Origin of the sequence: Lysinibacillus sp. HST-98 (genome assembly GCF_016757845.1) — a bacterium.
Classification (GTDB): domain Bacteria; phylum Bacillota; class Bacilli; order Bacillales_A; family Planococcaceae; genus Lysinibacillus; species Lysinibacillus capsici.
Genome location: NZ_JAENHX010000010.1, coordinates 1 through 115,343 on the forward strand (window position 1 = coordinate 1; position 115,343 = coordinate 115,343).

Sequence of the window (115,343 nt, forward strand, 5' to 3'; positions counted from 1 at the left end):
AAGATGAGATTTCCCATTACGCAAGTAAGTAAGATCCCTCAAAGACGATGAGGTAGATAGGTTCGAGGTGGAAGTGTGGTGACACATGGAGCTGACGAATACTAATCGATCGAGGACTTAACCAAAAAAGTTTGAAACATTCAATGTATCGTTTATCCAGTTTTGAAAGAATAAAATATTAGAATATACTTGTAATTTTTATAAGATATGTTATAATAAGTATTGTCTTTCAAATAGTCTAGTGATGATGGCAAAGAGGTCACACCCGTTCCCATACCGAACACGGAAGTTAAGCTCTTTAGCGCCGATGGTAGTTGGGGGCTTCCCCCTGTGAGAGTAGGACGTCGCTAGGCTATATACTAAAATTATTCCGAAGTAGCTCAGTTGGTAGTAGCACCTGACTGTTAATCAGGTTGTCGCAGGTTCGAGTCCTGCCTTCGGAGCCATTCTTGGAGAGTTGTCCGAGTGGCCGAAGGAGCACGATTGGAAATCGTGTAGGCGGTTAACACTGTCTCAAGGGTTCAAATCCCTTACTCTCCGCCAGCACTTTGATGTGTTCCAAACGATGGCCCCTTGGTCAAGTGGTTAAGACACCGCCCTTTCACGGCGGTAACACGGGTTCGAATCCCGTAGGGGTCACCATTTCAATACCCAGATGGAGGATTAGCTCAGCTGGGAGAGCATCTGCCTTACAAGCAGAGGGTCGGCGGTTCGAGCCCGTCATCCTCCACCATTATTTTTACAACATTATAGTATTATCGCGGGGTGGAGCAGTGGTAGCTCGTCGGGCTCATAACCCGAAGGTCGTTGGTTCAAATCCAGCCCCCGCAACCAAATGGTCCCGTGGTGTAGCGGTTAACATGCCTGCCTGTCACGCAGGAGATCGCCGGTTCGATCCCGGTCGGGACCGCCATTTATTTTAAAATATGGGTCAGTAGCTCAGTTGGTAGAGCATTAGATTGAAGCTCTAAGTGTCGGCGGTTCGATTCCGTCCTGACCCATCTTGTTTTTTTGCCGGTTTAGCTCAGCAGGTAGAGCAACTGACTTGTAATCAGTAGGTCGTGGGTTCGATTCCTATAGCCGGCACCAGATTTTCCCGGAGGGGTAGCGAAGTGGCTAAACGCGGCGGACTGTAAATCCGCTCCTTAGGGTTCGGCGGTTCGAATCCGTCCCCCTCCACCAGTTTTATTATTTTAGGGGCATAGTTCAACGGTAGAATAGAGGTCTCCAAAACCTTTGGTGTGGGTTCGATTCCTACTGCCCCTGCCAATTAATTTTATGGCGATTGTGGCGAAGTGGTTAACGCACCGGATTGTGGTTCCGGCATTCGTGGGTTCGATTCCCATCAGTCGCCCCATCTAATATAAAATTAATAAACATCATAATACAATGGCGATTGTGGCGAAGTGGTTAACGCACCGGATTGTGGTTCCGGCATTCGTGGGTTCGATTCCCATCAGTCGCCCCATTGTTGGGGTATAGCCAAGCGGTAAGGCAACGGATTTTGATTCCGTCATGCCTAGGTTCGAATCCTAGTACCCCAGCCATTTTTGCGGAAGTAGTTCAGTGGTAGAACACCACCTTGCCAAGGTGGGGGTCGCGAGTTCGAACCTCGTCTTCCGCTCCATGTATGACGGCGGCATAGCCAAGTGGTAAGGCACGGGTCTGCAACACCCTTATCACCGGTTCAAATCCGGTTGCCGCCTCCATATTTTAACTGTTAATCGGTTTATCCGATTTTTTTTATCTCCATTATGCCGGTGTGGCGGAATTGGCAGACGCGCACGACTCAAAATCGTGTTCCTTTGGAGTGTCGGTTCGACCCCGACCACCGGTATCCATTACAACGAAGAATCCTTGATTTATCAGGGATTCTTTTTTTGTTCTAAAAAATTATAAAAAGTATATAAGCATAGATAAAAGAAAGGTGAACTGAATGGGTCTTATTGTTGCGTTTACGTCAGTTATATTTTGTGCTGTATTAGCAATCTAAAGCTATTTAAAGGATATCTTGCGTATACAAACTATATCCATATTAATATGGTAACTTTTTAACATGGGTTGTACTCATCAGCTCTGATATTTCTTTGCTTATCCATACGTTATTACGCAAGTCTCTGTCAAACAACTATAAATCTTCTGCAGTAGAAATGATATCTCCAGCTGCAAACGCTGCAGAATGATGGATGACAGATCCTACTTTGCCCTCAATTTGTTAAATGTTGATCGATTTTTTCAGCCATACTTCCAGATAGATTACTATGATTATTACGTCCTAAATAATAGTAAAACTACTATAGACACTATGACAATAACAAGGGTAGAACTAAAGAAATACTTAAAAATTTTTTCATGTATATACCTCTCGAATTATGTAATCTGTTAAACAAACCTTACTATAAGTTTTACAAAATATATAATTGTTATAAAAAATACCAATTTTTTTATAGTAGGAGAAATTTTGTTAGCAAATAAGATTTTAGCAAGTAAAGATAAAGAATATTCACAAAAGAAGCCACTCTATGGGATAAAAATGCCTTTATAGAGCGGCTTTTTATAGGATCTCTACATTTTAACGATTAGTTCATGCTCTGTTCATTTAACAATTTTAAGCTAGGAGTAATCAAAGAAATGGAGGGGTTAGTGATGAATCTTGCCTGGAAAGAAATGAAGAAGAATAAAGTACGGTTTTTAATCTTGGGCTCCATTATCTTCCTAGTTAGTTTTTTAACGTTTATTATCTCGGGTTTAGCAAATGGTCTGTCACAGGATAATGCGGCTTTAATTAAGGATTTACCGAAGGGACAATTTTATATGGCTGAGGATGCGGATGGCACGTTTAATCTTTCAAGAATCGATAGCCACCTGCAGCAGAAAGTCATAAGTAAAGAAAAAGAGGCAGTAGCTTTTTCGATCCAGATGGGCTTTTTAAATGATCAGGATGATAAACAACAAAGTGTAGCCTTTGTGACATCAACGGAATCTTCACTTTTTAGCAATGTGCATCAAGACGAGGTGCTTTTGGATAGCTCACTACAAGATAAAGGAATACAAGTTGGAGATATATTAACGAATAATCAATACAGTGGAAAGTTCATTGTAAAAGGTTTTGTAGAGCAAAAAAAATATAGCCATGCTCCCGTTGCTTATATTAGTGAAGAGGCTTACCAGGAGATGTATCGAGTAGCTGATAAACAGTTGATTTTTGTACCAAATAGTGAGCCAAATGATATTAAGGGATTGCAAGCATATAGCAATAAAGAGTTTCTCAAAACTATCCCCAGTTATAATGCGGAACAATTATCTTTAAATATGATTATATGGTTCTTAGTTGTGATTAGTGGGATGTTGTTTGCTATTTTCTTCTACATGATGAATGTACAAAAAATTGGCTTGTACGGCATTTTAAAAGCGATCGGATTAAAAACAAGTAAGCTATTTAAAATGATCTGGACACAGATGGCTATTATTACAATCTTTTCACTTGTGGTATCAGTCAGCCTTAGCCAGTTATTTAATATAGTTGCTCCTAAGGGGATGCCATTCACTTTAACAATAGGGACTACAACACAGTTATCCTTTGTATTCCTCCTCATAGGCTTTATCGGTGCAACCTTGTCAGGAATGCAAATTAAAAAAATTGAACCGTTACAAGCAATACAGCAAGGGGAGGCTTAATCATGACGTTATTTACAATTGATGAAGTACGAAAAACGTTTAAGAATGGTGAAGTGGAGGAAGAGATCTTAAAGGGCATCAATCTTTCTTTAAAAGAAGGAGAGATTACAGCATTGGTAGGTGCTTCTGGCTCTGGGAAAAGTACATTATTAACGATTGCTGCTGGACTACAACCAGCAACAGATGGGCAAGTGCTATTTGAAGAGCAGAATCTTACGACGATGAAAACTGAACAGGTACGAAAATTACGTGCAAGTAAATTCGGCTTTGTTTTTCAATTTGCTCATCTTGTTCCATTTTTGACAGTAGAGGAACAATTGCTATTAATGCTAGATGTGGCTGAATCTCCATTAAAGAAGAATGAACAGAAATATGAAGTCAATCGGCTATTGAAGTTAGTCGGAATGGAACATCGTAAAACTGCCTACCCTTCCTCCTTGTCAGGGGGAGAGAAGCAGCGTGTAGCAATTGCACGTGCTATTATTCATCAACCGAAAGTATTATTTGCTGATGAACCAACGGCTAGTTTAGATTCCTGGCGCTCCAAGGAAATTATGTTGCTACTAAAAGAATTAACTAAAACATTAAATATTACAACATTAATGGTGACGCACGATGAGGAAATGCTTACTTACACAGACCGTATTATTAGAATAAGCGACGGTGTCGTGTTAACAAATACTATGTACTAATAGGAATGACCACAATCATATAATTTATGGTTGTGGTATTTTTGTTTGAAGAGTAAGAAATGGTTTGGAGGGGTAAAGGATCGAGGAAGGAGGGAAAACATGAAAAAACTATTGAAACTAGTATGTTTGATCCTAATTACGGTTGCCATATTACCTAAGGAAGCACAAGCAGCAAGCTTTATAGATTTAGCAGATGAAACATTATTAACAGAAATTAATTATTTAGTGGATCAGGATATTGTAAAGGGCTATTCAAATAACCTGTTCAAACCAAATGAAAATGTAACGAAGGCACAGGTAGCTGTTATATTAACTCGTGCTTTAGCGTTAAATACAATCAATATAGAGAATCCAAACTATCAGGATGTAACGACCGCACATAAGTATTATAAAGAAATCGCAGCGGTACAAAATGCGGGTATATTTGATGATGTCCATACATTTCATCCAAATGCAACAATGACAAGAGGTCAAATGGCTATTGTGCTACAAAGGGCTTTCCAGCTGAAGGGTTCTGGGAATGCTTATTTTACAGATGTAACAGAACAAACATCAGGATATAAAGAAATTTTAACCCTAGCTCATAATCATTTAGTAAGGGGCTATGATGACGGTACATTTAAACCAGATGAACCTGTTACACGTGCTCACTTTTCAGCGTTTTTAGCACGTGCTATGACACTATCTAAACCAGATTTGCTAAAAGATCGTGCTTTTATTTATACGTATGCCTATTATTCTTTAAATGATCATCAACGTTATACATTAGACTATCAATTCGATCACCATGACGGTAAAAATGATGTATGGGTAGTCGAAAATCTAAGTTCAGAACAAGCCTTTCCTAATGAACTGATATATGGCGATGATCGTATATATGGTCAAGCCATTGCCCGTGATGGTAACACTCATTATGATTTATATTTGGAGCTACCACTTAGGATAGGTGTTATTTTACATGAGGATGATGCTGGCGTTACGTCAGGTAAACGAGTAACAGTTAAAACGACCAATGGTATTGTTCAAGCTGGAGAGGTACAATATTCAGGTGTGGTCATACTAGAAGAAAAATCCATAATTAATGGTACAGTGAAAACCTATTATTTTGTGGATGGAATAGGTTTAGTGAAAGAGTTACACAATGATATTGTCGTGCTTGAACTGCTTAATCGCACCATGAAAAAATAGGAAGCAAGCCTACATTTCTTAGTAGGCTTGCTTTATTTTTAATCTTGTAATGTAATATTGAAAAATCGCTGAAGGGCTTGTAACCATTCCTTTTCATTTTGTGTTGTATAGGTTGTTAAAGAAGAACCCTCATAGATTCTAAATTCGTTGTTCATCATGGTATGACGGCCACCAATGGTTCGAATCATAGCAATTTTATTTTTTTGCTTGGAAAGTCGTGGTGCAAATTTTGCATCATTGGCATCATCGTGAAAACTATAAAGCAAACGCCAACTATGTTTAGTTTGTTCCAACAGCATCCAACCATTCGCTTCATCATAATCTATTTTATATAACTCTTTACCTTCACTGTGTTGATAGCCAGCAATCAGTGGCACTGGTTTACAGGGTGCTAATGCACCGACGCCTACATCTGAGATATAGTATTGTCCATTCACATTCACTAGCAATAATTGATGCATGGGAATTTCCTGTGGAGGGATATTTTCCGCTACGTTGCGCCAAAACTGGGCATAACGATTGGTGACAGAGAAGCCAAGCTCTCGTAAGAGCCAACTGAATAAGATATTTAATTCAAAACAATTGCCACCACGTTTATCAATAATTATTTTTTGAAATAAATCAGGAATAGCGAAGGAGATACCACGGTTCAAGGCAACATCTAAATTTTCATAGGGAATGGTTAAGAGATGTTTAGTTTGTAGTTGTCCAAGTAGCTGAATAGATGGCTCTAACGTTCCTTGAAATTGAATATAGTGTAAATAGTGCCGAATCTGTTCATTCATAAAATCGCCTCACTTCCTTATTAATAACATAACCGAAATAGTCATAGATTACACGCATAAACTAAAGTAGGAAATGATAGAAAAATAGCTAAATAACTAGTAAGATTAATATGTTAGCTACTATAAAGTGAAATATTTTACATATTAGTTAATAATATTAATGGTAAGGTAGGTATCGTATAGAGAATGAAATGGATAGAAGTGAATACATATGAGGAAATGAGCGAAGTGGCAGCTACTATTTTCTCAAAACAAATACAAGAGAAACCTGATAGTGTTTTAGGTTTAGCAACTGGTGGATCACCTGTAGGCATGTATAAAGAATTAGTGGCACGATATCAAGCTGGCCAGTTATCTTTTAAGGAAATACAAACTTTTAACTTGGATGAGTATGTAGGCATTGAGCAATCAAGTCCAGCAAGCTACTTTACATTTATGCATGAGAATTTATTTAACTTTGTGGATATACAGCCGAAAAATGTCCATTTGCCAAATGGACAGGCAGCCAATTTAGCTGAAGAATGTGCTGCATATGATAAGCGCATTGAAGAAGCAGGAGGCATTGATTTACAGCTTCTAGGTATCGGTGTAAATGGACATATTGCTTTTAATGAACCAGGCACATCGTTTGATGCCAAGACGAATATTGTCGAGTTAACAGAGTCAACAAGAACAGAAAATGCTATTTATTTTGATGATCCGTCTGAAGTACCAACACATGCCATTACAATGGGCATTCACTCCATAATGAAGGCCAAGGAAATCGTTCTCATTGCCTTTGGTGAAAAAAAGCTCGCGGCGATTGAAAAATTGAAAAGTGGTCATATTACAGAAGAATTCCCAGCAAGCCAATTATTAAATCATCCTAATGTTACAATAATTTATGGTGGTACGAATTAGCAAAAATAAGCAAAGACTTCTTAGGATTGAAGTCTTTGCTTGTTTATTTTTCCTGATAAAATAACCCCTGCTACAACGGCTAGTCCACCTATAAGCTGAAAAGAATGTAAATTTTCACTTAGAAAAAGAACAGCAAAAATGGAGGCGAAAACAGGAATGAAATTTAAATAAATACTTGCTTTGTTCGCTCCCAGCTGTATAACACCACTGTTCCAGCAGAGAAAAGCAATGATAGAGGCAAAAATACCAACATATAAAATAGCAGCAATGGTTGACCATTCCCAATGAATTGCTGTTGTACTAGACATTGTTTCATAGAGAGAAAAAGGGAATAACACAATAGCCCCAAGTCCAATCGTCACTAGAAAGGTAGACTGCCCTGGTAAGCGAGTTGCATATTGTTTAATGAGCAATGAATATATGCTCCAACAAAATACTGCTGCGATTACAATTAAGTCCCCTTTGTTGAAAGTAAAATCGACAATCCTTTTAAAAGAGCCACCCATTATAATAAAGGCAACTCCACTCAGTGATAAAACGGTCCCTATTAACTGAAATTTTGATAGTTTTTCCTTCAAAAAAATAAAGGAAAGTATGTAAATCATTATGGGCGTAGAAGAGTTCATTAAAGATGCATTAATAGACGTAGTGTAATGTAATCCAATGTAAACAAGTGTGTTAAATGCTGTAACCCCTGTTAATGAAAGAATGATGACAATAAACCAATGTCTTTTCAGTATCCGCCATTCACGTTTTAATTGGTGATATGCAATGGGAAAAAAGATAATAAATGCGACGCACCAGCGTAAAAAGGCAAGTGTTAGGGGAGGGATATCTTCACTAACGGCACGTCCAATAACAAAATTACCACCCCATAAAAGAGTTGCGAGTACTAATAATAGATATGGCGGAATTTTCAAGATGCTGTAACCCCTTTATTAATTGAATAGTAAAGTTAATTATAGGCAGTCAGTATAGCAATAATCAATGCCTCTGTAGTTTTGCTATGCTAAAATAAGGAAAACAAGAGGAGGAATAACTGTGAAAAGTACCGTACCATGTTTACAAGAGGGAGATTTAGTCGGTGTTGTTGCACTTTCAAGTCTTGTAGAACCTGAAAAACTAGGAGAAGCAGTAGCTTTTTTAGACGAATTGGGTCTTCACTATATTGTGGGTGATACGATTCATGCAAAACATGAATATATGGCAGGAAGTGATGAAATCAGACTAGCTGATTTTCATGAGATGGTAAAAAACCCAGAAGTGAAAGCAATCTTTTGTGTAAAGGGAGGCTATGGCTCTGCCAGAATTGCTGATAAAATTGATTATGCTTTAATAGAAGAAAATCCTAAAATTTTCTGGGGCTTTTCTGATGTTACATATTTACATTGTGCGATTAATGAGTATGCCGATATGGTGACATTTCATGGACCAATGCTTATGTCAGCTAATAAGATGGATGATTTATCAAAGAAAATGTTTTTACAGCTATTTTCCCCTATGGAAATTCAGTATACAGAGGCAATTTCTCCGTTAACAACGATTGCGGGGGGCGTCGCACGGGGTGAAATGATTGGAGGAAATCTTTATCGTCTTGTCAGCACACTAGGTACAAAATTTGAAGTGAGGACTGAAGGTAGGATTTTATTAATAGAGGATGTAAATGAAACCATTCCAGTTATTGACTCGATGCTTCAGCATTTAAAACAAGCAAGGAAGTTTGAGCAATTAGCAGGAGTCGTCATTGGTTCATTTACACAAACAGGATCTGATGAAGAAACACTACTTTCGTTAATGAAGGAGTATTTTGCAGGTTTAGGAATACCAGTCGTGGCAGGTTTTAAGTTCGGACATGAAACAACGAATATAGCGATCCCACTAGGAACAGAGGCAATTTTAGATGCACAGGAAAAGGTGTTGAAAATATTACCCGGTGTGCATGTATGATAGGAAGGAGCTACAGCCTTATATACCGCAGATGGACAAATTGTAACAAGTGTCGCACCCGAGGTTATGAATGCAGCTACAGAATTATGTACGGAAACAGGTTCTATTTTAGAGGCACAAAAATTGAATATCAAAGTTACTCATTCCATTTGTGTTGCTAGGGAAGATAAAACATCTAAATTTGTAGTGCTGACACTCTGTGGAGTCTGTCAGGAAAGATTTTCTATTGGGGAGAACATGTAAAGGCAGCGATTATGAATGTAGATGAAGAATTAGTATTTAAATCATTAAAGGAAATTCAACCTTAACATTGGTATAAGGCATATAAACAATAAAGTAAAGACATTACAAAAAATGTAATGTCTTTTTTAGCTTTGTTAATAAGGCTCAGCATCGTGTCCTTTCTTCATAGCATCTTGAGGTGCTTGATCACCATTGATATTGCCAAGTGGTTTTGATGCAGAGGAATCTTTTTTAGCGTTGTGCAAACCTTCCTTGAGTAAGCGACCATATTCTTCGTCGGCTTCTTGTGCCAAAGCAATCATGGCATTTTGAATATCTTCGTGACAGACCGATAGATCACGTATTAAATTTGTAAGAAGTTCTTCGCGTTCCCACTGTTCAAAGTTACGATAGGTTTCACCAGCCTGTTTCGTATTACTTTGACAATCAATCGATTCACGAACAAGGTTTCCTTCAATGTAAGGTGTATATTCTTTACCAGCTTGTGCTGCTTCTTTTAACCCATTCAGCATGGATGGCTCATAATTAATATGTGGATTTTGTCCAGGTGCCAAATCACGCTTATACATCATTTGCCCACCCTGTTGATTGGTCGCTACACGTTTTTTTGGTGCATTAATTGGAAGCTGTAAGTAGTTGGCTCCTACACGATGGCGTTGTGTATCAGAGTAAGAGAAAGTACGACCTTGCAACATTTTATCATCAGAGAAGTCTAAGCCATCAACAAGTACCCCTGTTCCGAAAGCAGCCTGTTCCACCTCAGCAAAATAATCTTCAGGGTTTTTGTTTAAAATCATTTTGCCAACTGGATACCACGGAAATTGATCGTTTGGCCAAAGCTTTGTATCATCCAATGGATCAAAATCAAGCTCAGGATGTGAACCATCCTCCATAATTTGAACATGTAGCTCCCATTCCGGGAAGTCTCCACGTTCGATAGCATCATATAAATCTTGTGTAGCATGATTGAAATTTTTCTGTTGGATTTCTTCTGCTTCTTTTTGTGTTAAATTTTTAATACCTTGTAGCGGTTCCCAATGATATTTGACAAGGACTGCCTTTCCATCATTATTCACCCACTTGTACGTATTAACCCCAGAGCCCTGCATCATACGATAATTTGCTGGAATCCCCCAAGGAGAGTAAACGAATGTTACCATATGGAAGGTTTCTGGTGAGTTAGCACAAAAATCAAAAAAACGTTCAACGTTTTGAATATTAGTAATGGGATCAGGCTTAAAAGCATGAATCATATCTGGAAATTTGAGCGCATCACGAATAAAGAAGATCTTTAAATTATTGCCCACTAAATCCCAATTGCCATCCTCTGTATAAAACTTTACTGCAAAACCACGGGGATCACGCAATGTTTCTGGGGAGTGACCACCATGTATAACAGTTGAAAAACGCACAAAGACAGGTGTTTTTTTCCCTTTATCCTGAAAGACTTTTGCACGTGTATACTTAGCAATAGGTTCATTGCCAACAACACCATAGGTCTCAAAATACCCATGTGCTCCAGCTCCACGAGCATGCACAACCCGTTCTGGAACTCGCTCTCTGTCAAAATGACTCATCTTCTCTAGGAAATCATAATTTTCCAATGTTGCAGGACCTCGATTACCGACTGTTCGCAAATTTTGATTGTTGGTAATTGGATGTCCCTGTCTGTTGGTCAATGTCATATCTTGCTCATGTGTTGCATCATTTTGCTGTGTCATAGTATGACCCCTTTCCTATAGATACTTCCATTTTGTCCTTGAAAGGGGCCAACTAGTCATCCAAATTATCCCTTTGAACTACTAAAAAAGCTCTCCATACATAAATGTAGGAGAGCCTTGGATGGCGTTTTCAAATGGAATCAAGTTGTTTTGAGTATGGCCATTGCTTATATAGTTGGTCATTAGTCATCGGTCATACAGTAACAGGTAACTTGTTATTGGTTTTTAACTAATTAGCTGAAAAGCTAAATTTGAAAACAGCACATCCAACTCGGGTTGGAGTCTCACCGTCCCGAGTCTAGAAATAACGGGAATCGTCAAAGTTAATTTGAATACTGTAATTTTTTGAATTGATAAGATTAGATAGTTTATGTGCATCTTTTTCAAGCTTTGTAGCTCGTTCTCGATATTCATCTGGCTCATACAAAGCGATTTCATATAACATTGTATTTTCGCCATAGCCAAATCTTACACTCTCTTTTTCTCGCATACTGAAATCTTTACACAAATCAGCCTCGGCACGAAGTTGTGTTGCTAGTTCGATAGCTTCTACTAGTGCTAGCTTTTGCCCTTTAAAGTCTACTGTGTTTTGGATGTTTGCTTCGTAAACTAGGCGGTCTAATGTACGAGTATCTAGACGAACTTGGGCTAAGTCAGCTTCAATAAGGGGGAGTGCTCGATTACTTGTTTTAGGAGCTTGCCCCTTTTCAACTGTTACAAAAGCACTGCGATGTAGTTCGTTTACTAGCTCTTGAGTTTTCTTTCCTAAAATACTTTTTAGTTTAACAGCTTCTGCAAGATTAATCACGAAAACACGTCCTTTTTATAGTGTTATAGATGGTACATCATTTGATATAATTGCGATTTGATACTGTCCGCCATGAATTTGATTAAACATTTTCCCAGCTGACGCAAGCAGTTCGTTCGCTGCGTCATTTGTTAAGGAAGGGCGAAAATAAAAAATATGTAACGCATCAGTTGTTTCCTCTGTGACAGCCGTGCGTTTAGAATCAACAAAAGGTGAGCCAAATGCTCCTACCTCATCACGACTGTACAGAATATTTTCTAATGTGTTAAAGCGCCCATTCAAACCTTCATAACCAATCTCGTCATGACCAAGGTCAATTGCTACAAACCCTTTGATTTGAGCAATATCATATAGCCCAATTGGCATTTCATATTGAAGTGAAAAGAAATTATTTAAATCAACACCTGAATGAATTGGCGTTAAATAGTTTTGCTTACTAATTCGACGCATAAGGCTTTCTGCTGAGTGACGATAACGGTTTGGATCAGCACCAAGCTTTTTCCAAACTTGTCGCCATTCTGCAATACCCTCACGCTGTGCTACAGGAAGTTCCTGCATTTCAAGAAAGAGATTTTCCTGATACAATTGCATACGCCCTTTAATCATTTGAGGGGATTCCGCTACAACAATTTTGGTATAATGAATAATGCCGATTTTTAGCTCGGGATGTTGTGTTAATAGAGTTGGGTTAATGGAAATTTCCAATGAACATCACCTACTTTATCTATTTCTAATATTGTACCATGTAAGGAGTTGGAAATAAAATGAACATACACGACCTACAACGTGATTTTGTGGCATATGCGATGTCCATTGGTGTTGATAAAATAGGTTTTACAACAGCAGCTCCCTTTACAGAATTAAAAAACAGATTGCGTCGCCAGCAGGAGCTTGGCTATCAGTCTGGATTTGAAGAAAGTGATATTCAAAAACGTACAGAACCCCTTCAATTATTAGATGAAGCAGAGAGTATTGTAGCAATAGCTGTCGCTTACCCTTCACGTATGCAAAATGCACCAATTGGTAAAAGGGGTGCGCGACGTGGAATTTTCTGCCGTGCTTCATGGGGTGTCGATTATCATACAGCATTACGTGAGCGTTTAAAGCTATTATCCGCTTGGCTTGAGGAACATGTCAAAGGTGTACGTATTGAATCAATGGTTGATACAGGGGCCCTTGTAGATCGGGCTGTAGCTGAGCGTGCAGGCATTGGATGGAGCGGAAAAAATTGCTCGATTATAACGCCTGAATTTGGTTCCTATGTGTATTTAGGAGAGCTCATTACCAATATTCCATTTGCGCCAGATAAGCCAATGGAGGATGAATGCGGAGATTGTCGACTGTGCTTGGATGTTTGTCCAACGGGAGCCTTAATTCAAGGTGGACAATTGGATGCACAGCGCTGTATTGCTTTTCTGACTCAAACGAAGGGAACATTACCAGATGAGTTTCGTAGTCATATCGGTAATCGACTCTATGGCTGTGATACATGCCAGACAGTATGTCCTAAAAATAAAGGGAAAATTAACTGGATACATGAAGAATTTATGCCAGATCCAGAGCTAGCCAAACCATTATTGACACCGCTTTTAACGATGACCAATCGAGAATTTAAGGGGAAATTTGGTCATGTTTCAGGCTCGTGGCGTGGAAAAAAGCCTATCCAGCGTAATGCCATCTTGGCACTTGCTCATTTTAAAGAGGAAGCCGCCATACCAGATTTAATTGCTCTACTTCATAAAGATGACCGCCCAGTCATTCGAGGCACAGCCGCATGGGCTTTGGGTAAGATTGGCGGGGATACAGCTCAAACTGCCTTACATGAAGCAGAAGCTACAGAGCAGGATGAAGAAGTGCTAAGTGAAATTTATAAAGGGTTGCAGTTTTTTAAGTAGTATAGAATGTAAAAGCAATTGATTAACTACAGTTTAATGTATGAATGAAATCAATTGTTTGGAGTTCCTATGATTGAGAGCGGAGTCGCTCAAACCGTGAGAAGATTCGCTCCAAAAGAAGAGCAATCTGCTCCACCCGTGAGAGAAGTCGCTCCAAAAGAGTCAGACTTCGTTAACTTTTTAAATAGCCATCTTAAAGAATTTTTTAATAAGGAAGTGTGTCGTTATGCCATTGCATATCGTTTTATATCAACCAGAAATACCAGCCAATACGGGGAATATTGCACGTACCTGTGCGGGTACTAATACATCGCTCCATTTAATTCGTCCGCTAGGTTTTTCTACGGATGATAAAATGCTGAAACGAGCGGGCTTAGATTATTGGCATAGTGTAAATATTGTCTATCATGATTCACTTGAGGATTTTATAGAGTACTCTAAAAACGGAGATGTTTATTTAATCGAAACATACAGTGATGAGCCGTTTACGAAAAATGATTTTAGTGATCAAGACCGAGATATTTATTTTATGTTCGGAAAAGAAACTACAGGTTTGCCGAAGGACTTTGCTTATGAACGCCGAGATATGTGCTTACGTATTCCACAAAGTGATCATGTGCGATCACTTAATTTGTCCAATACGGCTGCGATTGTTATCTATGAGGCATTACGTCAACAAGGATATCCAGGTTTACATTAAAAAGCAGTTCTCCGCTTGTGAGAACTGCTTTTTTCATTCTATAACTTTAATACTATAACATTTCCCGCAGGATCCTCTGTTTGGAATCCTCCTTCGATTTCTGTAACAGGTGCACCTATACCACGAAGATTATTTATCATGGTTGCTGCTTGTTCTTCGTTATCTAAACGCAATGAGAACGTTTTTAAGCCAACTTGATTTTTTCCAAGCTTTGGTGCATTTTCTGAGTGCCAAGTATTTAAACCGATATGATGATGGTAACGGCCTGTAGAAATAAATAATGCTTGGGATCCATAGCGTGTGACAATATCATAACCTAATCCCTTTGTATAAAATTGCTCAGCTTCACCCAAGTTGGAGACCGATAAATGAATATGACCCATTACTGTGCCAGCAGGCAGACCAAGCCAGTTTCCATCGCCCTCTTCTAAAATAGAACGAATATTGAGTGGTTCTGTTACCATATGCACCTGATTGTTATGCCATGTCCATTCACTTTCAGGACGATCTGCATAAATTTCGATTCCATTATGATCAGGATCATTTAAATAAAGAGCTTCACTTACAGCATGATCAGAAGCCCCAAGGTACACACCTTTTTCGTGAAAATGAGAAATGACATTAGCTAAGTCACGTCGACTAGGTAATAATAGGGCGAAGTGATAAAGTCCTGTCGTCATGCTAAGCTTATCTTCCACGGTTTTAGGCTGAACAAGAGTTAATAGAGCTGTTTCTCCATCGGCAGTTAACATAGCTTTATGTGAATCTTGTTGTAACACTTTAAAGCCAATAATTTCTTGATAAAAGGTTAAAGAGCGATGTAAATCACTCACTTTTATTTCAACATTTGTTACATATGTGTTAGGTTTTTCATGAAAATGCATTTAGAATACCTCCGAATAGTTATCTTTTTTCATTAAGTTACTTTATGTAAGTTAGTTTATTTTAAAAATAAAGGAAAGTCAAGTATTTCTATTGTTCCACAAAAAAAGAAAATCACTAAGCTATTTAAAAGCTTAGTGATTTTCTTGAGCTATTATTTGTCAGCTTTGTAGTCGCCTTCATATCCAGCAGTGAAAATAGCTGTTAAGAAAGCAACTGTTACACCAATGATTAATAATAATTTCATGGAAGTAACCCTCCTCATGTTATAAAGAAATCTCTTTTTAGTATAGCCTATCTACTTTAAAAATGAAACGACATAGCAGAATAAAATATGTCAGAAATGGTTCAAACAGCTTGATATCGGGAAAACTAAAAGTGAGGTGATCAATATGGAAAAAAAGGTGCCAAATATTGAAAATGGGACAATGGTGAGAGATATGAAAGAATTAAAAGATTTAGGCAAGCAGATGGAGCATTTACGTGATGGTCTAGAGCTTGCAGAGGATGAGCGAATCGCTGATCCAATTCAATTGGAAGATGTTGAACAGAAGAAAAAGTAGTATATTATAAAACAGCCGCTTTATTTTTCTTAAATCCAATTTTTTGTATAATGGTACTAGGATAAGAAAGGGGTTGTGCTTTTTGAATTTACAATCAACGAAAACATTATCAAATGGTGTAGAAATGCCTCGTTTTGGCTTAGGTGTTTACAAAATGACAGAACGTGAGGAAACATTACAGGCTATTGATAAAGCACTTCAATACGGTTATCGAGCTATTGATACAGCATCCTTATATGGGAATGAGGTAGAGGTAGGAGAAGCAATTCGTCTTTCAGGCATTCGTCGTGAAGATATTTTTGTTACAACAAAAGTATGGAATAATGACCAAGGATATGATGCAACATTACGAGCTTTTGAGGTTTCGCTAAAGAATTTAAATATGGATTACCTAGATTTATATTTAACACATTGGGCTGTCCCTGAAACATTTGAAGAAACATATCGAGCTATTGAGCGTCTTTACGATGAAAAATTAATTCGCGCAACAGGTGTATCGAATCATCATGAGCATCATTTAGAAAAAATATTGGCTAAGGCCAATACTGCACCAATGGTGAATCAAGTGGAGGTACATCCCTATTTACAACAGCAGCCATTAAGCGCATTTTGTAGTGAGCATCAAATTGCTGTTACTGCATGGTCTCCACTAGGACGTGGTGGTGTACTTGCTGATCCTATCATTATTGAGATTGGGAAAGAAATCGATAAAACCCCTGCTCAGGTGGTACTGCGTTGGCATTTACAAAATGATACACTCGTTATTCCCAAATCCGTAACACCGAGCCGAATTGAGGAAAACGCACAGATTTTTGATTTTGAATTAACCCAAGATCAAATGGAGAAAATGGCAACATTAAATCGTAACCAACGATTTGGACAAGATCCTGATCATTTTAAATTTGATTTTTAAAAAAGAGTAAATCCCGCACTCCAATAGAGGCGGGATTTTTCTTATTGCTCGTCCTTGACGATAATACGTTGATTTAAAAAAGGATGGTCAAATTCTAATTGAATGGCATGCAGTTCGTAGTCATCACTTGCTGTTTCTCGTGCACCATACATTGTATCCCCAATAATTGGATGGCCGATATAGGCTAAATGCACACGAATCTGATGTGTTCGCCCAGTCTCAAGTATGAGATGAACGACACAGGAATTTTTGTAACGTGCCACCACTTCATAGTGTGTTACAGCATGCTGTCCAGTTTTGGACACAACACGTCTTGTGGCATGGTGTCGGTCTTTGCCAATTGGTTCAGCAATCGTTCCCGAAGACGTTCGTAAATTACCTTGCACCTCTGCTGCATACGTACGAGTAATGGTTTTTTCTTCAATCATTCGATCGAAAATGGACTTTGCTAAAGGGTGCTTTGCTACTAGTAATAAGCCCTGTGTCCCTTTATCAAGACGATGAACATGTTCAGCATAAATGCCACCTTGTTCTTTGATATGTGCCATAACATGGTTCATACATGTATGTGTATCACGAGCATCATTAGGATGTGTTGCCATACCTTTTGGCTTTGATACGATTAAACAATGGTCATCCTCATAAACTACATCAATAGCACATACAGGTGTTGGTTTGTAGCTAGAAGTTGGAACAGGAAACGTAAATTTGATTATTGTTCCAGTTTGTAAAGGTGTATTCCATTGAATCAGCTCATCATTTGCCAATGTGATGGCTTTGGCCATACGCAATTCATGAACGAGTTTTTTACCAAGTCGCCATTGATTACGTAGCAATTCTTCCACACTTAAGTTATCTTCAGCAATTTCATAATGAAACATAGATCTTCCTCCGTAGAAAAAACCGTATTCCAAAGGTAGAACACGGTCTTCCGATTATTTTGCAGCTTTAGAAGCTTTTATTAAATAAAAGCTTGCCCCTGCGATTAAAATAAATGCAGTTAATGCTAAAAACGGAATAGTAATAAAGCCTAACCAATTAATATATTGTCCTGTACAAGAAACTGCGCCACAGGAGGGAGCATTTTCAGCTAAAAAGCTAAGCTTTTGAATTCCGTAATGATAAAGTGAAATACAGCCGCCAATCACAGAAAATACAGCTGTTGTGACAGCAATACGCGCATTTTTTTGTATAAATGCTACTGTCGTCATAATAACAATTGGGTACATAAAAATACGTTGAATCCAACATAATTTACAAGGTTCATAATGACGAATCTCAGAAAAATATAACGAACCTAACGTTGCTATAGCAGAAACAATCCAAATTAATAATAAGCCATTTTCTTCTTTTTTAGACATATTCAATCTTCCCTTCATAAACCATGTCCTTGTTCGATTATAGTGGTTCTAGTTTTATATGTAAATCAACTTACACAAAATAAGGTATATGATGAATTTCAGTCTAAAGTATGAACGGTGGAAGCAGACGCTTTCAATAGCTTAATGGTATCATTAACAATAGTAATGCTAAAGAAGAGGTGTTTTCGTGAGGGAGAATGAGCATTCCAATATCAGTATTTTAAAAGAAATTGCTGAACTATTAAATGAAGAAACTGAAATTGTCACAATGCTAAAAGGTGCGCTCATCAAGTTTTTAAATGGCACCAATTTTGAAACAGGCTGGATTTTTTTTATTGATGCAAAGGGGCGTTCAGAACTTGTTGTCCATGAAAATCTACCAGAGGCATTGGAATATAACAATTGCCATTATTTAAAAAAGGGCGGTTGTTGGTGTGTATCGCGTTATCGTAATGAAGAGCTAAAAAAAGCCTCCAACATTATCGAGTGTCAGCGTATTGAAAGTGCCATAGCCGCAAATGTTGGGGATCATGAAGGCATCACGCATCATGCGACAGTACCCCTTCAATCTGGACAAGAACGATTTGGCGTATTAAATGTCGCATCTAAGGATACAGTGCGCTTTTCAGAGGAGGAGCTTGCTTTATTAGAATCGGTTGCCTTTCAGATGGGTTCAGCTATTAAGCGAATTTTACTGACAAAGCAGGAGCAGGAAATGGCACTTGTGAAGGAACGTAATCGCCTAGCCCGTGATTTACACGATTCAGTCAATCAACTACTCTTCTCTGTTACGTTAACAGCTAGGGCTGGCATTGAAATGACGGATGATTACGAAGTGAAAGAAACATTTAAAGAAATTCAGCATTTAACACAAGACGCACTTACAGAGATGCGTGCGTTAATTTGGCAATTGCGACCTAAAGGATTAGAAAATGGTTTACTTGAGGCCATGAAAGTATACGCTGAAATGCTTGGCTTAAAACTACATGTTACAGTTTCAGGCGTATTGCAATTTCCCTCACGTATTGAAGAAACATTATTTCGCGTAGCCCAAGAGGCGTTAAATAATGTACGTCGCCATGCAGGTGTATTAGAGGCAGCATTGTATATTACTGTTACATCAACAGATATTTTGTTGGTTATTCGTGATGAGGGACGAGGCTTTGTCATTGACAACAATACAAAGTTGCTTTCGATGGGCTTACAATCTATCAAAGATCGCGCAAAATCAGTGGGTGGAACTGCCGACTGGGTAAGTGAAATTGGCAAAGGTACGGAGCTGCTAATCCGCTTGCCATATTAAGGGGGAGAGGACATGATACGTGTATTAATTGCAGACGATCATCACGTGGTGCGCAGAGGACTACTGTTTTTCTTAAAGACACAAAAGGATATTGAGGTTGTTGGAGAGGCAAAAAATGGGCACGAAGCCGTTGCATTAGCAGAAAGCATTCAACCAGATATTATCTTAATGGATTTAGTCATGCCTGAAATGGATGGCATTCAGGCGACTAAACGCATCAAAGCGAAGTTTCCACAAATAGAAATTTTAATGCTTACTAGCTTTTCTGATCGAGATCATGTGGTTCCAGCAATGGAGGCAGGAGCGGCAGGCTATCAGTTAAAAGATATTGAGCCAGATGAATTGGTTTTATCCATTCGTCGTATTATGCGTGGTGAAAACACTCTACATCCTGAAGCAACGACAACGCTTGAAATGGATCGTCAGGAGTCTCAGAATGCACCCCATTTATTAAATCCGCTGACACCTCGTGAGCAGGATGTGCTAGCAGAGCTTACAAAAGGAAAGAGTAATCGGGAAATTGCATCCTCACTCTTTGTCACGGAAAAAACAGTGAAAACCCATATTTCGAATATTTTTACAAAACTTCAAGTACAAGACCGTACACAGGCAGCGCTGTATGCTGTTAAGCACGGGCTAACTGAAGGTAGTGGGATGTAAATAAACGGCGAGCTTCTACTCACATAGAAGCACTCGCCGTTTTTTCATTATTTATGTTGAACAAATAATTTTTTAGATATCTCTAATAATGTAGAACTTGGCGTTAGTGCTAAATCTTCCTCTAGTTTTTGTGTATATGTTTGGAAAATTTTGAGTGCCTGTTCATGAAGGCCTGCCTGTATTAACGTATATAAATAGTGCTCAAGTTTTTGTTCATTATAGGGATCATACTCTATTAATGCATGTAAAAATTCCATAGCTCTTTCAGTATCTGAAAAGACCGTTGTTTGAAACCCTTTTTCTAATAGCTCTATGTATGATTTCATTAATTTATCTTTATAGGCAGTTGACCATTCATAATCATCAAAAACAAATAAGCCATTCTTATAAATAGAAAGACATTGATTAATCAAAGAAATAGAGGGAAATTCAAGTCTTGAAAAATCTTCATGAAGTTTTTGGAAATCGTATAAATCACATACGATATTTGGCTTTTCAAAGATATAGTATTTATTTGAAAAGACAATACAGTTTTCGTAGCCAATTGTATTTAGAGTTTTCCTTAAATAAGATAGAGCTGTATGAAGATTTGATTTGGCCCGTACATAATCTAAATCTGGCCATAGAATTTCAATTAAATAATCTCGATGAATCGGTATATTTGGATGTAAAATAAAATAAGCAAACAATTCTTTTGTCTTTTCTGTTTTAAATGCCACTAAACTATTGTTACTATAGACGGCAAATTGATCGAAGCATTGTACATTTAATACAGTTTGTATAGCTTGTTGAAGCATTTGCTGAATTGAAAATTCATGATCAATACGGGCTACAGTTTTTTCTAAACGGGCATGACTGATAGGCTTTAATACATAGTCGAGACTGCCAATTTCATAGGCTTGTAATGCAAATTCATGATAGGAGGTAATGAAAATTACACTGACTTGTGGACGTTCCGTTTTGATAATATCAGCAACTTCAAGTCCTGATAATTCTTGAAGTTTTACTTCTAAAAAGATAGCCTCAAATTCCATAGTTGGTAGTTCATTCAGAAATACTTCTACGCTTGTAAAGGTTTGAATCACCTGAATTTGTTGAAAGGCATGTAGTTTATTTTGAAAATAATGTAAAGCTAACGGTTCATTGTCTATTAAAACGGCTCGAATCACATCAAACTCTCCTTTATACAATTAAATTAAAAACATTAAACTCTAGTTCATTTTGGGTGAAAAGGCTTCCTATATATATAGAAGGGCAAGAAAAGTGAAAATCACTCAATATTAAAAATTTGATGCCAGAAAAAAGCAATTTATGTTGTCGTTCTTTCACGGGTGAGAGTCAATGAATCCCGATGTGTTTGTCATATCGCGTCAAATCCATTCAAAGAAAATTTCGCCGTTCATTATATAGAAGATAAAAGTTTTTTATGTTGTGTTAAGAGAATTGAAATAATTGCTTAGGCGTTAAAATCAAACTATTCTTATACAAAAATGAAACAACATAGTATTGTTAATGAAAGTTGTATATGGGCATAAGCCTTGTTTTTTCTTTTATTGTTAAAATAGTATAATTTTTGTAACAATAATTAGGCGTTATTATAGTACATTTGTCTTAAAAAATACTCAAAAAGTACTTAAAAAATACTTAAAAAGATAGGTTATTAATTAAAATAGCAGTATATATAGGAATAATGGGATGACAAGAAAGGAGATTTTACCATGAAATTAGAGAGACTTCTAACCATGACGATGATATTAATCAACCGTAAAAAGGTTAAGGCACAGGAGTTAGCAGAGTTATTTAATGTTTCGATTCGTACCATTTATCGAGATATTGAAACACTGAGCTGTGCTGGTGTACCTGTTATTAGTCAGCAAGGCGTAAACGGTGGCATTAGTTTAATCGATGGTTATCGCGTTGATAAGCAAGTTTTGACGAAGGATGAGCTCACGTCGCTTTCTATTGCGATTAAAAGTGCTTTGACTACCTATGAAGATTCCCACGCTGAAGCAGTGCTCGAGAAAATAACGAGTATTGCTGATGATCATGTAAAACAATCAATGGACCATCTATTTGTTGATCTTAGTCCATGGGGACCAAACGCTCTCTTTAAAGAGCATATTACGATGCTTAAGACAGCTATAGAGAATAATCGTTGTATAAGCTTTCATTATTCTACTACTTATGGTGAGCAAACAAGCCGAATAGTCGAACCACATACAATTGTTCAAAAAGGGAAGATATGGTATTTGTATGGCTATTGTACATTAAGAAAGGACTTTCGTTTATTTAAGCTTGCGAGAATGAAACATTTGTTTCAAGCTGATTCTACCTTCGAGCGTAAGGAAGTGAATTTAAGTGAACTCCCTTGGGGTAAAGAATGGCATCGACGGCAAAACGTAGTCGATTTGGTCATTTCTTTTGATAAAGACATTACAACATTGGTGGAGGAATCCTTTGGTGCAGAACATATAGACCATGAACAATCTATGATTCATATATCTATACCCGAAGATGAATGGCTTTATGGTTTCTTGTTAAGCTTTGGGCATCGCATTAAAATTATGGCACCACTTTATATAAGAGATATTATTCAAAAACGAGCTTTAGAAATTGTTCAATTATATAAAAATCTAGATAATTGATGACAGACAGTTGTCAGGTTTCCTTTGCTATAGTAAGTACAAATAAAGCGAAAGGTGGAATGACGATGCAAAGCTATTGTCAAAGCTGCGGTATGCCTTTAGTAGAAGAGGCATTATTGGGTACTGAAAAAGATGGGGACAAAATTCTGGAGTATTGTATATATTGTTACGAGGGAGGCAAGTTTAAACAACCCCAGTTAACAGTAGAAGAAATGATTGAAATTTGTGTACCGCATCTTATGGAAGGTGGTATGCCAGAAAATGAAGCACGTAATATGCTGACTTCCTTTTTGCCAAGTTTGAAGCGATGGAGAAAAAGTGAAGGGAAGGAACCAAAAGTAGTTGAATTAACCGCATTTAACATCGTTGGTATTTCAACTCAAACAAGTAATGCAAATGAAATAACAGAGCATGCTAAAATTCCACAATTATGGGATGACTTTTATCAGCAAAATATTGCGGGCCAAATAGCCGAACGAAAAAATGGTCATGTCTATGGTTTGTATTCAGACTATGAAACGGATGTGAATGGTAATTATACTCTTACACTAGGAGTAGAGGTAAATAATGATGACATTCCAACAGATTTAGTAGTTAAAATGATTCCAGCAGCTAAGTATCTAGTATTTACATCAGATAAAGGCACGATGCCTGAAGTTGTCATTCAAACTTGGCAAGAGATTTGGGCATGGTTTGCAAATTCTAAAGTTGAACGAACATATACAGGCGACTTTGAACTGTATGATGAACGATGCGCTAACCCACATGATTCACAAGTGGATATTTATATAGCTATTAAATAAAAAAAGTCTCCTACCCAATCAATTGGTAGGAGGCTTATCTTCGTTTTGTGGAGGAATGATATGTGGCTCAATATGCACAAGAACCTGACAAAAGCGATTTTCACGCATAATGGTATGCTCGATTTCTTCGGTTATGCGATGACTTTCAAAGACATTTAAATAAGGATCTACTGTGACAGTTACGTCGATGAAGTACATATTGCCATGGGCACGTCCTTTAAAGTCTAAAAGCTCTATTACCCCGTCCACGTTACGGATTAAGACCGATAACGTTTCAACTTCATCAATATCAAATGCATCTGTAAGACTTTGCACAGCTTCCCAAAAAATTTCTACTGCTGTTTTAATAATTAAAAAGGCAACAATGAGAGCTGTCAGTGAATCAATGATTGGAAAGCCGAAAATGGCTCCAAAAATACCAATGGCTGTCCCGATGCTGACAAGTGCATCAGAGCGATTGTCAAAGGCAGCTGCTTTAACAGCGGCGCTTTTAATTTTTTTAGATAGTGCCAAATTATAGCGGTAAACCACATACATGACAACAGCACTACCCATTGCTACATAGGCAGTTAACAGTGAGGGTGTCGTACCAGTGGGCTCCCATAAGCTTTTTAAGGAACTAACTAATACTTGGAGACCGACAACAAGCATAATGAAAGATGCGACTAAAGAGGCAACTGTCTCAGCTCGTAAATGCCCGTATTGATGGTTGGAATCAGGTGGTCTTTGGGCAATGCGTAAACCAACCAGTACTGCGATGGAAGCAATGATATCAGTTGTGTTATTTAAACCATCTGCTTTTAAGGCCTCAGATGTACCAATGTAGCCTATTGTAAGCTTAGCAGAGCTTAGGATTAGATATGTACCAATGGATAGCCATGCACCTTTTTCCCCTTGACGTAAATTTGTATAGAGCTCCATTTTGTTTCCTCCTCGCAAAACTTTCGGACATTAGAAAACGACCCCCTTTTAAAAAGGGAGTCGTTTAAATCTATTTATTACGGTCGTTGCTCCCACCTATATAAGGTGTGTAGAAAAGACCATATTTATAGCCTGGGTTATACAAGCGTGCTTCTAATAGTACCACGACAAGTATGGCAATTCAAATCAATTTTAGTCAATGACCGCGTCATATTCATTTGATAAATCACTGTTAGGTAATTTCAGAACTTCTAAGTATAAAATATGGTGACCATCTAATTCTTTTGCGATAAATTCAAAACCTTGCTCTTCAATACTGTCACCTTCGACCGCATCAAAACGCTTCGTCATGAACCAACCACCGATAGTATCAATATCATCATCTTCTATGTCAGTACCAAGCATATCATTTACATTTTCAAGAAGCATCTTAGCATCTAAAATAAAATGATTTTCTGCAATTTCTTGTACTTCCGGGATTTCGTCTTCATCAAATTCATCTTGAATATCGCCGACAATTTCCTCAATAATATCTTCAATCGTCACTAAACCAGATGTTCCGCCATATTCATCCATTAAAATGGCCATATGAATACGTTCACGTTGAATTTTTAGTAATAGATCGTTAATTTGCGTTGTTTCCATCACTCGAATAATAGGTTGCATATAATCAATGACAGGCTTATCACCATTTTTAGGATCTTTAATGTAAGCGGTTAATAAATGCTTCATGTTAACTAAGCCAATAATATGATCTTTATCTCCATCCAGAATTGGATAACGAGTATATTGCTCAACACCCATTAAATCAAACACTTCTTTAATTGTTAGCTCTTTTTCTATGCCGACAATTTCAGTTCGAGGAACCATAATTTCTTTTGCAAGACGATCAGAGAACTCGAAAATACTGTTAACATATTCATATTCTGAGTTATTAATTTCTCCACCTTTTAAACTATCCGACAAAATCATACGCAGCTCTTCCTCTGTATGAGCCACTTCTGATTCTGACATCATTTTTAAGCCGAAAAGACCTGTTAAACCACGGGCAGAGCCATTTAATAGCTTAATGATGGGATACGTAATATTGTGGAAGATAATTAATGGGCCAGAAAAGTTTAATGTGACAAATTCTGCTTTTTGGATGGCTAATGTTTTTGGCGCCAATTCCCCAATAACAACATGCATAAACGTAACGATTGAGAATGCAAGTATGAATGAAAGGATAGATGTAATACTACCATTCAAATTTAGAAATTCAAACACTGGGTGTAAAATGATTTCAAATGTAGGTTCACCTAACCAACCTAAACCAAGTGCAGTGATGGTAATACCTAGCTGGCATGCAGATAAGTACTCATCTAAATCTGAAACAACACGTTTTGCATTTTTCGCTTTTTTATGCCCTTCCGCGAGCAATTGATCAATGCGGGTAGATCTCACTTTTACGATTGCAAATTCAGTTGCAACGAAAAATCCAGTCATTATAATTAGTAGGGCGAATGCCGCCAACCTAATGGTTATCTCCAATATGTCTCCGTCCAAATAATTCCTTTGTTCCCGCCCGAATGAGGGAAGTAAACAAAGTGTACACCTCCTATGATTTAAAAAATTGTTGGATGTTTCAATCATAAATTATTTAAAAGAAAAACTCAAATATTGACAACAACTTTTTCACTTGTTTTTCATGGATCTTTTGAAAAAATGCAACTAGATTCAAATACCAAAAGATTGTAATTACCATGGCGATATGCTAACTTTAGAAAGATCAAAGATAGTTTGTTTAGGGAAAGAAGCATTTTGCATCTCATATAATACGACACGTCAAAAATCTCAAGAGTGCTTTAGCTTGCGGATTTTTTTAAATGAATTATTTTTTATAGTAAAGGGGGAGTCTCAATCTTCATTTGAGACCCCCCTTTCTAAATGTTTGCCCTATTTATTCTTGCTGAAAGCGTAATTTTAAACACGCTTTTTCAACATCATGAACCGTTTCCTTTAAAGGTATTTCACCTGTAAACGGTGCGATAGATACAGGTGCTTTTTCCGTTATGCCTTGCTGTGTTAAAACATAGTTCTTATTATTATACGTTATATAGAACGTTTTAATCGATTTCTTGCCGAAAGAGCTAGTAGAAGAATCAAAAAAGCCCTTTAGTTGACTGCAATACTCATTGTAAAAGTCGCTTTTATAGCCAGAAAGCTCCTCGAATTTCTTACTATTAACAGCACCCGCCTCATCCGCTAATTCGAATATTTTGGCGGAAAATTCTGAAAAAAATTCTTTTACTTTTACACGAATTAACGCTTTTGAATTATAGCTATTTAAGTCATCCGAAAGTGTGACTTTACTCATTGAAATGGCCCCCTGCATAAAAAATATTTACTATTAAGCTGATATCCTAAATGTATAAGAAAAATATACAAATTTCAACAGGATTCAACATAATTAGCTTAAATGACGTGTTATTAATAGTAAATATAGGTATTTTTATACGGGATCACAACGAAAAATTGACTATCAAATTTAATCGTATACATGAAACAGCATAAGCTCATGTATCATTTTTTTAACAACCTCCTCGTCTGATGGAATGGCTCCTATCCACTCAATCGTACCGTCCTTTAAATACTCCGCTTGGTATCGTTCTCTTTGATAAAAAAATGAAATAGCCCACCCAGGTAGTTGCGTGTTTTCAAATAGTGGTTTAAAACTGAAATGTTGAATCATCATCAAACCTCGCTTCTTATAGTATGTAGTCATATTATTCAAGTATAACGGTATTTTTGCAACTATTCACTTTTCATAGAAGTAAGTAGGATGAAATTGAAATTCTAAAGGGGTATTTCTTTCGTTGAAAATCATTGCTCTGCTATAATGAGTGCAGAAGGCGACAAAATACGCCAATCTTGAATACAATTGAAATGAGAGGATACTAATGGATAATTTTATAGTGACATTACTTTTTATGGCTATCATTGGGGCTGCAATTGGGGGCGTTACAAATCACTTAGCCATTAAAATGCTTTTTCGTCCATATAAAGCGATATATATTAAAAATTGGCGAGTACCGTTTACACCAGGCCTTATACCCAAACGCCGTGATGAATTAGCAAAACAGCTGGGTCTTACTGTAGTTAATTATTTACTAACGCCTGAAACATTTAGAAAAAAGTTTTTCTCTAAGGATATTCAAGACAAAGTAGAACACTTTGTTCAAACAAAAGTTGAAGAAACAATCTTTACAAACGACAAAACAATTCAGGATTGGCTAAACTTGGCAGGGTTTTCGCATTTACCTACTACCATTGAACAGAAGGTTGAAGCAATTGTTGAGGGACAATTTTCGTCGGTAAAGAATACACTATCAACAAAATCAATTCGTACGCTGCTATCAGATGATATCCAAAATACAATTGATGCTAAAATTCCAGTAGCAGTTCAGCATATTTTAGAAAAAGGCGAGGATTATTTTTTATCTCCAGAAGGTGAAATGACGATTAAGGCAATGATTGATGACTTTTTATCATCAAAAGGGTCTCTAGGCGGCATGATCAATATGTTCTTAGGTGATTCCTCTTCATTAGTTGGGAAAGTACAACGTGAACTTGTGAAGTTTTTGCAAGCACCAGGAACAACAACATTACTAACAAAAATATTTTCACAGGAATGGGAAAAATTCAAAGATCGACCAGCTATGGACTTTTTGCAAGATGTTCAATTTGACCCCATTTTATCGAAATTACAAGTGTACGTGAAAGAACAATTAGCAATCTCTGAACGTTTAAATCAACCGATTTCTTATTATTGGCCAGAAGGAAATGACTGGGCGAAGTATACCGTGATTCCACAAGTTATAGAAAAGGCTTTTGTGAAGGCAGAGGAAAAACTTGAGGATGTACTAAAACGTTTAAATTTACAAGAGGTTGTGCGAGAGCAGGTTGACTCATTCCCAGTAGAGAAGTTAGAGGAGCTTGTATTAGGTATTTCAAAACGTGAGTTTAAAATGATTACTGTATTAGGTGCAGTTCTTGGTGGATTGATTGGGATTGTGCAAGGCTTGATTGTTTACTTTATCTAAAAGGAGATTGTATGAATGATTAATATTTATAATGACATTAATGCGCTAGAAGCAACTTTCCGTAAGATTCCAGAATTTGAAGCGTTAAAAGCTGCTGTTGAAGTTGTTAAAAATGATGAAGAGGCATTAAATGTCTTTAAAAACTTCCGTAAAATCCAAATCGAATTACAGAAAAAGCAATTAGCTGGTGAGGATATTTTGGAAGATGAGCTTGTCTATGCACAAAAAGCGGCACAGCTAGCACAGCAAAATGAAAAAATTTCAACGATGCTTGAGGCAGAAATGAAGGTAAGTAAAGTAATCGAAGAAGTAAATCGCATTTTAATAAAACCTATCCAAGGTTTATATGAAGGAATTCAATAAAAGGTGATAATCGCAATTTAAAAAGGAATAATTTTTCTAGGAATTGCACATATAACAAGTAAGAGGAAAACGTGTATCCGCTATTGGTCGGTACACGTTTTTGCTTTATGGACCAGTTAAAGAGTATTGGAGGTTATGAATATGCATGTCATCATTGAATGGACCTATAAAACACCAAAAGGAGCAACAACAGTTTTACGTTCAGCTGAAATGCCTGCAGCTCAAGCACTTTTACTTGCAGAGGATATGGAAAGAACGGGAAGGGTAAAATCCCTACATTGTATGGATCGGCAAGATACAAATTGGTCACTTAAAGAGCTAAAAGCATATTTAAAGGAAATTGATACAGAGCCTCATAATATTACAATCTATTTTGATGGAGGTTTTGATCGTGGGACAAGACAAGCAGGACTAGGCTGCGTTATTTATTATGAACAAAATGGTAAACCTTTACGATTGAGAAGGAATGCCTTTTCATCTGAATTGAAATCAAATAACGAGGCAGAGTATGCAGCGCTTTATTTAGCCTTAGTAGAGCTTGAACTTTTAAATGTCCACCATTTGCCTGTGCGTATTATAGGAGATTCACAAGTGGTCATCAATCAGCTGAATGGGGAATGGCCAGCATTGGAAAAAGAACTTGCAAGCTGGGCAGATAAAATTGATGCTAAGCTTGAGCAACTTCACATTCAAGCTGAATACCAGCTTGTTACACGTAAGGATAATTCGGAAGCGGACCGCCTTGCTACTCAAGCTTTAAATGGCATTGATATTACTGGTTTGAGTGAGATTGTTAAAGACTAGAAATAAGAGGTGGCAGTATCTACTGCCACCTCTTTCTCATGAAATCCTCTGTTTGCACTGAAACTTTTCCCATTTTAAAACTACTACTACTATGAATCCAAACAATAAGGAGAGATTTTATGAACATGAAAAAAATAGCACCTGCAGCTATGTCTGCATTATTATTTGGAAGTGCCCTTGTACCGGTAGCTTTAGCAAATGAGCAGCAATCTACAGAAGCAGAGGTACCACAAATACAAATTGATCCCGTACACATTTTTAATGATACTCGTGGTAAAGTGGAAGATGTTCGTGTTGGGGAAAATATTACATATTACACAGTAAAAGAAGGCGAGCAAACAAATGTATTAGAAATTACTAAAGATACGCTCGTGTTCGACAATACTGGGAAGAAAGTGGAGCTTCAAAAGGGTGATAGAGTATTAGCTTATACATTTGCTAACAAACCGCAAAAATATATTTATCCACCACAATTCGATCCAGAGGTTGTCATCGTTGAAACAGAAGAAGTTGGTTTTGTAGAAGTGGATTATTTCTTTGAAGATTTAACTAATACGTATGATATTTTAAAATTAAATATTGCGAAAGAAACAGAGCTACTCAATGAAAAAGGTGTAAAGGTAGACGCTAAAGATTTAGCAGAGAAGCATCTAGTTGTTTTCTATACAGCCTCTACTAAAAGTATTCCAGCTCAAACAACACCATCTAAAGTAATTGTACTGGACGATGATTCCTCAACTACTAAGAATCCAATACATGAAGAAATTGATAATATTATTGCATCCGATTCTTACGAAGTAGCTGGTACAAAAATGGTGCCATTACGTGTGATCGCTGAAAAGCTTGGCTTCAAAGTGGATTCTACAGGCAAGGGGGCAATCCTTTCAAAAGGGAATATGTCTTACACAATTACTCGCGGTGAAAAAACATTTGGCTATAATAAGGCATTACGTACACTAACAGTCGCACCGACCTTAAAAGAAACAAAGACATATGTACCTGTTGAATTTGTGGATGAATATTTAAAATAATTAAGAAAATAGTATGCCAACAATGCTTGGCATACTATTTTTATTTGTGGTTACTCAGCCATTGCTAGAGTGTAATGGTTCTTTGAGGAAATAAAGGCTGGATATTTTTTCGCCAATTGTTGGAGACATTGTTTAAAGGGGTTTGTACTCATAAAGTTTTTAGCTAATACCATTTCATCTGAATACAATAAAAATTGCTGAAAATGCTGATGAATAAATACCCTTGCCTTTTCATAATGCTTGTTAATTGATATAGCGCCATAGATTTCTTGTTGGTCAATAATATAAATAAAATCACAAAGTACTTTATGTGTGCCGTATTTAAGTTTTACCGTGACATATAATGTTTTTTCATCACAGCGCTCTAAATCAAAATGGTGGAATGCTACTTCTACTTGAGGAATAAAGCTCGAAACAGATTTATAATTGTTATTTTTTAAAATAAACATTCTCGACACCACCTTTTCTGAAAATTATAATGACAAAAAAATAGTTTGTCTATATTTAAACAGAATATTCTGTTATTTTATAGATTCTAATTGTTATTTTGCTTATAGTCATAGAAATTTGTTAAACTTAAATCTGCAATATATAAAAGAAGAGAGCGAAACGAAATGAAAATTATTCATATAGATCAAAAATATCCTGAAGATTGGATTCGCGTATTAAATCATATTGCGAATTTATTTTTTGAGGATTCCAAGCTGAAGGTTGAACCAATGGGAGCAGATATGTCTGCTTCATTTGACTATCAGACTGGAGACGATTTTTCCATTTCTACAAAAGCAAACTTGATTGTAGATGGTAAGCAATACACGAATGAGTACAGTATTCAATATGAGTCCCCAGCAACAGATCGTGAGCTAAATATTCGTATAAAACGTGCATTGTCACATGTATTTTTAGATGTTCTTGAACAGCATACTGGAGTGCATCAGCAATGGGGGATTTTAACAGGTGTACGCCCAACAAAGCTGTATCATAAATTTAGAAAAGAAGGTAAAAGTGAGCAAGAAATTGCTGATCTATTAATTCGAGATTTCCGCTTATCAAAGGAAAAAGTTGGACTATTAAAGGAAATTGTGGACCGACAACTAGTGACCATTCCTGATCTTGATGCCATTGGACAAGAAATCAGTGTTTATATTGGTATTCCATTCTGCCCTACCAAATGTGCATATTGCACTTTCCCAGCCTATGCGATTGGTAGCAATCGTAAGCAAGGGCGTGTTACGACTTTTTTAGATGGCTTGCATATTGAATTGCGCGAAATGGGCAAATGGCTGAAGGACAATAATATGAAAATTACCTCCATTTATTGGGGTGGTGGTACACCGACTTCAATTGAGGCCGATGAAATGGATTCCTTATATCAAACGATGTATGAATCATTCCCTAACCCTGAAACAATTCGAGAGGTGACAGTTGAAGCAGGAAGACCTGATACCATCACACCAGAAAAATTAGAAGTACTAAAAAAATGGGGTATTGATCGTATTAGTGTAAATCCACAATCTTATACTGATGAAACATTAAAAGCAATTGGTCGTCATCACACGGTTCAGGAAACCATTGATAAGTTTTGGCTGGCAAGAGAATCAGGTATGAACAATATTAATATGGATCTTATAATTGGGCTACCAAATGAAGGGATTGAAGAATTCCAACATTCATTAGAGGAATCGGCAAAAATGCAGCCAGAGTCTTTAACTGTTCATACCCTATCATTTAAACGTGCATCAGAGATGACGCGTAATAAGGATAAATACAAAGTAGCCGACCGTGATACGGTAGCTGAAATGATGGAAATGGCCCAAATTTGGACAAAAGAAAATGATTATGTTCCATACTATTTATATCGTCAGAAAAATATTTTAGGTAATTTAGAAAATGTCGGCTATAGTAAAGCGGGAGAAGAAAGTATTTATAATATCGTTATTATGGAAGAAGTGCAGACAATCTTAGGAATTGGCTGTGGGGCATCCTCAAAATTTGTTCATCCCGAAACAGGGAGAATTACACAATTCCATAATCCAAAAGATCCTGCTGCCTATATCATGACCTTTGAAGAGGCTATTGGGAAGAAAATTGAATTTTTAAATGAATTATATAAGGCTTAAAGATAAAGGCAATCTGATATTCAGATTGCCTTCATTGTTTGTAGTGTTCGCAAGGTACAGGCCATTTTTAGCAGAACAGCATCCTCAAAGTATTGCGGATCATAGCCTGTTAATTCCCTTATTTTATTTAAACGATAAGTAAGTGTATGTCGATGAATATTCAATTGCTGAGCACAATGCTTTAGCTGTAAATTACAATCAAAAAACGATTGTAATGTTTCCAATTGTTTAGCGTCTAAATTTTTGAGTACACGACGGTAAAATGCTTGTACCTCCTCCGATTCACGAGGTTTAAAAAGGGAATATAACTCGACATCTTCAAAAAACGTCAATTCATTATGGATGGCAGCAAATTTTAGAGCTGTTCTGGCACCTTGGTAGCTATAGGGAAGCTGAGATAAATGCTGAACCACAGGCCCTACACCAATTTGAAGGGAGGGAAGTTTCTGCTTCTGCTTACGCAGTGCTTTTATAATAGGACGGCAATTTTGCTCCATACAACTTGTTAGTAGGATATAGTATTCCTGTAATTGGCTATGACCAGCAAGAATAGGCTGTTTGTAAAATAGATCCTCAAAAAAGAAAGGTATTGTATTTTCTGCGTAGGATGCTTCATTTAAGCTCACTAAAATCACCTGAAAAGGGCCCGAAAGAGCAAATGGTAATTTCTGAATCCGTTCAGTTAAGGTTCCGTCTAGCTTACTTCCATGAACGAGTGCTTCAAATATGTAATCGTTATTCTTTCGTTGCCATTCGCTTTTAGATTCAACAATCGCTTGATGGGCCATAATCTCTGTTGTGAGTTGAACGAGATTAGCAATTTCAAGCATATCGTCTGAATCTCCTGTAATACCTATAACACCTACAACCTCATCTTGATACATAATTGGCATATTGATGCCTGGTTTTGTGTTTGGATAAAGTGCTATATTTTCCTCATTTATAATTAGAGTCTCTTTTGTCTGTGCTACATATAGTGCACCTTCATGAATATTTTCCACCCTCATTTTATCTCCAGAAGCTAAAATGACCCCACTTGGGCTGATAACATTAATATTGTGACGCAAGCGCAACATCGTTTGATGGACGATGTCTTCTGCTAATTTTTTTGTCAACATGTTTATACACCTCGCATAAAAAACAGCCTGTTATATGACAGATAAATTGTACACTTATTATAATGTTTTCTGAATTTATTGTCATTATAATAAATTGTAAGCGCTTAACTTAGGGATATGAAAATTTACGTAAATGTCAATGGACGACATAAGTGGAGGTATAACATGAAAGTTATCATTAGTCCAGATTCCTACAAGGGTACTCTGTCAGCAGTTGAAGTAGCAAAGGCAATGCAAAAAGGAATCTTAGATGTGGATCATTCAATTGAAACAATTATACTACCAGTGGCAGATGGTGGTGAAGGTACACTGCACTCACTTATTGCCTCTACAGATGGTCGATATTGCTCAGCAACTGTGCTTGATCCATTGGGAAGAGCTATCCAGGCTCAATATGGTGTACTGGGCGATCAAGTAACCTGTGTAATAGAGATGGCTCAAGCATCTGGTATTATGCTGTTACAAGAAAATGAGAAAAATCCTGAACTAGCTACATCTTATGGCACAGGACAATTAATTAAAGCCGCACTTGATCAAGGTTTTAGAAAATTTATTATTGGCATTGGTGGAAGTGCTACAAATGATGCGGGTACTGGTATGTTACAAGCATTAGGTGTGCGATTCTTAACATCGGAAGGGTTGGAACTTGAGGCTGGTGTTTCTAACCTTATGCAATTAGATGGCATAGATATGAGTCTACTAGATACTAGATTAGCAGAAGCAACATTTACGATTGCCTGTGATGTGGATAATCCGCTTATTGGTGAACGAGGAGCCACTGCCATCTTTGGTCCACAAAAGGGTGTTCAAAAACACCAGGTGGCAGAATTTGATCGTTGTTTAAAGCATTTTGCAGATATTGTTGAAGCTCAATTTACTATACGATTACATGATTATAAAGGTGCGGGAGCCGCTGGGGGAATGGGGGGCGCATTAATCGCTTTTTTAAAAGGAACCTTCCATGCAGGAATTGATCTTGTGCTGGACGCTGTACAGCTTCAGGCTCATTTAGCAGAAGCACAGTTAGTGATAACGGGTGAAGGGAAATCGGATCTCCAAACATTACATGGTAAGGCACCATTAGGTGTAGCGAGAGCTGCAAAGCAAGCGAATGTAGAGTCGATGCTGCTGTCTGGAGGAATTGATACAAAGGCAAATGCAGCATTACAAGCGTATTTTACAGTTGTTGAGTCATTGGTAGATGAAGAGATTGGTGTGCAGCAGGCAATGCAAGAACCTGCTCACTTTATTCGGTTAAAAACAAGAAGAATGATAGAGCGTTACTTACAAAAGGGGGATGACTAGATGTTGTTCATTATTATATTAATAGGGGTATTATTTGTTGTCTTAGGAACGGCTAAGTTAAAGCTTCATCCGTTTTTAGCTTTATTAATCAGTGCTTTCTTCGTGGGCATTGCTTCAGGTATGCCATTATTGACAGTAGTGGAAAGTATTAATACTGGATTTGGAGGCTTGATGACAAGTATTGGTTTAGTCATTATTGCTGGTACTATTATAGGCTTAATATTAGAAAAATCAGGTGCTGCTTATCGAATGGCAGAAGTAGTGTTAAGAATTGTAGGACCTAAACGTCCGCAATTAGCGATGTCTTTAATTGGCTATATCGTATCCATACCAGTATTTTGTGATTCTGGCTTTATTATTTTATCTAGCTTGCAAAAATCATTAGCAAAGCGAGCCAATGTTACGATTGCATCTATGGCAGTAGCTTTAGCAACTGGCTTATTTGCGACGCATGTATTAGTACCACCAACTCCAGGGCCTATTGCAGCAGCAGGAAATATTGGCGCAGCTGATTATTTAGGAACAGTCATTGTCATTGGTTTACTAGTCGCGATACCAGCGACATTCGTAGGTTATCTATGGTCAGTAAAAGTGGCGACAAAAATTCGCGTTCCTGAAGATGAGGTAGAGGCATTAGATTATGAGGAAGTCATTAAATCCTTTGGTAAAATGCCCTCAACATTTAAAGCATTTTTACCAATCGTTCTGCCGATTGTGTTAATTGGTTTGGGTTCTATAGCAGCATTAGTTGGTGATACGGAATCGACTTTCAATACCATCTTTAAATTCTTAGGTTCTCCAACAGTGGCCCTATTTTTAGGTGTAGCAGCAGCCTTTTTATTATTACCTGAAATCAATGAAACGACATTAACAGATTGGATTGGCGAAAGTCTAAAAGAAGCAGCACCAATTTTACTTATAACAGGGGCTGGTGGTTCGTTTGGAACTGTTATAAAAAATGCTGGTGTTGGAGAAATGCTTCAGGAGATGGATTTAGGTATGTTTGCCTCAGGTACATTATTCCTTCTTGTGCCGTTTATAGTAGCAGCAGCGTTGAAAACGGCTCAAGGTTCTTCCACAACAGCTCTTGTGATTACATCTACTTTAGTAGCCCCAATGCTTGTGACATTGGGAATTGATGGAGCGGTACCATTAGCATTAGTGGTGATGGCAATAGGTGCAGGAGCAATGACAGTTAGCCATGTGAATGATAGCTTCTTTTGGGTGATTACGCAGTATAGTGGTATGGAAGTAACACAAGCCTATAAAGCCCAAACGGTGGCCACATTACTCCAAGGGCTTGTGAGCATTATTATTACGATGATTTTATGGTGGATATTTGTTTAAAGTAAAAGGAGAGCAGCCCATGGCTAGCTCTCTTTTTGTATAATAGGAAAATAGAGAGGAAGATAGTAGATGAAAAAAATAATAGTATTACTCCTTTGTATTTTTTTATTAGCTGGCTGTAACGAGGCAGTCAAGACAGAGAAAATCCCAGTAACATCCGGTCATGAAATGCAGGTTCATTTTATTGATGTAGGGCAGGGGGATTCTATACTGATTGAATCACCAAGTGGTAAAACGATGCTAATAGATGGGGGAGTAAAGGGCGCAGGGCAACAGATTGTCTCTTATTTAAAAGAGCTTGGGATAAATAAGCTTGATATTGTAGTAGCAACACACCCAGATGCTGATCATATTGGAGGGCTTATTCCTGTATTAGATAACATGACGATTGAGCAATTTTATGATTCGGGAAAAGTACATACATCGCAAACTTTTGAAGAGATGCTAACACGTATCGATGAAAAAAATATTCCTTATCATGTGCCAAAAATCGGTGATGATATCGAATTTGATAAGGAGGTAAATGTGAAAGTTTTAAATGCCAATGATCAGGCTACAGATAATAACGATGCCTCGATTGTCTTAAAAATGACTTATGGGAATGTCTCTTTTTTATTGACAGGAGATGCGGGAGTGGCATTAGAAAAGGAAATGTTGCAGTATGATGTGGAAGCAACAGTTTTAAAAGCGGGACATCATGGCTCTAATACAAGTAGCTCAGAGGAGTTCATACAGGCTGTAAAACCAAAGGTCGCGATATTAAGTTATGGAGAGGATAATAAGTATGGTCATCCACATGCTGAAATTGTGGACCGTTTGCAGGCTATTGGTAGTAAAATCTATGCCACTGCGGATTTAGGAACGATTACGGTGTCAACAGATGGGGTAAACTATACGGTGAACGGTAAGGAAACTTCTAGTGTAGCAACTGGTAATATACGATCTAAAGAAGAAGAACCGACAACAGCTATTGAAATCGTTAGCAAGGATCTAGTTACTGAAATTGTAGGAATTAAAAATAGTGGACAACACGCAGTATCTTTAAAAGATTGGCAGCTTATTTCAATTGAAGGGCATCAAGTTTATAATTTCCCTAACCTTTCTTTACAGCCAGGGAAAACGATTTATATTACTAGTGGAACCAATGCGCGGGAAGGGCAAAATTATTTGAAATGGACAACTAAACAAATATGGTTAAATGATGGAGATGCAGCGCAATTACGCAATGAGAAAGGGGAACTTGTAAGTGAGCTTGAGTAAATACACATTGGATCGTATTGAAGATGGCTATGCGGTTTTTTTAAAGTTTCCAGCAGAAGAGGAACAACTCATTATTTCACAGTCAGCCATGAACAAGCCTGTGCAAGTAGGTGATCGTGTTCAGATAGAAGAAAAAGATGGTATTTACCATATAGAAATTTTACAAGAAGAAACACTACAAAAAAGAGCAGACCTTCAGAGTTTAATGAACCGTTTGCGTAATAAACATAATTAATAGAAGACAAGCTGTGAAGATTTGACGCACAGCTTGTTTTTAGATAGAGGAATTGTACGTAATTAGTTATCCTAAATATTTTGAAAATATGCTAAAATAGTAGTATTAATCAGGAGCTAGGAGCGGACAAAAATGTCGATAAATACAATTATTTTTGATTTAGATGATACACTACTATGGGATAAAAAATCAGTCAAAACTGCATTTGAAAAAACATGTGACTATGCAGCAACAGTACATAATGTGAATCCTGCTGAGCTAGAGGAAGCTGTTCGCCGAGAGGCACGTGCTTTATATGAGAGTTATGAAACATATGATTATACGGTATTAATTGGTATCAATCCATTTGAAGGTCTATGGGGAACGTTTGACGACTCGACGGATTCCTTCCAAAAAATGAAAGAAATTGTGCCTAGCTATCGTGCAGCGGCTTGGACAAAAGGGTTAGCTGCTCTAGGTATTGAAGATACAGCGTTTGGAGAGGAACTGGGAGAGCGCTTTGTAGCCGAGCGTAAAGTAGCGCCATTTTTATACGAAGATACTTTTGCAGTGTTAGACGAATTAAAAGGAAAATATCAGCTTGTATTGCTTACAAATGGCGCTCCGAGTTTGCAAAATTTAAAGCTAGAAATCACACCAGAAATTGCCCCATATTTTGATCATATTATTATTTCAGGTGACTTTGGTAAAGGGAAGCCGGACGCATCTATTTTTGAGTATGTGATGGAAAAAGCAGGTATTACAGCGGACGAGGCAATTATGGTTGGCGACAATCTTAATACTGATATTTTGGGTTCATCTCGTGTGGGAATGCGCAATGTATGGATTAATCGTGAAAGCAATATCGCCAACGGGGCTGTGACACCTACCTATGAGGTGGACTCTTTGACAGCGTTGTTGGAGCTTGTAAGTAAGCTATAGTAAAAAAATGTACTGATCCTTCATGGAGACAGTACATTTTTTTATTAAAAATAGACATTCAGTCCAAGGTATAAACATGTAAAAGCTACCGCTATACAAAGCTGAACAAGAGCGCTAGCAATTAAGTAACCCTGAGGTTCGCCAGCCTTTTTACGATAATAGATTTGCATAAAGGAGTAGAGTGAAAAAAGGCCATAAATAATTGTTGCATGAATAGTATGCTGTACAAGATAGATACCAAATGAAATACCTCCAAACAATACGAGCATGATGGCATTGGCAATGGCATGCTCAACTGTCGCAGCGAAAAAGCGACGTTCTGTATAAGGCATTCTTTTTTTAGCAATCCATAGGATGAAATGCATAAGTAAGATGAAAATGTTCCCTAAAATCAGTTTCTTCGACCGTTTCTCATCATAAAAATAGCGTAAAGAGTCAATTGATTCTTCAATCAGAAAGGCTTGCTGGGTTTCAACATTGAAGAAAATCTTGTTATTGAGTACCTTCCATTTCTCTTGTGTATGGTCATTATAGAGAATCAAAATATCATAGCTAGTACCACTTTTCCATTGACTAGCGGATATTGTTATAGGAGAAGCGTTGTCCCAATTTTGTTGTAGCTGTGTAATAGCCTTTGAATGAGCATAGCATTGCTGAGGAACATAAAGGCAAGAATCCTTTGCTATAAAGGTTTCCTTGTTCAGATTCTCCTTTAAGTAGACTCGTTGGATGGCTTTGGAGGAATCCATTGTCGTAGGAGAATCACTAGGACGTTGAACAAAAGATAAAACTAAAAAAGAAAGAACTACTATAAAAAGCAATGTTACAGAAGGGATTTTCCATTTATTTTTTGATAGTTGATTATTAATTACTGAAGGCTCTGTCATATTGCGTAATATTATTTTTTCCTGCTGATCAGATAACGTTAAATCATCTAAGTGTTGCCATGTCTTCTTATCATTCTTCATCCATCTCACCTCCTAGCTGTTTTTTTAATGCGACGAGTGCTCGTTTTAATGTGTTTTTTACTTTCCCCTCATTCCAGCCAAGAATATTGGAGGTTTCCTCAATGGATAGTCCCTCTATTTTGCGCAGAATAATCACATCACGATAGGTAATTTTTAGTTTTCGAATGGCAAGATACAGTATTTTGGCATCTTCTCGTTGCATCAGCCATTGATGAGGAGAAGGTGATACTTGTTCTTCATGCTGTTGTAAAAAAGGAACAAACTGAATGATCCTTTTTCGACGATAATGATCATAGGCAAGGTTACGCGCAGTGCACCGTAACCAAGCAAGATCAGCCCCTTCTTTTATTGTTTGATGATGTTTCAAATAACGGACAAAGGTTTCCTGTGTATAATCCTCCGCTAATTTTTCGTCATTTAGTAAGTAATATAAGTATTTAAAAATGGTGTGATTATGTAAGTAAAATATTTCTTCTATGTTCAAGCTGTGCACCTCCTTTTCTTTAAAGACGAAGAACCCACAGAAAAGTATCATTTTCCCAAAATAAAAAGCAGAGAGTAGAGACCCCCTGCTTCTTGCTGTTATTAATTATAGGTTAATGGCTTTTACCTCATCAATGTTTTCAAGCTGTGCCACAAAAACTAAATCTTCTTCTGTTACAACATTATCAACCGTTAACATCATAACCGCTGTACCACCAACCTGTGCACGACCTACCTGCATTGTCGCGATATTAATTTCTTTTTCTGCAAGCTTTGTTGCTACACGACCAATTGCACCTGGTTTGTCAGTATTTTTAATGTAAAGAAGGTGGCCTTGTGGAATGACGTCTACAACATAGTCCTCTACTTTTACAATTCGTGCACCTAAACCGTTTAATAGTGTACCCGCTACAGTATGTGTTTCGTTAGCAGTAGTAATTTCAATAGTAATTAAGCTTGTAAAGCCTTTTGCTGTTGTTGTTTTGTGCTCATTAATTTTCATACCAATACGTTCAGATAAGTAACGAGCATTCACATCATTGACATGATTACCGTGATTTTTAGACAGTAAACCTTTTAACGCATTTGAAGTTAATGGACGAACATCATAGTTTGCTACTTCACCTGCATAAGATAGGTTGATTTCTTTGACTGGCTCAGTTGTCACTTGTGATAGGAATGAACCAAGTTTTTCAGCTAATTCAAAGAAAGGCTCAACTTGTGCAAGAAGCTCTTTAGGTATTGATGGCATGTTTACTGGATTTGTTACAGTACCTGTTTTGTAAAATTTAATGATGTCATTTGATACGTCAACCGCTACAGATTCTTGTGCCTCGATTGTAGATGCTCCTAAGTGAGGCGTTGCGATAACTTGTGGTAAAGTCAGTAGCTTATGATCTGTTGCTGGTTCAGAAACAAATACGTCAAGAGCAGCTCCAGCCACTTTTCCTGCTACGATTGCATCGTATAAATCGTCTTCATTGATGATACCGCCACGTGCACAGTTAATAATACGTACGCCATCTTTCATCATCGCAAATTTATCTTTATTAATAAGGTTGCGAGTTTCAGGTAGAAGTGGTGTATGAACTGTAATGAAATCAGCAGCTACACAAATTTCTTCAACTGTTGCTTTTGTTACACCTAATTCTTTAGCACGTTCATCTGTTAGGAATGGGTCGTATGCCATAACATTCATACGTTGACCTTTTGCACGATAAGCTACTTCAACACCGATTCGACCAAAACCTACAACACCTAAAGTTTTATTTTTTAGCTCCACGCCAACATAAGATTTGCGATCCCATTTGCCATTTTTTAATGTATTAAAAGCTTGTGGAATATGACGGGCAAGTGAAGTCATCATCGCAATTGTATGTTCAGCAGCTGAGTTTGTATTACCATCTGGTGCGTTTACCACGATAATGCCGTGTTCTGTAGCAGCAGCAAGGTCAATATTATCGACACCAACGCCCGCACGACCAATTAATTTTAAGCTTTTAGCTGCTTCAATTACTTCACGTGTTACCGTTGTTTGAGAACGAACAAGTAATACATCTACATCTGCAATTTTAGCGATTAATTCTTCTGGTGCTAGTCCTGTGTCTACAATAATGTTTAAATCTAAATCTTGTTCCTGACGTAATGGGAAAATACCATCCTCACTTAGTGGATCAGCGATAAATACGTTAATAGTTCTTGTTTTTGTTGCAGTAGTCATTATAATTAGCTCCTTTTTTATCATAATTGGTTATGGCTTTATCTACGACAGTCTGAAATTTGTAAAATTCGAACATCTTACAGCATACAAACAATCTCCTTTCTAAATCGAAAACAATATAAAAAGCCTTCCACGCCTTACAAACACAATTAGTGTGTTGTAAGGGGCGAAAGGCTGTATAAACTTTGGTTCGCGGTACCACCCTTAATCACTGCTGGAAAATTTATTCTGGCAGTCTTAGCTATATGCGTAACGTGCATGAGACGGATAAGCTTACTTTTAAGTTGTTCAGCCTATCTATTCAGGAGTGGAACTATTATCGTAGAAATCACTGATTTGCACCAACCATCAGCTCTCTTTGGATTTTCTTGCGACTAGTGTGTCTCCGTCGTTATATTTTTTGTGATTAAATTTGTTAACATCATAATCCCTATTGTTCACCTTTGTCAACGATATTTCTTAAAAACTTTAAAAATACTGACTTCAAAAGTCTGAAAAATAACTAAAAACGAATATTTTGTATATAATTTTTAATTATTGTTCGTCTTTTTGGGAAGTACAATGAAAGCGCTAACGATATTTGCAAAGTCCGATAGTATCAAGTTTCTGTGTAGTTTTAGCATGAAAAATTATATGGGAATTAAATGGAATAAAATAGAGGGTTTATCCATGGATTTGTTCTAAGAAAGCGAACGTTTTTGTTTGTCACAATTTAGACAAAAATATAAAAAGTAGAAGGTAAACAGACTGTGAGAGAAGAATGTTAGTTAAGGATGATTGATTTGGGGGTGTAAGAATGAAGTACGATGTTGCAATAGTTGGTGCTGGTCTTGCAGGATTAGTCGCAGCTTGTGAATTAATCGATGCAAAGAAAAAAGTTCTTTTAGTAGATCAAGAGCCTGAAAATTCAATCGGAGGACAGGCATATTGGTCTTTTGGTGGAATATTTTTAGTAAATTCTCCAGAGCAACGAAGGCTTGGAATTAAAGATAGTAAGGAGCTTGCATGGCAGGATTGGCAAGGAACTGCAGGCTTTGATCGCTTAGAAGATGAGGATTCCTGGGCGTATAAATGGGCAAGAGCATATGTTGATTTTGCTGCAGGTGAAAAATACGACTGGTTAAAGTCAAAAGGTATAAAGTTTTTCCCTGTTGTTGGATGGGCAGAGCGGGGAGGCTCGTTGGCAGGAGGGCATGGCAATTCAGTACCTAGATTTCACATTGTCTGGGGTACAGGCCCTGGCATTGTAAAGCCATTTGTAGATAAAGTAAAACAGGCTATGAAAGAAGGGTTTATAGACTTCAAGCCAAGACATCGTGTGGATGAATTTGTGCAGCAAGAAGGGGAGATTACAGGAATTAGCGGAACGGTGCTAGCTGAAACCTTTATTAATCGAGGTGAAAAAAGTTCGAGATTAGGAATCGGTGAATTTTCCTACCAAGCGAAAGCTGTGATTGTAGCAAGTGGTGGTATTGGGGCAAATTTTGATTTAGTGAGAAAAAATTGGCCTGCTCGATTAGGGACACCTCCAAAAAATATGGTATGTGGTGTACCAGCTTACGTTGACGGAAGAATGCTAGAGATCACGGAACATGCCGGGGGACGCATTGTAAACCGTGATCGCATGTGGCATTACACAGAGGGTTTAAGAAATTGGGATCCGATATGGCCCAACCATGGAATTCGGATATTGCCTGGGCCCTCCTCCCTGTGGTTTGACGCAGAGGGGAATCGTTTTCATGCACCCAACTTTCCAGGGTTTGATACACTCAGTACGTTAGAGGCGATTCAAAAAACAGGTTATGACTATTCCTGGTTTATTTTAACGGAGAAAATTATTGAGAAAGAATTTGCTTTATCTGGCTCAGAGCAAAACCCAGATTTAACAAACAAAAGCATTGGCGATGTTTTAAAACGTATTTTACCAGGCCCACCTGCTCCTATCCAAGCTTTTAAAAATCACGGAGAGGATTTTGTAATTGCACATGATCTAAAGGAACTTGTAGATGGAATGAATAAACTTGCTGGGAATGAGCTACTTGATTTCATGAAGATTAAAGAGCAAATCTTGGCCAGAGATCGGGAAATGGACAATAAGTTTACGAAGGATTTGCAAGTAAACGCTATTCATGGAGCAAGAAATTATATTGGCGATAAATGGGTGCGTGTTGCCAAGCCACATAAAATTTTAGATACCAAAAATTGGCCTTTAATTGCTGTTCGCTTAAACATTCTAACAAGGAAAACTTTAGGTGGCTTGCAAACAAATTTAAATGGTGCTGTTTTGGGCATGGACGGTCAGCCGATTCCTGGGTTATATGCAGCTGGTGAAGTAAGTGGTTTTGGTGGCGGTGGTGTCCATGGCTACCGTGCTTTAGAAGGGACATTTGTTGGTGGCTGTTTATTTAGTGGACGTCAGGTAGGACGTTATTTAGGACAAGGATAAAGTGCATAATGAAGAGCATCGTCTTGATGAACGATGCTCTTTTTAAATGGATTGATAATGCTGAAGATTACTATGCTGAGGTTTTGAGCGGAAATCTCATAGCGATGCTTACCTTGATTAAATTATGAAAGGGATTAACAATTTGATTTTTGGACCTCTGCAATCTTAGCAATTTGTTCTTCAACTTGTTCCTTTGTCCAACCGTTTTCCTCCACGAAAAAGTTGCGTTCTGCGCGGCGACAATCATCTGAACAGCTTCGCATGTAAAATGCCTCATGTTTTTCTTCACAAAGCATTAGTTTATGACACGCTGGGTTTGCACAGTTTGTGTATCGTTCAGAAGGCTCCCCAGTGAAATAATCCTTCCCAACAATGACATGTTCCACCTGATTAATCGGTACACTTCGACGGCGGTCAAAAACAAACATTTGACCATTCCATAATTGACCTTTTACCTCAGGATCTTTCGCATATGTAGCAATACCGCCGTGTAATTGACCTACGCTTTGACCATAGCCCTCGCGTTTTAGCCAACCAGAGAATTTTTCGCAGCGGATACCACCTGTACAATAAGTTAAGATTTTTTTATCGGCAAACTCTTCTTTATGTGCCTCCATCCAAGCAGGTAGGTCACGGAAGTTTTCGATATCTGGTCGAACAGCACCTCGGAAATGACCCAGATCATATTCATAGTCATTACGGGCATCGATGATTACTGTGTTGTCATCTTGCATCTGTTCCATAAATTCTTTAGGTGTTAAATAATCACCTGTGATTTCTAACGGATTGATATCCTGTTCTAAACCGAGGTGAACAATTTCTCGACGAGGACGTACATGCATTTTTCTAAAGGTATGCCCTTCAACCTCATCAATTTTCCACATAATATCACTAAAACGAGCATCTGCCTTCATATGGTTCATGTAATCATCTGTTTGCTCAATGGTACCTGATACAGTTCCGTTAATACCTTCGTAACCTACTAAAATACGACCAAGAAGCCCTATCTCTTTACACAATGCTAAATGTTCTTCTGCGAACGCTTCAGGATCTTCAATCGTAATATATTTATAATAAAGTAATACACGATAGTCTTTTTGTGTCAAAATACATTACCACCTTTATCTCGATATTCGTCCTTTAATATAGCATAACAGGAGCAATTTTGCTTAGAGAGAAGGAGTTTTCTAAAAAAACACGAATTATACATAGTGAATGACTATTCATATTTGGGGGTAATAGAGATGGAATTTTCAACGATTACATTAGAAAAATTAGAGCGTCGAGCAACCTTAACATTGAATCGTCCACAGGCGATGAATGCAATGGATGATGTCATGATGCGTGAACTTGCAGAATGCTTTGAGGCTCTACAGCAGGAAAAAGATATTCAGGTGCTTGTTATTCGTGGAGAAGGAAAGGTCTTTTCTGCGGGTGGTGATATAAAAGCAATGCTAGATGAAAGCAAACCACTGAATATTGATGAGGCAATGGTTTATCTGACACGTATCGTGAAGGCATATTATCAGCTACCAATGATTGTGATTGCAGCGGTTCATGGTGCATCAGCAGGTTTAGGATTTAGTCTAACACTAGGGGCAGATATTATTGTAGCCTGTGAAAATAGTAAACTTGCTATGAATTTCATTGGAATTGGACTGATTCCAGATGGTGGCGGTCATTTCTTCATGAAGGAGCGTGTAGGTACTGTTAGAGCGAAACAAATGATATGGGAGGGTAAGGTATTAACAGCAAAAGAAGCATTAGATGCAGGGTTAATTGATTATATTGCACCAGAGGGCACTGTATTTGCAATGGCAGATCAGCTGGTGGGGAAAATGCTTGCATCCCCGATTTCTTCCATGATTACAACGAAAAAAATTCTACATGCACAAAATATGCCACAGCTAGAAAATATCTTAGCATTAGAGGCTGAGGGCCAGTCTGCAATGCGTAAAACAACAGATCATGTCGAGGGCATTCATGCATTTGTAGAGAAAAGAACGCCTGTCTTTGTAGGCAAATAAAAATAATAAAAGGCGCGTAGCAAACCATTGACTACGTGCCTTTTATTAGCCACTAAACATGGAATAAAATTAATTTACCAGAAGCGTTTACAAGACGATGAGTTTTATCGGCAACACCTTTTTCCTCAACTTGTTGTTGTCCATTTAGTTTAGCAGCCTCATCATTTTCAAAAGTCCAAGTTTCATCAAACAATGTTTCCCCTGTTTTTTCAAAAGCTGTAAAACGATAATTCTCCATAAAGACCCCACCCTTTTTACTTGAATATATTTCTATTATACATAGAAGATTTATAAACTTCACGGTAAAACTAGTGAATTTTTTGATAAATTACGAAAATTGTGGAAAAAGTAAGGCAATGTTGTTTTTTTCCGTAATAGCATTTTTCATCAAACATGAGTTATGATAAAATAGAACAAATATTCGATTTCGATTAATCAACATATTATTACTTTGGTTTGCACTAAAGAGAGAATTATCTACTATTTGAGGTGATTGGATGTCAGCAATTCGTTTTTTCCATATGGCAGATTTACATTTAGATAGTCCATTTAAGGGCTTATTTGGTCTACCCGAACCCATTTTAAAGAAAATACGGTCAAGCACTTTTGAAGCGTTTGATAAAATTATCCTTAAAGCGATTCAGGAAAAACCTGATTTTTTACTTATTGTTGGGGATATTTATGATGGTGAAAATCGTAGCTTGCAAGCACAACGTAGATTTCAAGATGCAATGGAGAAGCTTTTTCAACACAATATCCCTGTCATTGTAAGCTACGGAAATCATGATCATTTAAATGGCACATGGACACGTTTTGCTTTACCAAGTAATGTCTATGAATTACCAGCTGAAACGAGTGTAGTTCAATTAAAAATACGGGGTCAACAAGTGAATATATATGGTTTTAGTTATCCTGAACGTCATTTAAAGGCATCCGTTATTGAAAGCTATCCAACTGCACATGATCAGCATGCCATTCATATTGGTATGCTTCATGGCAGTGAGGCAGGCAATACGACACATGATGTGTATGCCCCTTTTACAAAGCAACAGTTACTTGAAAAGAACTATCATTATTGGGCGCTTGGCCATATTCATAAACGACAGCTTTTACATCAAAACCCTCCAATTGTTTATCCAGGCAATATTCAAAGTCGACATCGTAAAGAACAAGGAATGAAAGGCTTTTATGATGTGACGTTATCCAAAACATCGACTAAGCTTGAATTTATCTCTACTTCTGCTGTCGTCTATAGCACCATAGAGGTGGATTGTACGAATGTGGTACACGCCAATGAATTATTGAAGAGATGTGCAGAAGCGATTACAGCCAATAGGAAGAAGTATGGCGCAGCGGTAGTAGAGCTTCATTTGCAACATATTGACGAACAAACGGAAGCTTTATTTGAGCATGCAACAGTAGATGCATGGTTAGAGACTATTCGAGAGGCTGAGGAAGGTATTGAGCCAATGTGTTGGGTACAAAAAATGGTGTTGCAAAAGGCATCGAGATTTTTAGAGCATACAGCAACAACTCAATCCGTTGTGAGCTTGATGGAGCAATGGGACAGCGATGAATGGAAGGATATTCTAAAAGATTTGTACCAATATGCTGGTGGCGCGAGGCTAATAGAGCCACTTAGTGAAAAGGAAATTGAGAACTTAACCAATCGTGCACAGACATTATTAGCAGAAGAAATTCAAAGGGCGTGATTACATGCTGACAATACAGAAAATCCAAATTTATGGCTTTGGTAAGCATGAAAATATCTCCATTTCGTTAAATGATGGTGTCACTATTTTTTATGGATTAAATGAAGCAGGAAAAACGACGATACAGCAGTTTATACTACAAATGCTTTTTGGTTTCCCAACAAGGCAGCAGATACAGCGCAAATATGAGCCGAAAATTTCAACGAAATATGGAGGTCAGCTGACACTTTTACACCCTATTTATGGTCAATGTACAGTTGAACGTGTGAAAGGAAAGGCTGCTGGTGATGTTACTGTCTACCTAGAGGATGGAACAACGGGGCATGAGGAGTTGTTAGTAAAGCTTTTATATGGTTATTCTAGGGCATCCTTTGAAGCCATTTTTTCTTTTTCACTGCATGAACTACAAGGTATTGAAAAAATGTCTGAAGAGGAGCTAACCCATTTGCTACTTGCCTCAGGTACAACAGGTATTCAGTATTTATCCACTCTTGAAAAGAAAATGGATAAAGAGGCTAGTGAGCTGTTTAAAAAAACAGGTAAAGTGCCATTGATTAATCAAAAGATTGAACAACTAAAGCAGCTTGAGCGGACAATTAAACTGGAGCAGGGGAAGATTCAAACCTTTGAGGATAAATTACAGCAATTACAATTACTTGAGCAAAAGCTAGAACAGCTATTTGGTAAGCAGAAACGGCAACAGCAACAATGGCAGCAATTAACTATTCAAAAACAAGCACTTCCTCTTCTCAAGCAGCAACAGACATTGCAACAGACAATGACCAATTTTCAACATGTTCAGTTTCCATCAGAGGGTATCAGACGGTATGAGCAAGCAAAGGATCGTCTGTTACATGAAAGTCAACAATTGATGCAATTAAAGGAGCAGCATCAAACATTACAGGAGAAAATACTTGCAACAGTGGATGAGCAAAAGGTCAATGAAATGGCTTACCTTATGCAAAGAGAGGCAACGTGGCATCAGCTAATGGTGAAAGAGCAAAATTTACAGGATGATCTATTTTTGCTCGAACAAGAAATTGAAGCACAGTTTCGTTTACTAGGTGTAACAGAGAAAGAAGCACAAGAAAATCTTTTGAACGAAACAGTATCACTCCAACAGGAGCAACAATTTCAGCTTCAATTAAGTAAATTAGAGGAGGCGGAGGAAGAGCTAAAATTTCATCTACGTTCACTAGAGCAAGTACACCTAGAATTAGATGCAATAGCCAAACAGAAGCAACAGCTAATGCATGAGTCATTAACAAGTGAGGAAGAACATATTTTAGCACAATGGCCTCAACAAAAGCGGAGGCTTGAGCAATTACGTGTTGCCAAATCGCAACGAAGTAAGCAGAAGAAACCTCATGACTTTATCTGGCTTGTACTACTGATTGGCTTCATGTCGTTTGCTTATGGTGTATTTGAAAAAAACATAATTGTAATCCTAATTGGAGCAGTTTTATCATTGCTATCCTTTTTGTTTATTCGATATGTTAAGCAAGCAGATGAACCTACTAATAAAGAGCACAGCATCCTCCTACGGGAGTTAGAGCAAGAGGAATTAACAGTACAAGCAGTTCTTATTAAGAAGCAAAGATATGAAGATCGCTTGTTACACATCAATGAACAGCAGAAAGAAAAGGAGCAGAAATATACTTCTCTTGAATATAAAATTCAACTAACGGAGGTGGAGAGTGAAGAAGCCACTCAAACACTCCAGCATTTTTTAAAGCGTTATCGCTTACAAGGAACGATAGCCAGATCGCTAATGCCCGAATTATTTATGCGTATTCGTGGTGTACAAGAATTAGCAGCTAAAAGAAACAGTACCTCAAGTCTGTTGCAAGAAACGCAGGTAGAAAAAAACAGCATTTATGAGCAGCTTCAGCGGGTTTTAGATGGAGCCTATGATGAACATGAAATTTATATGCATTTACGAACAGCCTACCTTGAAGCACAACAGCAACAGCAGCAAGCTCAGCATGCAAAAGATCAGCTAGCAAGCGTCCAAATAAAAATAGAAGGTGGACAATCAAGAATGGATCGTTATACTGCTGAAATGTACGATCTATTCAAAGAAGCAAAGATCCAAAATGAACAGGCATATTATGAAATGCATGAGCAATTTGAACAGAGAAAAAAAATTGAGGGAGAATTGCAAACCGTTCAGGCTCAATTATCTTCACTCGCTCTTGAACAGAAGGAAAATCTGATGGAGGACTCTGTTAACGAGCGCATATTTGCTTTAGAACAAGAGCAGCAATCATTGCAACTAGAAATTGATCAGTGTCTGGAACAACGTGCTGCTTTGCTAATGGAAAAAGAGCAGCTATTAAATGATGAAAAGTATGGTCAATTACTTCAACAGTTTGAGCAGGAGAAAACAGAATTGCATCAGTTAATTGAGCAGTGGGCAACTAAAAAAGCGGTGGCGACAGCTATTCATGAAACCCTATTCCGTCTTCGTGAAGAAAAATTACCTCATGTCCTTCAAGAGGTAAATGCTGTATTCCGTTTACTAACAGGAGGAAACTATGACAAACTTTCGATTCATGAGGATGGTTACTTTGTAGCACAGGATGCTGCAGGAATACGTTATCAAATGGTGGAGTTGTCACAGGCTACCAAAGAGCAAGCTTATATTGCATTGCGAATGGCTCTAGCAAAAACCCTAGTGAGTGCTGCTCCATTTCCAATGATTATGGACGATCCTTTTGTCCATTTTGATCGAAACCGCACAGACAAAATGGTACAATTAATGAAAGAAGTAGGATATGAGCGTCAAATTTTGTATTTTACTTGCCATGACACAATGCTCAACTATTGGAAGAAAGAGCAGATTGTCGATATAGGAGCATTAGCAAACGAAAGGGGAGTGGCGTCAACATGAAAGGGATTACGACGCTCCAAGTTGGAGAAGTAGTTGATCAATTTTTATTAATAAAACAAGCGACAAAAGGGGTTACAACCGTTGGAAAGCCATTTATGTCGCTAATATTACAAGATAAGAGTGGGGATATAGAGGCAAAGCTATGGGACACGAATGAGGATCATGAAAAGACGTACCATGCGGAAGCCATTGTACGTGTTGGTGGAGAGATTCATGACTATAGAGGAAAGAATCAATTGCGTATTAAATCTATCCGTGTTGCTAAGCCAGAGGAAGGAATTGCTATTCATGATTTAGTGCCTTCCTCTGCAACACCAAAAGAACAACTATATGAAGAATTAACGCAATTTTTCTTTGACATTAAAAACCCTAATATCTCACGAATTACAAGAGCAGCAATTAAAAAACATCAAGAGGCTATTTTAGTTTTTCCAGCAGCGACTAAAAATCATCATGACTATGCGTCAGGTTTATTAGATCATATGGTCTCCATGCTCAAACTAGGTAAAGCCATTGCTGATCTATATCCAACATTAAATCGTGACTTATTATATGCTGGGATTATTTTACATGATGTAGGCAAGGTTGTAGAGTTATCAGGCCCAGTTGCCACAATGTATACAGTGGAGGGAAATTTATTAGGCCATATTACAATTATGGTAAATGAAATTGCTAAGATTGCTAGTGAGCTTGAAATTGAAGGTGAGGAAGTCATGCTGTTACAGCATATGGTATTGTCTCACCATGGGAAAGAAGAGTGGGGTAGCCCGAAAAAACCTATGATTCAGGAAGCAGAAATTTTGCATTATATCGATAACATTGATGCAAAGATGAATATGTTAACAAGGGCATTAGGTAAAACGACACCGGGCGAATTTACAGAGAGACTCTTCCCACTTGATAATCGTTCATTCTATAAGCCTAACCTTTAGGAAAGAAAAAAGAGTATTGAAAAATAATTATTCGAGCTGCACTTCAATTGATAGTCATAATCTAACAATTGAAGGTGCAGTTTTTATATTCAATTAAATAGAGTTAATTTTAAGATTTTTAAACTGAGTTAAGAATCATTCCTTCTAGGTGAATAATATTATTCTAATTTTTGTAGTGTTTAAGCCATTCAATGTAACGAACTAATCAGGGAATTAAAATGTTTAGATAATGTGTCAATTGAATTTTTTAGCCTTTTAAAAGGAGGTTTAGACAGACTAACCTAAGAGGATTATAGAATTTTTTTTTAGAACATATATGGATCACTTCAATTATACGTGCAAGTGATAGACATTAAAAAGAGATGACTTCAATAGCATCTGAAGTCATCTAATTGACGTATAGTATTGCAACTTCTTTTTTATAGGCTTCATCTCAACCATCAATAAAATTTAGTGTTTTTTTGAAACGAATACCTCTTAAAGAATTAGCTATTATTGTAAATAAACAGTACCTTCATACCAATATAATCCATGAGAGCTTTTCGACGAATTATAAAGTAGAGTACCTGAATAAATAGGCTCTACGAAAGGTGGTGTACCAAGAGAGAAAGTGTACTTGTAAGTTGGCCCATAATAAAATTCAAAGTAACGACCTACATTAATAGAATTTAATGCTTTTGTCGATATGCTAGAAGATAATAGTTCTGGTTTTTCTACTGATAAATTTTCAAAAGTTTTTTGAGAAGAAGAAACATTTATTTCTTGTGCAGAAGAACTTGCTGCTCCTGGGAAAAGCAGCACTCCACAAAACATTAAACCTGTAAATATTTTAGATATTTTCATAATAAAAACATTCCTCCGATTTTATAATTATTTATAGCGCTATAGTATGTATACTTGCCTCGAGTTAAATATATAGTAACATACCAATAATGTTAAATAAAGGTTTTTTTCTACTATAATGTATTATTTAGTTATTTATTGAAATTTAAATACTGAATTGTTATGTGTATTTTTGCGTCGAAAGTAATTTACTGCATTACGATGAGTATTTTATCCTGTTATTTATAAGAGAAAAATTATTGGACTGACCTCAACAATATAGAAAATAAAAAAAGCATCTTCGATTGAATTAAGGTTTAGAAACCTAAACTTCGATTAGGAGGTGCTTTTCTATGTGTACAATAGTGAGTTATGAGACAGGTATTAAATGAATTAAATATAAGGCATCGAACACAGGAGGAAACATGGATGAATTGGTATAAAAATAGAGAAACAAATCGATTTGAACAACCTGTTGGTAAAATAAACAATATACATTCCATAAAGGGCGTTATGGAGGGAAAATCTCGTCATGTCATGGAGCGACGTATTGGTGATCTCCGTTGTCGAAAAATTACGGCATTCTTACGCCAAGAAATATACGTAAATTGTAAGACTGTACAACGCATCATACAAAAATATGGTTGGTAATTTCGTGTGAAAGTAAAAAAACGTAAACAAACTGTACAACCCTGCTATATAATCTCTAATTTAATTAATCGTGATTTAGTGGCAACCGCACCTTTACAAAAGCTCGTTACAGATATTATTTACTTGCCTTTTGGTCAGAAACAGTTATATCTTTCAAGTGTTCAAGATTATATAATGACGACATTATCGCTTATTTAATTGGTGAGCGCCAAGATACGGATTTCGTGTTGCATATATTATCCCAACTAAATCATTTACCTGAAGGTTGTACGTTGCATAGTGTCCAAGGAGTGGTATACACAACTTGTCGTTACCAACAAGCCGTAAGAGGTAAAGGCATTATCATGAGCATGTCCCGTAAAGGTACACCTACTGATAAAGCCCTATTGAATCGATTCATTCTGAATTACCATCAGAAACTTTCTACAACGAAGATCATTATAGAACAAACTGTAAAGACTATATAAAATTTTTAGAACTAAATCCGACTACACAACGAAACTAAACAACCAGTTGCCAGTTCAGTAACGACAACTGGTTGGATAAGGCTTTATATAGAGGGAGAAGTCCCGTTAATATTAATCACTTCTATATAAAGAAAAATATTTACTATGAACTGTTGTAAAACGTTTCAAAAAATATTTAAAGTCAATAAAGAATACAAAGTTTTTTTACTAAAAATGGGATATTGATTCTGTTACATCTAGTTTCTGACATGGAAAAGTATATATTAACCAACAACAACTTTAATCGATAAATGAACTACTACAAAAATTTTCTATTGAAATGCCTTAGTCAAGATGAAAATAAGTCCGAATTGAATAACAGTAGGCAAAAGATCAAATGTCTGTACAAAATTTATTAAAGGAAATATTTAATATTAGGTAACTAAATAAGGTTACTTCTAATAGTAATGGGATGATGTGATTCAAAAAGCAAACAATTTAAAATAAGGATTTGTAGTATAATAATACTAATCATATGAAAATTTTAGTATATAATTAATGAAAAGGCTACCGAGAAAGTATAAATTTCTCAATAGCCCTAATTTCTAACATAAATATCTACTGCTATAAGCTTTATGGTTATTACTTTAGTTGTGTATAGCCAATGTCCCTTTAATAAAGGGGTTTGTTACATTAGATGTAAATATCAACAACAAAATTATTATTTAGATTCTTTGTCAGAATCTTCTTTTTTACCTTCAGAATCTTCTTCTTTAGCAGCTTGTTCTTCTGCTTTTTTAGCTGCTTCTTCAGCTGCCTTTGCTTGTTCTTCACTTGTTGTTGTGAAGAATTTTAGAGATTCTTTTAAATCTTTATCTGATGTTTTAATATCCATATCTTTTGCTAATTTTGCAACAATATCCTTTGCAACGATTTGATCAGTACCTGTTTGTTTTAATTTTCCGAACATCGTTTCAGTAATTTTTGCTTCTTCCTCTTTGAATGAGCCAATACCTTCTACATTACGTTTTTCTGTGATTTCAATGACATGATAGCCAAAGCTTGATTTTACTGGTTCACTTAATGTATTTAATTCAAGAGCATAAGCAGCATCATTAAATTCATCAACCATTGCACCAACAGAGAACCATCCAAGCTCGCCCCCTTTTTCAGCAGAACCTGTATCTATTGAATATTCTTTGGCTACATCTTCAAACTTAGCGCCACCTTTAATTTTTTCAATCACTTCTTTTGCAGTTGCTTCATCTGCAACTAAAATATGACGACCTTTTAGTTCAGTTTTCATTTGCTCATAGTATTTTTTTGTATCAAATGAATCCTTTATAGCTTTTTCTTGAAGAAGTTGAACACGTAAAGAATCTTTAAAACCTTCTTCTGTTAAGCCGCTTTCTGTGAGGGCTTGTACAAAGTTATCGCCAAATTGTGCAGCTGTTGTGTCATATGCTTCTTTTACTTCTTTATCTGTTACCTCATATTTATCAGCTAGTACTTTTTCAGTTAGCATTTGCTGTATTACATATGAGCCTGTTAAAGCTTTTGCCTTTTCATTAAAATCAGCTACTGAAATATCGCCCACTTTAGAAGTAACGATTGCTTTGCTATCTCCGCCGCTACAAGCACCAAGCGCTAATACAGACGCAGCTAAAGTTAAAGATAAAACTGTCTTTTTCATAGTGGATATTCTCTCCTAACATGGTTTCGTCCATTTTTTACTATAACATAAACGTTTTAAAAACAAAATGGTTCCCCCTTGAGTATTGCCTATATTTCAAATTTTGAAGCGCATAGGATATAGAAAAGAAAGGGGGTGAAGTTATGGGCAACGGAGGATACGGTGGCGGTGGCTACGGCTCAGGCTTTGCTTTATTAGTTGTGTTATTTATTTTATTAATTATCGTTGGTGCAGCGTTCCTATACTAATTAATAAAACAGCGAAAAGCTAAGAGCATCAACTCTTAGCTTTTCTTAACAATGTTAGACATTCGCGCCGCATGCCTTAGGTTCTAAACAATTTATTTGGTTAGTAAAAGTTGTTGCATGGGGGGCTCGACTTATCTTCGAGCGTGCGGACGGGCGCGGATGGTGCAACTGGTTTTTAAAAGGGCCTTTTCAAAAAAGCCCCAAAAAATTAGATTCCATTTCGCCGAGGCGTAATGGATTTTTCTGTTAAACTGCATATAAAATTTCAATGTAGAATGAGACAAGTAGGATAGTAATAAGTATATTTATAGTTCGGAATATTTTTGGTTGGTTTTCTTCGGGAATTTCACGTCGCATGCATAGAGCATATGTCATGCGGTTAATTTGAAATAAATAGAATACCGAGAATAGAACTACAATCATTAATAGCAAGTCTATTCCTCCCCTCTTTCAATAGTAATAGCATAACAAAGAACGTCAATAAAAAACAAGTACAAGCAATTTAGTGAACGGTCGGTGGAACTAAAATTTCATAGCCTTTAGGTGTTTCTTCTATTTGTGAATTTTTAGGTGAATTCAAGAGATACTTTACGTAAAGGATATCAATCAAGCATAGACTACAGTGATAGGCTAACAGCAATGTCCCATAATGGGTATAGGCTGGTAAAAGCCATGTTCCAACTATAATAATAGTATTTAGAACGATAAAAGGCGTAAGTAATGCTAAGATGTAACGATTTTTAGATAATGGCTCTCGAATTCGCATGTGTAAAACAGGAATTATATAAAACTGACTACGTAGACGTAATTTTAAATGTTGGCGTAAATCAAATAGGGCCACAAAATGCAAAAATTTGTGAATGGGATAAAGTGTTAGCACAGCTATCACAAAGAGCCAGAATAATCGATCTGTATAATGCTCTTCATTAAATAAATTAAACGTTACATAGGAAACAGAAAAGACCAATAAAAAAGTAATAACACCCATTATAATAATACGCGTAGTACCGTAATGATGTTCTAAATTTAAAATTTTCCAGCAATGCATGGTTTTTTATCAACTCCGAAATAGGAAGTGTCCTATTTAATGTAAATTGAATTATGTTAGAATGCAAGAAAAAGGAGGTACTTCAGAAATATTTCTGAAATACCTCCTTTCACATGACTCATTCCTGAATGAACAGTAGTATAACATTTTTGTTCAACTTATAAATAAGTGCAGGAACAATTATGTGCAGTTTGAAGCTTCGTCTTATCCTTTTACAGGTGTGCGTTCTTCTAGTGTGTCAAAGGAATCACGGAAATGTTGGAAAGAGCGTTCGAAAATATCGATGAAATCTTCACCATAGATATTACGAATAACAGCCATTACATCTAAAAAATCAGGAAAACGGCCATATAAATCTTTTAATGCTAATGATCCTTCCAGGACGGAATGATACGTATTATGGTAGTTTTTATTCATCTCTATAATGAGCTCTGTACCAGCTTCTGTAAGTTCAACATACGTATTACGTTTATCGTCATCACGTTTGGAAAACTTAAGAAAGCCACGTTCTTCTAATTTTTTGGAGAAATTAAATGCTGTAGAAACATGCATCACACCAAATTTCGCAACATCAGAAATGGAAGCGCCTTTTAAATGGTATGAAATCCATAAAATATGGTGTTCATTAATATTTAAATCATAAGGTTTAATCCATTGTTGCCAATCCTTTTCAACTGCTTTCCACAGCGCTTTTGATAACTGTGCGATTCTTTGACTATAAAGCATCGCTTCTTTTTGTGTATATAATTCCTCTGACAAAGCCATCACCTACTGCTTTCTTTCACATTTTTAAAAATATTATAGCAGTAAAGGAAAAAAGTTTAAAGTTAGAAAAATTAAAAAATTGGAAAGTGGCTAAAAAATGATATTATAGCAATATTTTTTAATAAAAAAATAGATTACCCAACCATTTACAAGGACTTTAGTCGCTAATTTTTTCTTGAGGTTTTTTCTTATTTTCTGTAATTTGTGCAATGTTTTTCTCGATTTCGCTTATCGAATTCTGTAAAGCATCTAATTCTTGTTGTAAATTATTTTTCGTTGGTTCGATTTCTTCAGTAAAAGTCGTAATTGTTTGCTTTAAATCATTTATTATTTGTGGGATATTATTTTTTACTTCATTTGTTAATGTATTAACAGATTGTTTAACAGTTCCTACTTGTTGTTTTACATCAAGGAGCATACCCTTTGTTTGGTCAACATTTTGTTTAACAGAAGCACGTAGCTGTTGTCCAGATTGTGGCGTTGAGAAAAGCACAGCGATTGTCCCACCGATAATTCCTGTAGCTAGTCCAAGTAAAAATGGTTTTGCTTTCATATTAGATACCTCATTTCTAGTCATGTTTATTTACTATTAAACCATGAAATGCACCAATACAAAAAGAAAAAAGAAACTAAACGAGTGATTTGACCGTCACAGTTTAGTTTCTTTTAATTATTTAAAGTGTTTATTTATGAAATTTGAGAAAGAGCTGTATTGAATTTAGAGCGCTTCACTAATTTTGAAACAATTGGATAAATAACGGCAAACGCAACAACGTTAAATACGACAGCTGGAAGGACAACGCCAATAAATAGCATCGCAAACGTCGCGCCAACATTTGCATTAAACACAAAAAGCGCTACTGCTAAGAAGACAGTTCCTGAAAGAATTGTTCCCAAGCCAACTAAGACAGCAGATACGGCGAAATGACCTGCCAGTTTTTTGAGAATGATTAAAGCAGCTAAAAATACAAAACCAGTAACAGCTTTATCAATAATATTTGGGACTAGACCTGCTGGGAATGTTGTAAATAAACCTGAAAGCACCCCTGTTGAAAGAGAAAGTAGGAACGTTTCTTTCACTGTTGGGAATAATAGAATACCAATAAACATCATGGTTAACATAAAATCAGGCTTCATCCCATTCACCATTCCTGGTGTAACCACATAAAGTGCAGCACCGACACCTACTAATAGTGCCATTAATACTAAATTCTTTGTATTCATTTGAATCTCTCCTCGACTAAGCTAATCTATTTGTCTCCTAACGTGTCCTCTTGACCGCTAGCGAAACTTATTTGTGATTGTACGCTAAATTTTAAAAATTTGCAATACAGTATTCTGAACATTCAGATGTTAATATATTACAAATGGCTTATAGATTGGCTTTAATACTTTCTGCTACTTCTGCCAACTGCTCTGGAGAGTACGTTTGTGTTTGCCAAATTAAGCCTAGCCCTTCTTTTTCATCGTAACGCGGAATAAAATGTAAGTGGTAGTGGAAAACAGTTTGTCCAGCAGCAGCTCCATTGTTATTAATGGTATTCAAACCAATAGGCTGAAATGCTGCTTTAATAGCATTTGCAATTTTTGGCGCTACAGCATATAAATTACGCGCCACTTCCTCTGGCATTTCAAATAGATCTTGGCAGTGATATTTTGGAATTAATAGTGTATGGCCCTTTGCAACAGGTGAAATGTCTGTGAATGCATAGACATGATCGTCTTCGTAAATTTTTGTACTTGGAATGGAACCATCAATAATTTTGCAAAATAGGCAATCGCTCATAAGAATTTCCCCCTTAACGTATATGTAAGTACATTCTATCATACTCAAACCTGTATCATTTGCTAATTTTTGATAAAATATAATACAAGAAGAGGAGTGAGAATATGTCAGTATTAGAGGTACAGCATGTGACAGGTGGTTATACAAGAAAACCTGTTATTAAAGATCTATCTTTTACGATTGGAAAAGGTGAACTAGTTGGCTTAATTGGCTTAAATGGAGCTGGTAAAAGTACAACGATTAAACATATTATAGGAACAATGTTGCCAAAGGAAGGTGACATTCGTCTAAATGGTGTAACATTAAAGGAAGATACGGACAAGTATCGTACAGCTTTTTCTTATATTCCTGAAACCCCTGTATTGTACGATGAGCTAACATTAAGAGAGCATTTAGAATTAACAGCAATGGCTTACGGTATTGACAAAGCAACACTCGATGCTCGTTCTGAGGTACTGTTAAAAGAGTTTCGAATGGAGAAAAGATTAAATTGGTTCCCTTCACATTTTTCGAAGGGAATGCGTCAAAAAGTTATGATTATGTGTGCCTTTTTAGTGAATCCAAGTCTATATATTATTGATGAACCTTTTGTGGGATTGGATCCACTAGGTATTCAATCGTTATTAGACCAAATGGATGAAAAGAAAAGAGAAGGCGCTTCTATATTAATGTCTACACATATTCTATCGACAGCTGAAAAGCATTGTGATCGCATTATCTTATTGCATGAAGGAAGAGTTCGAGCACAAGGAACAATGGCTGATTTACGTCAATCATTTGCTATGCCGAATGCGACATTAGATGACCTCTATATTGCTATGACAAAGGAGCGGGACCATGAAGAACTTGCGTGATGTATGGTCCTCTCGCTTCATGCATTATATAGGAGAAGTACAAAAATATATGCAATTTATTTTTACAGGGCATATAGCCATCGTACTTGTATTTTTAATAGGAGCAGGGGGCTATCAATATAGCGAATGGCTGAAAGTTGTTCAAACAGATTTTCCAGCAGAAGTCCTAATAGCTGTTATCATAGGGATTTTATTGGCCTTTAGCCGTCCGACTACATTGTTGAGAGAGCCAGATCAAGTATACTTATTACCTTTAGAATCAAAAATGTCTTTGTACTTCAGCAAGGCGTTGGCTTGGACGTTTTGGTCTCAAGTGTGGATTGTAGCGATTGTCTATATTGTTAGTATCCCATTATTAAAGGCCGTGACTGAATTAACAACGATCGAAATATGGACAATATTTTTACTTACTATTGTGTTGAAATATCTAAGTGTTCGAGGAGAATTCAGCTATCGTTATAGTGAACGAGGGCAGATGGTTTGGGTAGATAGGCTTATCCGAGCTGTCATTTTTGCGGCTGCTGTTTATATGGGGCTCCATGCGCAGTTGTTATTAGCAGTAATCGCGACAGTTATTAGTGTTGTTTATATGATGGTCTTTAATAAAAAATCAGTTGGCGAACCAGTGCCGTATGAGCATTTTGTCAAGCTTGAACAGAATCGTATGATGAGCTTCTATCGTTTTGCAAATTATTTTACAGACGTACCTCATTTACACGGTAGCATTCGGCGTCGAAGCTGGATGGACTGGATCTATAAATTTGTACCATACGGTCAGGGAAATGCTCAAAAGTACCTGGTATTTCGTACCTTTATTCGGACAGATGACCATTTCTATTTATGGGTACGCCTTACTGCTATATCAGCAATCATAGCGGCATTTGTAGATATTCCTGTCGTTACATGGATTGTAGCGGGTGCACTCAGCTTTGCGACAACTATTCAGTTAAAACAAGCTCTGTTAGCCAGTGGCGAATTTCGAATGGACATGCTCTATCCGTTACCAGATCATGCTCGTCAACTAGCCGTGAAGCAAATTGTGCGTTTAGCCATGATTACACAAGCTATTGTTGTGGGCTTATGTGCTATGACACAACCAATGTTTTATATTGCCTTCATCATTGTTATGGTGATTAGTGAATTAACGTCGAAGGTTTCAAAGTAGAATAAAATACTAAAAAGCTCATTTACCAATGATATTGTTGGATAAATGAGCTTTTAATTATTTAAACTTATTGTTAATCTTCTTTCGGTAGAGCACTATAGGTTGTTACATAAGAAGCTGCTGAGAAGATGTTTTGCTGGCGTATCCCAGTTGAATCATCTCTTCTAGCATGTGCAGTTTCATAGGCTTTAGAACTCTTCCATGCCTCAAATGAATGGGGTCCATGCCACTGAGTCATGACAATGTAAGTATCACTCTTGATAGGCCTTAATAAACGGAAGGCAACAAAACCAGGCTCGTTTTCAATAGCGCGTGAACGTTCTAAAAAGCGATGCTCGAAAACTGGTCTTCCTTCATCTGTTACAGGAATATTATTGAAAACAAAGAAACCATGTTCCTCTAAATCATTTACTGAATCTAGCACTTCAAATTTACGGGGTGTCGCAAATAATGTTTTTCCTTCTGTTTCATGTATCAGTACAGAGTTACCTTCGCCATGAATTAAAATCATATGTTCATTAGGATACTTATTTTTTACCTGTTCCAAAAAATCGCCAGTACCAGAAGTTAAATAAATATGCATGAATTTATCCTCCTTATGAATCTTACTAATATAGCGTGATTATACCCTTTCTGGCGTAAGTCTAACGCTCCGTTCAAAAAGAATATGCCGAGAAAGAACAATTTTATGACATTTCACTAGGAAAACTATACAATAACAGAGGAAGCGTTTACTATTGGAAACGGATATCAATAATAAAGGAATAAACATGCGATTTTTTATAGTAATAATTTATTGAGGGGAAGGAACTATTCATGACAACTTTTAATGATACACTTCTACGTGCTGCACGTGGAGAAAGGATCGCTCATACACCAGTTTGGTATATGCGTCAGGCAGGACGTTCTCAGCCAGAATACCGTGCCATTAAAGAAAAGTATTCCTTAGAGGAAATTACACATCAACCTGAGCTATGTGCGTATGTCACTCGTCTACCTGTAGAAAATTACAATGTAGATGCTGCTATTTTATATAAAGATATTGTCACACCTCTCCCTGGAATTGGGATAGATGTGAAAATCAAGGCAGGTGTTGGTCCTGTTATTTCAAATCCTATTCGTTCAGTAGCGGATGTAGAAAAATTAGGTGAATTCAATGCTAAAGAGCATACACCATTTGTATTAGAGACAATCAAGTTACTTGCAGAAGAGCAATTAAATGTACCTCTAATCGGTTTTGCTGGAGCCCCATTCACACTTGCAAGCTACATGATTGAAGGTGGACCTTCAAGAAACTATAATAAAACAAAATCATTTATGGTATCAGAACCTCAAGCTTGGTTTGCTTTAATGGATAAACTTGCTGACATGATTATTGCAGATGTAACGGCTCAAATTAAAGCTGGTGCAAAAGCTATCCAAGTATTCGACTCATGGGTTGGAGCCCTAAATGTAGAGGATTACCGAGTATTTATTAAACCGATTATGACTCGTATTTTTGCAGAGTTGCAAAAAGAAAATGTACCATTAATTCAATTTGGAGTGGGTGCTAGCCATTTAGTAAAAGAATGGAATGATTTACCAATTGATGTGGTGGGCTTAGATTGGCGTTTACCGATTAAAGACGCACGTGCCAATGGTATTACCAAGCCTGTACAAGGAAACTTAGATCCATCTCTATTACTTGCAGATTGGTCAGTTATTGAAAAACGAACGAAAGATATTATTGATCAAGGTCTAGAAATGCCAGGTCATATCTTTAATCTTGGTCATGGTGTTTTCCCAGAGGTTGACCCAGATGTCTTAAAACGTCTTACAAAGCTTATTCATGAATATAGTGCTCAACAAATTCAAGCTCGTTCTTAATGGAAGACAATCAGGCGTAAATAATATGACCTTTTCTATATAGGAAATTTTAATTTCAATGTAGAAAAGGGGCTGTCCAACAAGCCAGATTGGGCAGCTTCTTTTTATCACATAATGTATGAAAACATAAAACAATTTTAGAGGTGAAAAGGGTAATGAAAGAAGTTAAAGGCTTATTAGTAATGGCATACGGCACACCTTATAAAGAAGAAGATATTGAACCTTACTATACGCATATTCGTCATGGACGTAAACCTTCTGCAGAGCATTTAGAAGATTTACGTAGCCGCTATGAAGCAATCGGTGGTTTATCCCCATTAGCTGCGGCAACACAAGCACAAGCTGAAGCATTATGTACACGTTTGAACGAAGTACAGGATGCTGTCGAATATAAATTGTTTATTGGTTTAAAACATATTCAGCCATTTATAGAAGATGCAGTAGAGCAAATGGTGGCGGAGGGCATAAAAGAAGCGGTTTCTATTGTTTTAGCTCCTCATTTTTCTACTTTCTCAATTAAGTCTTATAATGGTCGTGCTGAAGAGGCTGCAGGAGGTCGCTTAAAGATAACTTCTGTGGAATCTTGGTATGACGAGCCAAAATTTATAGAGTACTGGAAACAACAAGTGAATGAGACATTCAATGCAATGACAGAAGAAGAACGTGAGACAGCTTGTCTAATTGTATCTGCACATTCATTGCCTGAAAAAATTAAAAACTTAGGTGATCCATATGAAGATCAACTAATTGAAACAGCTCGTCTTATTCAAGCTGCGACTGGTTTAAAAAATGTAGAGGTTGGCTGGCAATCAGCAGGCCAAACCCCAGAGCCTTGGATTGGTCCAGATGTTCAAGACTTAACACGTGAGCTATTCGAAGAAAAAGGCTTCCGTTCATTTGTCTATACACCAGTAGGTTTCGTAACTGAGCATTTAGAAGTGTTGTATGACAACGATTATGAATGTAAAGTTGTTTGTGATGAACTTGGTGCAAAATACTATCGTCCAGCGATGCCAAATACACATCCTTTATTTATTGATGCTATGGTAGAGGCGATTCATAAAAAATTAAGCTAAGCGAAAAGAAAGTGATGATGTTGGTGACTCAGAAAAGACGAAAGGTAGTTGTCATAGGCGGTGGCATTACAGGCCTTACAGCTGCATTCTATATGCAAAAAGAAGCAAGCGCAAAAGAATTGCCATTAGATATCGTACTTGTCGAGTCGTCATTACGTCTTGGCGGAAAAATTCAAACTCTAAGAAAAGATGGATTCATTATTGAGCGTGGGCCAGAATCTTTTTTTGATCGTGAAAACTATGTCAATGCTTTAGCGAAGGATCTCGGGATCGAACAGAAACTATTAACAAGTAATGCGGGCCCAAACTATGTTGCTGTTGGTAGTCAGTTATATCCAATACCTAGTCATCTCCTATCTGGAGAGACACCACATATCTCTTCATTCATAACTTCAGGCTTGTTCTCACTTAGTGGTAAAGTTCGTGCGGCGGGGGACTTTTTCATTCCTCGTTCTACACAGGATGACGATCAACCATTAGGCGCTTTTTTTAGAAGAAGATTTGGTGCAGAGATTGTGGAAAATCTAGTAGAGCCCCTACTAGCGGGTACATTTGCAGGGGATATTGAGCAGTTAAGTATGAGTTCAACCTTCCCACAGCTTTATAGTTTAGAACAACAATATCGTAGTTTGCTGATTGGTATGAAGAAGTCAGGCACGAATTTCTTAAGCAATCATCACATAGCTGAAAATAAAGGTATCTTTCAAACCTTTAGCAATGGCCTTGAAACACTCATCGAAAGTATTGAAGGATCCCTACTTCCAGGGACAGTGATGAAGGGTGTCAAAGTAGAGGAAATAGAGCATGGCAAGGATGGTTCAGTTCAGGTGATGCTCAATAATTTTTCGCATATTAAAGCAGATGCTGTTATTATTGCTACCCCTTTTAATATGGCTGAAAAAATGTTTAGTAAGTTAAGTCTATTACATGAATTGGGCACTATGAAGGCTGCAACTATTGCAACCGTTACAATGGCCTTTAAAAAGGAACAACTCGGTGATTTAGATGCACTTTCTTTTTATGTCTCTCGAAATAGTGATTTTTCAATTACTTCTTGCACTTGGATGAATCGAAAGTGGCCAGGTACTTCACCAGAGGATTATGTATTATTACGTAGTTATATTGGTCGAGTGGGCGACGAAGCAATTGTGGCGTTATCGGATACAGAGATCGAAAAAACCGTGCTACAGGATTTACAGAAAACGATTGGTATCGATGGCGCACCGATCACAACTGTTGTAACACGTTGGAAAAATGCGATGCCACAATATACAGTTGGGCACGAGGCGAAAGTCCTTCGTATCAAGCAAGAATTACAAGAACATTTTCCAACTGTAAAGCTTGCAGGAAGCTCGTTTGAAGGAATATCGATTCCAGAATGTGTACAGCAAGGTAAAAAGGTTGCGAATGAAGTATTAATGGAAATGTTCAAGTAATGCAAATCAGATAGTACAAACATTTATTATCAATGTTTGTACTATTTTTTATTGTTACATGAAAAAGAAATAGCAAACCACTATTATTTGGTTTGCTATTTTACTAAGAACTGTATTGCTTATTAAAGTACTAACTCTAAGAAATTCGATGACATGACCAAACAATACCACCAGAGTTAGCGCCGCCGAGTGTAAGAGAAACAGTCAATCCATTGGCTTCATAGAACAAATCGATCGTATCTCCAGCATTTAAATTCACTTCTCCTGCTAAAGTGATTGTGCCATTTCCAAGAACTGCGCGTAAAGTTAATACAAGTGCCACATTGACGTTTAGTACAGGGAACAAGCCACTAATTAAATTTGTAGTAGCATTTTGTCTAATTGCAAATGAAGGGTTTATTCCCGCTCCTAAAGTAACGCTAATAGCCGCAGTAGTGGAGTAGTTAATGGTTGCTTCAAAGGAATACCTACCTGTAGTTGGTACAGTGAATATACCAGTTGTTGGATTGAAAGCAGGTGTTGTAAAGTATGGTGAAGCAACACTCCAGTTAGTGATTGAAGTAGATCCACTAACCGCCAACGTGTTTTTAAAGGCAGAGAATCCTTCAGTAAACGCAGGCCCAGTAGCACCCGTAGTGCCAGTTATACCAGTAGGTCCGATTGCCCCAGTAGCGCCAGTAGCCCCAGTTACTCCAGTAGCGCCGGTAGGTCCGATTGCACCAGTCACGCCAGTAACGCCGGTAACCCCAGTAACCCCGGTAGTGCCAGTAGCGCCAGTAACGCCCGTAGAACCAGCAACACCGGTAGCCCCAGTTACTCCAGTAGCGCCAGTAGGTCCGATTGCACCAGTAACCCCAGTAGTGCCAATAGCGCCGGTTACTCCAGTAGCGCCGGTTACTCCAGTAGCGCCGGTTACTCCAGTAACCCCAGTTACTCCAGTAGGTCCGATTGCACCAGTAACGCCAGTAGCACCGGTAGCCCCAGTAACGCCAGTAGCGCCAGTAGCCCCAGTAGCCCCAGTAACCCCAGTAACCCCAGTTACCCCAGTAGTGCCAGTCACGCCGGTAGCGCCAGTAACGCCAGTAGCGCCCGTAGAACCAGCAACACCGGTAGCGCCAGTAACGCCAGTAGTGCCAGTAGGTCCGATTGCCCCAGTAGCGCCAGTAGCGCCAGTTACTCCAGTAGCGCCAGTAACGCCGGTAGCGCCAGTAACGCCAGTAACGCCAGTAACCCCAGTAACGCCAGTAACCCCAGTAACCCCAGTAACCCCAGTAACGCCAGTAACGCCAGTAACGCCAGTAGCGCCGGTTACGCCAGTAGCGCCGGTTACTCCAGTAACGCCGGTAGCCCCAGTAACCCCAGTAACGCCAGTAACCCCAGTAACGCCAGTAGCGCCGGTTACGCCAGTAGCGCCGGTTACGCCAGTAACGCCGGTAGCCCCAGTAACGCCAGTAACCCCAGTAGTGCCAGTAGTGCCAGTAGCGCCCGTAGAACCAGCAACACCGGTAGCCCCAGTAGCGCCGGTAGCCCCAGTAACGCCAGTAGTGCCAGTAGGTCCGATTGCGCCAGTAGCCCCAGTAACGCCAGTAGCGCCCGTAGAACCAGCAACACCGGTAGCCCCAGTAACCCCAGTAGTGCCAATAGCGCCGGTTACTCCAGTAGCGCCGGTTACTCCAGTAACGCCAGTAATGCCAGTAGGTCCGATTGCACCAGTAACGCCAGTAGCACCGGTAGCCCCAGTAACGCCAGTAGCCCCAGTAACGCCAGTAGGTCCGATTGCCCCAGTAACGCCGGTAGCGCCAGTAGCGCCCGTAGAACCATCAACACCGGTAGCGCCAGTAGGTCCGATTGCCCCAGTAACGCCAGTAGCGCCGGTTACGCCAGTAGCGCCGGTAGCCCCAGTAACGCCAGTAGTGCCAGTAACGCCAGTAGGTCCGATTGCCCCAGTAACGCCGGTAGCGCCAGTAGCGCCCGTAGAACCATCAACACCGGTAGCGCCAGTAACGCCGGTAGCGCCAGTAGCGCCCGTAGAACCATCAACACCGGTAGCGCCAGTAACGCCGGTAGCGCCAGTAGGTCCGATTGCCCCAGTAACGCCAGTAGCGCCGGTAGCCCCAGTAACCCCAGTAACCCCAGTAACGCCAGTAGAGCCAGTAGCGCCAGTAACGCCCGTAGAACCAGCAACCCCGGTAGCGCCAGTAACGCCAGTAGCGCCAGTAGGTCCGATTGCGCCAGTAGCGCCAGTTACGCCAGTAGAGCCAGTAGGTCCGATTGCGCCGGTAGCGCCAGTAGCCCCAGTAAGGCCAGTAGGTCCAATTGCGCCAGTAACGCCAGTAGCGCCGGTAGCGCCCGTAGAACCAGCAACGCCAGTAGCCCCGGTCACTCCAGTCACGCCAGTAGCGCCAGTAGGTCCGATTGCGCCAGTAGCGCCGGTAGCCCCAGTAAGGCCAGTAGCGCCAGTAGGTCCGATTGCGCCAGTAACGCCAGTAGGCCCAGTCTCACCCGTAGAACCAGTAACGCCAGTAGCGCCGGTAGCCCCCGTAGAACCAGCAACGCCAGTAGCCCCGGTCACTCCAGTCACGCCAGTAGCGCCGGTAGGCCCAGTCTCACCCGTAGAACCAGTAACGCCGATAGCCCCAGTTACTCCAGTAGCGCCAGTAGGTCCGATTGCACCAGTAAAGCCGGTAGCCCCAGTAACGCCAGTAGTGCCAGTAGCGCCGGTTACTCCAGTAGCGCCGGTTACTCCAGTAAAGCCGGTAGCCCCAGTAGCGCCGGTAGCCCCAGTAACCCCAGTAGTGCCAGTAGCGCCGGTTACTCCAGTAACGCCAGTAGTGCCAGTAGCGCCGGTTACTCCAGTAACGCCAGTAGCGCCAGTAGGTCCGATTGCACCAGTAAAGCCGGTAGCCCCAGTAACGCCAGTAGTGCCAGTAGCGCCGGTTACTCCAGTAAAGCCGGTTACTCCAGTAAAGCCGGTAGCCCCAGTAACCCCAGTAGTGCCAGTAGCGCCGTTTACTCCAGTAACGCCAGTAGTGCCAGTAGCGCCGGTTACTCCAGTAACGCCAGTAGCGCCGGTAACCCCAGTAACCCCGGTAGCGCCAGTAGCGCCGGTAGCCCCAGTAAGGCCAGTAGAGCCAGTAGGTCCGATTGCGCCAGTAACGCCAGTAGGCCCAGTCTCACCCGTAGAACCAGTAACGCCAGTAGCGCCGGTAGCCCCCGTAGAACCAGCAACGCCGGTAGCCCCCGTAGAACCAGCAACGCCAGTAGCCCCGGTAGGCCCAGTCTCACCCGTAGAACCAGTAACGCCGATAGCCCCAGTAACCCCAGTAACCCCAGTAGTACCAGTAGGTCCGATTGCGCCAGTAACGCCAGTAGCACCGGTAGTCCCAGTAACCCCAGTAACCCCAGTAACCCCAGTTACTCCAGTAGGTCCGATTGCGCCGGTAGCGCCAGTAACGCCAGTAGTGCCAGTAGCGCCGGTTACTCCAGTAAAGCCGGTAGCCCCAGTAGCGCCGGTAGCCCCAGTAACCCCAGTTACTCCAGTAGGTCCGATTGCCCCAGTAAAGCCGGTAGCCCCAGTAACGCCAGTAACGCCAGTAGTGCCAGTAGCCCCAGTTACACCAGCAACGCCAGTAGCCCCGGTCACTCCAGTAACGCCAGTCACGCCAGTAGCGCCAGTAGCGCCAGTAGCGCCAGTCACGCCAGTAGCACCGATAGCCCCAGTAACCCCAGTAGTGCCAGTAGCGCCGGTAGCCCCAGTTACCCCAGTAGTGCCAGTAGGTCCGATTGCGCCAGTAGCCCCGGTTACACCCGTAGAACCAGTCACGCCAGTAGCGCCAGTCATACCGGTACTACCAGTAGGTCCAGTTATTCCCCCAGTCGGTCCAGTAGGTTTTACTGGCCAAATTGGACAACTTGGAATAGGACCAGTTTTACAACAACAGGGAAATGAATGACACTTACTGCAGACTCTATCTATAAAATTTCCAAAATGCATAATCTCACCTCCTCTCTCAAATATCGTATTCTGAGGAAGGAGAGGAGAGGTAGACACATAACTATTAATTCCTTGTAAATAGAGAGTTATTTATAGATTCGTTGCAACTGTATTTAAGATAATTGGATGTTTATCCTGTGAATATGAGTGAAACTTTTTCGATGGTGATTGATATTTATTTAAGAGTCATTTTGTTTGATTGTTAAAATACGCTTGAAATATTCTTTATTGTGTAGAATTTTGGGGTCATTCGGCATAAACGAGCCTGCTAATTCATTATGGGCATTGGCTAGTTCATATTGTTGTAAGCGATCGTAAAGAACACAGAGCTGCAAGTGGGGTAGCCATGTAGAAAAGCTTTTGTTTTGAAAGGGGGCATTTGGCTTCTGTTTAATAACCAGAGCTTGCTCATACCAAAATATAGCTTCGTAATTTCTGGATTGTTCCATAAAGTGATAACCTAGGCGACAGCAGGCTTCTGGGCGGGGGATATCATATTCAAAGCTTCGTATAATAGCACTGAAATTGTTTTCTTTATCGTTTAAATGAGAATAGCAATCTGCTAATTTTAAGCAGGCACGAATGTTATCTTCAATCCATCCTAATTTGGACGTTAAAAATAATTCATAATAATAAATAGCTTCCTCAAACAGGCCATGATCTACTAATTCATTAGCAAAATAAAATGTATCACGTGGTGATAGTGTTTCTCCCGTTTCAATCAGTTGTCTATAAATCGTAATATTGCGGGAGTGATCATGGGTTAACGGTAAATGGCTAACAGCAACATCACTATCAAACAACATACCACTCACTTCTAAATATTCATGAACTGCACCAATCCATTGAAACTGCTTTTCCCTTCTGACAAGGCGATATCTTCTTATTAATGCATCTGCGTTTCCCTCATGATCGAAACTTAAATGATAATTCATAGAAACAGCATCAATGTCGGAAGTAAGAGATGCTTTGAGTGCCTTTAATTTTTGGCGGTCTTCCTCTAAAAAAACATCGTCAGCATCAAGCCAGAGGATATATTCTTTTGTTGCTTGTTGAAAGGAAAAGTTTCGTGCTGCTGCAAAGTGATGTATCCATGTAAAATCAAAAATTCGGTCTGTATATTGTGCAACTACTTGCTTTGTACTATCTGTTGATCCCGTATCAACAATATTAATTTCATCTACTATATCTTTGACAGACTCAAGACATCGACCAATAACATCTTCTTCATTTTTTACAATCATACATAAGCTAATGGATATCATACTCTATTCCTCCTTACCATTATCTTTGTAATATATGTAAGGACGGAATTATTGGTTGGATGATTGAACTGTTAGAAGAATTGCGAGTTAGATATGTGAAATGTATTTTCATGGTTTGTCATAAATTTACCTTCCAAGTTTCACCCGAATTTCACAATTGTGAAGTATAGTAAAGGGGCAGAGGTGATAAAGTTGAAAAAATGGGCATTCTTCATTTTTTCGTTACTACAAATTATATGGTTAGCGGGTTGCGCTGAAAAGTCATATGAACCCATTGAAAGGGAACGAAGTTTTATAGCTTCATTAAACATACAAGAGCCATCATTAGATTTTATTGATGAGGATGGGAATATGCTTGCGACATGGTTATTTGATAAGGCTTATTCAGGGGCCATACTATTAGGAGATGACCAAGTTTTATTATATGGACACCAATTAAATAACATCGATGTCTATACAATATCCACCGGAGAAAAGCTCTATTCAAAAAAAGTAGAGATTGGTACGACCAATGTATACTACGATGACAACATCAAGCAATTTTTTATCACGAATAGTAAAACCAATACAGTGACAAGCTTTGATCAAGAAGGCAATCAGCTAGCTTCACAACAACTTGGCAATTATCCAATGTCAATGACATCGTATAGGGATAAACTATATGTAATTAATTTTAAAGATACAAAGTTATCTGTGTTAAATATAAAGGATTTAACGATTGAGCAAGAGTGGCCAATTCAAAAATCTGCTCATGGAATAGCTGTTCTAGAAGAAACACATGAGCTATGGGTAGGCGGTCATGGGGAAGGAAGTAAGCCAAATAGTTCTGTTAAAAAATATGATTTGACTACAGGTCAACTGCATGGCGAGATTGACATGCCTTTGATGCCAGTAGGATTAAAAAAGACCAAAGATGCCGTTCTTGTGGTAAGTCATGGTCACAACGAGTTATATGTGGCTGACTTTGATGGCCATATTAAATGGCAGCAAGAGGTTGGGGCAAATCCCTTTGTAGTGGATCAATTTAAAGATTATATTGTTGTCGCTGGCTATGATGATCACACATTGTACTTTATAAAAGATGGCCAGAAGGAAAAAACAGTTGATGTAGGGAAAGGTGCTTTTCAGCTGTTAGTAAGGGAGGAACAATGATGACAACTGTATTAATAGTTGATGATGAGCAGGATATGCGTAATTTAATTGAAATGATGCTCAATAACTCTGATATAGAGACATTTACTGCCGCTAGTGGAACTGAGGCTTACGACGTAATAGTGCGTGAAAATATAGATTTAGTATTACTTGATGTAATGATGCCACATGAGGATGGTTTTGTTGTTTGTCAAAGTATTCGGGCTATGTCCAATGTGCCGATTATTTTTTTAACTGCACGTGATGCGAATGAGGATAAAGTGAAAGGTCTTACACTTGGCGGAGATGATTACATTGTTAAGCCTTTTACACATGATGAACTCGTAGCCAGAATTTATGCTGTATTAAGACGGAGTGGTGCAAATATTACAGAACTGCAGCAAAAGTACGTAATTTTTGGCTCTATTAAAATAGATGAAATAGCACGAAAAGTATCTGTTGATGGAAAGAGCATTCCACTTACTTTAAAGGAATTTGAACTCTTACACTTATTTATGAAAAATCCAGGAAATGCCTATTCGAGAGAGCAATTATTAGAACGTATTTGGGATATTGATTATGTAGGTGGGACACGCACGGTAGATACACATATTAAAACTTTACGAATAAAGCTTGGAAAGGATGCGGCTTCGCATATTCAAACCGTTTGGGGTGTGGGCTACCGCTTTGATCCTGGCGAATGAAAAAAATTGCCACGCGCATTTGGTTGTTAATTTTTGCTTTTTTAATTATTACCGTCGTCTTTATGTATGTTCTCACAAATTTTTTATATCAACGTTTATATGTACAAGATACAGAAGATACAATGGTCGAAGTTGGTTTGAAGCTACAAACAATGTATGACAATGGTAAGGTAACGGATGAATTTATTGCAGATATTGAAGAATTTAATGATTATTCCAATTTGAATATATTTGCGGTAAGGAATCCTCGTGAATTAAGTGCCTGTGTTCCATTTGATATCGATTATGAGACATTGATTGGTCCTGAGGAAAGACAAAAATTATTAGCAGGAAAATATGTGCAAAAAATTGGGTACGAGCCTCGTTTTGATCGACAACTTATTTCGGTGGTTGTACCACTTGTTGATCAAAACCGATTAGAAGGTATTATTTATATTTATTTCCCACTTGCCAAAATTAGTGAATTGGCAAATAGTGGCGTTATTTTATTATTTATTAGTGCCTTCATATTTTTAGTAGTTGTTAGCTATTTAATTTATAAAGGTATTCGACATATTATGCGACCATTAAACGATTTACAGCTTGCAGTAGAGCAGATGTCCTATGGGAATTATGACACTCGTGTACCTGTCAATTCACGAGATGAAATCGGTAAATTATCTAGTACCTTTAATAAGATGGCAGAGGCAATTCAGCAAGAGGATGAAGCACAAAAAACATTCTTAGCAACAGTCTCGCATGAATTACGAACACCCATTAGCTATGTAAAGGGCTATAGCGAAGCCATGCAAAATGGCATCATCACAGAAGGTCAAAAAGAAGAAACCATCCAGCTAATCGTCCGTGAGGCCAATCGCATGGAACGCTTAACAAACGAATTACTTCAACTGGCAAGAACAGAAAATGAACAAACTGAAATCGATTTATATCCAATTCCGTTAGGTGAAACATTACGAGAGGTTCAAAAAATCTTAACGCATCAAGCAAATAAAAAGAACATAACTTTATATTTAGATGTAGATGATGCTCTAATTATTGAAGCGGATGAGGTAAAATTAAAACAAATTTTTATTAACATTATTGAAAATGCGATTAATTACTCTCATGAAAATTCTAAGGTGGAAATTGTTGCTGCTGAAAAGGCTGGTAGTGCACAAATTACCATTAGGGATTATGGAATTGGTATTCCTGCCGAGGATTTAACTCATGTCACTGAACGATTTTATCGTGTTAACAAAGCTCGAAGTCGTGCGGACGGTGGTAGCGGACTAGGTTTATCGATTGTTGAACAGTTATTAAAACAGTTACAGGGAACGTTGGAAATTGAAAGTGTTGTTGAAAAAGGCACAACCGTGAAGATACGGTTGCCATTAATGGAGGATTAAAAGATGAAAAAGTGGTTATTTGCGCTAATAGCAGTCCCTACATTATTAGTAGGATGTGGAGAAAAAAAAGAGGCATTGCCAGAACCAGAAGTACCACAGATCCCAGAAGTTGAAATTTTAACACCAAAAGAAGTAGCACTCAATGAAACGATTGAGCTGGCAGCACATGTTGAACAAGGTGGAAAAAATGTCGATGATGCTGTAGTAGAATTTGAAGTTTGGGAATCAGGAAAACGTGATGAAGGTCAAATGATTGATGGGAAATTAGAGCAAGACGGTGTATATAAAGCAACGACTACTTTTGATCATGATGGTGTGTATTATATGTATGCACATACAACAGCTAACGGTGTTCATAATATGCCAAAGCAACAAATTATTGCTGGCAGCCCTGATATGACAAAGGTTGTCCCAGAGGATGAAAAAGCCAATAACAGCATGGATAATAACATGATGGATCATAATAATGACACTTCAGATGATATGGATCATGAGGAAGAGAAAAAAGATGAAAAAAATCATCATTAAAGGCTTGCAATTTTTTTGAAATAGGAATATGATAATGACCAGATGACCGAAATGGTTTTCTGGTCATTTTTATGAAAGTGTACGAGAGATGTACATAACCTAACTAGAAAGGATGTTACTAATGGATCGTAGGCAGGAAATTCTTGAAGCAGCTGCAAAATCTTTTACATTGTTTGGCTACAAGGCAACAACAATGGAGCAAGTGGCGAAAATTGCCAATGTGGGTAAAGGTACGATTTATACATTCTTTGCAAATAAAGAAATTTTATTTCAAGAGATCGCAATGTCACTTGTACGAGAGATGAAAGCGGAAGCAGATGCAGTGTTGGATGCATCAGCAAGCTTTATGGATAATGCGCATAATGCTTTAATGAAAATGCTACAGTTCCGAGAAAAACATCTTTTATTTGCAAAGCTAATCGAGGAAGAAAAAGAATTACGAACACCAGCAGTTAAACAGGTGCTACTACGTATCGAGACTGAAATCTTATCGTATGTCGCAGAGTTAATACAACGACGTATTAATAAAGGTGAAATTAGAGAGTGTGATGCGGAGCTAGTTAGTTACTTATTGCTGAAGGCATATCTTGCTTTTGTTGTCGATTGGCATGAGTTACATGGTGATGTAATCCCTGAAGAAAAGATTCTTAATCTTTTTAAGGAAACTATCTTTCGAGGTTTGATTTTAACTTGATTCGATAAAATACAGCTGTATAAGTATTGAATCAAGTGCTCTTTTTGCAATATTGTCGAGGTTGATTATTTTTTTTGAATGAAAATGACCAAATGACGTTTTCGGTCAAATAGTTTAGGAGTGAGGATATTATATGATTAAAGCTGAGTGGCTAAAGATCTTTAAAACAAGAAAAATGCTTGTTTCAATCATTGCTGTATTATTTATTCCAGTAATGTATGCGGGTATGTTTTTATGGGCGTTTTGGGATCCTTATGCGGGGCTTCCTAATCTTCCAGTAGCAGTTGTTAATGAGGATACTGGTGCTGAGATGGATGGCGTTAAATTAGACTTAGGGGATACCTTGGTCGATAAATTGATAGATAGCGAGCAATTTAACTTTATAGAAGTTTCAAAAGATGAAGCTGAAAAAGGCTTAAATAGTCGTGATTATTATATGATTTTAGAAATTCCAACAAATTTCTCTGAACATGCAACAACACTATTAGATGACAAACCATCAAAATTAGTAATGAACTACATTCCAAACGAGGGATTGAACTTCCTTGGTGCTCAAATTGGTGAGACAGCAATGGATCGTGTACGCGCTGAAGTAAATTCTCAAGTATCAGCGACGTATGCAGAAAAATTATTTGATTCCATTGCAACACTTGGAGATGGCTTTACAGAAGCAGCAGATGGCTCAAATAAGCTAGATGAGGGTGCACAAAAAGTAGCGAATGGTGCAAAAGATTTAAAAGGATATCTGGAGCAACTAGCATCGAGCACAGTTGAACTATCAAATGGTACTGATAAATTAACAAAAGGTGCGGGAGATGCGGCAAAAGGTGCGAATGACTTATCTAGTGGTTTAGTCAAACTACAAGATGGTACAGTTCAATTACAAAAGGGTGCACAGCAAGCTGCAAATGGAGCAACGAGCCTTGAACAGGGGTTATCACAATATACACAGGGTGTTGCAAAAGTTGGTGCTGGTTTAACCACTTTAAATGACAAACAACAGCAAATTAGTACAGGTGCAGCATCTATTGCTGAGAACGCCGGTGCATTGAATGGTGCAGCAACCCAATTAACAGCGGGATCTGCAAAAGTAGAGGCAGGCATTACAGCCCTATCAAATCAATTACAAACGATGATGGCTTCAATGCCTGAAGAACAAGCAGCAGCGTTGAAACAAACATTAGCGGAACTACAGGCAGGTAGTGCTAGTGTGCATAACGGTTTAACATCTTTATCAGCTGGTACAGAAAAATTACAAGCTGGTGCCAATCAAGTAAGCTCTGGTGCAACTCAAATTGCAGCAGGTCAAGCAGAAGTGCTAGCTGGTGCGAATGCATTAACAGCTAAAAGTAATGCTTTATTGGAAGGTGCAAAAGGTCTACAAGCAGGTAATGCTACATTAGCTGCAAAATTAGGTGAACTACATGCAGGTGTAAATACAGCTGTAACAGGTTCAAAAACATTAGCATCTGGATTAAATGAATTAGCGAATGGTACAACAACATTAAATCAAGGTACTTCAACACTTGCTTCAAAATCTGGTGAACTAGCACAAGGATCTGCAACACTTGCAGATGGTTCGACAGAGCTTGCAGATGGTACAGCTACTTTATCTGGTAAATTAGGTGAGGCTAGTGAAAAAGCAAATGAAGTCAAAGCAAATCAAGACACGTATGATATGGTAGGTAGTCCAGTTGAAGTTGAAAAAGAGTCTGTAAACCATGTTCCTAACTATGGTACAGGTTTTGCACCGTACTTTATTTCTCTAGGTTTATTCGTAGGTGCATTATTAATTTCAATTGTGTTCCCACTTGTTGAACCTGCTATTCGTCCTAAAAACGGGGCATCTTGGTTTACAAGTAAAGTGACTGTACTAGCAGTAGTAGGTTTAGTGCAAACATTACTAACAGTAGTTATTGTCAAATGGGGTCTAGGACTCGAAGTGAATAACATGAGCTACTTTATTTTAACAGCCTTATTAACAAGCTATGTATTTTTAGCCTTAATTCAAATGCTTGTTTCGATCTTTGGTGACCCTGGTCGTTTCATGGCAATAGTTGTACTAATTTTACAATTAACAACAAGTGCAGGTACATTCCCATTAGAATTAATACCTTCACCATTACAAGTATTTAACAAGCTATTACCGATGACATATACAGTGCAAGCATTTAAATCAAGTATTTCTACTGGTGATACGTCATTCTTAATGCAAAACTATGGTGTTCTAGCTGGTTTCTTAGTAGCATTCTTAGCAATCACATTTGGTTACTTCATGCTACTGCACAATAAACGTTACTCTAAAGTAGCTGAAGAAAACTAATCATGAAGCACTCACCCAATGTAGGTGAGTGCTTTGTTGTTCATAGGGGTTATGTAATAATTCTTCAGCCTCAAATGACATAAATAAAAACAAAGCGAGCTATAGAAATTTTATGAAAAAAGAGTTTGAATTTGCATTCCAGGCTATTTGCTTTTCAGTGGGCGAGTAGCGAGCTGCTCCCTCTGGACGCTGGCAGAACAGAAATCCCCTTTCCTTGTCAAACGGTCTTTCTCTGCTAGCGATTGTCTTTTTTCAACAATAAAAAACAACAGCTGATATGAGCGTATCAGCTGTTGTTTTTTGTAAGTGTAAGAGATTTAATTAAGGGTTCATCAAAATATGATGAAGGGTGTCATGATTACTACGTGTGGGGCACGTATATGACTATATCAGAATAGGCAAATGCTTATAGGTGGTTACATTTTTCACAAGTGTTGCTGTAGCATTCGCTTTGTTCTTCCATTTTTTCACCGCACTCAGTACATTGCTTAGCAGGTAAATTCTTGAAAAATTCAACTACGTTTTCTAACATTGTGGACTCCTCCTTTAAGTTCATCTGTACTATTACTGTTTTGATATTTTCTAGTGTATTATAACAGATGCTTTTCGTCAACACAAAATGCCTAATTTACGGTAAAATAAATATGGATATTTTGTGAAGGAGGAAACGTGAACTATGATTTTCGTTGATAATAAAGGGATCCATGATCCACGCATTAATCTTGCTATTGAGGAGTATTTGTTAAAAACAATGGACGTTGAGAAAGAGCCAGTGCTCCTTTTCTACATTAATCAACCGTCTATCATCATCGGTAAAAACCAAAATACGATTGAAGAAATCAATACAGACTATGTAGAGGACAATGGCATTATTGTTGTGCGCCGTCTTTCAGGTGGTGGTGCTGTTTACCATGATTTAGGCAATCTTAACTTCAGCTTTATTACCAATGATGATGGTGATAGCTTTATGAACTATAAAAAATTCACACAACCAGTCGTTGACGCTCTAGCAAAAATGGGTGTGAATGCAGAGCTCTCAGGACGCAATGATATACTAGCAGAGGGACGTAAAGTTTCAGGAAATGCTCAGTTCTCTACAAAAGGACGTATGTTCAGCCATGGTACATTGATGTTTGATACAGAAATTGATGCGGTTGTCTCTGCTTTAAAGGTCAAAAAGGATAAAATCGAATCAAAAGGTATTAAATCGATTCGCTCACGAGTAGCAAACATTTCAGAGTTTTTAAAGGAGCAAATGACAGTTGAGGAATTCCGTCTTGAAATTTTGAAATCCATTTTTGGCGGAGAAGAAAACATTCGTTATTATGAGCTAACTGAAGATGATTGGGCGAATATCCACAAGCTATCAGAGGAACGCTATCAAACATGGGAGTGGAATTTTGGGAAATCACCACGCTTTAATATTCAAAAAACACATCGATTCCCAACAGGAGGCATTGATATTCGCCTAGAAGTAAATCATGGTGTGATGGAAGAAGTGCATATTTTTGGAGATTTCTTTGGTGTCGGTGATATGGCTGATATAGAACGGCGCTTAGTTGGGACAAACTATGACAGAGCGGCTATTGCTAAGGCATTAGCAGATATTGATATCCCTACATATTTTGGTGGAATTTCAACTGAGGACTTTTTACAATTAATTTATTAAGGAAAATACGGTTTCATGTAATGTTTTAGCCTAAAGGTTCGCTGACAATTATGTCGTCGAACCTTTTTTTGATACAATATAGAAAGAAAGGAGTGTTGATATGGAAAAGCATCGAATATTCATAGTTGAAGATGATGTCAAGATTGCATCATTACTAGCGGAAACGCTTAGAAAATATCAATACGAAGTTGCAACAATTCAAGAATTTGATCATCTTATAGAAGAATTTACAGCATTTAATCCACATATGGTGCTGCTTGATATAAATTTACCCGCTTACGATGGCTATTATTGGTGTCGCCAGCTACGTCAGCATACAACATGTCCAATAATTTTCATTTCTGCACGCTCTGGAGAAATGGACCAAATCTTTGCACTTGAAAATGGGGGCGACGATTTTATTACAAAGCCTTTTAACTACGAAATTGTGTTGGCTAAAATCCGTAGTCATCTACGCCGTACATATGGTGAATATGCAGCAAGGCAAGAAGAACGGACAATCAAGCAAGGACAGCTTGTACTTCATTTAGAAAGAATGGAGCTACATAAAAATGATTTAGAAATTCCACTGCAGAAAAAAGAATGTATTATCTTAGAGCTTTTGATGGGCAATGCACCGAAAGTAGTTTCACGTGAGCAATTGTTAGAGGAGCTTTGGGACGATCAAGCATTTGTCGATGAAAACACTTTGAATGTGAATATGACCAGAGTTCGAAAAAAGTTAGCGGATTATCATATATCGTCAACAATCGAAACGGTACGTGGTGCAGGTTATCGATTCATATTAAGTGCAGGTGAGCTATAGTGGGCTGGAAGCTTTTTTTACGTGATTATGCATCATTTATTGTGTTCCAGCTCTTATTAGTTGGTTTCATCATGGTTATCTATGCACTAGACGGTTTTCGAAATATTGATACGGCTGTTTATTCCTTTTGTATTAGCCTTGTACTATTAGCATCCTTTTTACTTGTCCGCTATTTAATGCGGCAACGCTACTTATTGAAGATAACTCAGCTTCCAACAGCAATGGAGGATGTGCTACAAAAAAACGCAAAAACGCCAGAAGCTATGCAAACCGAGAAGTATATGCATGAATTGTATCGACTTTATCAACATGAGTTGCATGCTTTATATGCAAGTCAAAAAAGGCATGATCAATTTATGAACCAGTGGGTCCATCAAATGAAAACACCTATTTCAGTGATTGAATTATTATTACAGGATGACCGACCTCTTGATAAAAAGAACGTTCAGGAGGAAATCGATCGCTTGCGTAGAGGATTGGACATGGTACTTGTTAATGCTCGCCTAGAAAATTTTGAGGATGATATGCAAGTAGAGCGAGTTGCGCTAAAAGGTATTGTAACTGCAACTGTTAATGAAAATAAACGTTTATTTATTACGAAAAGAGTTTTCCCGGAAATTCATATTGAGGACGATCTCATTGTTGCCAGTGATTCAAAATGGCTTCGTTTCATTCTTGGACAATTTATCACCAATGCAGTGAAATACACGTTTGAAGCCAATAAAAAAATTGTTATTTCTGCCATTGAAAAGGATGACTATGTACAACTTGCGATTTGTGATGAGGGTATTGGGATTCCAACTTCCGATCTTTCTCGTGTTACGAAAGCCTTTTTTACTGGCGAAAATGGGCGGAAAACAGGTGAATCAACTGGAATGGGCCTTTATTTAGCCAAAGAAATCTGTGAAAAGCTAGGGCATGAGCTGGCTATTACATCAGAGGTAGGAAAAGGGACGATTGTGACAGTAACATTTACAAATTAGGGGGCACTAGGATGGTAGAGGTACGTATAGAAGATTGGAAACTAACGATTGATAAGGAGAAAACAAATGCGCTTTATATGACACATCTGCAAGCGGGAGATCCATTAGCCTATCAAAATTTTATCCTGGCAAATGAAAAGTTAGATGAAGAACTACTGCATTTTTCAAAGAGCCTTGGGTTAAACTTACAGCAACCAACATTATTGAATGCTTTTCCTGTAGACGGTCAACAGATTATGTATAGTGGGTATTATACTGTATGTGGGGAAATCGTAGAGGGAGAAATGGATGCTTGGGATGTGATTATTGGGGAGCATTGCTTTAGTTTAGTAGAGGAAGAGTCAATACTGGCTTTAACAGAGCCTCATTTTCACATTGGTTTTGAGGTCGTTTTACAGTGGCTTTTACCTCAATCCTTAGAATTAATGAAGAAATAAGGTGAATGAAGTATGCCTATTTTACAAATTAAAGATGTGACAAAAGTGTACGAAGGTAAAGTAACGCATCGTGCATTAAATCAATTGAGCTTTGACGTGGAAGAAGGCGAGTTTTTAGCTGTTATGGGGCCCTCAGGAAGCGGTAAAACGACATTACTGAATATTATTTCGACCATCGATGAACCAACTAGTGGAGAAATCATTTTAGATGGAATGAATCCACATAAATTGAATGCAACAGAGCTTGCCTATTTTAGAAGAAGACAGCTTGGCTTTGTGTTTCAGGATTTCAATCTTTTGCATATGCTGACGGTCGAGGAAAATATCGTGTTGCCCTTAACGTTAGATCAACAGCCACTAGAGGTAATGGAGGAGCGTCTGGCAAGTATTGTAGAAAAGCTAGATTTAACTTCTTTCCTTCATAAACGTCCAAATGAAATATCTGGGGGACAGGCACAAAGAACGGCAATTGGTCGTGCGCTTATTCATAATCCTAGTCTCATTTTAGCGGACGAGCCAACAGGTAATTTAGATTCAAATTCTTCACGTGATGTGCTTGAACTATTAACAAAAGTGAATCAGGATAAACAAACGACAATCGTAATGGTCACGCATGATCCAATTGCAGCAAGTTATTGTGATCGAGTGTTATTCATTAAAGATGGTGAATTTTTTAATGAAATTTATCGAGATGACCGCCGTCAGATGTTTTTCCAACGTATTTTAAATGTTTTGAGCTTACTAGGAGGAGGGCAAGTAGGTGACCTTTCGACAATTCGCTTACCGTAATGTCGTGCGGAACAGCCGGATATATGGTGCCTTTTTCATGGCAAGCTTTTTTTCTGTGGCTGTATTTTTTATCTATTCCATGCTGATGTTTCACCCTGATATTGAACGTGGGATATTAGGGGAGATGTCTCTCATTGGGATGGTGGGGGCTGAAATTGTTCTCGTCCTGTTTACATTATTCTTTTTATATTATTCCATGAGTGCCTTTTTAGAAGCCAGATCACATGAATTTGCTATTTTATTGCACTTGGGAATGGAAAAACGTCAGATGAATAGACTTGTCTTTTTAGAGACAATGATTATTGGAACAGGCTCCATTATTGTAGGGATTGTCTTTGGCTTCTCCTTTTCAAAATTCTTTTTTATGATTGTGCGGGAAATTTTACATTTAGAAGATTTACCACTCTATATTTCATGGGAGCCATTTTTATTAACGATTGGTGTTTTTACAAGTGCATTTTTCGTCATTTCTTTTATTAGTGTGTATTTTTCACGAGAGAGAAAATTACGAGATCTTATAAAAGGCAGTGATTATTTAAATAGCTTAACAACGTATTCAAAAATACGAGCATTCTATGGTATTGCTTTAATTGTAACGACGTATATTCTCGCGTTTGTTGTCGGACATACATCACTAATCGGGCTAACGCTGCTAATACCATTCTCCGCAACATTTGGCACCTATTATTTTTTTAGTGATTCTGTGCCTTGTTTTTTAGATTTAGCACGTGGGAAACGTAAATATCATTGGCAACGCTACCGTCTACTATCACTAGCAGAACAAACGCATATAATGATGGATAACGTGAAAATGTTTTTCGTTGTAACGATGGTATCGACGCTTGCATTTTTATCTGTTGGTGTTTTAGCAACGATGTCCTCCTACACCACGCAATATGATCGATTAAATCCACTAGGGTTGGTTTATAAAGGGGATGTCGATAATCCATATGAACGGGAGCATATCAATTCTTTAAGGCTGCAATTAGAGGGAAAAGGTTTATCTTATCAGCTATCCCGTTTTATTGTTGTGAAGCAAACCTCCTCCTTCACTCGAAATGAAGTGGAGGTTTTTCGAGAGTCCGATATGAATGTCCTGCTTTCTTCCTACAGTTATCCATTATTGAATTTGGAAGCAGGAGAGGCAGTATTCATTCCTTATTCGGAGGATTCCTTAAAAAAATTAAAAGATCGAGTTGTGCATACTGTTTTAGAAGAAAACAATATACCACTCACTATTGATAGTGTCTATCCAAAAATAGTGTTTCCAGGCTCGATTGTCAGTGTCAATTCGATTGTCATTAGTGATGAGGACTTCGCGAAGCTTATTCATCCGATTTCCGATCAAGACATTATTCAACCAAGCTATCATCTATTTACATTTGTTATTCCTCAATGGATGGAAACGAAGGATATCGGTAAGGATATCGATCATCTAGAATCCAATTTATATTTTATTAAAAAGGATAAGTTTAGCCCTTTTTACTTTGAAAATGCAGGATTAAATTATTCTTATATACTAGCTACCTACTCATTATTTACATTAGTGGGTGTCTTAGTAGCCACTGTATTTTTACTTGCGGCTGGAAGCTTTATCTATTTTAAATTGCATACATCCCTCGAACGTGAAAAGCGTAAATTTGATGTATTAAAACGTATGGGTTTAACAGATACGGAGTTAAAAAAGCTAGTTAATCGCCATTTGTTTCCCCAATTCTTCTTACCTTGGGGTGTCGCGATGATGCATAGTGCCTTTGCTTTTCTAATGGTTCAGGGTATTTTAAGGGACATTGCGAATATATCGATTGTAAAAGAAGTATTCTTCGCTTTTGGCTTTTTTGTATTAATACAAGTGGTTTATTTTTATTTAATTCGATGGCGCTATATCTCCCATATTCGCTCATGAAGTAATGGTTTAAAAGAGAAAAAAATGAATTATTTAACGTAATTTATGACATGAGATAAAAAGACTCATTGTTTTTTAGATATATTTCTTATATAATATTACTGAATAATGATTCATTTTATACGATAAGGGGATGGTGTAATTGAATTTAGTTTCACGTGTTCGTCAACAAGCAACAGAACAACCTGAAAAAGTGGCGTATCATTTTATGGGGAAAGATACGACTTACGGGGAATTTGAGCATACAGTTGGCCGCTTTGCAAAGGGATTACAAGATTTAGGCGTTGAAAAAGGGGATCATGTGGCGTTTTTACTCGGCAACACGCCACACTACTTAATTGCCCTTTATGCAACAATGCGCCTAGGGGCAACAGCAATACCTGTTAATCCAATCTATACACCGGATGAAATTTCTTACATTTTGCATAATGGAGATGTAAAAGCAGTCATTGCTCTGGATATGTTGCTACCATTGGTTGAAAAAGGTGTACAAGCATTTCCACAAGTAAAAACATTTATAGTTTGTGAAACCACACCAGATATAGCGGAAAAAGTGGCAGCTTTATCACCACAAGCACAAGAAAAAACACATTTATTTACACATGTAATCGCTAAAACCACTCAAATTTTACAACCTGTTGAAGTTGCAGAGGATGACAATGCTATTATTTTATATACTTCAGGAACTACAGGTAGTCCAAAGGGAGCCATGCTGACACATGGCAATGTGTACTCAAATGCACGTGATGTTGCGCATTATTTAGGCATTAATGCAGAGGATCGTGTTATTGCGACATTACCTGTCTTCCATGTATTTGCCTTAACGGTAGTGGTGAATGCGCCTTTATTAAGTGGGGCAACAGTTTTACTTGCACCACGCTTTAGCCCTAGTGATATTTTCGCTTTAGCACGAGAGCAAAAAGCAACAGTATTTGCTGGTGTTCCTACTATGTATAATTTCTTGTACCAATTACCTGAGGGCAATCCTGAAGATTTCTCGACAATCCGTTTAGCTATTTCAGGTGGTGCCTCCTTGCCTGTTGCGCTATTACATAATTTCGAACAGAAATTTAATGTGCGTGTGTCAGAGGGCTATGGCTTATCTGAAGCTTCACCCGTTACATGTTTTAACCCATTAGATCGTGATCGTAAAGCAGGCTCTATAGGAACATCTATTAGCAATGTCGAGAATAGAGTGGTCGATGTTAATGGTCAGGAAGTACCTGTGGGCGAAGTTGGAGAGCTAATTGTACGTGGCCCAAACGTGATGAAGGGATACTATAAAATGCCTGAAGAAACGGCGATGGCGATTCGCGACGGCTGGCTCTATACAGGAGATTTAGCAAAGGTAGATGAAGAAGGGTATTTTTACATTGTCGATCGTAAAAAGGATATGATTATTGTAGGGGGCTTTAATGTTTATCCTCGTGAGGTGGAGGAAGTGCTGTTTGCCCATAATAATATTGTAGAGGCAGCGGTTGTAGGCTTCCCAGATCCTAACTTAGGGGAAGCGGTACATGCCTATGTTGTGTTGAAAGAAGTAGCTGCTACTACAACAGATGATCTACTATCCTATTGTGCTAAACATATGGTGAAGTATAAGGTTCCGAAAGTAATTGAAATACTGGATGAACTACCAAAAAACACAACAGGAAAAATATTAAGACGCTCATTAAAAGAAAAAGTTTAAACGAGAAAGGCTACTATTGTAAAATGGTAGCTCTTTTTTTGTACATTATTCGTATAATAGTAAAATCAGTTGAGAGTAGATGTCTGTAAGTGATAAAATCAAACTTGTGAAATCTTCTACATACTTTTCAAGAGCTTGTCATATAGTGAGGAAGTAATGTAAAAAGACGTACAAAACTGGAACCCTTTGAGGTGAAGCCACGTCAAAACTTTTAGGTAAAAATACTATTGAAAGAGAGCATACAAAAACATGTTAGAACTCATTAAGGAGTTAATAAGTTTTATTGTGCATATCGATGTGCATTTAGAAGAAATTATTCGTGATTTTGGCAATTGGAGCTATCTTATTTTATTTGCGATAGTTTTTGTAGAAACAGGGGTTGTTATTTTCCCATTCTTACCTGGTGATTCCTTGTTATTTGCAAGTGGAACATTAGCTGCGGCAATGGGCGCATTCGATATGTGGATTTTAATCCCTGTATTTTTAGCAGCAGCTATTTTGGGCGATACGATGAACTATCATATTGGTCATAAGGTAGGGACATCTATTCCACCAAAGAGCCTCCTCGGTAGAGTTGTTAAAAAAGAGCGTATGGAAGCAGCTGAAAAATTCTTTAATACACATGGTGGGAAAACGATCGTAATCGCACGTTTCATGCCATTTATTCGTACATTTATCCCGTTTGTGGCGGGTGCAAGTAAAATGAAATATAGTTATTTCTTATTTTATAATATTTTTGGTGCAATTTTATGGGTATTCAGTTGTACATTATTAGGTTACTTCTTTGGGAATATTCCAATTATTAAAGATAACTTCTCAGTTGTCCTAATTTTGATTATCATTATATCCGTTGTTCCTGCAGTGATTGGTGCAATAAAATCCAAAGTAGGTAAATAATATGGACAGTCCTTAAGTGATTCATCATCACGAGGACTGTCCCTTCTTTTTTATTGGCTGAAAAAGCCAAGTTGACATGTTAAGTTTAGCTGGAAGTATAAGCATCAGGTCGTAAAAAATGTTATACTATAAATTACTAGAAAATGGAGAAATGGGGGCAATGGAATGGAAGTATTCATTGGCAGACAGCCTATATTTAATCTTCATGAGCAAGTCGTTGCATATGAATTGTTATACCGTAGCAAAAACGTAAATGCCTTTCCAATGGTCGATTCAGATGCAGCAACGATTGATGTACTTGTGAACTCATTTCTTTCAATTGGTTTTGAAGAGGTAACGAAAGGGAAACCTGGATTTGTTAATTTTACTGAAAACTTATTGATGAGCTCTATACATGAATTTTTAAATCCCTCACAGGTAGTGATTGAGATATTAGAGGATGTTCCACTTACCTCTCAATTAGTGGAGCGTGTAATTGAGCTAAAAAAACAAGGGTTTCAAATTGCCTTGGATGATTTTATGATGGATGATCAAGTGGAAGTTTATGATGAATTATTTGAAAAAATTGATTATATAAAGGTGGATTTTTTAGCTTCTTCCATCGTGAAAAGAATGGAAATAGAAAATAAAGTTAAGGAGAAATTTCCACATATTCAATTGCTCGCTGAAAAGGTAGAGACGCGTCATCAATTTGAAGTTGCTAAGTCCTCAGGCTATGTGTTATTTCAAGGTTATTTCTTTGAACAACCGCAAATAATACGAGCAACAGACATTCCAGCAAATGCGATTCAATATATTCACATTATCTCCCTACTAAAAGAGGAAGAACCGAATATTCATTTATTAGCAGAAAATATTGAACGAGATATTTCATTGACATACAAATTATTGCAAATGATAAATAACTCATCAAAACGATCTAAATCTAAAGTGCGCTCCATCAAGCAGGCGATTGTGTTATTGGGCGTATCGAATTTACGAAAATGGATTTATTTATTGGCCATGCGTGAAATTGATATTGATGCTGATTCCGATCTGTTTAAAGAAGTGATGTGTACGTCTTTATTCCGAGCTAAGGTTTGTGAAAAACTAGCTAAGCTTGCTTATAAAAAGAATTTCTCAGAATATTTTTTAGTCGGCATGTTTTCTCTAATTGACACATTACTTCAAAGACCGATGAATGTTATTTTACAGCAGCTACCATTCTCAGAGGCTATTACGAATACCATTTTAGGCTTTGAAACGGAAATGACCCCTTATTTGGAGTTTAGTATTGCGTTAAGTAAACTAGATTGGCCGCGATTAGAAGAGCTAGCTGTACAGTTGAATATACAGTTAGTTGACATTGATCTTTTATATTATGAAGCCATCGAATGGGCAGAAAAATCATTTTAAACCAATCAACAAAAGCTATCTTATTAATTCATGTAAGATAGCTTCTTTTATATTTCCTCACCATAGTATCCCTTCATCATGATGAAGTTCTCAATGCTAAAAGTATTTGCTATAATCATCTCGTCTTAAAAAAATTCTGATAGTTGAAGTGGGCGTGGGGAAATGAAACATGATGTGAGAGATAGCATTGTGGAGTATGTGTATGTCATTGTAGGAGCGGCAATAATTGCTATTGGTTTTAATGTCTTTTTATTACCAAATCAAGTCGCTTCAGGTGGGGTAAGTGGAATAAGTACGATTTTGCATGGTTTATTTGGTTGGAATCCGGGAATTGTTCAGTATGCATTTAACATTCCGCTTTTTATTGCTGGTGTTTTATTATTGGGCAAAAAATTTGGAATAAAATCCTTTATTGGGACAATTACATTACCTTTTATCGTCTTATTAACAAATAGCTGGGAGCCCTGGACTGATAATCCTTTATTGGGTGCTCTTTTTGGTGGAATTGTTGTTGGTCTAGGAATAGGACTGGTCTTTAAGGGGAATGCTTCAACTGGTGGCACTGATTTACTGGCGCAAATCATTACGAAGTTTACAGGATTGTCGCTTGGAACAAGTGTGCTGTTAATAGATGGCGTTATCGCAATTAGTGCAGCAATTGTTTTTGACTTAGAAAAAGGTTTGTATGCTCTGATTGGACTTTATGTTACCACAAAAACGATTGATATTATTCAGCTAGGTTTTAGTCAGTCTAAAATGGTCTATATCATTACATTGAAACAAGATGAGGTAAGGGAAGCCATTTATGCTGAAATTAATCGTGGTGTAACGAAGTTACCAGCAATTGGAGGATATACAGGAGAAGCACGACCAGTTCTAATGGTTGTTGTTTATCAAACAGAATTCACAAAGCTGAAACAACTCATTAAAAGCGTTGACCCATCAGCGTTTGTTATCGTTTCTGATGCATATGAGGTATTAGGAGAAGGTTTCAAACGTGCATAATTTTGGTATAATGGCGGCGTAAGGTATTTATTACGAGGAGGGGTACTAATGAAAAAAGCAATGTTAACATTAGTGTTCGGATCAGCAATCTTCTTAGCTGCATGTGGCGGCGGAGATAAAACTGCATCTAATAATGGTAATGAAAGTGCTACAGAGCCAGATGGCGAAGCAATAGCGATGAAATCTTGTGTTACTTGTCATGGTGGCGAGCTACAAGGTGCTAATGGTCCAGCATTAAATGATGTAGGTTCACGTTTGTCTGAATCAGAAATTTTAGATATTATAAATAATGGTAAAAACGGCATGCCTGCAGGACTAGTAAAAGGTGCAGATGCTGAAGCTGTTGCTAAATGGTTAGCAACGCAAAAATAATTGCTTTTTAAAAACTAGCGGGCTGGAGAGCCGCTAGTTTTTTTAGTGCAAGTAAACGCTGTATTGAGAGTAAATACATTTCTTTTACACATAGACATGCTAAAATAAGATGAACCTTATCCATTGATTGGAGGCTTTTTCATTGGTCGTAGTATTAACAAGAGATGTTATGGAGAAATTTAAATTAGAGTTATTAGCTGGTGAAGAAGGAATAGGCAGGACAATTGTGACAAGTGATATCTCAAGACCAGGGCTTGAAATGGCAGGATACTTTACTCATTATCCAGCAAATCGAGTACAATTGCTTGGCAAGACTGAACTTTCCTTTTTTGAAATGCTCCCAGCAGATGTTAAGCTTGAGCGTATGCGTTTACTTTGTTCACAGGATACACCTGCTATTATTATTTCTAGAGATTTAGAAGTACCAGAGGAGCTTATTCAGGCCTCAAACGAGAAACATGTACCTGTATTTAAAACACATATGACAACAACCAAATTTTCGAGTAGATTGACGAACTACTTAGAGGGGCGCTTAGCTCCAATGACAGCAGCACACGGAGTACTTGTCGATGTGTATGGCATTGGAGTGCTTATAATCGGTAAAAGCGGCGTAGGTAAAAGTGAAACAGCACTTGAGCTTGTAAAAAAGGGTCATCGTTTAGTTGCTGATGATTGTGTTGAAATTCGTCAAGAATCAGAAAACCTATTAATCGGAAGCCCTCCACCTTTGTTAGAGCACTTATTGGAAATACGAGGCATTGGCATTATTGACATTATGACACTCTTTGGTGCAAGTGCAGTACGCCCCTATAAACGTATTACCCTCATCATTGAGCTCGAAATATGGGATCCACAAAAAGTTTATGATCGATTGGGCTTAGAAGAAGAAAAAATGAAAATAATTGACACGGAACTAACAAAACTAACAATTCCAGTAAGACCTGGACGCAATGTCTCCGTTATTATTGAAGTGGCAGCGATGAACTATCGTTTAAAGAAAATGGGCGTCAATGCGGCAGAGGAATTTTCAAGACGTTTAGATGAAGTGATTTCATCAAATGATGTGTTAGACGATTAAAAAGCGAACAACATTGTTCATGACATATTGAGAGGAGTAGAAGATGGATTTATTACTATTGCAAATTGACCCGATTGCCTTTCATTTAGGACCAATTCCAGTTCGTTGGTATGGATTGCTGATTGTGTCGGGAATCATTTTAGCCTATGTTGTTGGGCAAAGAGAGGCCGTTAAGCGAGGTTTGCCTGAAGACTTTCTTGCAGATTTATTATTATGGGCAGTTCCTATATCCATTATCTGTGCACGTATTTACTATGTGTCAATGCGATGGGATTACTATAGCGAAAATCCAGGCAAAATCATAGAGATATGGAATGGTGGTATTGCCATCCATGGTGCACTCATCGGGGCATTTGTCACAGCTTACATATATACTCGTATAAAAAATGTAAGCTTTTTACGAGTAGCAGATATTGCAGCACCTAGTATTTTAATCGGGCAGATTATTGGTCGATGGGGCAACTTTATGAACCAAGAGGCCTATGGTGGCGAGGTATCGAAAGCTTTTTTAGAAAACCTAATGCTACCAGACTGGATTATTAATCAAATGTATATTGAAGAATTAGGTTCATATGTTCATCCCACTTTTTTATATGAATCGATTTGGAACCTAATTGGGCTTATTATTCTATTAGTTTTGCGTAAAGTGAACTTACATCGTGGAGAAATATTCTTTAGCTATTTAATTTGGTATTCAATTGGTCGTTTCTATATCGAAGGAATGCGCACAGATAGCCTTTACTTAGTGGGAGATTTACGTTCAGCACAGGTTGTATCCATTATCGGTATTGTAGTTGGTCTAGGTGCAATTATTTATCGTAGAATAAAGGTGAAACCAACCGTAAAATACTTGGATAATAAATAAGGGGTTGTAAAAGATGGCTGTTAAGGCACTACTATTTGATTTCGATGGGACTTTACTAAATACAAATGATTTAATCATTCAAACATTTATGCATGTATTTAATGAGCGATTTCCCGGGCAATATTCGCCAAAAGATTGCCTGAAATTCATTGGTCCATCATTGAAACAGACATTTAATGACATTGCACCAGGTGAAGAAGACGATTTGATAGAGATGTATCGCGCTTGGAATATTGCACACCATGATGACCTAGTCAGCCAATATCCTGATGTTGTGTCAACTCTAGAGCAGTTAAAAGCTCAAGGTATAAAATTGGCTATTGTTTCGACGAAACGTAATGAGACCATCGATCGTGGACTTGCTATTCTTGGTGCAACGCATCTATTTGATGTGCGTATTGGTACAGATGATGTGAACAATGTGAAGCCTGATCCAGAGCCCGTATTGCTTGCGTTGGAACGATTAGGGATAGAAAAAGACTATGCGATTATGATTGGTGATAATTCGCACGATATTGAAGCTGGACATCGTGCTGGTGTTAGAGCAGCAGGTGTTGCTTGGGCAATTAAGGGAGAGGCGTACTTACAGCAGTATCAACCAGAATATATGTTGCAGCATATGTCAGATTTATGTGATATTGTGAAAGAGGGGTAAGGGAGATGGCGCGTAAAACAGAACGTTATCGTGTCGAAGGAGCCAATTCACTTTGGAATATATATGACACGGTGTCCTTTTGGAAGGTGATGAAGTGTTTCATTGTCATTCAAATCGGACGCTTCACACCATTTTTACGTGTGAAAAACTGGCTATATCGTACTTTTTTAAACATGACTATTGGTAAGCAAACGTCATTAGCCTTAATGGTCATGCCAGATACCATGTTTCCTGAACGTATTTTCATTGGAGACAATACGGTGATTGGTTTTAATACAACCATTTTAGCGCATGAATATTTAATAGAGGAATATCGCTTAGGTGATGTTCATATCGGAAATGAAGTAATGATAGGTGCAAATACAACCATTTTACCAGGTGTAACAATCGGTGATGGTGCCATTGTTTCAGCAGCAACTCTTGTCCATAAGGATGTGCCAGCAGGCTGTTTAGCAGGGGGTAATCCAATGCGAATAATTTATACTGCTGCACAAATGACAGAGCGCAAACGTAATGAGGCTGTAGAGTGGTGTACACCAAAGAAATAAAAAAACTCACGTAGTATAGAGATATACTTCGTGAGTTTTTTGCATATAAAGCTACTCCAAAAAACACTAGTTTTGGAGTAGCTTTTACTGTTTAAGCAAGAGCTGCGTCCTAATCTGTTGAATTCACATATGTCATGATCACCTAGGCAAGTAGTTTTAATAAAAGTTGATTTAATTGCAGTCCTATCAATGTCTTCAGTTGTGTGAAGTGTTACCTTGTCACCAGGATAAAACTCGCCTTTACAAATACTAACGATTATTTGCTCACTAAGTTGTACGAATGGACATGCCATAATAAATCCCTCCAATGTGTAATGTATATGGTTCTTTTTGTTATTAATGCTGTTCTATATTAGTTTTTTAGCGTGTAAAAAGAAAAATAGAATGTGAGTAATAATTAATAAAAATATTGATATAAATGGTGATAATGAGTTTGAGAATCTTTTTATGTGGTTGGTTAAAAAATATATAAATATAATTATTGGATTTTGATATTGTGAATACTCTATTGAAAACTCAATGATTTGTTATGAGAGACTCATTATCAATTTTTAGCGAATACTTTAAGTTATTAAAAATTGATATGTCACAATTTAGACATATTCTCGTTCTCACTAAAGTATTTTGTCAAATTATAAGTAAAATAAGTCATGCTTTTTTTGCAAATTTTTTCAATTCAATGTGTATAATTAACAGAATAATAAGTTTTTAAAGATTTCGATAATTAACGAGGATATCGTTGACTGTATTATTGAAATAAGTTAAAATTCTTTCATAATCTAATTCTCTAACACTCTAGTGAATTAAAGTAAAATGTGAGGAAGTGTCCAAATGTCGTCGATAAAAATGTTTGAAAAACCACTTGGAATGCGTGATACATTCCCGCAAATCTATGAGAAAGTTGAAGCAGTTAGACATGCTGGCAGAGACTTTTTATATAAAAGGGGTTATGAGTTTATTAAAACGCCTGCGGTGGAGTATTTCGATACAGTGGGAAAGGCTTCAGCGATTGCTGATGCTCATTTATTTAAGCTAGTGGATAGCCAAGGAAATACATTAGTGCTGCGACCAGACATGACTACACCGATTGCTCGAGTAGCTACATCGAAACTATTAAAGGAAATGATCCCGCTACGTCTTGCTTATTTTGCAAGCGTTTTTCGGGCCCAGGAAGCAGAGGGTGGCAGGCCTGCTGAGTTTGATCAAATGGGAATTGAGTTAATAGGTGATCAATCAGTTTTTGCCGATGCAGAAGTTATTGTAACGGCAATGGAGCTATTAAAGCATTTTAAATTGGAAGAGTTTAAAATCACAATTGGACATGCTGGTATATTAAATTGCATTTTACAAGATTACACAGAGAGTATCGAACAGCAAATAACGCTTAGAACATTGCTTGTCCAACGAAATTACGTAGGGTTTGAAGAAGCCGTAGAATCATTTGATCTACCAAAAGCTAAATCCGATGCCCTCTTACAATTTATTGAAGAAGCCATGAATGTCAGAGATATACGAGATATTGAAAAATATGTCCGTAAAAATGATGCATTAGAATATATGCAACAACTAGCTCAACTACTTGAAATGGCTGACTTAGCTGATTATGTAGCTTTTGATTTCACACTTTCGAGTCATATGAGTTATTACACGGGTATGCTATTTGAAGTATTTGCTGTAGGAAGTGGCTTTCTATTAGGAAATGGTGGTCGTTATGATGGCTTGTTAGAAGTTTTTGGTTCCAAGGTTGGTGCTACAGGATTTAGTATTCGTGTGGATCGTTTATTAGAAACATTAAATGGGCAGTCAGTGAAACGACAGGAAGCAACAGTTGTTCTTTTTGAAGAAGAACAATTTGAGGCAGCTTTACTAAAGGTTAAAAATTTACGAGCAGCAGGAAAATTAGCTACTTTGCAGTTACGTAGTAGTCTAGTCGATGAGGCGGCCTTTTTAGCATACTTTACAGAAGTGGTGGTAGTTGGACAGGAGGAAGTTGGCGGTGAATGAATTAACGATTGCAATGCCCAAAGGAAGAATCTTTGAAGAGGCATATCAAATGTTGTTAGAGGCAGGTTTTAATTTACCAGAAGAAGTAGAAATGTCACGTAAATTAATGATTGAAATACCAGAGGAAAAAATTCGCTTTATTTTATCAAAGCCAATGGATGTTCCTGTCTATGTTGAACATGGTGTTGCTGATATTGGTATTGCTGGTAAGGATGTTTTGTTAGAGCAACAGCGAGAGGTGCACGAATTACTTGATTTGAAAATTAGTAATTGCTATATCGCTTCTGCAGGGCTACCAAACACCTCCATGAATGAGATTGCGCCTAGAATTGCTACGAAATATCCGAACATTGCCATGAAGTACTACAAAGGCATTGGAGAGCAAGTGGAAATCATCGAGCTCAACGGTTCTATTGAATTAGCACCAATGATTGGCTTAGCTGATCGAATTGTCGATATTGTTTCTACAGGTCGGACATTAAAAGAGAACGGCTTAGTAGAATATGAATTTATTACTGCTGTCTCTTCTCGATTAATTGCAAACCCTGTAAGTTATCGTATGAAAGGTGAGCGTATTATTGATCTCGTGAAGCGATTAAAGAAATGTGTGAATGAGCAAAAAAGTAATCATTTGTAGCTACATATGAAGGACTAAAGGGGATTAATCCTATGAAAATAACAAAGCTTGAAAAAGGCATTTCCTTGAAAAGACCACTTGAAGGAGGGAATGAGGAACAAATAAAAATTGTACGACAAGTGCTTTCGGATGTTAAGGCACAGGGAGATGCGGCGTTACGCACCTATACTGAGCGATGGGATGGCTATGTCCCTAAAAGTTTACGTGTCTCTGAAGCAGAAATACAAGAAGCAGTAAGTGAACTCAATCCTCAACTATATAAGGACTTAGCGGAAGCAGCAGAAAATATTCGTTTTTATCATGAACAACAGATACGTTCAGGGTATCACCTAGAACTGGGAGATGGTTCTTGGTTAGGCCAACGGGTAACGGCTTTAGATGCAGTAGGACTATATGTTCCAGGGGGGACAGCAGCCTACCCTTCATCGGTATTGATGAATGTGATACCAGCGCAGGTTGCAGGGGTGAAACGTATTGTTATTACTTCACCAGCAGGGCCGAATGGGAAACTACCAGCAGGTGTACTTGTGGCGGCTTACCTTTTAGGGATTGATGAGATTTATAAAGTTGGTGGGGCACAAGCAATAGCTGCACTTGCCTATGGCACGGAAACAATTTCCCCAGTTGATAAAATAACAGGTCCAGGAAATATTTATGTGGCACTTGCCAAACGTGAGGTATTTGGAGAAGTGGCCATTGATATGATTGCAGGACCGAGTGAAATTGCTGTGCTGGCCGATGACACAGCCTATCCTGATGAAATTGCTGCAGACCTTTTATCACAAGCAGAGCATGATCCACTAGCTTGCGCCATTCTTGTCACAACCTCAGAGCAATTAGCCAAAAAAGTAGCTGAGGAAGTAGAGAAACAGCTACTGAACTTGCCGCGTCAAGAAGTAGCTCGTGCTTCCATAGAGAAATTTGGGGTAATTTATGTAGCTGAAACGTTGGCAGATGCAGTGGAAGCCATTAATTCATTAGCACCGGAGCATTTGGAAATTGTGACAGCAAATGCAGAGGCGCTAGCTGAGCAAATAAGACATGCTGGTGGTATTTTTATAGGTCGGTATAGTTCTGAGCCAGTTGGTGATTATTTTGCAGGGACCAATCATGTACTTCCAACTAATAGTACGGCTCGTTTTGCAAGTGGCTTAAATGTTGATGATTTTGTGAAAAAATCAAGTATTGTTTACTATAGTGAAAAAACCTGGAGAGACAATGCACCAAAAATTGCACGTTTAGCCCGTATGGAAGGCTTAGAGGGCCATGCTCGTGCAGTGGAATCACGTGGATGGGAGAAGGAATAGGACGATGACAGAAAAGAAACGATATGCAAAGATAGAGCGTACAACGAATGAAACGCAAATTTCAGTAGCAATTGATTTAGATGGTGAAGGCAAGGCAGATATCCAAACAGGCGTTGGATTTATGGACCATATGCTTGATTTATTTATTAAGCACGGACTATTTAATGGCACAATACATGCAAATGGCGATACTTATATTGATGATCACCATACAACAGAAGACCTTGGTATTGTATTAGGACAGGCTGTTCGAGAAGCACTTGGTGATAAGAAAGGCATAAAACGCTATGGTAACGCCTTTGTACCGATGGATGATGCACTAGCTCAGGTAGTTGTAGATTGCTCGAATCGACCTCATCTAGAGTATCGTGTGCCAGCATTAAAAGAAAAAGTAGGAACGTTTGATACAGAATTAGTTCATGAATTTTTATGGAAGTTTGCCCTTGAGGCAAGGATGAATGTTCATGTAATTGTTCCTTATGGACAGAATACACATCACATTATTGAGGCAATTTTCAAAGCATTAGCACGTGCGATTGATGCCGCAGTGGAAATTGACCCGCGTGTTAAAGGCGTACCATCGACTAAGGGGCTGTTGACGTGAAAATAGGTGTCATTGATTATGGAATGGGTAATTTATTTAGTGTGGAGCAGGCATTAAAAAGGCTAGGCTGTGAAGTTATTATAACGGCTGATGAGAAGGCATTAGATACAGCTGACGCACTTTTATTACCAGGGGTGGGGGCATTCCCTGATGCCAGAAAACGTTTAGCTGAAACAAACTTAGACCAATATTTACAGAAGGCACAAAGAGAAAACCGTCCACTTTTAGGAATTTGTCTAGGTATGCAATTATTATTCGAGCAAAGTGATGAGGTAACCCCAACAAAGGGGCTAGGGTTTTTCAAGGGGTGTATTAAACGCTTTAGCGGCATCCAAGACGGCCAAGCATACAGAGTACCACATATGGGTTGGAATGAACTGATTGTGACAAATCGTCCTGCATGGTTACACAATGAAGTATCAGCGAAGCATGTCTATTTTGTTCACTCTTTTTATGCAACAGATATAGGAGAATCAGAGCTTGTTGCCTATGCTGATTACTATGGCATTAAAGTACCTGGTATTGTGATGAATGGTTCTGTGACTGGCATGCAATTTCATCCTGAAAAATCAGGGGAATTAGGTGTTTATTTATTAGAGCAATGGTTGAAAGGTGTGAAGGCATGCTAACAAAACGTATTATTCCATGTCTTGATGTGAAAGAAGGTCGTGTTGTAAAAGGTATACAATTTGTCTCTATCCGAGATGCAGGAGATCCAGTGGAGCTTGCGAAGTTCTATGATGAACAAGGAGCAGATGAGCTTGTATTTTTAGATATTTCTGCATCACATGAAGGTCGAGAAACGATGGTAGATGTCGTTCGTCAAACAGCGGCTACGCTTGCCATACCCTTTACTGTTGGCGGAGGCATTCGTACGTTGGAGGATATGAAGCGTATTTTACGAGCAGGTGCTGATAAAGTTTCAGTGAATACATCCGCGCTGGAAAGACCTGCACTTATACAGGAAGGCTCTGATTACTTTGGCGCACAATGCATTGTTGTCGCAATCGATGCTCGCTATAGTGAGGAAGATAGCACATGGATGGTTTATACACATGGTGGTCGCAACAAAACCCCTTGGTCAGCCATTGAGTGGGCAAAAGAGGCTGTACGCTTAGGAGCTGGTGAGATTTTATTAACAAGTATGAATCAAGATGGAGAAAAATCAGGCTTTGATTTAGCCTTAACCAAAGCAGTGCGTGAAGCTGTGACAGTCCCTGTGATTGCTAGTGGTGGAGCGGGACATGCCGAACATTTTTACGAAGTATTAGCACAAGAGGTAGATGCAGATGCTGCACTAGCAGCCTCTATCTTCCATTATAAAGAAACAAGTGTAGCGCAAGTAAAGGAATACTTACGTGAAAAAGGAGTGGCAGTAAGATGATAGAGAACATTCAATTTGATGAGAGAGGTCTTGTTACAGCTGTAGTACAAGATGCCAATACAAAAGAGGTATTAACAGTAGCTTATATGAATAAGGAGTCATTAGCTAAAACAATTGAATCAGGGGAAACTTGGTTTTATTCTCGTTCCCGTCAAGAGCTTTGGCATAAGGGAGCAACAAGTGGCCATACACAACAAGTGATTTCAATCAAAGCGGATTGTGATCAAGATGCGTTAATAGTAGAGGTTCTACCAACAGGTCCAGCATGTCATAATGGGACAAACTCTTGCTTCACTGAGGTTATTCAGCAAAAAGAGAAGGTAGGCTCTGTGGACATCATTTCTAAACTTGCCCGTCTCATCGAAAAGCGAGAGCAGGAAATGCCAGAAGGAGCATACACTACATATTTATTTGATAAGGGCATTGATAAAATCTGTAAAAAGGTTGGGGAAGAAGCAACAGAGGTGGTCATTGGAGCCAAAAACCGAGATGCTGAGGAAGTAAAATGGGAGGCAGCTGATTTAATTTATCACCTACTCGTATTATTACAAGAACAAAAAGTAAGCATTTATGATGTTCTACATGTGTTGGAAAAACGTCACGAGGAGAAATAACAGCATATTATTGATTGTGTGGTATAATAGGAGTTACTGTGTAAAGGAACGTAGAATACGTTCCTTATTTCTTGTTTCGGAGGAAATATATTGGAAAAGAAACGTCAAAATGAGACTCAATCAAATATAGTGTCGTTCATTCCAACAGGCGACTATTATTATAAGAAATCAATTCAAGCAATGAACAGTGGACAAATGAATAAAGCCTATAAATATTTACAGCGTGCGGTAGATTTAAGTCCCGACGATCCAATGATTATCTTGCAGTTAGCCATAGTAGAGTTAGAAGGTCAACGTTTTGAGGAAGCGTATGATCTACTTCGTCGCGCCTATCAAATTGATCCAGATAATCCAGAAATCATATTTTACATGGCAGAAGTATCGGGGTGTGTGGGCATCATGCATGATGCTAAACGCTTTGCAGAAGAATATTTAAAGCTAGAACCTGAGGGTGATTATGCGGATGAAGCAGCAGAAATATTAGAGTTTGTCGCTTTTGAGCAAGATGATTTTGAAGAGCTTGAAGGCTCTGGTGAGGATTTATATCGTCAGGAGCAAGCTCGTCGTTGTATGGAAAAGGGAGATTTTCCTGAAGCTATTACTATTTTAGAAGATTTAATTGAAGATCGACCAGCATTTTGGTCAGCCTATAATAATCTAGCACTCGCTTATTTTTATGTTGGAGAAGAAGAGCAAGCAAAGGCTCTCTTGCATACAGTGCTACGTGAAAATAAGGGCAATCTACATGCATTATGCAATTTAACGGTGATTGCGTATTATGAAAAAAACGAAGAGGATTTACAAGAACTGCTAAATGTTCTTATTAAAATTCAACCCTATACTTGGGAGCATCGTTATAAACTTGGTGCTACCTTAGCCTTAATCGGCCAATATGAATTAGCCTATAAATGGTTGCGCAGTATGCAAAAGAGAGGCTATGTAGGAGATGCAGGATTTTACTTTTGGCTGTCACATGCTGCTTATTTCTCAGGACATGAGGAGATTTCGAAAAGTGCATGGGATCAGCTACTAGAGCTAGACCCAGACAAAGAGGGCTTCGAACCTTGGCGCCAACATGAAAATGAATATGGACTTGATGCATTGGAGCATGATCGTGATTTTATTGTTGAAAAATTAGAGAGCACTTATACAAGTGAGCGCATTTTTGGTTTATTTTTACTGAAAGGTACAGCGCATAAGCAAGAAATTATCGCCCATCCGAAATGGATTAATATTGAACAATTAGGCTCTTTTGAAAAATTGTTTTTGGCTTATGCACTTGGACATGAATTTGATAAGAAAAATAAAGTAGAAGCAAGCTTTTTACGATCAGTACAGGTTTCAGAAATTTTATTAGAACAGTATGGAAAGCTATCATCATTAATTGTACCGATGTTTCAAATGTGGTTTGTGCTATGTGAACAAGCGTTAATAGAAAATTATCGTTTTACAAATCCAACAGCAATTGCAGGAGCAAATGATTATTTATTCAGATCTTCGCAAATGCTTAAAGTGACAAAAAAGGAAATTGCGCAGCAATATGGAGTATCTGTATCTACTTTATCGAAGTATATTGACGAAATCTTAACGTTTTTGCCAAACAGTCATGATTAATGTGAGCAACATAGTTGAATAACTTTATACTTTCACATACGATGAACATACTAACGCTATCACCAGTTTTTCCTTAGCGTCATTGATCTTCTTCTATAGATGACGTTGCGTGAATTGGTTGAATGAAGATAAAAAGTATTCTGTTTAGGGGGAAGTATTTATGTCGGAAGAAAAAATTTATGATGTAGTAATTATTGGTGCAGGTCCTGCTGGGATGACTGCTGCTGTCTATACATCTCGTGCAAATTTGTCAACTTTAATGATTGAACGTGGCATTCCTGGTGGACAAATGGCAAACACAGAAGAAGTAGAAAACTACCCAGGTTTTGAGACAATTTTAGGACCAGAGCTTTCTACAAAAATGTTTGAGCATGCGAAAAAATTTGGTGCTGAATATGCCTATGGTGATGTCACAGAAATCATCGATGGAGAAGAATATAAAACAATTAAATCAGGTGCAAAAGAATATAAAACACGTGCCATTATTATTACCACTGGTGCAGAGTATAAAAAAATGGGTGTGCCTGGTGAAAAAGAACTTGGTGGCCGTGGTGTCAGCTATTGTGCAGTATGTGATGGTGCATTCTTTAAACAAAAAAATCTAGTTGTCGTAGGTGGCGGAGATTCAGCTGTTGAAGAGGGTGTTTATTTAACTCGCTTTGCTGATAAAGTGACAATTGTCCACCGTCGCGATAAATTACGTGCACAAAAAATTCTACAAGATCGTGCCTTTGCCAATGAAAAAATTGATTTCATTTGGAATGCAACTGTAAAAGAAATCAATGAAGCGAATGGTAAAGTTGGCAGTGTAACACTACAATCAACTGTTGATGGTACAGAATCTGAATTTGCTACAGATGGTGTCTTCGTCTATATAGGTATGCTACCTTTAACTAAACCATTCGAGTCATTAGGTATTTTAAATGAGGCTGGCTATGTTTTGACAAATGAAACGATGGAAACAAAAATCCCAGGTATCTTTGCAGCTGGAGATGTTCGTGAAAAATCACTTCGTCAAATTGTAACAGCAACTGGTGACGGTAGTATTGCCGCACAAGCTGTTCAACATTATGTAGAAGAGCTATTAGAGAAAATTAATGCCTAATATGGCTATTTTAAGGAAAAAAATACAATTTTAATGTGGTTTTAATATTGCTGTAACTTGAATGACATATAAAAGGTGTATGATTAAAAATGTAATTAGCAATCCCCCTTTTATTTTGTTTAGTAGGTTGTTTCCGCCTCCAATAGGTGGGAGCAACCTACTTTTTTTTGTAAAAAATCAAATAATAATATCACGAAATACGTAAATTTTGCCCAAGATGAAGTGGTTATCTTTAAATAGAACTAAATTGTTAATTGTCTGCGTACAAGAGTTGTAAATGAGGACAAAACTTACAAGGTCTTGTTATAATGAAGAGTAGAATGCAAAAGTGATTAGAGGTGTGCCTATGCAAAGAATTGCAAATTTAATTGCCGTAAAAGACGGTAAAGTATTATTACTTCAGAAACCAAGACGAGGCTGGTATGTAGCTCCAGGAGGGAAAATGGAGAGTGGCGAGTCCATCTTTGAGGCTGCTATTCGAGAGTTTCAAGAAGAGACAAACGTCATACCTTTACATGTTCATTTAAAGGGTGTTTATACAATGATCATTAAAGAAAACAATGACGTAGTGGATGAATGGATGCTCTATACATTTGTTGCAAAGGATATAGATGGAGTACCATTTGAAGAAACAAGAGAAGGCAAACTTGCATGGCACCCAGTAGAGGATTTAGCACACTTGCCAATGGCTGAAGGAGATCGAACTAATTTACAATTTGCTGTTTCGCAATCTGGCATTCAGTATGGCACGTTTGACTATACAACAAATTTTGAACTACTTCATCAGAAAATACAAATTTCAAAAGAACAATAAAGGAGTTGCATGACAGTGGTGGTTGAAGGCCAACAAAGTACACATGAATTGGTTATTATTACAGGAATGTCTGGGGCTGGGAAAACAGTAGCTATTCAAAGCTTTGAGGATTTAGGGTATTACTGTATTGATAATTTACCACCTGCGTTACTTACAACTTTTTTAACCTTATTAAGAGATTCTGGTAAAAACAGTACCCGAATTGCAGCAGTAATGGATATGCGCGGAGGCGACTTTTTTGATGCTTTAATTGGCGCATTAGACCATATACTAAAAGAAGGCGATATTGTTGCTCGTATTTTATTTTTAGATGCAGATGATGCCACATTAGTCAGACGTTATAAAGAAACAAGACGTGCACATCCATTAGCAGTGAATGGTTTACCTCTAGATGGAATTAAACAGGAACGAGTACTTTTATCTGAAGTAAAGGGTCGTGCCAATTTTGTTTATAACACATCTAACATGAAACCAAAGCAATTACGTGAAAAAATCGTCAATGAATTTGCAAGTGAGGCAGATACTATTTTTACCGTTAACATTATGTCCTTTGGCTTTAAACATGGTATGCCGATTGATGCGGACTTAGTGTTTGATGTTCGTTTTCTTAAAAACCCGTATTATGTGGAGGAGCTACGTCCAAAAACGGGTCTTCAAACAGAGGTATCTTCTTATGTGTTAGCGTTGGAAGATACGCAAATCCTTATACAAAAACTGACGGATTTATTAGACTTTATGATTCCTCTCTATCGACAAGAAGGTAAATCACAGCTTGTTATTGCTTTTGGTTGTACTGGGGGCCAGCATCGCTCCGTGACATTAGCAGAATTTTTTGGTGCATATTTTGCGGGCAAGGAAAATACGGTTATTACGCATCGTGATATTACTCGTAGAAAGGAATGAGTGAATGGGGAAAAAGCAAACAAAGCTTGTAGTAATTGGTGGTGGCACAGGGCTCTCCACGTTACTTCGCGGGCTGAAGCATCACCCATTTGATATTACTGCTATTGTAACAGTAGCAGATGATGGTGGATCTTCAGGTCGTTTACGTGATGATTACGATATCCCACCGCCTGGTGATGTACGCAATGTGATTGCAGCATTATCAGATATTGAGCCCCTTGTAGAGCAAATGTTTCAATACCGTTTTTCGGCATCTGAAGATTTACGAGGTCACTCCTTAGGGAATTTAATGCTTACAGCCCTTACTGATATTACAGGTGATTTCAATCATGCTATCAGTGAGATGGGAAAGGTTTTAAAAGTTCATGGTCGAGTTATTCCAGCTGCAAATAAAAAAATCACCCTATATGCTGTGCTTGAGGACGGTTCAATTATCGAGGGAGAATCAAAAATCCCGACAGCGACAAAACGCATTAATCGCGTTTTTTTAGTACCTGAAAATGTGCAACCGTTACCAGAAGCTATTCGTGCAATACTTCGTGCAGACTATATTTTAATAGGACCAGGAAGCTTATATACAAGTATTATTCCCAATTTGCTTGTTAAGGAAATAGGTGAAGCAGTTGTTAAGGCTAAAGGAAGAAAAATATATGTTTGTAATTTAATGACACAAAAGGGTGAAACCATTTCTTATACAGCAGGCGATCATGTAACAGCCATACATAGGCATGTTGGTCATGATTTTATCGATTCCATTTTAGTAAATGATGAAGAACTCCCTAACCCTGTAAAAGAACTGTATAAAGAAGAAAGAGCGGAACCAGTAACATTTGATGTGGCAAAGCTTGAAAGTATGGGATTAGAAGTTATCAAACGAGACATTGCTACAATTCGACCAGATGGAACGGTTCGACATAATGCTACAAATGTTGCAGAATGGCTGGTAGATTATGCTGATATTTACCATCAAAAAGTAAGAGGACCAATAATAGAAACATAATGGCTTTATTGTATATGATAAGATGAACATATACATAGAAATCATGATTGAAAGGGGGGCGTGATATGTCTTTTGCTTCTGAAACAAAAAAAGAATTGACACAAATAGAAGCGGACAATCATTGTATGAAAGCAGAAGTTTCTGCCCTAATTCGTATGAATGGTTCATTATCCTTTGCAAATAAACAACTAAGCTTAGACGTGCAAACCGAAAACGCTGCAATTGCCAGAAGACTATATACGATTATGAAAAAATTGTATCCGTACAATGTGGAATTACTTGTTCGTAAGAAAATGCGATTGAAAAAAAATAATGTGTATATATGCCGTGTAAGAGAAGGTGCACGTGAGCTATTAATTGATTTAGAAATCATCTCAGACGACTTTCAATTTAACCATACTATCTCAAGAAAGCTCATTCAAAAGAGTGGCCAAAAAAGAGCTTATTTAAGAGGAGCCTTTTTAGCAGGAGGTTCCGTCAATAATCCAGAAACATCGGCTTATCATTTAGAGGTTTATTCTTTATATAAAGAACACGGTGAGGCATTAATGGATTTAATGAATGAATTTGAACTTAATGCCAAAACAATTGAACGTAAAAAGGGCTTTGTGACTTACTTAAAGGAAGCGGAAAAAATTTCAGATTTCCTTAATATTGTTGGAGCGCATCAGGCTATGATGAAATTTGAAGATGTTCGGATTTTGCGAGATATGCGTAATAGTGTCAACCGTATTGTGAACTGTGAAACTGCCAATTTAAATAAAACCATTGGAGCAGCATTACGGCAGGTTGAGAATATTCGATTTATTGAAAATTCAATTGGTCTTGATCAACTACCAGAGAAGCTTCGTGAAATAGCACGTCTCCGTGTTGAATACCAAGATGTGACATTAAAAGAGCTTGGTGAAATGGTATCTAGTGGAACGGTTAGTAAATCAGGTGTTAACCATCGATTGAGAAAAATTGATGAGATTGCGGATGCATTAAGGCGTGGTGAAAAAATAGGTGGTTAAGTTATCATACTTTTCAGGTATGAATGTCATGCTAATCGCTTATTGTTCTTTTGCCAGTAAGTAAGGTAAGATAAAACTAACAGACGAACGGTAGTGAAGGGGAGTTTTGAGAATGATTGAGAGAAGAGTCCAGGTTAAATTAAAATTAGGACTACAAGCTAGACAAGCAGCACTATTTGTGCAGGAAGCAAATCGTTTTAGTGCTGATATCTTTCTAGAAAAAGATGAGAAAAAAGTAAATGCCAAATCCATTATGGGTGTTATGAGCTTAGCAGTTGCTAAAGGTACCGAAGTGACTTTAAGCAGTGAAGGTAACGATGCTGAGCAAGCGGTTACAGCATTAGCAACAATTATTGAAAATGAAGATTAACACTCATTAAACAAAAGGCATCACAGAGCAATTCTGTGATGCCTTCTATTTTTTATTTATTATCGCTACGGTGCATGATATGATCGATTAAACCGTATTCTTTTGCACGTTCAGCAGTCATGAAGTTATCGCGATCTGTGTCTCTTGCAATGACTTCAAGTGGTTGACCAGTGCGTTCAGATAAAATGCCATTTAATTTCTCACGTAAGAATAGAATACGTTTAGCAGCAATTTCAATTTCTGTCGCTTGACCTTGTGCACCACCTAATGGTTGGTGAATCATGACTTCAGCATTTGGTAAGGCAAAACGTTTACCAGGTTCTCCAGCTGCAAGTAGGAAAGCACCCATTGATGCAGCCATACCAATACAAATTGTTTGGACCTGTGGTTTAATGATTTGCATTGTGTCATAGATAGCCATACCAGCCGTAATGGATCCACCAGGTGAGTTAATATAAAGAGAGATATCTTTATCTGGATCTTCTGCCTGTAGGAAAAGAAGCTGAGCGACAATAGAGTTAGCAACATTGTCATCAATAGCACTTCCTAAAAGGATAATACGGTCTTTAAGTAGACGTGAATAAATGTCATATGCACGCTCACCACGACTAGTTTGTTCAATAACTGTAGGAATTAAATTCATGTTAAATCCTCCTTAAAAAGCTAAATTCGAATACCTTTGCTGAAAATTTTCCTTTGTATTTCAGCTGTATCCTTATCATACACATTATAGTCAGGGAAGGTCAAATATTAACCCTGCTAAAGTGAAATTAAAAAAATAAAAAGTTTTTGCATTCTATGGTTGAATTATATAGGATAGGCTTGTATAATGATTAAGGTTATAAGGTTTAAAGTACAGGTCACTATTTTGCAGGTATGCTTCAAAAATGAGGGTTATCTACATCATGCTTTTCGTAAGCCTAGAGTGAGTACTTTTTTTTTGTGTCTTTTGCCCTCGTGGTGTAATGGATAACACGTAAGATTCCGGTTCTTGCACTGGGGGTTCGATTCCCTCCGAGGGCGCCATTTTACAATTAAGAAAACCTTATTATATTTCGTAAAAGCCTCACAAACGTTCTTGTACCAACGTTTGTGAGGTTTTTTTACTTTTTAAAGATTGCGTGAGAAGTCGTTAAAAAACGATAGAAAAATGAACTACACTACACAAATACTACACATGCTACTCATCTTTTTTATCTAACATTTTCTTATAAATACTTAATGCTTTTTGTTCTTCACGTGTTCTAAGTTCTCTTAACACGTGAGCATAAGTGTGCATTGTTGTGAAAATGGTTTCATGACCAAGACGTTCAGAAACATATTGAGTATCTACGCCTTCATATAAAAGTACACTCGCATGAGTGTGTCGAAGTCCATGACATGTAATTTCTTGAATTTCAAGCACATTCAATATACTCTTTAATCGTTTATTAGCATCTTCATTTGTTACAGATTTAATATTCCCACCTACATAGAAAAATAAACCATATTCGTTATCTTTTAATTGTTTAGCATATTCCTCTAATAAGCGCATGACAATATCTTCTACTACAATGATTCTTTCAGATGATGTGTTTTTTAAATCCGTATACCCTTTCCCCTCTCGATAATCCCAAGCTTGAAAAATACTAATTGTATTTTCTTTAAAGTTAAAAGCAGGCTTTGTTAGGCCAACTAATTCACCAAAACACATAATTGGATACCAATGACCCTTTGCCTCTACTTAGAGGGCATTATCAAAGGAGATGGCAAAAGCATGAATCCTAAAGGTGTTCTAACAAGAGAGCAAATGGCAACAGTTCTCAAACGTTACCATAATAAGTATATGAATTAACGTTTTGCTCATATTTGTAAACAGAATGAGAAAAAAATAGAAAGGAATCGAGAGTGAACTTCTCGATTCCTTATGTCTACAAGTCTGAAACAAGAGTAACGATTGCTACTCTTGTTTTTCAGTAAGTTGAATATTTGTAACATTTTTATTTTCATCCACCCATAAATAAACATCTTTAAATTTATGTGTAAAATATCTAATAGCAAATAAATCTTTCAAAGAATCATTCAAAACCCAACCATAAACGGGTAACATGAAAAATGATTGATTAGTAGGTGGGGACAAATAGGTTAACAAACCATCAAACTCATGATTATCATATTTCTCAATTTTCGATGCTTCTAATTTATAGGTTTTACGTGGTGTCCACTCATTAAGAGAATTTTCAGTTTCTAAATAAAAAAGGTTTTCTATAATTGGATTCTTATTATTATTTAGAATGTAGGTTATGGAATCTCTTTTCGGATTTTTTAACATTATTTCAACAGGATTATTATTTTCTGTTACCAATTTCACATCTTCGAAATGTGTTACCACGTTTCCTAATAACTCATCAGGAATACTTGATTCTTTTATAAAAATAGAAGTAAGTGAATCAGGCGAGGTTGCTGCTAATGAAATATAGAATTCTGTTAAAATTGAATATTTCCTTTGGATTTTTTCAAGATGTTCTATGTTCGTAATTCTAAATTCGTTAAGCCCATTATCAACTGTTGATAAGTCTACGTCACATTCTTTTAGCCAATCCATATTTTGAACTCCAATTCTATTTGATTTCAAAAACAGCTGGATCACTTACAACGGCACTATATACTCCATTTTTTGCAGTTGTAAAATTCCCTCCAAGGTACGCCTTATAATGGCCCTTCGGTAGTCTGAAACTTGCTTCATTACGAATAGTAGATGTAGCGATGTTTACAGGATATTTAAATGAAAAAGTAGTATAATCTTTGTATCCTCCATTTAACCAACCTTCATCTCTTTTAAGTGTCACAACTACGTTACTATAAGTGATAACATCTCCACCTACTTGGATTGTCCAAGGACAGAAAGCATCACTACCCATTACATAACAACTTATTGTTCCTCTAGCAAAATCTAAACCAAATGTCTGAATCTCATCTGATTGTTCGGACTGTTCAGGAGCAAATGTAGTTGAACCAATGTTTGATTGTATTGCTTCCTCATTTCCTTCGTAATTTTCAATTGATATTGGGTTGCTACTAATAAAATCATTGTTTTCGTTTGCAAATGATTTAGAAGGTGCAATCACAACTGTCAAAATTAGTAGTAAAGCTAGTGCAAAAATTTTCTTCATACTCTGATCCTCCATTTTAGTTAAAATTTAGAAATTATGAAATTTTCAACTACTATTCTAGCATATGTTTTCGAATAATGCTGAATTTTCGGACAACAAATTTCGACACATATCCTTAAGTGTAGAAAACTTGTTTAGAAATTATCATTACGGAACTAATAACAATGCCCAGGTACTCATTTATTTTTGAGCCTGGGCTTATTTCTTTAGTTGAAACTTATAGCTAAAATTATATCTATTAATATAGGGATAATGCTTAAAAAAGTTAAAAGGCCTTTTTTTATTAAAGGTCCTTTTTTACTACCATCCGAGGGAGTTAAGTAATTATTAACCTGAACAGTAATTGTTATTCGCTCTTTTCTGTGGAGAGTTTTTTTTGTCATTATTTAATATCAACCTTTCTAAAATTAAATTAGGCGTGTGCCTAAATATAATTTTAAAGAAGATTTACTATGTAAAAAAAATACAAGAAAATAGCGTGTGGAAATAGATTTATTAATTTTTCTATAATATAACTTAAAAACAGTTATCAAAAGGTAAATTTTTAATTAAGTAAACTTTATAAATAGGTCTTTAGATACGTTTCTTGTGAAACAAAATTTATTATTTCAAATATATACTAATGTTTTACTTGTTAAATATCGAACAAATGTTCTATAATTAACCTAAAGTATCTTATATATAAAGGAGCGTGGAATGGTGAAAGAACAACTGATTAAAGTAATGCTGCGTAACCAATTATTGAATATGATGTACATGGCCAAAGATGGCACAAGTGTCAAAAAGGCGTATCAAGATTATTGAAATTGTTGGCAATTCGTTTCAAGCGCATTGTTTCACAAGACATGGAAAACCGTACATTTTTGATTGATAGCGTCCTTGCAATTGTTCAAGTCATTCACAAGGAGCTCCCATTGTATGATTAAATTCAAACAAAGACGACTACTTCATAAATATGTGGTTTATGATATGGCTGTTCAATCATTACAGCGAGACTATAAGGTGATCGAAAACCTTAAATTGAGCAAAGTGCACCTGCCAATCCTTGACAAGTTGTTGGACGATATTTCGCAAGACTGTTACAACGCCAAGAGGCTTTTGGCCAAAGATAAAATAAGAGTAGTGCGGTGGATAAAAACAAATGAATACTTTAGTGATATGATTGTTGCTACAGCTGGCAACAATCAAGTGTTTACGTACGCAAACATGGCATTGAAAACACAAGTAGAAAAATTATTATTAAGTCACCTAAAAAAAGACCAAGAGCTCAATTGAGTACCTGGTTTATTTATATATGTGTGTATATTGTGTGCACAATGTACCCACAATGTATGTACAATTTGTAATTAAACTGATAAAATATGGATAATAAGGGTTATTTAAAACCTCTTTTAAAAAAATAAGTATTTTTATACAGGGTGTTAAAACAATGCATAATTATCTAATCAGTTATAATTGTTACCATGGTACTACTTCAAAAAATTCAAACATCATTATAACCAATAAAGAATTCACATATGAATATAGAGAAGATCATTGGCTTGGAAATGGCGTTTATTTTTTTATAGAAGATGAAATGAAAGGCAAATGGTGGGCGAGAAATGCAGTAAAGAAAGAAAAAAGGTTAACTAATGAGACGCATGAACCTGTTGTGATATATATTATGGTTAATGTTGAAAGAAGAAACCTTTTAAATTTAAATACTGAAGAAGGACAAAAGATTCTGAAAGAATTCAATAAGTTTCTAAAAGACAACAAAAAGGGTATAGTAATTGAGAAAAGAGCTGGAGAAACCGAAGTTTCAAAAAAACGAAGAGCTTTATGTACACTTTTAGATTTACTATCTACAAGTTTGGATTTTAAAGCTTCTTGTTATTTATTTGGAGGTAGTAATATACCTAATCTGTTTAGATTAGAAGGAGATTATGGACTATCAAATAATAATGGGAATCAATTATGTGTATATGATTCAAGTATTTTGGATTTTAATACTTATGAAGAGATTACTGTTTAGTAATTATTAAATAGAATTGCGAGGTGTCATATATGTTTGATATTAATAAAATTATGGCTGCTGCAGAAAATTTAGGGATTAATATTCAATCAAATGTTGATGTTCCAGGTATTCATTTTTCAGATGGAGATGGAAGTCATGATATTATCTCCTTTGATGAAATGAATACATTTATTGATGAATTTTTTGTAAATAATGCCGAAATTAAATTATATTCTAATTTATCAAATGACAACTTTAAATTAAATATCAATATTTCTAGAAAAAATAGTACAAAACAAACTCCGAACATTGATGGAATTAATTTAAATATAATAGGTGAAAATAGTAAAGCAAAGCTAAAAAATAAAGAAATAATTACCATTAAAGATAATGGATCCTATACTAGTTTTACTTGGGATCCTAACAAGGCGGCGTAATAAAATGGCAGGAATAGAATTCGAAGATTATATAGTTAGTGAAGCTTCTTTTAAAAAGAATTCAAATTTTGAACATAGTAAAGATGTATCGTTAGATACTGATATAATTTGTAATATTAATATTGAGAGAGAAAAAACTGCGGATGTAATATTAACTTGTAAAATAGGAGATTTAAAAGGTGTTAATTCCCCTTTTCAAGTAGATGTTACTATAATAGGGAATTTTAAATATAATAAAGACGCAAGTGATGGAATAGCTTTTGAAAATTTACTTTCTCCAAATGCAATTGCTATCCTATACCCTTATTTAAGAACAACTATCTCTACTTTAACTTCATTATCAAATGATTTTCCAACATTAAATATGCCTGTAATAAATATTGCAAAAATGATGGAAGATCATAACCTTATAGAAATAAAACACTTTGAGTAATATATGTAATACAAAGAGGCAGGGACAAAAAGAAAAAATGTTAGACCGATACAATTGGTCTAACATTTTTTTGATATTAAGGTTATTTAACTTCGTGAAGTGAGGTTTAGGACTGGCTGATCCCAACACCTACTAGGAACTGAAAATCCAGTCACAATACTTCGATAAGCGCCCAATTAGTGAAGAACGTAAACGGATGCTTTAAAAAAAATATCATGTTCAATAATTAATGGTTGGTAAATTAAAAAATATTGATTTATTTAATTTCTTTAAGCGCTTTATTCATCTGTTCTTCATTCGATTTTACAGATTCGCTATCTACAGTATCAGCACCACGATATGTGTATTTCATATTTTGGAGATAATCAAATGCAAAATCTTTCATAGGACCGTCGCTATTTTTTTCAACATATACGACTTAAAAATGTTTGTTAACATTCTTTCATGATTTTCAATTTCACTTAAATAGTTTCCTGATTTATAGTCGTTTATTATGTCATTTGAAAATTCTTTAATTTCATCATTAGTAGCATCATATTCCATTAGTATATTTTCAAGTGCATAGAATTTATCTGAAACAGAATAAGAGTTTGTTGCTAACGATATGATTCTATCAGTCCAGGATAACTCAACTGAATTTTCTGTAGTTGTAGATTTAGGTTCGTCTGTAGTATCAACTACTTCAGAAGTAGACACTTTCATCTTCTTTCTCCACAAGCTGTTAATAAAAATAAAGACAACATACCTAAAAATAAATATTTTTTCATATTTTTCTATTTCTATTTTAATAGTTATATATTAATGTACATATAAACAATTATAATTAAGGTTATTAGGGAAGTTAAAAACAAAATAAGTCACTCATATAGAACGAGTGACTATCAATGAAATCTACCTATATAAAAAATTTATTTTAAATATACAAGTTATCTATTGATAAAGAGAGTGAATCCTAGTAGAGTAAGAAAGGTAAAATTAAGTGCAAATAAATCATCGATATACTTGCGCAACACAAATGCTACACAATTGCCATATCGAACGTTGATATTATGCACTTTTACTATGCCCTCCGAGGGCGCCATTTTACTGATTAATTGATATACTGTTATAGCTCATCTCCTAATAAGTAGTTTAGCAGCCTGCTTACTGGAGATCGAGAGGAAGAATAAAGGGAATACTGTCCTGTTTGCATTATTCCCCTATTTATTCCTTTCAAACCTTCAAAAAAGCAACAACTCCAAATTATTTTTTAGTGAACATACTGTACGTGAGACTAGAAATAGTCGAAAAAAAGAATCCTATCTGAGGGGATTCTTTTTTTTGCCTAAATTTATCGAAATTTGGCATGGTTCTCATTGTATATATATTAGTTTTAGGTTAATTTTCTTGTTATTTATACATATTTTTTCAAATTATATGAATTTAATATAAATTTATATGAAAAAATATTTAATTTTATGCGAAAAGTTGTTGTCTAAATACTATAATGTTAATATAATTGACCTAATAGTCTAACATTTCCGAATTGCGAAAAATAATACGTAATTCGGAAAATTATCGAACTAGGGGGAAATACAATGAAAAAAACAGGTTGGATGTTACTGATGATAATTGCAGCATTAACATTAGCACTTGCAGGATGTGGTACAAAAGATGATGCATCTTCAGGTAGCTCTTCTTCAGAAGATGGTGGAGATGGCAAAAAAGTTTATAAAGTAGGTACTGAGGCTACTTTTGCACCATTTGAATCTGTTGACGATTCAGGGAAAATTGTAGGGATTGATGTCGATATTTTACAAGCTATTGCAGATGAGATGGACTTTGAGGTTGAGTGGAATAATATTGGATGGGAGCCAGTGTTCCAAACAATTAAAAACGGTGAAACAGATATCGGTGCTTCTGGAATCACAATTACGGAAGAGCGTAAAGAATCATTTGATTTTACAGAACCGTATTATGAGTCTCAGTTATTAATTGTTGTGAAAGAAGATTCAAAAATTAAATCTCTTGATGAATTAAAAGATAAAAAAGTATCTGTACAAATCAATGCTACTGGTCATATGGCGGCGAAAAAGCTACAAGGGGAAGCAAGTACAAATATTATGGCTTTTGAAAGTCAGCCAATCGCTATTCAAGAAATGTTAAATGGGAATGTTGACGCAGCTATCGGAGATAACGCAGTAGTTTATGAATATATCAAAGCTCACCCAGATCAAAAACTAAAAGTAATTGAAGATGATGCATTCGAAAAAGAATACTATGGCTTCATGGTTCAAAAAGGAAATAAAGAATTGCTAGATAAATTAAACGAAGGTCTTAAAAAAATTAAAGAAAATGGGAAATTAAAAGAAATTACAGGCATTGATTTTCAATAAAAATGAATGAAATGATGCTATTAACATAGTAACTGTGCTACGGCTCATTTATCAATTGTAATTAAAAGGGGAATGGGGTTTTCGGATGGACATCTTTGACTTACGCTGGGACATTGTCTGGAACTACCGAGATATGTTTATACGAGGTATTGGCGTAACACTTATTTTAACACTTAGTGGTTATTTTGGCGGTATTCTATTAGGGCTATTTTTAGGCCTTGGAAAATTATCG

Annotated in this window: 114 protein-coding genes, 17 tRNA genes, 2 rRNA genes, 1 pseudogene and 1 other annotated feature (1 of these 135 running past the window's edge); of the genes and pseudogenes, 97 read left to right on the forward strand and 37 right to left on the reverse strand. The window is 37.4% G+C overall.

The annotated features are described in order from the left end of the window. The 21 genes from JIN86_RS18960 to JIN86_RS19060 all read left to right on the forward strand — a co-directional run. Positions 1-125, forward strand: a 23S ribosomal RNA gene (locus JIN86_RS18960); the annotation flags it as partial. 112 nt (positions 126-237) lie between these two features. Then, positions 238-353, forward strand: a 5S ribosomal RNA gene (rrf, locus tag JIN86_RS18965). A 16-nt stretch (positions 354-369) separates the two neighbouring features. Next, positions 370-446, forward strand: a tRNA-Asn gene (locus JIN86_RS18970). A gap of 5 nt (positions 447-451) precedes the next feature. Continuing rightward, positions 452-543: transfer RNA gene (locus tag JIN86_RS18975), tRNA-Ser, on the forward strand. A gap of 24 nt (positions 544-567) precedes the next feature. Next, positions 568-642 (forward strand) — tRNA-Glu (locus JIN86_RS18980). A gap of 15 nt (positions 643-657) precedes the next feature. Next, a tRNA-Val gene (locus JIN86_RS18985) sits at positions 658-733 on the forward strand. 26 nt (positions 734-759) lie between these two features. After that, positions 760-834, forward strand: a tRNA-Met gene (locus JIN86_RS18990). A gap of 3 nt (positions 835-837) precedes the next feature. Beyond that, a tRNA-Asp gene (locus JIN86_RS18995) sits at positions 838-913 on the forward strand. A gap of 15 nt (positions 914-928) precedes the next feature. Beyond that, a tRNA-Phe gene (locus JIN86_RS19000) sits at positions 929-1,001 on the forward strand. 12 nt (positions 1,002-1,013) lie between these two features. After that, positions 1,014-1,089 (forward strand) — tRNA-Thr (locus JIN86_RS19005). Between the two features lie 9 nt (positions 1,090-1,098). After that, positions 1,099-1,182, forward strand: a tRNA-Tyr gene (locus JIN86_RS19010). A 13-nt stretch (positions 1,183-1,195) separates the two neighbouring features. Next, positions 1,196-1,269: transfer RNA gene (locus JIN86_RS19015), tRNA-Trp, on the forward strand. Between the two features lie 12 nt (positions 1,270-1,281). Then, positions 1,282-1,357, forward strand: a tRNA-His gene (locus JIN86_RS19020). Between the two features lie 35 nt (positions 1,358-1,392). Continuing rightward, positions 1,393-1,468, forward strand: a tRNA-His gene (locus JIN86_RS19025). A gap of 4 nt (positions 1,469-1,472) precedes the next feature. Continuing rightward, a tRNA-Gln gene (locus tag JIN86_RS19030) sits at positions 1,473-1,547 on the forward strand. A 5-nt stretch (positions 1,548-1,552) separates the two neighbouring features. Then, positions 1,553-1,627, forward strand: a tRNA-Gly gene (locus JIN86_RS19035). Between the two features lie 8 nt (positions 1,628-1,635). Next, a tRNA-Cys gene (locus tag JIN86_RS19040) sits at positions 1,636-1,709 on the forward strand. A gap of 47 nt (positions 1,710-1,756) precedes the next feature. Next, positions 1,757-1,837: transfer RNA gene (locus tag JIN86_RS19045), tRNA-Leu, on the forward strand. 809 nt (positions 1,838-2,646) lie between these two features. Then, positions 2,647-3,678: an ABC transporter permease gene (locus tag JIN86_RS19050; RefSeq protein WP_009373384.1), complete on the forward strand. Its 1,032-nt coding sequence runs from the start codon at positions 2,647-2,649 to the stop codon at positions 3,676-3,678. A gap of 2 nt (positions 3,679-3,680) precedes the next feature. Then, a complete protein-coding gene (locus tag JIN86_RS19055; RefSeq protein ID WP_202342619.1) occupies positions 3,681-4,370 on the forward strand; it encodes an ABC transporter ATP-binding protein in 690 nt (229 codons plus the stop codon). A gap of 99 nt (positions 4,371-4,469) precedes the next feature. Next, positions 4,470-5,558, forward strand: a complete 1,089-nt coding sequence (locus JIN86_RS19060) for an S-layer homology domain-containing protein (protein ID WP_202342620.1) — start codon at positions 4,470-4,472, stop codon at positions 5,556-5,558. A gap of 38 nt (positions 5,559-5,596) precedes the next feature. Here the strand turns inward: JIN86_RS19060 and JIN86_RS19065 are convergent, their stop codons facing one another. Beyond that, complete coding sequence (locus JIN86_RS19065; RefSeq protein WP_004230858.1) at positions 5,597-6,343, reverse strand: arylamine N-acetyltransferase family protein; 747 nt, start codon at positions 6,341-6,343, stop codon at positions 5,597-5,599. A gap of 186 nt (positions 6,344-6,529) precedes the next feature. On the opposite strand from JIN86_RS19065, the gene nagB reads away from it, so the two are divergent. Further along, the gene (gene nagB / locus JIN86_RS19070; RefSeq protein WP_036219441.1) at positions 6,530-7,243 is read left to right on the forward strand and encodes a glucosamine-6-phosphate deaminase; all 714 of its coding nucleotides are present in this window, start codon (positions 6,530-6,532) and stop codon (positions 7,241-7,243) included. A 20-nt stretch (positions 7,244-7,263) separates the two neighbouring features. Here nagB and JIN86_RS19075 read toward each other — a convergent pair whose 3' ends face one another. Then, positions 7,264-8,163, reverse strand: a complete 900-nt coding sequence (locus JIN86_RS19075) for a DMT family transporter (RefSeq protein ID WP_004230855.1) — start codon at positions 8,161-8,163, stop codon at positions 7,264-7,266. A gap of 121 nt (positions 8,164-8,284) precedes the next feature. On the opposite strand from JIN86_RS19075, the gene JIN86_RS19080 reads away from it, so the two are divergent. Both JIN86_RS19080 and JIN86_RS23630 read left to right on the forward strand, forming a co-directional pair. Further along, the gene (locus JIN86_RS19080; protein WP_202342621.1) at positions 8,285-9,190 is read left to right on the forward strand and encodes a S66 peptidase family protein; all 906 of its coding nucleotides are present in this window, start codon (positions 8,285-8,287) and stop codon (positions 9,188-9,190) included. A 6-nt stretch (positions 9,191-9,196) separates the two neighbouring features. Beyond that, positions 9,197-9,498: pseudogene (locus JIN86_RS23630) on the forward strand (cytidine deaminase); the annotation flags it as partial. Between the two features lie 69 nt (positions 9,499-9,567). Here the strand turns inward: JIN86_RS23630 and JIN86_RS19085 are convergent. The 3 genes from JIN86_RS19085 to JIN86_RS19095 all read right to left on the reverse strand — a co-directional run bounded on the left by JIN86_RS19085 (position 9,568) and on the right by JIN86_RS19095 (position 12,667). After that, a complete protein-coding gene (locus tag JIN86_RS19085; RefSeq protein WP_202342622.1) occupies positions 9,568-11,154 on the reverse strand; it encodes a catalase in 1,587 nt (528 codons plus the stop codon). 298 nt (positions 11,155-11,452) lie between these two features. Beyond that, on the reverse strand, positions 11,453-11,962 hold the full coding sequence (locus tag JIN86_RS19090; protein WP_004230848.1) for a hypothetical protein: 510 nt from the start codon (positions 11,960-11,962) through the stop codon (positions 11,453-11,455). A 15-nt stretch (positions 11,963-11,977) separates the two neighbouring features. Beyond that, positions 11,978-12,667 carry a B3/B4 domain-containing protein gene (locus JIN86_RS19095; RefSeq protein ID WP_202342623.1) on the reverse strand — a complete coding sequence of 230 codons (690 nt, stop codon included), beginning with the start codon at positions 12,665-12,667 and terminating at the stop codon, positions 11,978-11,980. A gap of 59 nt (positions 12,668-12,726) precedes the next feature. Here JIN86_RS19095 and queG point away from each other — a divergent pair, with 59 nt between their 5' ends. After that, positions 12,727-13,857 carry a tRNA epoxyqueuosine(34) reductase QueG gene (gene queG / locus JIN86_RS19100; protein WP_004230843.1) on the forward strand — a complete coding sequence of 377 codons (1,131 nt, stop codon included), beginning with the start codon at positions 12,727-12,729 and terminating at the stop codon, positions 13,855-13,857. Positions 13,858-14,083: 226 nt separating this feature from the next. Next, a complete protein-coding gene (trmL, locus tag JIN86_RS19105; protein ID WP_004230835.1) occupies positions 14,084-14,557 on the forward strand; it encodes a tRNA (uridine(34)/cytosine(34)/5-carboxymethylaminomethyluridine(34)-2'-O)-methyltransferase TrmL in 474 nt (157 codons plus the stop codon). 38 nt (positions 14,558-14,595) lie between these two features. Here trmL and JIN86_RS19110 read toward each other — a convergent pair whose 3' ends face one another. Next, positions 14,596-15,441 (reverse strand): VOC family protein, encoded by an 846-nt coding sequence (locus tag JIN86_RS19110; RefSeq protein WP_202342624.1) that lies wholly within the window; start codon positions 15,439-15,441, stop codon positions 14,596-14,598. Positions 15,442-15,831: 390 nt separating this feature from the next. Here JIN86_RS19110 and JIN86_RS19115 point away from each other — a divergent pair, with 390 nt between their 5' ends. Next, a complete protein-coding gene (locus tag JIN86_RS19115) occupies positions 15,832-16,002 on the forward strand; it encodes a hypothetical protein (RefSeq protein ID WP_004230831.1) in 171 nt (56 codons plus the stop codon). Positions 16,003-16,084: 82 nt separating this feature from the next. Further along, complete coding sequence (locus tag JIN86_RS19120) at positions 16,085-16,915, forward strand: aldo/keto reductase (protein WP_202342625.1); 831 nt, start codon at positions 16,085-16,087, stop codon at positions 16,913-16,915. Between the two features lie 41 nt (positions 16,916-16,956). On the opposite strand, the gene JIN86_RS19125 is transcribed toward JIN86_RS19120, so the two are convergent. Together JIN86_RS19125 and JIN86_RS19130 are read right to left on the reverse strand one after the other, a co-directional pair. Next, positions 16,957-17,796, reverse strand: coding sequence for an RluA family pseudouridine synthase (locus JIN86_RS19125; protein WP_202342626.1), 840 nt, complete (start codon positions 17,794-17,796; stop codon positions 16,957-16,959). Positions 17,797-17,850: 54 nt separating this feature from the next. Then, the gene (locus tag JIN86_RS19130) at positions 17,851-18,276 is read right to left on the reverse strand and encodes a disulfide formation protein C (protein WP_036219444.1); all 426 of its coding nucleotides are present in this window, start codon (positions 18,274-18,276) and stop codon (positions 17,851-17,853) included. Positions 18,277-18,463: 187 nt separating this feature from the next. On the opposite strand from JIN86_RS19130, the gene JIN86_RS19135 reads away from it, so the two are divergent. Next, a complete protein-coding gene (locus tag JIN86_RS19135; RefSeq protein ID WP_004230825.1) occupies positions 18,464-19,579 on the forward strand; it encodes a GAF domain-containing sensor histidine kinase in 1,116 nt (371 codons plus the stop codon). Between the two features lie 12 nt (positions 19,580-19,591). Beyond that, on the forward strand, positions 19,592-20,239 hold the full coding sequence (locus JIN86_RS19140; RefSeq protein WP_004230823.1) for a response regulator: 648 nt from the start codon (positions 19,592-19,594) through the stop codon (positions 20,237-20,239). A 47-nt stretch (positions 20,240-20,286) separates the two neighbouring features. Here the strand turns inward: JIN86_RS19140 and JIN86_RS19145 are convergent, their stop codons facing one another. After that, positions 20,287-21,408 carry a response regulator gene (locus tag JIN86_RS19145; protein WP_004230821.1) on the reverse strand — a complete coding sequence of 374 codons (1,122 nt, stop codon included), beginning with the start codon at positions 21,406-21,408 and terminating at the stop codon, positions 20,287-20,289. A gap of 549 nt (positions 21,409-21,957) precedes the next feature. Here JIN86_RS19145 and JIN86_RS19150 point away from each other — a divergent pair. Next, positions 21,958-22,884 carry a helix-turn-helix transcriptional regulator gene (locus tag JIN86_RS19150; protein ID WP_004230819.1) on the forward strand — a complete coding sequence of 309 codons (927 nt, stop codon included), beginning with the start codon at positions 21,958-21,960 and terminating at the stop codon, positions 22,882-22,884. A gap of 65 nt (positions 22,885-22,949) precedes the next feature. Next, on the forward strand, positions 22,950-23,687 hold the full coding sequence (locus JIN86_RS19155; RefSeq protein ID WP_202342627.1) for an effector binding domain-containing protein: 738 nt from the start codon (positions 22,950-22,952) through the stop codon (positions 23,685-23,687). A gap of 18 nt (positions 23,688-23,705) precedes the next feature. Here JIN86_RS19155 and JIN86_RS19160 read toward each other — a convergent pair whose 3' ends face one another. The 4 genes from JIN86_RS19160 to JIN86_RS19175 all read right to left on the reverse strand — a co-directional run bounded on the left by JIN86_RS19160 (position 23,706) and on the right by JIN86_RS19175 (position 27,339). Then, positions 23,706-24,608, reverse strand: coding sequence for a cation diffusion facilitator family transporter (locus JIN86_RS19160; RefSeq protein ID WP_004230816.1), 903 nt, complete (start codon positions 24,606-24,608; stop codon positions 23,706-23,708). Positions 24,609-24,800: 192 nt separating this feature from the next. Beyond that, positions 24,801-26,120 (reverse strand): hemolysin family protein, encoded by a 1,320-nt coding sequence (locus JIN86_RS19165; RefSeq protein ID WP_004230815.1) that lies wholly within the window; start codon positions 26,118-26,120, stop codon positions 24,801-24,803. A gap of 427 nt (positions 26,121-26,547) precedes the next feature. Further along, on the reverse strand, positions 26,548-26,964 hold the full coding sequence (locus JIN86_RS19170; RefSeq protein WP_004230814.1) for a hypothetical protein: 417 nt from the start codon (positions 26,962-26,964) through the stop codon (positions 26,548-26,550). A 171-nt stretch (positions 26,965-27,135) separates the two neighbouring features. Continuing rightward, a complete protein-coding gene (locus tag JIN86_RS19175; RefSeq protein WP_004230813.1) occupies positions 27,136-27,339 on the reverse strand; it encodes a YheE family protein in 204 nt (67 codons plus the stop codon). A gap of 208 nt (positions 27,340-27,547) precedes the next feature. Here JIN86_RS19175 and JIN86_RS19180 point away from each other — a divergent pair, with 208 nt between their 5' ends. The 4 genes from JIN86_RS19180 (at position 27,548) to JIN86_RS19195 (ending at position 30,888) form a co-directional block, all read left to right on the forward strand. Further along, the gene (locus tag JIN86_RS19180) at positions 27,548-28,690 is read left to right on the forward strand and encodes a DUF445 domain-containing protein (RefSeq protein WP_009373414.1); all 1,143 of its coding nucleotides are present in this window, start codon (positions 27,548-27,550) and stop codon (positions 28,688-28,690) included. A 15-nt stretch (positions 28,691-28,705) separates the two neighbouring features. Next, entirely contained in the window at positions 28,706-29,053 is a 348-nt protein-coding gene (locus tag JIN86_RS19185; RefSeq protein WP_004230811.1) for a YlbF family regulator, read from the forward strand. A 141-nt stretch (positions 29,054-29,194) separates the two neighbouring features. Continuing rightward, positions 29,195-29,857 (forward strand): ribonuclease H family protein, encoded by a 663-nt coding sequence (locus JIN86_RS19190; protein WP_202342628.1) that lies wholly within the window; start codon positions 29,195-29,197, stop codon positions 29,855-29,857. 119 nt (positions 29,858-29,976) lie between these two features. Next, a complete protein-coding gene (locus tag JIN86_RS19195; protein ID WP_202342629.1) occupies positions 29,977-30,888 on the forward strand; it encodes a stalk domain-containing protein in 912 nt (303 codons plus the stop codon). 50 nt (positions 30,889-30,938) lie between these two features. Here JIN86_RS19195 and JIN86_RS19200 read toward each other — a convergent pair whose 3' ends face one another. Further along, complete coding sequence (locus JIN86_RS19200) at positions 30,939-31,337, reverse strand: hypothetical protein (RefSeq protein ID WP_202342630.1); 399 nt, start codon at positions 31,335-31,337, stop codon at positions 30,939-30,941. A gap of 165 nt (positions 31,338-31,502) precedes the next feature. Here JIN86_RS19200 and JIN86_RS19205 point away from each other — a divergent pair, with 165 nt between their 5' ends. After that, positions 31,503-33,008: a coproporphyrinogen III oxidase gene (locus tag JIN86_RS19205; protein ID WP_202342631.1), complete on the forward strand. Its 1,506-nt coding sequence runs from the start codon at positions 31,503-31,505 to the stop codon at positions 33,006-33,008. 20 nt (positions 33,009-33,028) lie between these two features. On the opposite strand, the gene JIN86_RS19210 is transcribed toward JIN86_RS19205, so the two are convergent. Further along, complete coding sequence (locus tag JIN86_RS19210) at positions 33,029-34,126, reverse strand: CdaR family transcriptional regulator (RefSeq protein WP_004230798.1); 1,098 nt, start codon at positions 34,124-34,126, stop codon at positions 33,029-33,031. A 165-nt stretch (positions 34,127-34,291) separates the two neighbouring features. Here JIN86_RS19210 and JIN86_RS19215 point away from each other — a divergent pair, with 165 nt between their 5' ends. From JIN86_RS19215 to JIN86_RS19235, 5 genes are all read left to right on the forward strand, one after another. After that, complete coding sequence (locus JIN86_RS19215) at positions 34,292-35,431, forward strand: glycerate kinase (RefSeq protein ID WP_202342632.1); 1,140 nt, start codon at positions 34,292-34,294, stop codon at positions 35,429-35,431. After that, complete coding sequence (locus JIN86_RS19220; protein WP_202342633.1) at positions 35,432-36,778, forward strand: GntP family permease; 1,347 nt, start codon at positions 35,432-35,434, stop codon at positions 36,776-36,778. Between the two features lie 69 nt (positions 36,779-36,847). Further along, on the forward strand, positions 36,848-38,038 hold the full coding sequence (locus JIN86_RS19225) for an MBL fold metallo-hydrolase (RefSeq protein WP_202342634.1): 1,191 nt from the start codon (positions 36,848-36,850) through the stop codon (positions 38,036-38,038). Then, positions 38,025-38,273 (forward strand): DUF3006 domain-containing protein, encoded by a 249-nt coding sequence (locus JIN86_RS19230; protein ID WP_004230793.1) that lies wholly within the window; start codon positions 38,025-38,027, stop codon positions 38,271-38,273. The genes JIN86_RS19225 and JIN86_RS19230 overlap by 14 nt, the downstream gene beginning before the upstream one ends. A gap of 132 nt (positions 38,274-38,405) precedes the next feature. Then, positions 38,406-39,194 (forward strand): HAD family hydrolase, encoded by a 789-nt coding sequence (locus JIN86_RS19235; RefSeq protein WP_004230791.1) that lies wholly within the window; start codon positions 38,406-38,408, stop codon positions 39,192-39,194. Between the two features lie 44 nt (positions 39,195-39,238). Here the strand turns inward: JIN86_RS19235 and JIN86_RS19240 are convergent, their stop codons facing one another. The 3 genes from JIN86_RS19240 to serA form a co-directional block, all read right to left on the reverse strand. Further along, positions 39,239-40,162 (reverse strand): hypothetical protein, encoded by a 924-nt coding sequence (locus tag JIN86_RS19240; protein WP_202342635.1) that lies wholly within the window; start codon positions 40,160-40,162, stop codon positions 39,239-39,241. Then, positions 40,152-40,646, reverse strand: a complete 495-nt coding sequence (locus JIN86_RS19245) for an RNA polymerase sigma factor (RefSeq protein ID WP_004230787.1) — start codon at positions 40,644-40,646, stop codon at positions 40,152-40,154. The genes JIN86_RS19240 and JIN86_RS19245 overlap by 11 nt, the downstream gene beginning before the upstream one ends. Before the next feature lie 105 nt (positions 40,647-40,751). Next, positions 40,752-42,365, reverse strand: a complete 1,614-nt coding sequence (serA, locus tag JIN86_RS19250; protein ID WP_009373435.1) for a phosphoglycerate dehydrogenase — start codon at positions 42,363-42,365, stop codon at positions 40,752-40,754. A 159-nt stretch (positions 42,366-42,524) separates the two neighbouring features. Next, positions 42,525-42,766: a binding site (T-box leader), on the reverse strand. 395 nt (positions 42,767-43,161) lie between these two features. Here serA and JIN86_RS19255 point away from each other — a divergent pair. Then, on the forward strand, positions 43,162-44,811 hold the full coding sequence (locus tag JIN86_RS19255; protein WP_202342636.1) for an FAD-binding dehydrogenase: 1,650 nt from the start codon (positions 43,162-43,164) through the stop codon (positions 44,809-44,811). 134 nt (positions 44,812-44,945) lie between these two features. On the opposite strand, the gene trhO is transcribed toward JIN86_RS19255, so the two are convergent. Then, positions 44,946-45,917, reverse strand: coding sequence for an oxygen-dependent tRNA uridine(34) hydroxylase TrhO (trhO, locus tag JIN86_RS19260; protein ID WP_202342637.1), 972 nt, complete (start codon positions 45,915-45,917; stop codon positions 44,946-44,948). Between the two features lie 138 nt (positions 45,918-46,055). Here trhO and JIN86_RS19265 point away from each other — a divergent pair, with 138 nt between their 5' ends. Further along, positions 46,056-46,838, forward strand: a complete 783-nt coding sequence (locus tag JIN86_RS19265) for an enoyl-CoA hydratase (protein WP_004230780.1) — start codon at positions 46,056-46,058, stop codon at positions 46,836-46,838. A 52-nt stretch (positions 46,839-46,890) separates the two neighbouring features. Here JIN86_RS19265 and JIN86_RS19270 read toward each other — a convergent pair whose 3' ends face one another. Continuing rightward, entirely contained in the window at positions 46,891-47,076 is a 186-nt protein-coding gene (locus JIN86_RS19270; RefSeq protein WP_004230778.1) for a YhzD family protein, read from the reverse strand. A 259-nt stretch (positions 47,077-47,335) separates the two neighbouring features. Between JIN86_RS19270 and JIN86_RS19275 the strand changes: the two genes are divergently transcribed. The 3 genes from JIN86_RS19275 to yhaM are packed head-to-tail and all read left to right on the forward strand — an operon-like array spanning position 47,336 to position 52,375. After that, the gene (locus tag JIN86_RS19275; RefSeq protein ID WP_202342638.1) at positions 47,336-48,550 is read left to right on the forward strand and encodes a metallophosphoesterase family protein; all 1,215 of its coding nucleotides are present in this window, start codon (positions 47,336-47,338) and stop codon (positions 48,548-48,550) included. Between the two features lie 4 nt (positions 48,551-48,554). Further along, on the forward strand, positions 48,555-51,443 hold the full coding sequence (locus tag JIN86_RS19280) for an ATP-binding protein (RefSeq protein ID WP_202342639.1): 2,889 nt from the start codon (positions 48,555-48,557) through the stop codon (positions 51,441-51,443). Next, entirely contained in the window at positions 51,440-52,375 is a 936-nt protein-coding gene (yhaM, locus tag JIN86_RS19285) for a 3'-5' exoribonuclease YhaM (RefSeq protein ID WP_202342640.1), read from the forward strand. The genes JIN86_RS19280 and yhaM overlap by 4 nt, the downstream gene beginning before the upstream one ends. A 492-nt stretch (positions 52,376-52,867) precedes the next feature. Here yhaM and JIN86_RS19290 read toward each other — a convergent pair whose 3' ends face one another. Further along, positions 52,868-53,218: a hypothetical protein gene (locus tag JIN86_RS19290; RefSeq protein WP_202342641.1), complete on the reverse strand. Its 351-nt coding sequence runs from the start codon at positions 53,216-53,218 to the stop codon at positions 52,868-52,870. 408 nt (positions 53,219-53,626) lie between these two features. Here JIN86_RS19290 and JIN86_RS19295 point away from each other — a divergent pair, with 408 nt between their 5' ends. Beyond that, positions 53,627-53,848: a hypothetical protein gene (locus tag JIN86_RS19295; RefSeq protein ID WP_202342642.1), complete on the forward strand. Its 222-nt coding sequence runs from the start codon at positions 53,627-53,629 to the stop codon at positions 53,846-53,848. 1,167 nt (positions 53,849-55,015) lie between these two features. On the opposite strand, the gene JIN86_RS19300 is transcribed toward JIN86_RS19295, so the two are convergent. Then, positions 55,016-55,987, reverse strand: a complete 972-nt coding sequence (locus tag JIN86_RS19300) for a peptidylprolyl isomerase (RefSeq protein WP_202342643.1) — start codon at positions 55,985-55,987, stop codon at positions 55,016-55,018. A gap of 143 nt (positions 55,988-56,130) precedes the next feature. Here JIN86_RS19300 and JIN86_RS19305 point away from each other — a divergent pair, with 143 nt between their 5' ends. Further along, positions 56,131-56,235, forward strand: a complete 105-nt coding sequence (locus tag JIN86_RS19305; protein WP_004230765.1) for a YjcZ family sporulation protein — start codon at positions 56,131-56,133, stop codon at positions 56,233-56,235. Between the two features lie 246 nt (positions 56,236-56,481). Here JIN86_RS19305 and JIN86_RS24040 read toward each other — a convergent pair whose 3' ends face one another. The 6 genes from JIN86_RS24040 to JIN86_RS19330 form a co-directional block, all read right to left on the reverse strand. Further along, on the reverse strand, positions 56,482-56,667 hold the full coding sequence (locus JIN86_RS24040; protein ID WP_008173337.1) for a hypothetical protein: 186 nt from the start codon (positions 56,665-56,667) through the stop codon (positions 56,482-56,484). Positions 56,668-56,737: 70 nt separating this feature from the next. Next, positions 56,738-57,283 (reverse strand): DUF3267 domain-containing protein, encoded by a 546-nt coding sequence (locus tag JIN86_RS19310; RefSeq protein ID WP_009373452.1) that lies wholly within the window; start codon positions 57,281-57,283, stop codon positions 56,738-56,740. A 204-nt stretch (positions 57,284-57,487) separates the two neighbouring features. Further along, positions 57,488-58,048, reverse strand: a complete 561-nt coding sequence (locus tag JIN86_RS19315) for an HTH-type transcriptional regulator Hpr (protein ID WP_004230760.1) — start codon at positions 58,046-58,048, stop codon at positions 57,488-57,490. A 157-nt stretch (positions 58,049-58,205) separates the two neighbouring features. Continuing rightward, a complete protein-coding gene (locus JIN86_RS19320) occupies positions 58,206-58,601 on the reverse strand; it encodes a YtxH domain-containing protein (RefSeq protein WP_004230758.1) in 396 nt (131 codons plus the stop codon). Positions 58,602-58,735: 134 nt separating this feature from the next. Beyond that, entirely contained in the window at positions 58,736-59,272 is a 537-nt protein-coding gene (locus JIN86_RS19325; protein WP_009373456.1) for a tryptophan transporter, read from the reverse strand. A gap of 148 nt (positions 59,273-59,420) precedes the next feature. Next, entirely contained in the window at positions 59,421-59,834 is a 414-nt protein-coding gene (locus tag JIN86_RS19330; protein ID WP_202342644.1) for an HIT family protein, read from the reverse strand. A gap of 104 nt (positions 59,835-59,938) precedes the next feature. On the opposite strand from JIN86_RS19330, the gene JIN86_RS19335 reads away from it, so the two are divergent. Both JIN86_RS19335 and JIN86_RS19340 read left to right on the forward strand, forming a co-directional pair. Beyond that, positions 59,939-60,688, forward strand: a complete 750-nt coding sequence (locus JIN86_RS19335) for an ABC transporter ATP-binding protein (RefSeq protein WP_004230754.1) — start codon at positions 59,939-59,941, stop codon at positions 60,686-60,688. Next, positions 60,672-61,853, forward strand: coding sequence for an ABC transporter permease (locus tag JIN86_RS19340; RefSeq protein WP_202342645.1), 1,182 nt, complete (start codon positions 60,672-60,674; stop codon positions 61,851-61,853). The genes JIN86_RS19335 and JIN86_RS19340 overlap by 17 nt, the downstream gene beginning before the upstream one ends. 73 nt (positions 61,854-61,926) lie before the next feature. Here the strand turns inward: JIN86_RS19340 and JIN86_RS19345 are convergent, their stop codons facing one another. Next, positions 61,927-62,436: an antibiotic biosynthesis monooxygenase family protein gene (locus JIN86_RS19345; RefSeq protein ID WP_202342646.1), complete on the reverse strand. Its 510-nt coding sequence runs from the start codon at positions 62,434-62,436 to the stop codon at positions 61,927-61,929. Positions 62,437-62,669: 233 nt separating this feature from the next. Between JIN86_RS19345 and hemE the strand changes: the two genes are divergently transcribed. The 3 genes from hemE (at position 62,670) to hemY (ending at position 66,231) form a co-directional block, all read left to right on the forward strand. Beyond that, positions 62,670-63,719 carry a uroporphyrinogen decarboxylase gene (gene hemE / locus JIN86_RS19350; RefSeq protein ID WP_202342647.1) on the forward strand — a complete coding sequence of 350 codons (1,050 nt, stop codon included), beginning with the start codon at positions 62,670-62,672 and terminating at the stop codon, positions 63,717-63,719. Positions 63,720-63,874: 155 nt separating this feature from the next. Beyond that, positions 63,875-64,795, forward strand: a complete 921-nt coding sequence (gene hemH / locus JIN86_RS19355; protein WP_004230749.1) for a ferrochelatase — start codon at positions 63,875-63,877, stop codon at positions 64,793-64,795. A 14-nt stretch (positions 64,796-64,809) separates the two neighbouring features. Further along, a complete protein-coding gene (gene hemY, locus JIN86_RS19360) occupies positions 64,810-66,231 on the forward strand; it encodes a protoporphyrinogen oxidase (RefSeq protein ID WP_009373464.1) in 1,422 nt (473 codons plus the stop codon). A 136-nt stretch (positions 66,232-66,367) separates the two neighbouring features. Here the strand turns inward: hemY and JIN86_RS19365 are convergent, their stop codons facing one another. Together JIN86_RS19365 and JIN86_RS19370 are read right to left on the reverse strand one after the other, a co-directional pair. Then, complete coding sequence (locus JIN86_RS19365; protein WP_202342648.1) at positions 66,368-70,225, reverse strand: beta strand repeat-containing protein; 3,858 nt, start codon at positions 70,223-70,225, stop codon at positions 66,368-66,370. Between the two features lie 179 nt (positions 70,226-70,404). Then, positions 70,405-71,490: a glycosyltransferase family 2 protein gene (locus tag JIN86_RS19370; protein ID WP_202342649.1), complete on the reverse strand. Its 1,086-nt coding sequence runs from the start codon at positions 71,488-71,490 to the stop codon at positions 70,405-70,407. A 183-nt stretch (positions 71,491-71,673) separates the two neighbouring features. On the opposite strand from JIN86_RS19370, the gene JIN86_RS19375 reads away from it, so the two are divergent. The 6 genes from JIN86_RS19375 to JIN86_RS19400 all read left to right on the forward strand — a co-directional run bounded on the left by JIN86_RS19375 (position 71,674) and on the right by JIN86_RS19400 (position 78,255). Then, positions 71,674-72,642 carry a YncE family protein gene (locus tag JIN86_RS19375; RefSeq protein WP_225340462.1) on the forward strand — a complete coding sequence of 323 codons (969 nt, stop codon included), beginning with the start codon at positions 71,674-71,676 and terminating at the stop codon, positions 72,640-72,642. Beyond that, on the forward strand, positions 72,642-73,325 hold the full coding sequence (locus JIN86_RS19380; protein ID WP_004230448.1) for a response regulator transcription factor: 684 nt from the start codon (positions 72,642-72,644) through the stop codon (positions 73,323-73,325). The genes JIN86_RS19375 and JIN86_RS19380 overlap by 1 nt, the downstream gene beginning before the upstream one ends. After that, positions 73,322-74,710, forward strand: a complete 1,389-nt coding sequence (locus JIN86_RS19385) for a sensor histidine kinase (protein WP_202342650.1) — start codon at positions 73,322-73,324, stop codon at positions 74,708-74,710. The genes JIN86_RS19380 and JIN86_RS19385 overlap by 4 nt, the downstream gene beginning before the upstream one ends. 3 nt (positions 74,711-74,713) lie before the next feature. Further along, a complete protein-coding gene (locus tag JIN86_RS19390; protein WP_004230451.1) occupies positions 74,714-75,238 on the forward strand; it encodes a FixH family protein in 525 nt (174 codons plus the stop codon). Between the two features lie 121 nt (positions 75,239-75,359). Further along, positions 75,360-75,932, forward strand: coding sequence for a TetR/AcrR family transcriptional regulator (locus tag JIN86_RS19395; protein ID WP_009373269.1), 573 nt, complete (start codon positions 75,360-75,362; stop codon positions 75,930-75,932). Between the two features lie 133 nt (positions 75,933-76,065). Next, the gene (locus JIN86_RS19400; RefSeq protein ID WP_004230454.1) at positions 76,066-78,255 is read left to right on the forward strand and encodes a YhgE/Pip domain-containing protein; all 2,190 of its coding nucleotides are present in this window, start codon (positions 76,066-76,068) and stop codon (positions 78,253-78,255) included. 406 nt (positions 78,256-78,661) lie between these two features. On the opposite strand, the gene yhfH is transcribed toward JIN86_RS19400, so the two are convergent. After that, complete coding sequence (gene yhfH / locus JIN86_RS19405) at positions 78,662-78,787, reverse strand: protein YhfH (RefSeq protein ID WP_004230455.1); 126 nt, start codon at positions 78,785-78,787, stop codon at positions 78,662-78,664. A gap of 144 nt (positions 78,788-78,931) precedes the next feature. Between yhfH and lplA the strand changes: the two genes are divergently transcribed. The 29 genes from lplA (at position 78,932) to JIN86_RS19550 (ending at position 106,718) form a co-directional block, all read left to right on the forward strand. Continuing rightward, positions 78,932-79,924, forward strand: a complete 993-nt coding sequence (lplA, locus tag JIN86_RS19410; RefSeq protein ID WP_004230456.1) for a lipoate--protein ligase — start codon at positions 78,932-78,934, stop codon at positions 79,922-79,924. Positions 79,925-80,024: 100 nt separating this feature from the next. Continuing rightward, positions 80,025-80,729 carry a response regulator transcription factor gene (locus JIN86_RS19415; RefSeq protein ID WP_004230457.1) on the forward strand — a complete coding sequence of 235 codons (705 nt, stop codon included), beginning with the start codon at positions 80,025-80,027 and terminating at the stop codon, positions 80,727-80,729. Then, positions 80,729-81,712: a sensor histidine kinase gene (locus JIN86_RS19420; protein ID WP_202342651.1), complete on the forward strand. Its 984-nt coding sequence runs from the start codon at positions 80,729-80,731 to the stop codon at positions 81,710-81,712. Before JIN86_RS19415 ends, JIN86_RS19420 begins: the two co-directional genes overlap by 1 nt. Before the next feature lie 11 nt (positions 81,713-81,723). After that, positions 81,724-82,149, forward strand: a complete 426-nt coding sequence (locus tag JIN86_RS19425) for a hypothetical protein (RefSeq protein ID WP_048390821.1) — start codon at positions 81,724-81,726, stop codon at positions 82,147-82,149. Positions 82,150-82,161: 12 nt separating this feature from the next. Then, positions 82,162-82,938: an ABC transporter ATP-binding protein gene (locus JIN86_RS19430; RefSeq protein WP_004230460.1), complete on the forward strand. Its 777-nt coding sequence runs from the start codon at positions 82,162-82,164 to the stop codon at positions 82,936-82,938. After that, positions 82,910-84,844: an FtsX-like permease family protein gene (locus tag JIN86_RS19435; protein WP_004230461.1), complete on the forward strand. Its 1,935-nt coding sequence runs from the start codon at positions 82,910-82,912 to the stop codon at positions 84,842-84,844. Before JIN86_RS19430 ends, JIN86_RS19435 begins: the two co-directional genes overlap by 29 nt. A 142-nt stretch (positions 84,845-84,986) precedes the next feature. Beyond that, positions 84,987-86,534 (forward strand): fatty acid--CoA ligase family protein, encoded by a 1,548-nt coding sequence (locus JIN86_RS19440; RefSeq protein ID WP_004230462.1) that lies wholly within the window; start codon positions 84,987-84,989, stop codon positions 86,532-86,534. Between the two features lie 249 nt (positions 86,535-86,783). Next, the gene (locus tag JIN86_RS19445; protein WP_004227966.1) at positions 86,784-87,431 is read left to right on the forward strand and encodes a VTT domain-containing protein; all 648 of its coding nucleotides are present in this window, start codon (positions 86,784-86,786) and stop codon (positions 87,429-87,431) included. Positions 87,432-87,596: 165 nt separating this feature from the next. Further along, complete coding sequence (locus tag JIN86_RS19450; RefSeq protein ID WP_202342652.1) at positions 87,597-88,826, forward strand: EAL and HDOD domain-containing protein; 1,230 nt, start codon at positions 87,597-87,599, stop codon at positions 88,824-88,826. 162 nt (positions 88,827-88,988) lie between these two features. Beyond that, positions 88,989-89,831, forward strand: a complete 843-nt coding sequence (locus JIN86_RS19455) for a YitT family protein (protein ID WP_004227970.1) — start codon at positions 88,989-88,991, stop codon at positions 89,829-89,831. A 48-nt stretch (positions 89,832-89,879) separates the two neighbouring features. After that, positions 89,880-90,203, forward strand: a complete 324-nt coding sequence (cccB, locus tag JIN86_RS19460) for a cytochrome c551 (protein WP_004227972.1) — start codon at positions 89,880-89,882, stop codon at positions 90,201-90,203. 142 nt (positions 90,204-90,345) lie between these two features. Continuing rightward, positions 90,346-91,281, forward strand: a complete 936-nt coding sequence (hprK, locus tag JIN86_RS19465) for an HPr(Ser) kinase/phosphatase (RefSeq protein ID WP_004227974.1) — start codon at positions 90,346-90,348, stop codon at positions 91,279-91,281. 43 nt (positions 91,282-91,324) lie between these two features. Beyond that, positions 91,325-92,146, forward strand: coding sequence for a prolipoprotein diacylglyceryl transferase (gene lgt / locus JIN86_RS19470; protein WP_202342653.1), 822 nt, complete (start codon positions 91,325-91,327; stop codon positions 92,144-92,146). A 13-nt stretch (positions 92,147-92,159) separates the two neighbouring features. Next, on the forward strand, positions 92,160-92,801 hold the full coding sequence (gene ppaX / locus JIN86_RS19475; RefSeq protein WP_202342654.1) for a pyrophosphatase PpaX: 642 nt from the start codon (positions 92,160-92,162) through the stop codon (positions 92,799-92,801). A 5-nt stretch (positions 92,802-92,806) separates the two neighbouring features. After that, on the forward strand, positions 92,807-93,349 hold the full coding sequence (locus JIN86_RS19480; protein ID WP_004227988.1) for an acyltransferase: 543 nt from the start codon (positions 92,807-92,809) through the stop codon (positions 93,347-93,349). Between the two features lie 831 nt (positions 93,350-94,180). Then, complete coding sequence (locus JIN86_RS19485; protein ID WP_004227989.1) at positions 94,181-95,353, forward strand: ATP phosphoribosyltransferase regulatory subunit; 1,173 nt, start codon at positions 94,181-94,183, stop codon at positions 95,351-95,353. Beyond that, positions 95,346-95,990, forward strand: a complete 645-nt coding sequence (gene hisG, locus JIN86_RS19490; protein ID WP_004227990.1) for an ATP phosphoribosyltransferase — start codon at positions 95,346-95,348, stop codon at positions 95,988-95,990. Before JIN86_RS19485 ends, hisG begins: the two co-directional genes overlap by 8 nt. Before the next feature lie 32 nt (positions 95,991-96,022). Then, on the forward strand, positions 96,023-97,297 hold the full coding sequence (hisD, locus tag JIN86_RS19495) for a histidinol dehydrogenase (RefSeq protein ID WP_009373257.1): 1,275 nt from the start codon (positions 96,023-96,025) through the stop codon (positions 97,295-97,297). Positions 97,298-97,301: 4 nt separating this feature from the next. After that, complete coding sequence (gene hisB / locus JIN86_RS19500; RefSeq protein WP_004227994.1) at positions 97,302-97,901, forward strand: imidazoleglycerol-phosphate dehydratase HisB; 600 nt, start codon at positions 97,302-97,304, stop codon at positions 97,899-97,901. Then, complete coding sequence (gene hisH, locus JIN86_RS19505) at positions 97,898-98,530, forward strand: imidazole glycerol phosphate synthase subunit HisH (protein WP_004227995.1); 633 nt, start codon at positions 97,898-97,900, stop codon at positions 98,528-98,530. Before hisB ends, hisH begins: the two co-directional genes overlap by 4 nt. Further along, entirely contained in the window at positions 98,524-99,285 is a 762-nt protein-coding gene (hisF, locus tag JIN86_RS19510) for an imidazole glycerol phosphate synthase subunit HisF (RefSeq protein WP_004227996.1), read from the forward strand. Before hisH ends, hisF begins: the two co-directional genes overlap by 7 nt. Beyond that, positions 99,282-99,899 (forward strand): bifunctional phosphoribosyl-AMP cyclohydrolase/phosphoribosyl-ATP diphosphatase HisIE, encoded by a 618-nt coding sequence (hisIE, locus tag JIN86_RS19515; RefSeq protein WP_004227997.1) that lies wholly within the window; start codon positions 99,282-99,284, stop codon positions 99,897-99,899. Before hisF ends, hisIE begins: the two co-directional genes overlap by 4 nt. A 90-nt stretch (positions 99,900-99,989) precedes the next feature. Further along, a complete protein-coding gene (locus tag JIN86_RS19520; protein WP_202342655.1) occupies positions 99,990-101,513 on the forward strand; it encodes a tetratricopeptide repeat protein in 1,524 nt (507 codons plus the stop codon). A gap of 160 nt (positions 101,514-101,673) precedes the next feature. Continuing rightward, a complete protein-coding gene (gene trxB, locus JIN86_RS19525) occupies positions 101,674-102,618 on the forward strand; it encodes a thioredoxin-disulfide reductase (RefSeq protein ID WP_004228004.1) in 945 nt (314 codons plus the stop codon). A 346-nt stretch (positions 102,619-102,964) separates the two neighbouring features. Continuing rightward, entirely contained in the window at positions 102,965-103,432 is a 468-nt protein-coding gene (locus tag JIN86_RS19530; protein WP_004228007.1) for an NUDIX hydrolase, read from the forward strand. A 9-nt stretch (positions 103,433-103,441) separates the two neighbouring features. Beyond that, entirely contained in the window at positions 103,442-104,335 is an 894-nt protein-coding gene (gene rapZ / locus JIN86_RS19535) for an RNase adapter RapZ (protein ID WP_036219406.1), read from the forward strand. Between the two features lie 4 nt (positions 104,336-104,339). Next, positions 104,340-105,335, forward strand: a complete 996-nt coding sequence (locus JIN86_RS19540) for a gluconeogenesis factor YvcK family protein (protein ID WP_202342656.1) — start codon at positions 104,340-104,342, stop codon at positions 105,333-105,335. A gap of 65 nt (positions 105,336-105,400) precedes the next feature. Beyond that, positions 105,401-106,348 (forward strand): DNA-binding protein WhiA, encoded by a 948-nt coding sequence (whiA, locus tag JIN86_RS19545; protein WP_004228019.1) that lies wholly within the window; start codon positions 105,401-105,403, stop codon positions 106,346-106,348. 112 nt (positions 106,349-106,460) lie between these two features. Next, positions 106,461-106,718: an HPr family phosphocarrier protein gene (locus tag JIN86_RS19550; RefSeq protein WP_004228023.1), complete on the forward strand. Its 258-nt coding sequence runs from the start codon at positions 106,461-106,463 to the stop codon at positions 106,716-106,718. Positions 106,719-106,770: 52 nt separating this feature from the next. Here the strand turns inward: JIN86_RS19550 and clpP are convergent, their stop codons facing one another. After that, the gene (gene clpP, locus JIN86_RS19555) at positions 106,771-107,361 is read right to left on the reverse strand and encodes an ATP-dependent Clp endopeptidase proteolytic subunit ClpP (protein WP_004228025.1); all 591 of its coding nucleotides are present in this window, start codon (positions 107,359-107,361) and stop codon (positions 106,771-106,773) included. A 308-nt stretch (positions 107,362-107,669) separates the two neighbouring features. Between clpP and JIN86_RS19560 the strand changes: the two genes are divergently transcribed. After that, a tRNA-Arg gene (locus JIN86_RS19560) sits at positions 107,670-107,744 on the forward strand. Between the two features lie 154 nt (positions 107,745-107,898). Here the strand turns inward: JIN86_RS19560 and JIN86_RS19565 are convergent. Next, a complete protein-coding gene (locus tag JIN86_RS19565; RefSeq protein ID WP_202342657.1) occupies positions 107,899-108,411 on the reverse strand; it encodes a site-specific integrase in 513 nt (170 codons plus the stop codon). 12 nt (positions 108,412-108,423) lie between these two features. Between JIN86_RS19565 and JIN86_RS24010 the strand changes: the two genes are divergently transcribed. After that, complete coding sequence (locus JIN86_RS24010) at positions 108,424-108,552, forward strand: S-layer homology domain-containing protein (protein WP_370568728.1); 129 nt, start codon at positions 108,424-108,426, stop codon at positions 108,550-108,552. Positions 108,553-108,657: 105 nt separating this feature from the next. Here JIN86_RS24010 and JIN86_RS19570 read toward each other — a convergent pair whose 3' ends face one another. Together JIN86_RS19570 and JIN86_RS19575 are read right to left on the reverse strand one after the other, a co-directional pair. After that, positions 108,658-109,302: a hypothetical protein gene (locus JIN86_RS19570; protein WP_004228028.1), complete on the reverse strand. Its 645-nt coding sequence runs from the start codon at positions 109,300-109,302 to the stop codon at positions 108,658-108,660. Positions 109,303-109,318: 16 nt separating this feature from the next. After that, on the reverse strand, positions 109,319-109,870 hold the full coding sequence (locus JIN86_RS19575) for a hypothetical protein (RefSeq protein WP_004228029.1): 552 nt from the start codon (positions 109,868-109,870) through the stop codon (positions 109,319-109,321). Between the two features lie 918 nt (positions 109,871-110,788). On the opposite strand from JIN86_RS19575, the gene JIN86_RS19585 reads away from it, so the two are divergent. The 4 genes from JIN86_RS19585 to JIN86_RS19600 all read left to right on the forward strand — a co-directional run bounded on the left by JIN86_RS19585 (position 110,789) and on the right by JIN86_RS19600 (position 112,736). Beyond that, on the forward strand, positions 110,789-111,145 hold the full coding sequence (locus JIN86_RS19585; protein ID WP_202342658.1) for a YhjD family protein: 357 nt from the start codon (positions 110,789-110,791) through the stop codon (positions 111,143-111,145). A 154-nt stretch (positions 111,146-111,299) separates the two neighbouring features. Further along, positions 111,300-111,884, forward strand: coding sequence for a hypothetical protein (locus tag JIN86_RS19590; RefSeq protein WP_202342659.1), 585 nt, complete (start codon positions 111,300-111,302; stop codon positions 111,882-111,884). Between the two features lie 32 nt (positions 111,885-111,916). Beyond that, entirely contained in the window at positions 111,917-112,303 is a 387-nt protein-coding gene (locus tag JIN86_RS19595) for a hypothetical protein (RefSeq protein ID WP_202342660.1), read from the forward strand. Between the two features lie 4 nt (positions 112,304-112,307). Further along, on the forward strand, positions 112,308-112,736 hold the full coding sequence (locus tag JIN86_RS19600; protein ID WP_202342661.1) for a protein-export chaperone SecB: 429 nt from the start codon (positions 112,308-112,310) through the stop codon (positions 112,734-112,736). A gap of 381 nt (positions 112,737-113,117) precedes the next feature. Here the strand turns inward: JIN86_RS19600 and JIN86_RS19605 are convergent, their stop codons facing one another. Continuing rightward, entirely contained in the window at positions 113,118-113,438 is a 321-nt protein-coding gene (locus JIN86_RS19605) for a hypothetical protein (protein ID WP_004228032.1), read from the reverse strand. A gap of 875 nt (positions 113,439-114,313) precedes the next feature. Between JIN86_RS19605 and JIN86_RS19610 the strand changes: the two genes are divergently transcribed. Continuing rightward, positions 114,314-115,111: a basic amino acid ABC transporter substrate-binding protein gene (locus JIN86_RS19610; protein WP_004228033.1), complete on the forward strand. Its 798-nt coding sequence runs from the start codon at positions 114,314-114,316 to the stop codon at positions 115,109-115,111. An 85-nt stretch (positions 115,112-115,196) separates the two neighbouring features. Beyond that, positions 115,197-115,343 carry the start of an amino acid ABC transporter permease gene (locus JIN86_RS19615; RefSeq protein WP_004228035.1) on the forward strand. It continues 564 nt past the right edge of the window, so only the first 147 of its 711 coding nucleotides appear in the window; its start codon is at positions 115,197-115,199; its stop codon lies off the right edge, out of view.

Bases quoted from the DNA above. Each gene is read 5' to 3' on its own strand.
- lplA (WP_004230456.1), top strand. From the start codon at position 78,932: ATGATTTTCGTTGATAATAAAGGGATCCATGATCCACGCATTAATCTT.
- JIN86_RS19280 (WP_202342639.1), top strand. From the start codon at position 48,555: ATGCTGACAATACAGAAAATCCAAATTTATGGCTTTGGTAAGCATGAA.
- JIN86_RS19115 (WP_004230831.1), top strand. From the start codon at position 15,832: ATGGAAAAAAAGGTGCCAAATATTGAAAATGGGACAATGGTGAGAGAT.
- JIN86_RS19430 (WP_004230460.1), top strand. From the start codon at position 82,162: ATGCCTATTTTACAAATTAAAGATGTGACAAAAGTGTACGAAGGTAAA.
- JIN86_RS19310 (WP_009373452.1), bottom strand. From the start codon at position 57,283: ATGCATTGCTGGAAAATTTTAAATTTAGAACATCATTACGGTACTACG.
- JIN86_RS19085 (WP_202342622.1), bottom strand. From the start codon at position 11,154: ATGACACAGCAAAATGATGCAACACATGAGCAAGATATGACATTGACC.
- JIN86_RS19380 (WP_004230448.1), top strand. From the start codon at position 72,642: ATGACAACTGTATTAATAGTTGATGATGAGCAGGATATGCGTAATTTA.
- JIN86_RS19130 (WP_036219444.1), bottom strand. From the start codon at position 18,276: ATGTCTAAAAAAGAAGAAAATGGCTTATTATTAATTTGGATTGTTTCT.
- JIN86_RS19110 (WP_202342624.1), bottom strand. From the start codon at position 15,441: ATGCATTTTCATGAAAAACCTAACACATATGTAACAAATGTTGAAATA.
- JIN86_RS19235 (WP_004230791.1), top strand. From the start codon at position 38,406: ATGTCGATAAATACAATTATTTTTGATTTAGATGATACACTACTATGG.
- nagB (WP_036219441.1), top strand. From the start codon at position 6,530: ATGAAATGGATAGAAGTGAATACATATGAGGAAATGAGCGAAGTGGCA.
- JIN86_RS19340 (WP_202342645.1), top strand. From the start codon at position 60,672: ATGAAGAACTTGCGTGATGTATGGTCCTCTCGCTTCATGCATTATATA.
- JIN86_RS19455 (WP_004227970.1), top strand. From the start codon at position 88,989: ATGAAACATGATGTGAGAGATAGCATTGTGGAGTATGTGTATGTCATT.
- JIN86_RS19190 (WP_202342628.1), top strand. From the start codon at position 29,195: ATGCATGTCATCATTGAATGGACCTATAAAACACCAAAAGGAGCAACA.
- JIN86_RS19270 (WP_004230778.1), bottom strand. From the start codon at position 47,076: ATGGAGAATTATCGTTTTACAGCTTTTGAAAAAACAGGGGAAACATTG.
- JIN86_RS19550 (WP_004228023.1), top strand. From the start codon at position 106,461: ATGATTGAGAGAAGAGTCCAGGTTAAATTAAAATTAGGACTACAAGCT.
- JIN86_RS19175 (WP_004230813.1), bottom strand. From the start codon at position 27,339: ATGATTCAACATTTCAGTTTTAAACCACTATTTGAAAACACGCAACTA.
- JIN86_RS19425 (WP_048390821.1), top strand. From the start codon at position 81,724: ATGGTAGAGGTACGTATAGAAGATTGGAAACTAACGATTGATAAGGAG.
- JIN86_RS19365 (WP_202342648.1), bottom strand. From the start codon at position 70,225: ATGCATTTTGGAAATTTTATAGATAGAGTCTGCAGTAAGTGTCATTCA.
- JIN86_RS19415 (WP_004230457.1), top strand. From the start codon at position 80,025: ATGGAAAAGCATCGAATATTCATAGTTGAAGATGATGTCAAGATTGCA.
- hisIE (WP_004227997.1), top strand. From the start codon at position 99,282: ATGATAGAGAACATTCAATTTGATGAGAGAGGTCTTGTTACAGCTGTA.
- yhaM (WP_202342640.1), top strand. From the start codon at position 51,440: ATGAAAGGGATTACGACGCTCCAAGTTGGAGAAGTAGTTGATCAATTT.
- JIN86_RS19570 (WP_004228028.1), bottom strand. From the start codon at position 109,302: ATGGATTGGCTAAAAGAATGTGACGTAGACTTATCAACAGTTGATAAT.
- JIN86_RS19450 (WP_202342652.1), top strand. From the start codon at position 87,597: ATGGAAGTATTCATTGGCAGACAGCCTATATTTAATCTTCATGAGCAA.
- JIN86_RS19605 (WP_004228032.1), bottom strand. From the start codon at position 113,438: ATGAAAGTGTCTACTTCTGAAGTAGTTGATACTACAGACGAACCTAAA.
- JIN86_RS19180 (WP_009373414.1), top strand. From the start codon at position 27,548: ATGGATAATTTTATAGTGACATTACTTTTTATGGCTATCATTGGGGCT.
- JIN86_RS19200 (WP_202342630.1), bottom strand. From the start codon at position 31,337: ATGTTTATTTTAAAAAATAACAATTATAAATCTGTTTCGAGCTTTATT.
- JIN86_RS19585 (WP_202342658.1), top strand. From the start codon at position 110,789: ATGATTAAATTCAAACAAAGACGACTACTTCATAAATATGTGGTTTAT.
- JIN86_RS19400 (WP_004230454.1), top strand. From the start codon at position 76,066: ATGATTAAAGCTGAGTGGCTAAAGATCTTTAAAACAAGAAAAATGCTT.
- JIN86_RS19290 (WP_202342641.1), bottom strand. From the start codon at position 53,218: ATGAAAATATCTAAAATATTTACAGGTTTAATGTTTTGTGGAGTGCTG.
- clpP (WP_004228025.1), bottom strand. From the start codon at position 107,361: ATGAATTTAATTCCTACAGTTATTGAACAAACTAGTCGTGGTGAGCGT.
- JIN86_RS19480 (WP_004227988.1), top strand. From the start codon at position 92,807: ATGGCGCGTAAAACAGAACGTTATCGTGTCGAAGGAGCCAATTCACTT.
- ppaX (WP_202342654.1), top strand. From the start codon at position 92,160: ATGGCTGTTAAGGCACTACTATTTGATTTCGATGGGACTTTACTAAAT.
- JIN86_RS19150 (WP_004230819.1), top strand. From the start codon at position 21,958: ATGAAATTAGAGAGACTTCTAACCATGACGATGATATTAATCAACCGT.
- trxB (WP_004228004.1), top strand. From the start codon at position 101,674: ATGTCGGAAGAAAAAATTTATGATGTAGTAATTATTGGTGCAGGTCCT.
- JIN86_RS19065 (WP_004230858.1), bottom strand. From the start codon at position 6,343: ATGAATGAACAGATTCGGCACTATTTACACTATATTCAATTTCAAGGA.
- hemY (WP_009373464.1), top strand. From the start codon at position 64,810: ATGATGTTGGTGACTCAGAAAAGACGAAAGGTAGTTGTCATAGGCGGT.
- JIN86_RS19305 (WP_004230765.1), top strand. From the start codon at position 56,131: ATGGGCAACGGAGGATACGGTGGCGGTGGCTACGGCTCAGGCTTTGCT.
- JIN86_RS19390 (WP_004230451.1), top strand. From the start codon at position 74,714: ATGAAAAAGTGGTTATTTGCGCTAATAGCAGTCCCTACATTATTAGTA.
- JIN86_RS19220 (WP_202342633.1), top strand. From the start codon at position 35,432: ATGTTGTTCATTATTATATTAATAGGGGTATTATTTGTTGTCTTAGGA.
- JIN86_RS19395 (WP_009373269.1), top strand. From the start codon at position 75,360: ATGGATCGTAGGCAGGAAATTCTTGAAGCAGCTGCAAAATCTTTTACA.
- JIN86_RS19595 (WP_202342660.1), top strand. From the start codon at position 111,917: ATGTTTGATATTAATAAAATTATGGCTGCTGCAGAAAATTTAGGGATT.
- queG (WP_004230843.1), top strand. From the start codon at position 12,727: ATGAACATACACGACCTACAACGTGATTTTGTGGCATATGCGATGTCC.
- JIN86_RS19325 (WP_009373456.1), bottom strand. From the start codon at position 59,272: ATGAATACAAAGAATTTAGTATTAATGGCACTATTAGTAGGTGTCGGT.
- hisD (WP_009373257.1), top strand. From the start codon at position 96,023: ATGAAAATAACAAAGCTTGAAAAAGGCATTTCCTTGAAAAGACCACTT.
- hemH (WP_004230749.1), top strand. From the start codon at position 63,875: ATGAAAGAAGTTAAAGGCTTATTAGTAATGGCATACGGCACACCTTAT.
- whiA (WP_004228019.1), top strand. From the start codon at position 105,401: ATGTCTTTTGCTTCTGAAACAAAAAAAGAATTGACACAAATAGAAGCG.
- JIN86_RS19185 (WP_004230811.1), top strand. From the start codon at position 28,706: ATGATTAATATTTATAATGACATTAATGCGCTAGAAGCAACTTTCCGT.
- JIN86_RS19530 (WP_004228007.1), top strand. From the start codon at position 102,965: ATGCAAAGAATTGCAAATTTAATTGCCGTAAAAGACGGTAAAGTATTA.
- JIN86_RS19600 (WP_202342661.1), top strand. From the start codon at position 112,308: ATGGCAGGAATAGAATTCGAAGATTATATAGTTAGTGAAGCTTCTTTT.
- serA (WP_009373435.1), bottom strand. From the start codon at position 42,365: ATGACTACTGCAACAAAAACAAGAACTATTAACGTATTTATCGCTGAT.
- hemE (WP_202342647.1), top strand. From the start codon at position 62,670: ATGACAACTTTTAATGATACACTTCTACGTGCTGCACGTGGAGAAAGG.
- JIN86_RS19330 (WP_202342644.1), bottom strand. From the start codon at position 59,834: ATGAGCGATTGCCTATTTTGCAAAATTATTGATGGTTCCATTCCAAGT.
- JIN86_RS19125 (WP_202342626.1), bottom strand. From the start codon at position 17,796: ATGTTTCATTATGAAATTGCTGAAGATAACTTAAGTGTGGAAGAATTG.
- JIN86_RS19590 (WP_202342659.1), top strand. From the start codon at position 111,300: ATGCATAATTATCTAATCAGTTATAATTGTTACCATGGTACTACTTCA.
- hisB (WP_004227994.1), top strand. From the start codon at position 97,302: ATGACAGAAAAGAAACGATATGCAAAGATAGAGCGTACAACGAATGAA.
- JIN86_RS19055 (WP_202342619.1), top strand. From the start codon at position 3,681: ATGACGTTATTTACAATTGATGAAGTACGAAAAACGTTTAAGAATGGT.
- JIN86_RS19315 (WP_004230760.1), bottom strand. From the start codon at position 58,048: ATGGCTTTGTCAGAGGAATTATATACACAAAAAGAAGCGATGCTTTAT.
- JIN86_RS19060 (WP_202342620.1), top strand. From the start codon at position 4,470: ATGAAAAAACTATTGAAACTAGTATGTTTGATCCTAATTACGGTTGCC.
- JIN86_RS19225 (WP_202342634.1), top strand. From the start codon at position 36,848: ATGAAAAAAATAATAGTATTACTCCTTTGTATTTTTTTATTAGCTGGC.
- JIN86_RS19265 (WP_004230780.1), top strand. From the start codon at position 46,056: ATGGAATTTTCAACGATTACATTAGAAAAATTAGAGCGTCGAGCAACC.
- JIN86_RS19335 (WP_004230754.1), top strand. From the start codon at position 59,939: ATGTCAGTATTAGAGGTACAGCATGTGACAGGTGGTTATACAAGAAAA.
- yhfH (WP_004230455.1), bottom strand. From the start codon at position 78,787: ATGTTAGAAAACGTAGTTGAATTTTTCAAGAATTTACCTGCTAAGCAA.
- JIN86_RS19610 (WP_004228033.1), top strand. From the start codon at position 114,314: ATGAAAAAAACAGGTTGGATGTTACTGATGATAATTGCAGCATTAACA.
- JIN86_RS19240 (WP_202342635.1), bottom strand. From the start codon at position 40,162: ATGAAGAATGATAAGAAGACATGGCAACACTTAGATGATTTAACGTTA.
- JIN86_RS24010 (WP_370568728.1), top strand. From the start codon at position 108,424: ATGACCCTTTGCCTCTACTTAGAGGGCATTATCAAAGGAGATGGCAAA.
- cccB (WP_004227972.1), top strand. From the start codon at position 89,880: ATGAAAAAAGCAATGTTAACATTAGTGTTCGGATCAGCAATCTTCTTA.
- JIN86_RS19050 (WP_009373384.1), top strand. From the start codon at position 2,647: ATGAATCTTGCCTGGAAAGAAATGAAGAAGAATAAAGTACGGTTTTTA.
- hisF (WP_004227996.1), top strand. From the start codon at position 98,524: ATGCTAACAAAACGTATTATTCCATGTCTTGATGTGAAAGAAGGTCGT.
- JIN86_RS19445 (WP_004227966.1), top strand. From the start codon at position 86,784: ATGTTAGAACTCATTAAGGAGTTAATAAGTTTTATTGTGCATATCGAT.
- trmL (WP_004230835.1), top strand. From the start codon at position 14,084: ATGCCATTGCATATCGTTTTATATCAACCAGAAATACCAGCCAATACG.
- JIN86_RS19210 (WP_004230798.1), bottom strand. From the start codon at position 34,126: ATGTTGACAAAAAAATTAGCAGAAGACATCGTCCATCAAACGATGTTG.
- JIN86_RS19320 (WP_004230758.1), bottom strand. From the start codon at position 58,601: ATGAAAGCAAAACCATTTTTACTTGGACTAGCTACAGGAATTATCGGT.
- JIN86_RS19345 (WP_202342646.1), bottom strand. From the start codon at position 62,436: ATGCATATTTATTTAACTTCTGGTACTGGCGATTTTTTGGAACAGGTA.
- JIN86_RS19155 (WP_202342627.1), top strand. From the start codon at position 22,950: ATGCAAAGCTATTGTCAAAGCTGCGGTATGCCTTTAGTAGAAGAGGCA.
- rapZ (WP_036219406.1), top strand. From the start codon at position 103,442: ATGACAGTGGTGGTTGAAGGCCAACAAAGTACACATGAATTGGTTATT.
- JIN86_RS19565 (WP_202342657.1), bottom strand. From the start codon at position 108,411: ATGTGTTTTGGTGAATTAGTTGGCCTAACAAAGCCTGCTTTTAACTTT.
- lgt (WP_202342653.1), top strand. From the start codon at position 91,325: ATGGATTTATTACTATTGCAAATTGACCCGATTGCCTTTCATTTAGGA.
- JIN86_RS19385 (WP_202342650.1), top strand. From the start codon at position 73,322: ATGAAAAAAATTGCCACGCGCATTTGGTTGTTAATTTTTGCTTTTTTA.
- JIN86_RS19275 (WP_202342638.1), top strand. From the start codon at position 47,336: ATGTCAGCAATTCGTTTTTTCCATATGGCAGATTTACATTTAGATAGT.
- JIN86_RS19295 (WP_202342642.1), top strand. From the start codon at position 53,627: ATGAATTGGTATAAAAATAGAGAAACAAATCGATTTGAACAACCTGTT.
- JIN86_RS19140 (WP_004230823.1), top strand. From the start codon at position 19,592: ATGATACGTGTATTAATTGCAGACGATCATCACGTGGTGCGCAGAGGA.
- JIN86_RS19205 (WP_202342631.1), top strand. From the start codon at position 31,503: ATGAAAATTATTCATATAGATCAAAAATATCCTGAAGATTGGATTCGC.
- JIN86_RS19575 (WP_004228029.1), bottom strand. From the start codon at position 109,870: ATGAAGAAAATTTTTGCACTAGCTTTACTACTAATTTTGACAGTTGTG.
- JIN86_RS19255 (WP_202342636.1), top strand. From the start codon at position 43,162: ATGAAGTACGATGTTGCAATAGTTGGTGCTGGTCTTGCAGGATTAGTC.
- JIN86_RS19540 (WP_202342656.1), top strand. From the start codon at position 104,340: ATGGGGAAAAAGCAAACAAAGCTTGTAGTAATTGGTGGTGGCACAGGG.
- JIN86_RS19300 (WP_202342643.1), bottom strand. From the start codon at position 55,987: ATGAAAAAGACAGTTTTATCTTTAACTTTAGCTGCGTCTGTATTAGCG.
- JIN86_RS19215 (WP_202342632.1), top strand. From the start codon at position 34,292: ATGAAAGTTATCATTAGTCCAGATTCCTACAAGGGTACTCTGTCAGCA.
- JIN86_RS19485 (WP_004227989.1), top strand. From the start codon at position 94,181: ATGTCGTCGATAAAAATGTTTGAAAAACCACTTGGAATGCGTGATACA.
- JIN86_RS19370 (WP_202342649.1), bottom strand. From the start codon at position 71,490: ATGATATCCATTAGCTTATGTATGATTGTAAAAAATGAAGAAGATGTT.
- JIN86_RS19195 (WP_202342629.1), top strand. From the start codon at position 29,977: ATGAACATGAAAAAAATAGCACCTGCAGCTATGTCTGCATTATTATTT.
- JIN86_RS19170 (WP_004230814.1), bottom strand. From the start codon at position 26,964: ATGAGTAAAGTCACACTTTCGGATGACTTAAATAGCTATAATTCAAAA.
- JIN86_RS19160 (WP_004230816.1), bottom strand. From the start codon at position 24,608: ATGGAGCTCTATACAAATTTACGTCAAGGGGAAAAAGGTGCATGGCTA.